This window comes from Fibrisoma limi BUZ 3 (assembly GCF_000296815.2).
GTDB lineage: Bacteria > Bacteroidota > Bacteroidia > Cytophagales > Spirosomataceae > Fibrisoma > Fibrisoma limi.
The window spans coordinates 230,686-346,028 of record NZ_CAIT01000006.1 but is presented as its reverse complement, the minus strand read 5'-3'; the positions used below and the strand labels follow the sequence as shown (position 1 = coordinate 346,028).

The 115,343-nt window shown below is 55.1% G+C and carries 89 protein-coding genes and 1 pseudogene (2 of these 90 only partly in view); 48 read left to right on the top strand and 42 right to left on the bottom strand.

What is annotated here, in order from left to right:
* The 3 genes from BN8_RS09360 to BN8_RS09350 all read right to left on the bottom strand — a co-directional run.
* Nucleotides 1–25, bottom strand: partial view of a helix-hairpin-helix domain-containing protein gene (locus tag BN8_RS09360; protein WP_009281603.1) — the 5' portion only. The gene continues 650 nt to the left of window position 1, outside the view; only the first 25 of its 675 coding nucleotides appear in the window; its start codon is at nt 23–25; its stop codon lies off the left edge, out of view.
* Between the two features lie 20 nt (nt 26–45).
* Nucleotides 46–534, bottom strand: coding sequence for a helix-hairpin-helix domain-containing protein (locus BN8_RS09355; RefSeq protein ID WP_009281602.1), 489 nt, complete (start codon nt 532–534; stop codon nt 46–48).
* Nucleotides 535–631: 97 nt separating this feature from the next.
* Complete coding sequence (locus BN8_RS09350) at nt 632–1,639, bottom strand: OmpA family protein (RefSeq protein WP_009281601.1); 1,008 nt, start codon at nt 1,637–1,639, stop codon at nt 632–634.
* A gap of 268 nt (nt 1,640–1,907) precedes the next feature.
* Here BN8_RS09350 and BN8_RS09345 point away from each other — a divergent pair, with 268 nt between their 5' ends.
* Complete coding sequence (locus BN8_RS09345) at nt 1,908–2,945, top strand: threonine aldolase family protein (protein WP_009281599.1); 1,038 nt, start codon at nt 1,908–1,910, stop codon at nt 2,943–2,945.
* On the opposite strand, the gene BN8_RS09340 is transcribed toward BN8_RS09345, so the two are convergent.
* From BN8_RS09340 to BN8_RS09325, 4 genes are all read right to left on the bottom strand, one after another.
* On the bottom strand, nt 2,937–3,683 hold the full coding sequence (locus BN8_RS09340; protein ID WP_009281598.1) for a hypothetical protein: 747 nt from the start codon (nt 3,681–3,683) through the stop codon (nt 2,937–2,939). The two genes, BN8_RS09345 and BN8_RS09340, sit on opposite strands and share 9 nt — an antisense overlap.
* A gap of 131 nt (nt 3,684–3,814) precedes the next feature.
* Nucleotides 3,815–4,579, bottom strand: a complete 765-nt coding sequence (locus BN8_RS09335; protein ID WP_009281597.1) for a LytR/AlgR family response regulator transcription factor — start codon at nt 4,577–4,579, stop codon at nt 3,815–3,817.
* Nucleotides 4,579–5,610: a sensor histidine kinase gene (locus BN8_RS09330; RefSeq protein ID WP_009281596.1), complete on the bottom strand. Its 1,032-nt coding sequence runs from the start codon at nt 5,608–5,610 to the stop codon at nt 4,579–4,581. Before BN8_RS09330 ends, BN8_RS09335 begins: the two co-directional genes overlap by 1 nt.
* A 171-nt stretch (nt 5,611–5,781) precedes the next feature.
* Complete coding sequence (locus BN8_RS09325; RefSeq protein WP_009281595.1) at nt 5,782–6,780, bottom strand: fasciclin domain-containing protein; 999 nt, start codon at nt 6,778–6,780, stop codon at nt 5,782–5,784.
* 248 nt (nt 6,781–7,028) lie between these two features.
* Between BN8_RS09325 and BN8_RS09320 the strand changes: the two genes are divergently transcribed.
* Nucleotides 7,029–8,621 (top strand): carbon-nitrogen hydrolase family protein, encoded by a 1,593-nt coding sequence (locus BN8_RS09320; RefSeq protein ID WP_009281594.1) that lies wholly within the window; start codon nt 7,029–7,031, stop codon nt 8,619–8,621.
* Nucleotides 8,622–8,795: 174 nt separating this feature from the next.
* Here the strand turns inward: BN8_RS09320 and BN8_RS09315 are convergent, their stop codons facing one another.
* Complete coding sequence (locus tag BN8_RS09315) at nt 8,796–11,003, bottom strand: bifunctional alpha,alpha-trehalose-phosphate synthase (UDP-forming)/trehalose-phosphatase (RefSeq protein ID WP_009281593.1); 2,208 nt, start codon at nt 11,001–11,003, stop codon at nt 8,796–8,798.
* Between the two features lie 301 nt (nt 11,004–11,304).
* Here BN8_RS09315 and BN8_RS09310 point away from each other — a divergent pair, with 301 nt between their 5' ends.
* From BN8_RS09310 to BN8_RS09295, 4 genes are all read left to right on the top strand, one after another.
* Entirely contained in the window at nt 11,305–12,558 is a 1,254-nt protein-coding gene (locus tag BN8_RS09310) for a hypothetical protein (RefSeq protein WP_009281592.1), read from the top strand.
* Between the two features lie 325 nt (nt 12,559–12,883).
* Nucleotides 12,884–15,796: an ATP-binding protein gene (locus tag BN8_RS31625; RefSeq protein ID WP_009281591.1), complete on the top strand. Its 2,913-nt coding sequence runs from the start codon at nt 12,884–12,886 to the stop codon at nt 15,794–15,796.
* A gap of 594 nt (nt 15,797–16,390) precedes the next feature.
* A complete protein-coding gene (locus BN8_RS09300; RefSeq protein ID WP_144051633.1) occupies nt 16,391–21,784 on the top strand; it encodes a right-handed parallel beta-helix repeat-containing protein in 5,394 nt (1,797 codons plus the stop codon).
* A gap of 172 nt (nt 21,785–21,956) precedes the next feature.
* Entirely contained in the window at nt 21,957–22,916 is a 960-nt protein-coding gene (locus BN8_RS09295) for a YjiK family protein (RefSeq protein WP_051041023.1), read from the top strand.
* 210 nt (nt 22,917–23,126) lie between these two features.
* On the opposite strand, the gene BN8_RS09290 is transcribed toward BN8_RS09295, so the two are convergent.
* Complete coding sequence (locus BN8_RS09290; RefSeq protein ID WP_009281588.1) at nt 23,127–23,999, bottom strand: glycerophosphodiester phosphodiesterase family protein; 873 nt, start codon at nt 23,997–23,999, stop codon at nt 23,127–23,129.
* A 205-nt stretch (nt 24,000–24,204) separates the two neighbouring features.
* Between BN8_RS09290 and BN8_RS09285 the strand changes: the two genes are divergently transcribed.
* The 4 genes from BN8_RS09285 to BN8_RS09270 all read left to right on the top strand — a co-directional run bounded on the left by BN8_RS09285 (nt 24,205) and on the right by BN8_RS09270 (nt 26,986).
* Nucleotides 24,205–25,224: an LLM class flavin-dependent oxidoreductase gene (locus tag BN8_RS09285; RefSeq protein WP_009281587.1), complete on the top strand. Its 1,020-nt coding sequence runs from the start codon at nt 24,205–24,207 to the stop codon at nt 25,222–25,224.
* Between the two features lie 376 nt (nt 25,225–25,600).
* Nucleotides 25,601–25,924, top strand: coding sequence for an ArsR/SmtB family transcription factor (locus tag BN8_RS09280; RefSeq protein WP_009281585.1), 324 nt, complete (start codon nt 25,601–25,603; stop codon nt 25,922–25,924).
* Nucleotides 25,925–25,930: 6 nt separating this feature from the next.
* Nucleotides 25,931–26,398, top strand: coding sequence for an SRPBCC domain-containing protein (locus BN8_RS09275; RefSeq protein WP_009281584.1), 468 nt, complete (start codon nt 25,931–25,933; stop codon nt 26,396–26,398).
* A gap of 21 nt (nt 26,399–26,419) precedes the next feature.
* Entirely contained in the window at nt 26,420–26,986 is a 567-nt protein-coding gene (locus tag BN8_RS09270; RefSeq protein ID WP_009281583.1) for a DUF4256 domain-containing protein, read from the top strand.
* A 90-nt stretch (nt 26,987–27,076) separates the two neighbouring features.
* On the opposite strand, the gene BN8_RS09265 is transcribed toward BN8_RS09270, so the two are convergent.
* Together BN8_RS09265 and leuS are read right to left on the bottom strand one after the other, a co-directional pair.
* On the bottom strand, nt 27,077–29,368 hold the full coding sequence (locus tag BN8_RS09265; protein ID WP_009281582.1) for a fused MFS/spermidine synthase: 2,292 nt from the start codon (nt 29,366–29,368) through the stop codon (nt 27,077–27,079).
* A 143-nt stretch (nt 29,369–29,511) separates the two neighbouring features.
* The gene (gene leuS / locus BN8_RS09260; protein WP_009281581.1) at nt 29,512–32,436 is read right to left on the bottom strand and encodes a leucine--tRNA ligase; all 2,925 of its coding nucleotides are present in this window, start codon (nt 32,434–32,436) and stop codon (nt 29,512–29,514) included.
* Nucleotides 32,437–32,595: 159 nt separating this feature from the next.
* Here leuS and BN8_RS09255 point away from each other — a divergent pair, with 159 nt between their 5' ends.
* Nucleotides 32,596–34,413: a hypothetical protein gene (locus tag BN8_RS09255; protein ID WP_009281579.1), complete on the top strand. Its 1,818-nt coding sequence runs from the start codon at nt 32,596–32,598 to the stop codon at nt 34,411–34,413.
* Here BN8_RS09255 and BN8_RS31620 read toward each other — a convergent pair.
* Complete coding sequence (locus BN8_RS31620; RefSeq protein WP_051041022.1) at nt 34,348–35,424, bottom strand: PorP/SprF family type IX secretion system membrane protein; 1,077 nt, start codon at nt 35,422–35,424, stop codon at nt 34,348–34,350. The genes BN8_RS09255 and BN8_RS31620 overlap by 66 nt on opposite strands.
* Nucleotides 35,425–35,572: 148 nt before the next feature.
* Here BN8_RS31620 and BN8_RS09245 point away from each other — a divergent pair, with 148 nt between their 5' ends.
* Both BN8_RS09245 and BN8_RS09240 read left to right on the top strand, forming a co-directional pair.
* On the top strand, nt 35,573–38,977 hold the full coding sequence (locus BN8_RS09245) for a PKD domain-containing protein (protein WP_192579038.1): 3,405 nt from the start codon (nt 35,573–35,575) through the stop codon (nt 38,975–38,977).
* 203 nt (nt 38,978–39,180) lie between these two features.
* Nucleotides 39,181–40,362 (top strand): S8 family peptidase, encoded by a 1,182-nt coding sequence (locus tag BN8_RS09240; protein WP_009281576.1) that lies wholly within the window; start codon nt 39,181–39,183, stop codon nt 40,360–40,362.
* Nucleotides 40,363–40,726: 364 nt separating this feature from the next.
* Here the strand turns inward: BN8_RS09240 and BN8_RS09235 are convergent, their stop codons facing one another.
* From BN8_RS09235 to BN8_RS09215, 5 genes are all read right to left on the bottom strand, one after another.
* Nucleotides 40,727–41,212 carry an SRPBCC family protein gene (locus BN8_RS09235; protein ID WP_009281575.1) on the bottom strand — a complete coding sequence of 162 codons (486 nt, stop codon included), beginning with the start codon at nt 41,210–41,212 and terminating at the stop codon, nt 40,727–40,729.
* An 82-nt stretch (nt 41,213–41,294) separates the two neighbouring features.
* Entirely contained in the window at nt 41,295–42,206 is a 912-nt protein-coding gene (locus tag BN8_RS31615) for a helix-turn-helix domain-containing protein (RefSeq protein ID WP_009281574.1), read from the bottom strand.
* A 56-nt stretch (nt 42,207–42,262) separates the two neighbouring features.
* On the bottom strand, nt 42,263–43,810 hold the full coding sequence (locus BN8_RS09225) for a glycosyltransferase family 39 protein (protein WP_040005926.1): 1,548 nt from the start codon (nt 43,808–43,810) through the stop codon (nt 42,263–42,265).
* An 83-nt stretch (nt 43,811–43,893) separates the two neighbouring features.
* Nucleotides 43,894–44,721 carry a DUF4249 domain-containing protein gene (locus tag BN8_RS09220; RefSeq protein WP_009281572.1) on the bottom strand — a complete coding sequence of 276 codons (828 nt, stop codon included), beginning with the start codon at nt 44,719–44,721 and terminating at the stop codon, nt 43,894–43,896.
* 2 nt (nt 44,722–44,723) lie between these two features.
* Complete coding sequence (locus tag BN8_RS09215) at nt 44,724–47,171, bottom strand: TonB-dependent receptor (protein ID WP_009281571.1); 2,448 nt, start codon at nt 47,169–47,171, stop codon at nt 44,724–44,726.
* Between the two features lie 181 nt (nt 47,172–47,352).
* On the opposite strand from BN8_RS09215, the gene BN8_RS09210 reads away from it, so the two are divergent.
* Both BN8_RS09210 and BN8_RS09205 read left to right on the top strand, forming a co-directional pair.
* A complete protein-coding gene (locus BN8_RS09210; protein WP_009281570.1) occupies nt 47,353–48,225 on the top strand; it encodes a helix-turn-helix transcriptional regulator in 873 nt (290 codons plus the stop codon).
* Between the two features lie 79 nt (nt 48,226–48,304).
* Nucleotides 48,305–50,500: a xanthine dehydrogenase family protein molybdopterin-binding subunit gene (locus BN8_RS09205; protein ID WP_009281569.1), complete on the top strand. Its 2,196-nt coding sequence runs from the start codon at nt 48,305–48,307 to the stop codon at nt 50,498–50,500.
* Between the two features lie 27 nt (nt 50,501–50,527).
* Here the strand turns inward: BN8_RS09205 and BN8_RS09200 are convergent, their stop codons facing one another.
* Together BN8_RS09200 and BN8_RS09195 are read right to left on the bottom strand one after the other, a co-directional pair.
* Nucleotides 50,528–51,310, bottom strand: a complete 783-nt coding sequence (locus BN8_RS09200) for a hypothetical protein (protein WP_009281568.1) — start codon at nt 51,308–51,310, stop codon at nt 50,528–50,530.
* A gap of 64 nt (nt 51,311–51,374) precedes the next feature.
* Nucleotides 51,375–51,806: a DUF2147 domain-containing protein gene (locus tag BN8_RS09195; RefSeq protein ID WP_009281567.1), complete on the bottom strand. Its 432-nt coding sequence runs from the start codon at nt 51,804–51,806 to the stop codon at nt 51,375–51,377.
* 307 nt (nt 51,807–52,113) lie between these two features.
* On the opposite strand from BN8_RS09195, the gene BN8_RS31610 reads away from it, so the two are divergent.
* The 6 genes from BN8_RS31610 (at nt 52,114) to BN8_RS09165 (ending at nt 60,104) form a co-directional block, all read left to right on the top strand.
* Nucleotides 52,114–53,172 carry a sensor histidine kinase gene (locus tag BN8_RS31610; RefSeq protein WP_009281566.1) on the top strand — a complete coding sequence of 353 codons (1,059 nt, stop codon included), beginning with the start codon at nt 52,114–52,116 and terminating at the stop codon, nt 53,170–53,172.
* A complete protein-coding gene (locus BN8_RS09185) occupies nt 53,153–53,917 on the top strand; it encodes a LytR/AlgR family response regulator transcription factor (RefSeq protein WP_040005673.1) in 765 nt (254 codons plus the stop codon). The genes BN8_RS31610 and BN8_RS09185 overlap by 20 nt, the downstream gene beginning before the upstream one ends.
* A gap of 108 nt (nt 53,918–54,025) precedes the next feature.
* Nucleotides 54,026–55,480, top strand: a complete 1,455-nt coding sequence (locus tag BN8_RS09180; protein WP_009281564.1) for a carboxylesterase family protein — start codon at nt 54,026–54,028, stop codon at nt 55,478–55,480.
* A gap of 233 nt (nt 55,481–55,713) precedes the next feature.
* Nucleotides 55,714–56,049: a PadR family transcriptional regulator gene (locus BN8_RS09175; protein WP_009281563.1), complete on the top strand. Its 336-nt coding sequence runs from the start codon at nt 55,714–55,716 to the stop codon at nt 56,047–56,049.
* A 3-nt stretch (nt 56,050–56,052) separates the two neighbouring features.
* Complete coding sequence (locus BN8_RS09170) at nt 56,053–58,815, top strand: ABC transporter permease (protein ID WP_009281562.1); 2,763 nt, start codon at nt 56,053–56,055, stop codon at nt 58,813–58,815.
* Nucleotides 58,816–59,081: 266 nt separating this feature from the next.
* Nucleotides 59,082–60,104: a ligand-binding sensor domain-containing protein gene (locus BN8_RS09165; RefSeq protein ID WP_009281561.1), complete on the top strand. Its 1,023-nt coding sequence runs from the start codon at nt 59,082–59,084 to the stop codon at nt 60,102–60,104.
* Between the two features lie 132 nt (nt 60,105–60,236).
* Here the strand turns inward: BN8_RS09165 and BN8_RS09160 are convergent, their stop codons facing one another.
* Together BN8_RS09160 and BN8_RS09155 are read right to left on the bottom strand one after the other, a co-directional pair.
* On the bottom strand, nt 60,237–61,100 hold the full coding sequence (locus tag BN8_RS09160) for a helix-turn-helix domain-containing protein (protein WP_009281560.1): 864 nt from the start codon (nt 61,098–61,100) through the stop codon (nt 60,237–60,239).
* Nucleotides 61,101–61,206: 106 nt separating this feature from the next.
* Nucleotides 61,207–61,941, bottom strand: a pseudogene (locus BN8_RS09155) (SDR family NAD(P)-dependent oxidoreductase); the annotation flags it as partial.
* 620 nt (nt 61,942–62,561) lie between these two features.
* Between BN8_RS09155 and BN8_RS09150 the strand changes: the two are divergent.
* Nucleotides 62,562–63,158 (top strand): Crp/Fnr family transcriptional regulator, encoded by a 597-nt coding sequence (locus BN8_RS09150; protein ID WP_009281558.1) that lies wholly within the window; start codon nt 62,562–62,564, stop codon nt 63,156–63,158.
* Between the two features lie 120 nt (nt 63,159–63,278).
* Here BN8_RS09150 and BN8_RS09145 read toward each other — a convergent pair whose 3' ends face one another.
* The 3 genes from BN8_RS09145 to BN8_RS09135 form a co-directional block, all read right to left on the bottom strand.
* Nucleotides 63,279–63,632: a nuclear transport factor 2 family protein gene (locus tag BN8_RS09145; RefSeq protein WP_040005671.1), complete on the bottom strand. Its 354-nt coding sequence runs from the start codon at nt 63,630–63,632 to the stop codon at nt 63,279–63,281.
* 98 nt (nt 63,633–63,730) lie between these two features.
* Entirely contained in the window at nt 63,731–64,720 is a 990-nt protein-coding gene (locus BN8_RS09140) for an alpha/beta hydrolase (RefSeq protein WP_009281556.1), read from the bottom strand.
* Nucleotides 64,721–64,801: 81 nt separating this feature from the next.
* Nucleotides 64,802–65,413 (bottom strand): NADPH-dependent F420 reductase, encoded by a 612-nt coding sequence (locus tag BN8_RS09135; RefSeq protein WP_009281555.1) that lies wholly within the window; start codon nt 65,411–65,413, stop codon nt 64,802–64,804.
* Between the two features lie 452 nt (nt 65,414–65,865).
* On the opposite strand from BN8_RS09135, the gene BN8_RS09130 reads away from it, so the two are divergent.
* From BN8_RS09130 to BN8_RS09090, 9 genes are all read left to right on the top strand, one after another.
* Complete coding sequence (locus BN8_RS09130) at nt 65,866–66,096, top strand: DUF4287 domain-containing protein (protein WP_009281554.1); 231 nt, start codon at nt 65,866–65,868, stop codon at nt 66,094–66,096.
* Nucleotides 66,097–66,149: 53 nt separating this feature from the next.
* Nucleotides 66,150–66,707: an alpha/beta fold hydrolase gene (locus tag BN8_RS09125; protein WP_009281553.1), complete on the top strand. Its 558-nt coding sequence runs from the start codon at nt 66,150–66,152 to the stop codon at nt 66,705–66,707.
* Nucleotides 66,708–66,931: 224 nt separating this feature from the next.
* A complete protein-coding gene (locus BN8_RS09120) occupies nt 66,932–67,249 on the top strand; it encodes a hypothetical protein (protein ID WP_040005670.1) in 318 nt (105 codons plus the stop codon).
* Between the two features lie 932 nt (nt 67,250–68,181).
* The gene (locus tag BN8_RS09115; RefSeq protein ID WP_040005669.1) at nt 68,182–68,724 is read left to right on the top strand and encodes a hypothetical protein; all 543 of its coding nucleotides are present in this window, start codon (nt 68,182–68,184) and stop codon (nt 68,722–68,724) included.
* A 330-nt stretch (nt 68,725–69,054) separates the two neighbouring features.
* Nucleotides 69,055–69,828 (top strand): sterol desaturase family protein, encoded by a 774-nt coding sequence (locus BN8_RS09110; protein WP_009281550.1) that lies wholly within the window; start codon nt 69,055–69,057, stop codon nt 69,826–69,828.
* A 141-nt stretch (nt 69,829–69,969) separates the two neighbouring features.
* Nucleotides 69,970–72,303, top strand: a complete 2,334-nt coding sequence (locus tag BN8_RS09105) for a TonB-dependent receptor (RefSeq protein ID WP_144051631.1) — start codon at nt 69,970–69,972, stop codon at nt 72,301–72,303.
* A 5-nt stretch (nt 72,304–72,308) separates the two neighbouring features.
* Nucleotides 72,309–73,097: a DUF4249 family protein gene (locus tag BN8_RS09100; protein WP_009281548.1), complete on the top strand. Its 789-nt coding sequence runs from the start codon at nt 72,309–72,311 to the stop codon at nt 73,095–73,097.
* A gap of 25 nt (nt 73,098–73,122) precedes the next feature.
* On the top strand, nt 73,123–73,845 hold the full coding sequence (locus BN8_RS09095; RefSeq protein WP_009281547.1) for an acyloxyacyl hydrolase: 723 nt from the start codon (nt 73,123–73,125) through the stop codon (nt 73,843–73,845).
* Between the two features lie 226 nt (nt 73,846–74,071).
* Nucleotides 74,072–74,353: a hypothetical protein gene (locus tag BN8_RS09090; RefSeq protein WP_040005668.1), complete on the top strand. Its 282-nt coding sequence runs from the start codon at nt 74,072–74,074 to the stop codon at nt 74,351–74,353.
* Nucleotides 74,354–74,546: 193 nt separating this feature from the next.
* Here BN8_RS09090 and BN8_RS09085 read toward each other — a convergent pair whose 3' ends face one another.
* Complete coding sequence (locus tag BN8_RS09085; RefSeq protein WP_009281546.1) at nt 74,547–75,104, bottom strand: DUF6515 family protein; 558 nt, start codon at nt 75,102–75,104, stop codon at nt 74,547–74,549.
* 167 nt (nt 75,105–75,271) lie between these two features.
* Entirely contained in the window at nt 75,272–75,913 is a 642-nt protein-coding gene (locus tag BN8_RS09080) for an RNA polymerase sigma-70 factor (RefSeq protein ID WP_229367850.1), read from the bottom strand.
* Between the two features lie 195 nt (nt 75,914–76,108).
* On the opposite strand from BN8_RS09080, the gene BN8_RS09075 reads away from it, so the two are divergent.
* The 15 genes from BN8_RS09075 (at nt 76,109) to BN8_RS09005 (ending at nt 98,944) form a co-directional block, all read left to right on the top strand.
* The gene (locus BN8_RS09075) at nt 76,109–77,125 is read left to right on the top strand and encodes a FecR family protein (protein WP_009281544.1); all 1,017 of its coding nucleotides are present in this window, start codon (nt 76,109–76,111) and stop codon (nt 77,123–77,125) included.
* A gap of 49 nt (nt 77,126–77,174) precedes the next feature.
* A complete protein-coding gene (locus BN8_RS09070; protein WP_192579037.1) occupies nt 77,175–80,825 on the top strand; it encodes a SusC/RagA family TonB-linked outer membrane protein in 3,651 nt (1,216 codons plus the stop codon).
* Nucleotides 80,826–80,941: 116 nt separating this feature from the next.
* On the top strand, nt 80,942–82,444 hold the full coding sequence (locus BN8_RS09065; protein WP_009281542.1) for a RagB/SusD family nutrient uptake outer membrane protein: 1,503 nt from the start codon (nt 80,942–80,944) through the stop codon (nt 82,442–82,444).
* A 331-nt stretch (nt 82,445–82,775) separates the two neighbouring features.
* Entirely contained in the window at nt 82,776–84,452 is a 1,677-nt protein-coding gene (locus tag BN8_RS31605) for a ChbG/HpnK family deacetylase (protein ID WP_009281540.1), read from the top strand.
* 5 nt (nt 84,453–84,457) lie between these two features.
* Nucleotides 84,458–85,948 (top strand): sulfatase family protein, encoded by a 1,491-nt coding sequence (locus BN8_RS09055; RefSeq protein WP_009281539.1) that lies wholly within the window; start codon nt 84,458–84,460, stop codon nt 85,946–85,948.
* Nucleotides 85,949–85,973: 25 nt separating this feature from the next.
* Nucleotides 85,974–87,584: a sulfatase family protein gene (locus BN8_RS09050; RefSeq protein ID WP_009281538.1), complete on the top strand. Its 1,611-nt coding sequence runs from the start codon at nt 85,974–85,976 to the stop codon at nt 87,582–87,584.
* A complete protein-coding gene (locus BN8_RS09045) occupies nt 87,565–89,010 on the top strand; it encodes an arylsulfatase (protein WP_009281537.1) in 1,446 nt (481 codons plus the stop codon). The genes BN8_RS09050 and BN8_RS09045 overlap by 20 nt, the downstream gene beginning before the upstream one ends.
* A 25-nt stretch (nt 89,011–89,035) precedes the next feature.
* Nucleotides 89,036–90,754, top strand: coding sequence for a GMC oxidoreductase (locus tag BN8_RS09040; protein WP_009281536.1), 1,719 nt, complete (start codon nt 89,036–89,038; stop codon nt 90,752–90,754).
* A 33-nt stretch (nt 90,755–90,787) separates the two neighbouring features.
* Nucleotides 90,788–93,304: a family 78 glycoside hydrolase catalytic domain gene (locus BN8_RS09035; RefSeq protein ID WP_009281535.1), complete on the top strand. Its 2,517-nt coding sequence runs from the start codon at nt 90,788–90,790 to the stop codon at nt 93,302–93,304.
* A gap of 109 nt (nt 93,305–93,413) precedes the next feature.
* The gene (locus BN8_RS09030; RefSeq protein ID WP_009281534.1) at nt 93,414–93,872 is read left to right on the top strand and encodes an EVE domain-containing protein; all 459 of its coding nucleotides are present in this window, start codon (nt 93,414–93,416) and stop codon (nt 93,870–93,872) included.
* 4 nt (nt 93,873–93,876) lie between these two features.
* Nucleotides 93,877–94,125 carry a sulfatase-like hydrolase/transferase gene (locus BN8_RS09025; protein ID WP_040005666.1) on the top strand — a complete coding sequence of 83 codons (249 nt, stop codon included), beginning with the start codon at nt 93,877–93,879 and terminating at the stop codon, nt 94,123–94,125.
* A gap of 150 nt (nt 94,126–94,275) precedes the next feature.
* The gene (locus BN8_RS09020) at nt 94,276–95,700 is read left to right on the top strand and encodes an arylsulfatase (RefSeq protein ID WP_144051630.1); all 1,425 of its coding nucleotides are present in this window, start codon (nt 94,276–94,278) and stop codon (nt 95,698–95,700) included.
* Between the two features lie 10 nt (nt 95,701–95,710).
* A complete protein-coding gene (locus BN8_RS09015; RefSeq protein WP_009281532.1) occupies nt 95,711–97,369 on the top strand; it encodes a sulfatase family protein in 1,659 nt (552 codons plus the stop codon).
* Nucleotides 97,370–97,516: 147 nt separating this feature from the next.
* The gene (locus BN8_RS09010; RefSeq protein WP_009281531.1) at nt 97,517–98,272 is read left to right on the top strand and encodes a hypothetical protein; all 756 of its coding nucleotides are present in this window, start codon (nt 97,517–97,519) and stop codon (nt 98,270–98,272) included.
* A gap of 9 nt (nt 98,273–98,281) precedes the next feature.
* Nucleotides 98,282–98,944, top strand: a complete 663-nt coding sequence (locus tag BN8_RS09005; protein ID WP_009281530.1) for a YdcF family protein — start codon at nt 98,282–98,284, stop codon at nt 98,942–98,944.
* Between the two features lie 99 nt (nt 98,945–99,043).
* Here the strand turns inward: BN8_RS09005 and BN8_RS09000 are convergent, their stop codons facing one another.
* A complete protein-coding gene (locus BN8_RS09000) occupies nt 99,044–99,679 on the bottom strand; it encodes a hypothetical protein (RefSeq protein ID WP_009281529.1) in 636 nt (211 codons plus the stop codon).
* 273 nt (nt 99,680–99,952) lie between these two features.
* Between BN8_RS09000 and BN8_RS08995 the strand changes: the two genes are divergently transcribed.
* Entirely contained in the window at nt 99,953–100,327 is a 375-nt protein-coding gene (locus tag BN8_RS08995; RefSeq protein ID WP_144051629.1) for a hypothetical protein, read from the top strand.
* 136 nt (nt 100,328–100,463) lie between these two features.
* On the opposite strand, the gene BN8_RS08990 is transcribed toward BN8_RS08995, so the two are convergent.
* Genes BN8_RS08990 through BN8_RS08975 form a run of 4 tightly spaced genes read right to left on the bottom strand, consistent with a single transcriptional unit; the run spans nt 100,464 to nt 103,165 of the window.
* A complete protein-coding gene (locus tag BN8_RS08990) occupies nt 100,464–101,228 on the bottom strand; it encodes a hypothetical protein (protein ID WP_009281527.1) in 765 nt (254 codons plus the stop codon).
* Nucleotides 101,225–102,052 carry an SDR family NAD(P)-dependent oxidoreductase gene (locus BN8_RS08985; protein ID WP_009281526.1) on the bottom strand — a complete coding sequence of 276 codons (828 nt, stop codon included), beginning with the start codon at nt 102,050–102,052 and terminating at the stop codon, nt 101,225–101,227. Before BN8_RS08985 ends, BN8_RS08990 begins: the two co-directional genes overlap by 4 nt.
* Nucleotides 102,053–102,064: 12 nt before the next feature.
* Nucleotides 102,065–102,502, bottom strand: coding sequence for a DUF2147 domain-containing protein (locus BN8_RS08980; RefSeq protein WP_009281525.1), 438 nt, complete (start codon nt 102,500–102,502; stop codon nt 102,065–102,067).
* Nucleotides 102,503–102,550: 48 nt separating this feature from the next.
* A complete protein-coding gene (locus tag BN8_RS08975; RefSeq protein ID WP_009281524.1) occupies nt 102,551–103,165 on the bottom strand; it encodes a TetR/AcrR family transcriptional regulator in 615 nt (204 codons plus the stop codon).
* 216 nt (nt 103,166–103,381) lie between these two features.
* On the opposite strand from BN8_RS08975, the gene BN8_RS08970 reads away from it, so the two are divergent.
* Nucleotides 103,382–104,893, top strand: coding sequence for a sulfatase family protein (locus tag BN8_RS08970; protein ID WP_009281522.1), 1,512 nt, complete (start codon nt 103,382–103,384; stop codon nt 104,891–104,893).
* Nucleotides 104,894–104,907: 14 nt separating this feature from the next.
* On the opposite strand, the gene BN8_RS08965 is transcribed toward BN8_RS08970, so the two are convergent.
* The 11 genes from BN8_RS08965 to BN8_RS08915 all read right to left on the bottom strand — a co-directional run.
* Nucleotides 104,908–105,708, bottom strand: a complete 801-nt coding sequence (locus tag BN8_RS08965; protein ID WP_040005664.1) for a hypothetical protein — start codon at nt 105,706–105,708, stop codon at nt 104,908–104,910.
* 35 nt (nt 105,709–105,743) lie between these two features.
* On the bottom strand, nt 105,744–106,421 hold the full coding sequence (locus BN8_RS08960) for a Crp/Fnr family transcriptional regulator (protein WP_009281520.1): 678 nt from the start codon (nt 106,419–106,421) through the stop codon (nt 105,744–105,746).
* A 7-nt stretch (nt 106,422–106,428) separates the two neighbouring features.
* Complete coding sequence (locus BN8_RS08955; RefSeq protein WP_051041018.1) at nt 106,429–107,124, bottom strand: phosphopantothenoylcysteine decarboxylase domain-containing protein; 696 nt, start codon at nt 107,122–107,124, stop codon at nt 106,429–106,431.
* Between the two features lie 32 nt (nt 107,125–107,156).
* Entirely contained in the window at nt 107,157–108,275 is a 1,119-nt protein-coding gene (locus tag BN8_RS08950; protein WP_051041017.1) for an ATP-grasp domain-containing protein, read from the bottom strand.
* Entirely contained in the window at nt 108,262–108,987 is a 726-nt protein-coding gene (locus tag BN8_RS08945) for an NRDE family protein (protein ID WP_009281517.1), read from the bottom strand. Before BN8_RS08945 ends, BN8_RS08950 begins: the two co-directional genes overlap by 14 nt.
* 155 nt (nt 108,988–109,142) lie before the next feature.
* Nucleotides 109,143–110,885 carry a gamma-glutamyltransferase gene (gene ggt, locus BN8_RS08940; protein ID WP_040005663.1) on the bottom strand — a complete coding sequence of 581 codons (1,743 nt, stop codon included), beginning with the start codon at nt 110,883–110,885 and terminating at the stop codon, nt 109,143–109,145.
* Between the two features lie 96 nt (nt 110,886–110,981).
* Nucleotides 110,982–111,836, bottom strand: coding sequence for an oxidoreductase (locus BN8_RS08935; RefSeq protein WP_009281515.1), 855 nt, complete (start codon nt 111,834–111,836; stop codon nt 110,982–110,984).
* Entirely contained in the window at nt 111,833–112,378 is a 546-nt protein-coding gene (locus tag BN8_RS08930) for a YceI family protein (protein WP_009281514.1), read from the bottom strand. Before BN8_RS08930 ends, BN8_RS08935 begins: the two co-directional genes overlap by 4 nt.
* Before the next feature lie 129 nt (nt 112,379–112,507).
* Nucleotides 112,508–113,416 (bottom strand): helix-turn-helix domain-containing protein, encoded by a 909-nt coding sequence (locus BN8_RS08925; protein WP_009281513.1) that lies wholly within the window; start codon nt 113,414–113,416, stop codon nt 112,508–112,510.
* Complete coding sequence (locus tag BN8_RS08920) at nt 113,413–114,255, bottom strand: SDR family NAD(P)-dependent oxidoreductase (RefSeq protein WP_009281512.1); 843 nt, start codon at nt 114,253–114,255, stop codon at nt 113,413–113,415. The genes BN8_RS08925 and BN8_RS08920 overlap by 4 nt, the downstream gene beginning before the upstream one ends.
* A 208-nt stretch (nt 114,256–114,463) precedes the next feature.
* A protein-coding gene (locus BN8_RS08915; protein WP_009281511.1) for a mandelate racemase/muconate lactonizing enzyme family protein crosses the window boundary here: on the bottom strand, nt 114,464–115,343 show its 3' portion. Its footprint extends 350 nt past the window's final position; 880 of the gene's 1,230 nt are visible here — the last part of the coding sequence; the start codon falls outside the window, past its right edge; the stop codon is at nt 114,464–114,466.

The window sequence follows — 115,343 nt, the reverse complement described above, 5'->3', positions numbered from 1 at the left end:
GATTGAGCGGATCTAATCCAAACATAATATCGATGTGTTAAAAACTCAGTGGGTTCTACGATGCAATTCGGCGGCCTGCCCTACCCAGTCGTCGCGCTCGATTCGGCCAGGAAAAAACTCAATGATGTCGTTTATCTGATCAATATCCTGCTGGTTGAAATTAGCGATTTGCCGAAAGGTATAAATACCCGCTGCATTCAGTTTACGTTCCAGAAATGGCCCGATGCCGACAATCAGCTTCAGGTTGTCCGCCCCCGACGGCGATGCCAGCCCGATCCGGTCGAAGTTCAGTTCGTTGGCACGGGTGCGGATACGGGCCAGAATCATCGACTCGTCACTACCGGCCACCGACACCGGCATACGGTGACAGTCGTCCAGCTTCTGCTCAGTATTGACCAGCGTTGTTTCCAGTTGGCGGATGATTCCCCTACGGGAAACGTAGCCAATGATAAAGCCCAGCGTGCCGGCCACAAACAGCATGATCCACTGTTGCAACTGCGCATCGGGCAGGTTAAGGGGATTCATGTCAAACATTGGTGTTCACGTTTACAGTTTCGGTATTTGGTTTGCAGTGTACTTCGCGACTGAGTGAGCGATTCCGGTCAGCACTGATGTAGCAGTCAAACCCATTTTATCTAACCACCACCGACACCCGGCGATTAGCCCGGCGCCCTTCCCGCGTTTCGTTAGATGCTTTCGGTTCAGCTTCGCCCTTGGCAATTACCTCAATTTGTCCAGCCTCAATCCCTGCCCTACGTAACCGGGATTTGACGACATTGGCCCGGTCGCGGGACAGCCGCAGGTTAACATCGTCGGGACCGGCGCTGTCGGTGTAGCCCGTCACGACCAGCCGCTTGTCTTTGTGATCAGCCAGGTATTTGGCCGCTTCCCGGAAAAACTTCTGCGTTTCGTCGGTACGGATGTAGTTAGCTTCGGACAGCGGAAAATACAGGTCAATCGGTTCAAAAACCGAGGTGAATTTTTCGGCGTTGGCCAGCCCTTCTTCCGTCTTTGGCAACGACTCGGTTTCGGCCGCCGACAAGGGGGCTGCTACGGTCGTTGATGCCGTTACGGTAGCTGTCGTATCGGGTGCAGCCGGTGTTGGTTGCACCGGAGCTGGTTCGCCGGAACCAAAAGCGAAAGCCAGACCATCCACGAGCGTTTCGCCGTCGAAGGTCAGATCATTTTCAAGGCGTCCCCGGGTGGTCAGCGATGCCGCCGGAATGCCCTGTTCGACCAGGTACTGTTTTATGGCCTCGGCCCGTGCCAGCCCCAGGTTGTCGAGGCTGGTCGGATTGGTTTCGGCCAGGTCATAGTACCCGGTAATAATCAGTGTCCGGTCAGGATTTGCTTTCAGGTAGGTCACCAGCGAGTCGAGGGTGCCACCCAGCCCGTTCAGGTCGGCGTTTGCGCCCGAGCGGGCAAAATGAATCGTACCCGGAAACACCTGACGGAACTGGCCACCATCCGAGATTGTCAGCGTGGGCTTTGGGGTTGGCGTATCGGTTGTTGGTTGTGCATTGGTTTCGGCGGTTGCAAACTCGGGACAGAGCTGCTTGATTTTGCAGACATGCCACCAGGTCGAACCGGCCATCCAAAGCACTAACAGAATAATCCAGGGAGTTTTATTGGTCAACATAGCAGGTTAAGGATTGGGGTTAACTCCGCTTTTGGGGCTCTGCCGGTGGGAGCGTCAACCAAAAAGGCTGCCCAAAAATACAAGGAAGCCGTACAAAAGCAAGGCAGCCGGGCTTTTTGGTCAGCTGACTTTAGCCTGTGCCACCTGCTACGTCTGGCTAACCACCTGACAACCAAAAAACAGGCCAGAATCGGCTAATTTTCGGTATATTGCAGGCTAAAAGCAGCCGAACGGCAACGAAAAGCGGCTGCCTTACGTTCGTTTATTCATGATTATTGATCTCCGCAGCGATACCGTTACCAAGCCTACTCCGGGCATGTTGACGGCCATGATGACCGCCGACGTCGGCGACGACGTACTGGGTGACGACCCGACGGTCAATACCCTCGAAACCAAAGCCGCCAGGCTGTTCGGCATGGAAGCAGCCCTGTTCTGTGCATCGGGCACGATGACCAACCAGCTCGCTATCCGGACCCACACCCGTCCCGGCGACGATGTGATCTGCGACCAGCTTTCGCACGTGTACCTTTACGAAGGTGGGGGCATTGCGGTCAACGCGCTGGCGTCAGTGAGTCTGGCTCAGGGTGAGCGCGGTAAACTGACGCCCGAACTCGTTCGCGATTACATTTATAGCCCCGCCGACCCACACAAGCCCCTATCACGGCTGGTGGTGCTCGAAAACACAGTAAACAAAGGTGGGGGTTGCTACTATACAGTACCCCAAATAGCGGCCATCCGGCAGGTATGCAATGAACACGGGTTGTTACTGCACCTCGATGGTGCCCGGCTGTTCAACGCGCTGGTTGAAACCGGCGATACGCCAATTGCGTATGGTCAGTTATTCGATTCGATCAGTATCTGTCTGTCCAAAGGATTAGGGTGCCCGGTCGGGTCGTTACTGCTGGGCAAAGTCGACTTCATCAGCCAGGCCCGGCGCTTCCGGAAGCTCATGGGGGGTGGCTGGCGACAGGCCGGTTTCTTGGCCGCAGCCGGTATCTACGCCCTCGATAACCACATCGAACGGCTGAAGATTGATCACCTGCGTGCCCGGAAACTGGGCGCACTGGTGCAGGAGCTACCCGAGGTCGTGGAGGTATTCCCGGTCGATACGAACATTGTAATTTTCCGGCTCACCGAGCAGATCCTGGCCACCGACTACGTCGCTCAACTGGCCGAGAAAGGTATCCGCGCCGTTACGTTCGGCAAACACCTGGTCCGGTTCGTTACGCACCTCGACCTGACCGATGAGCACGTGGACGAGTTTGAACGTCGGCTCCCCCGCACCGACGCTCCCGTGCTACAGTGAGAAACCCGCCCGGATCGCAATCCGGTTGTAATCAACTTCCTGACGCGTACTGGTTCCTGCGGTGGTCTGCGTAATCGTGGACCGCTGCAGGTAATACCCCACGCTCACCAGAAACCCGGAGTTGCCTTGAAACAGGATTTTTAACCCAGCACCGGCCGATGCGTAAGCCCCACCGGCGTAGCGCAGGCTCTGGCTGTTGTTAACGGTCGCGTTGAAGCCGTAGCCTCCGTCGGCGAAATAGAACGGAATGACTCCGCCCGTTCGGGTAAAGTCGCCCCGCAGACTGCCAAACACCGGCACGAACGTCTGCGTAGCGTATAGATCAACGCCCGTTCCAAGACCTGCGTACAGCCATTGATTGAATTTGTAGCCATTGACAATGTGGAACGTAAAAGCCGATGTCGTTACGGCGTCGGCGGTAGTGTTGCGGGCCGCCAGAGCACCCAGTTCGGCAAAGAGCCCATAGCCCCGTTCGCGGTACCGGAGCGAGGACGGATTTTTGGCCGGTTCTCTGGTTAGCGACTGCACCTGATCGCGGGGAAACACAAAACGGTTATGGTCATACGTCTGAATCGAAACAACTGAATCGCTAGGGGTTGACAGCAACCGACCGCGTAGTATCCAGCCGTTTCGGAGGTACAGTACGTCATCGAGGGGTTTCTGGGCCTGAGTCTCCCAGCCGGTCAGTAGTCCGGTCAGCAATAGCAGTGGGGTTAATAAAGAGAAAAATGTACGCATTGGAAGTCAGTCGTTAATACAGTTACGGTTTCACCGGTGATCCGGTTTACGGTTTACAGTATGCTGTTTACGGTGGCTGACGCATCATTGCAGGCGATGCTGAAACGCGGAAAACCGTAAACTATAAACCATCAATATTCCAGCCAGGACTTAAAATCAGCCACCCGTTCGCGGCTGACCAGGACATCTTCGCCGGCGGCTGGCTGCAATTGCAGGCGTAATCGTCCACCAAGGTGCGTCCGAATGTCGCGGATGGATTGAAGCTGCGCAATAACCTTTCGATTCACCCGAAAAAACCGGGCCGGGTCGAGCTGCGTTTCCAGTTCTTCGAGTGTGTATTCAATGATGTATCGTTTCGAGTCGAGCGTAACGAGGTACACCGTTTTCCCATCGGCATAAAAGTAGGCCACATCGCTCACGTTTTTAAACTGGATATGATCGCCGTACCGGACCAGAAACCGTGATTTATACGATTGCGACATCCGGGCCAGGTTCCGCGCAATTTCCTGAAACAGATCGAGTGGGTATGCCGGCATGGGAATCAGCCGGGACCGCCATTTATCGAGCGCCCTGCCGAGTTGATCGCGGTTGATCGGCTTGAGCAGGTAGTCAATGCTGTTGACCGAAAACGCCTGGATGGCATACTGATCGTAGGCGGTTGTGAAGATAACCGGACTGTTGATCATAACCCGTTTAAAAATACTGAACCCGATGCCGTCGGAAAGTTGAATATCGAGAAAAATCAGGTCGGGGCGTGGGTGCGCCGAGAACCACTCCACAGCATCGGTCACTGAGTCGAGTGTACCCACGATCTGAATGTCCGGATCGTGATCGCGAAGCATACTGGCCAGCCGCTCGGCCGCCAGGTCTTCGTCTTCAATCAGTAAAGCATTCATCAGTCAGGAAGCGGTAGTAATGGCAGGATGACCCGAAACGTATCCTCCGTACGGAGAATATGGATCGTACGCTTCGTAATAAACTGATACCGTTGACGAATGTTTGCCAAACCCACTCGGGTTGAAGGCTCTACATCAGCTTTTGGCTGAATATTATTGACCACGATAATACTGGGTGAGTCGTCGACCGTCACGCGGATATGCAGGGGCCGACTGTGCGAATTCACGTTGTGTTTGATGGCATTCTCGAACACCATCTGAAGCGCTACCGGTACGATATAATAATGCAGGTATGAATCCGGTACGTCGAAGTTGATGCGGAGCCCGCCATTGAACCGTTTGTTCAGCAGGTAGCCGTACGACCGCAGAAACTGCATTTCTTCGCCGAGCGTCACCAGTTCCTTGTTGTTCTGATCCAGCACGTAGCGGTACACGCTGGCCAGTTGCTGAATAAACTCCTGCGCAATCTTCGGGTCTTTATCGACCAGCGAACTCAGTACGTTGAAGTTATTGAATAGAAAGTGCGGATTGATCTGGGCTTTCAGAAGTTGAAGCTGCGCCTGCACGCTGACTTTTTTCAGTTCGGCGGCTTCGAGCTGCGCCTGTCGGAATTGTCTCAACAGAAAATAGACAGCATTGACGGTTTGCAGGAATAGGTTAACCCGAAAGCCGAACACCAGGCTTAACTTTAACGGAAGCCGCAGGCCATCCGGCGTAAATGCCAGATAGAAGGTAGCCACCGACCAGATTAGGGCCGTTACGGTCAGCAGCACCAGCGGCAAGCTCCCCAGAAACTGAACAATGAGCGGATGAACCGACACCGGCAACCGGCGTCGGAGGGTTGGCACGGCGGCCTCGAGCAGGCGGTTCGATTCCCATACCAGTACGACGATGGCGGTAATACTGGCGGCAACAACCCATTCGGGCGCGTCGATGCGGTAATTCGTCAGTGCTTCTACGTACAGTGTATTCAGGTACGAATACACCCCCAGCAGGAGCATAAACCCATAACGATACCGGTGCGCAAACATGGTCTGACTTTTCTTAAGGCTGGTAGCTGGTAAATATACGATTAGTGGTCAAACGAAGATTGTCCCAAACAAAGCAACCCGACTCCCGAAGGTGTCGGGTTGCATCCGCCTGGCAACCTGATCAGTGAATAGTGGGAAAACAGTACAAAAAACGGTGAGTACGGCTAATGATTATTGTGGCAGCAATACCTGGTCGATCACGTGTACGACCCCGTTGATCGTATTCACGTCAGGGATGACCACGTTCGACGCCGACGCGTTGCTGAATCCTTTCACAGTCACGCCACTGCCGCCAACCGTAACGGCTACGTTACCGCCCTGAATGGTGGGTACGTTGCCGCTGGTGAGGTTAGCCGAAAAGAACTGGCTGAACTGCGGCACGGCTACGACGTGATAGGTCAGGATTTTGGTCAGCACGGCCGGGTCGGCTGCCTGGATTGACTGGATTGTCGGGAAACCGGCGTTGATAAACGCTTGGTTCGTCGGGGCAAACACCGTCAGGTTCGGGGTCGTACCCAGCACCTGCAGTACGTTGACCGGTCCCTGGCTGGCACGTATCACGGCCGCTACCAGATACGACAGGTTCGGATTACCGATGGCTGTTTCAACGACGTTGCCCATGGGCGGCATCAGCACGCGGTCGATCACGTGCACCACCCCGTTGGTCGCAAACAGGTTACCCTGCGTTACGCGAATCCCATTCACCGATACGCCTGCGGTGTTGCGGGTAACGAGGAATTGACCGCCCTGCAGGGTCGTGAAGCCCGTCTGGCGCATCGGGAACAGTTCTGCCTCGAAGCTCCAGCCGCTGATTACGTGGTACAGCAGAATTTTGGTGAGTACGTTGATATCAGCGTTGTTGATGGCGTTGACATCGGCAAACCCGGCCCGCTGGAAGGCAGCATCCGTTGGGGCAAACAATGTCAGCGTACCGGTGCTGAGGGCGTTGGCCAGACCCGCCCGCACAACAGCCGCTTCGAGCAGGGTATGGTCAGCACTGTTCACAACGATCTGAGTGGCCGACAGCCCCGTTTCAACACCGGTACGGGCCCCTTTGCGGCTGGCGGGTTGAGGACCTTCGGCGAGTTGATCCTGGCAACTCATGAACGTAAGGGCGGGTAGTACCAGTGAAGCCCAGGCTACGAGCGAAACTTTCGCTAACTTCTTCATAGTAAACGGTTGTTTGTTGGTTTGTTGTGGTTAAATGTGGGTTGATTACCACCCCATTAACCAGCCTCCGTTTCAGCTTGTGTCGGCGAGTGGAGTGAATTGCTGAACGGAGGGAGTGAACCGTCGAAATTGATCCGTATGTTGCAGGTCGTTCACGACGGCTAAATAGCCGTTAAAGACCGCCCGCGCGCAGAAAATTGAAACGGATTTGCGGCCAGACGGGTTATTTGTATGCAAGGCGTTCGTATATGCACATTCAAACCAGAAACTTAAAGAAAGAAGACTACCCCGATCTGAAAGAAGCCATGATCGAGGTCTACAGTGGCATCGGTGGTGATTATTGGGAGAAAAGCAAGATCAACAAACTGCTTTCCCTGTTTCCAGAGGGGCAGTTCTGCGTCGAGGTAGACGGTAAGGTCGTTGCCTGCGCGCTGGCCATTCTCATCAAGTACGACAACTTCGGCGATAACCATACCTACGCTGAGATCACCGGCAACTACACGTTCAAAACGCACGACGAAGATGGCGACTATCTCTACGGCATCGAGGTGTTTGTTCACCCCGACTTCCGCGATCTGCGCCTGGGCCGTCGACTCTACGACGCTCGTAAGGAATTGTCCGAACAATTGAATCTGAAGGGCATTCTGGCCGGTGGCCGTATTCCGAACTATAACAAGTTCGCCGACGAGCTATCGCCCCGCGAGTACATCGCGAAGGTGAAGCAGAAAGAAATTTACGATCCGACTCTGACCTTCCAGTTGTCGAACGACTTCCACGTGAAGAAGGTCCTGCGTGGCTACCTGCCCGGCGACAGCGAATCGAAGGAATACGCAACGCTGCTGGAGTGGAACAACATCTACTACGTCGACGAGAAACATAAGAAACCCCATACCGATTCCATCATCCGGCTCGGTGTGGTGCAGTGGCAGATGCGTCCGTTCCGGAATCTACAGGCGTTTTTCGACCAGGTTGAATTCTTCGTGAACGCCGTGAGTGACTACCGGGCCGACTTTCTGCTCTTGCCGGAGTTTTTCAATACGCCCCTGATGGCCGACTTCAACGGCCTGCCTGAACCGGTGGCTATCCGAAAGCTGGCCGATTATACGGAGCTGGTTCGGCAGAAGCTGAGCGAGTTTGCCATTTCCTACAACGTGAATATTGTGGGAGGCAGCATGCCGCTGGTCGAAGACGGCAAACTGTACAACGTAGCCTACCTCTGCCGGCGCGACGGTAGCTGGGAGGAATACCGTAAGATTCACATCACGCCCAACGAAGTGCGGCACTACGGTATGGTCGGCGGCAACGAGATTCGCGTGTTCGATACCGACTGCGGAAAGATCGGCATCGTGATCTGCTACGACGTCGAATTCCCCGAGTTAAGCCGGATTCTGGGCTCGCAGGGTATGCAGATTCTGTTTGTGCCGTTCCTGACCGATACGCAGAACGGCTACACCCGCGTTCGGCACTGCGCCCAGGCCCGGGCCATCGAGAACGAATGCTACGTGGCTATTTCGGGCTGCGTGGGTAACCTGCCGCGGGTTCAGAACATGGACATCAACTACGCGCAGTCGGCGGTATTTACCCCGTCGGACTTCCAGTTCCCGACCAACGCCGTGAAGGCCGAAGCGACTCCTAACACGGAGCTGATGATCATCGCCGACGTGGATCTGTCCTTGCTGAAAGAACTGCACGAGTACGGTTCCGTTCAGGTCGTTAAGGACCGCCGGACCGATCTCTACGACGTAGCGGTGAAGAAACCGGCCCGTAAGGCGCTGAAGAAAAAATCACCGCGTGAGGATGACCCCGAAATGGTCCCCCCGGTAATTGTGGTGGCCAATTAATCGCAATCAACACCTGATTTTTATGCATTGGGGCAGCCTGTCGACAGGCTGCCCCAATGTGTTTAAACCTATTTGTTTACTCCCCCACCCCCCCTGAAAGGGGCTGAACCATCCGGCTCTATCAGTTCTCTTCAGGGGGTGAGGACGATACATAGAAGTTATTTTAAACGAATGTTACTCAACAGCAGCCACGGATTGCCGGTCCGAGAACTCGCGTAACAAGGACAACACCTGCGGCACCGAGTCGAGCCGGTAGTGGGCATCCGTTGCGCCCCGCCCTACTTTGATGGTATACTGATTCGGACCAGCCAGGGCCAGGAACATATCCTCGTCGGTACGGTCGTCGCCGATGGCCAGCACAAACTCATAAGGGTTACCCAAGGCCAGTTGCTTCGCCATCCGGCCTTTGTCGGTGTCAGCATTTTTCACCTCTACCACCCGATTGCCGTCGATTACCCGTAGTTGGTGCGGCAGGAGCGCTTCAAGTGTAGTGACCATCTCGCGGGACCGCAGAAAGCCGAGTTCCTCCCCTACGTTGCGGTAATGCCAGGCCAGCGAATGGGTTTTCTCCTCAATAAACGAACCGGCGCATCGGCTCACAAAATCATTCATCATGGGGCGCACAGTCTCTTTCCAGTCGCTGTCGCCCAACACGGAACTACGCCAGCTTCCCTCCTGCCGGATAAACGTACCATGCTCAGCCACAATATCGACGGGCAACCCATCCAGCCAGCGGTCGAGGGTCTGGTGCGCCCGCCCGCTGATGATGATCACCTTATTACGTGGGTCGTTGGCCAGTTCCTTAAGCAGATTGATTACCTCAACGGACGGAGCCGCCTGATCGGGTACGTCCGTAAATTCAACAAGCGTTCCGTCGTAGTCGATGAGCAGCAACCGGTTCTGCGCGCGATCGAAAGCCGTCATCAGTTTCTGCTTACTTGGTCCTTTCAACATACGAACGTGACTGATTTCTTTTCCCCGCTGACTAACCAGCAATGCATCGAAGAAATCGCCGGCCCATTGCTTCACGTCGTAATCGGAGATTCGCTTCTGCATCACCGAAATCCGGCGTCGCTGCTCTTCAGACGGCATGGTCAGCGCCCGGTCTAGTTGGTCGGCCACTTCGTATTCATCGAGTGGGTTAACCTGCAGGGCTTCCCCCAGTTCGTTGGCGGCTCCGGTCAGCTCGCTCAGCAGCAGAACCCCGCGCTGATCCTGGCGGGAGGCAATAAACTCTTTGGCTACCAGATTCATGCCGTCGCGGAGTGGCGTGATCATAGCTACGTCGCAGGCCGTGTACAGGGCCAGCAACTGCGGAAACGCCAGGGATCCGTATCGGTAGACAATCGGCACCCAGGTCAGCGTAGCAAACTTTCCGTTGATACGTCCCACGGCCTGCTCAATCATTTGTTTCCGTTCCCAATATGTCTGAATTTCGTCCCGCGACGGCACCACGACGAGAATAAACACCAGGTTTTCTTTCCACTCCGGGTGGGCCTGCAAAAAGACCTCCAGAGCGTCCAGGCGCTGCATGACCCCTTTGGTATAATCGAGCCGGTCGACGGAAAAGATGATTTTGCCCGGATACGACTTTTTCAACTCTTCCCGCTCCCGCACCACCTCCGGCTTATCGTAGGCATCGTAGAAGAGCGAATAATTGATACCAATCGGAAAAGCCTGGCACTGCACGTTGCGGTCCTGATGCTGAATTCGGGCGAGCGTGTGGGGTAAACCAAGCGTCAACTGAACCGACTGTAGAAAATGAATCATATAGTCGTTGGTATGAAACCCGATCAGATCTGCGCCCAGCAGCCCCGTCAGGAGGTAGTTCCGGCAACGCTTGGGCAAGAGCTTCAGCAACTCATTGGACGGAAACGGGATGTGCAGAAAGAACCCGATGGTAGCCGTTGGCGCACTCTCGCGAATCAACTGGGGCAGGGCCAGAAAATGATAGTCGTGCACCCAGACCAGATCGCCGGGCTTCAACAGCTCCAGTACTTTCTGGCAAACTGCCTGATTGGCCGCCTGATAGGCCGTCAGGTACTCATCATGGTAATCGACAAAAGATGGAAAGTAGTGAAACAACGGCCACAGCACCGAATTGGCAAATCCGTTGTAGAACCCTTTGTTGGTAGCTTTGTCGAGAAAAACGGGAACATATTCGAACTCATCGCCAACTTCCTGTCGGTATTTTTCCCACGTTCGCTGCGTAAAATCAGCGCAGCCAATCCAGATTGGCTTTTCCGCCGATGCACTCAGATCCAGCGATTTAACAGCCGTAACGAGTCCACCGGCCGACGGTTTGATTGTCGTAACCCGGTTCTGGGTTTTGATCGAGAACGGCAACCGATAGGAGATGATGACAAGTCGATTATGTTTCATAGCGTAGTTGGTCTAGAACGGAGCCATTCATAGCAGTTCCATTGAATTACTCCATTGGCTCTATTAAATCAATGCGATTAAAGACCGAATGGTTTAGAAGTGAGGGCAAAAACTTGGGAAAAGGCAGATCAGCAGGGGTTGCCGGAACACCGATTCAAGCACAATTTTTCTTTAAAAACGCCCCATCCAATCGCAACTAATTAAGCCGAATTATATGTTCGCTTATATAGGTGATACGTATAAAAAAATGCCGCAAAATCTGTAATTTGCACAACTTCACTTCAGAACCGTACCCCGCCCTATGCACAAAGAGTTTCGGACCGTCTCTGACGGAGTGTGTCCGATTGAGAATCAACCCCTAAGCCTGACAAGCTACCCAAAAGAACAAGCCGAAGAGGCCAACTGCGCCTTCGACGAGGCCGTCAGACAGTTCCTGAGAGACTGGATTGAGCACGGCACCGTTTCCGAAAAACCCCATGTAACCGGCAGTGATGTCGACGAATTTGTTGAACAAGGGGCCCTGCGAACTTTTTTTATTCATACCAGCGATGCTTTCGAGCAGCTACTCGAACGGGAAGCCATTGCCCGGCATCTGCTCCGCCCCGTAGAGGAAGTGTATTTTCAGTACGACGCCTACGAACCGCTGTTTTCTAAGTTTGAGCGCCGTATTTACAACCTGGCCGCGCACCGCGAGCACCTGGAAATTCCGTTCCGATACAGTTCCAAAAGCCGCCAGGGGGATCACGGCGACACTATCGCGCTGACCGATATGCCCGAAGGTCAGGTTCGGGAAGACATTGGTATGTACTTTGGCACCCGCCGGTCCGACAACACCGCCCTGACGCTGATTGCCAATGAGTTGCAGGAGGAAGCCCGGCTACCCGCCCAGTTGCCCATTCACGTCATTACGGAGGGATACATGGAGGATTCGCTGCGGATGGTAAAAGCCATTGCTGAGCACCTGCACGAAACCGGCGAGCAGCAGCCCCACTGCTTCGTGATTCAGCGTCGCCATGCCGCCGACGACCGGCATCTGGGCGCGGCCCTGCTTGTGATGAATCCTGTGCACCCCGACCGGCCGCAACGCATTATCTTCTGCGACACACTGAACCCATCGGGCACACCGCCCTGGTGGCACAGTTTCAAACGTAAAGTGGATACGGTGTTTCCACAACCCGAGGGAAGCACTCCCGTGTCGGATCAACTGGAAGACGGCGGAGTGAAGCTACAGCGCCTGCACGACGGCGTGCCGGTTCGGCATCAGGACATCGACTGTGCGTTTTACACGGCGTCTATCGGCCGGGCACTGATTCAGGTAGCCCGCTACTACCCCAACCTGATTCTGGCAGGTACGATTGGGGAGATTGTAAGCCAGATGACAGCCCGGATGCCGGAATATTACGCCGAAGCCAATCAGCCCAGAGACGCCGTTGCCGTTCGGGAGATGAACGTAATCCGCCGGTGGAATACCGGGCGACAGGCACTACAAAACCTGGCTCGACCAGCCGTCACGACGCTGGCTACGCAGGAACTTTATCTGACCGAAGCCGCTTAAGGGCTTTTCACTACATTTACGTCAAACAAAAACAGCGGCTCAGGCCGCTGTTTTGCTTGTTCTGGTACTCCGTAGATTGACTGGCCTAACACGATGAAGGAGGTAGCTAACTGCTCGTATTTAACACTGGTTTCAGTAACGCGTAGAGCACGGGTATGCCATTGACTATTTATAGTTCATACCTATATGTTTGCGTTTACATATTGTATAATTTTCAACCCTATTTTCTTGTTCCTGGTCAGATTCGTACCGGAACAGCAATCGGAACAGGCCCGCCGTACGTAACTTTAAATGACGTTTTGTTGCCATAACCCTTCCTTTGCTGATGCGTTTCTTCTTTTTGCTGCTTTTTTGTCCAATTATTCTTTTGGCGCAACCCAACAGGGCACAACAATCCAACGTAGCGGCTACGGGAACGCGTTCAGAACGGGGCGTTGCCAGGCAAACAACCATTTTGTACGATACCACCCGATTTATTCCGATTGGTCTGCATAAGGCTGTTCTGGAAGATAAAACCGGGCGATTGACGTTGGCACAGGTTAGACAACGTACCGACTTTATACCCAGTACAACAGAAAACTTCCAGTACGGCTTCAGTGACAATGCTTACTGGTTCCGGTTCCAATTACTTAACCGTAACAAAGAAAATACGCGGCACTGGCTGGTAGGGTTACTCGATGCGGCCACGCTCGATTACGTCGATCTGTATCTGGTCTATCCCAATGGCCAGGTCAGGCACCAGACCGGCGGCCTGAAGCGGCCCTACGTCGATCAGGGCTTTTTTGCCACGACCCCCTTTTTTCGTGTCGAACTTCCGCCCAATACGCCCGTTACCGTTTATTTCCGGATCAAGAGCAGTCTGGCCATGTTTGGCAAGGTGACCGTCTGGGACGAGTATTATAACCTCAGCAAAGGCCGGGTCATCATCTTTGCGATCTGGATGTTTCTGGGTTTGTTCATCCTCCGGTCGCTGAACAACTTCGTGCTGGCTCGCTTCATTCCCGACCCGCAGTTTCGTTTCTACGCTGTCTGTACGTTTCTGCTTTACCTATCGACGCTCTCCCGCACCGGAATTTACCCGATCATTTTCTCGGGCCACCCTTCGCTGCTGGAATGGATGCACTACGGAATGGGTCGCCTGATGCCACTGGGACTAGCTGCCTGGATGTACAGCCTCCTGGATAATCGACAGGTGTTTCGGCCATTGCGGTGGCTCCTGCTGGGTATCATGGGTGTCTGCGCAGTAGGTGTGGTCATGCCCTTTTTTGTTCAGAATGCAGCAGTTGGCCGGTTCAACGCCATCATCGTGACGATGATGTATGGCCTGTTTTTCCTCAATGCGTTCCTGATCTGGTTCACTAAATCGAGGTCAGCCGTTCATTTTGTCCTGCCGATTGCCCTCTGTACCGTTCCTTTCTTTCTGTTTCAGCTACAATCCCTCTCTGTCATTCCCTACCGACCAGTCATCAGCCAGTTGGCGCTGTTAGCGCTGGCTATCGAGATGGTGTCTATGTCGCTGGTGCTGGGTCGTATTGTGCGGTCATATATCAAAGAGCGTATCGCAACGGCGAATGCCCTGATTCGGGAGAAAGTAGAAGTCGACAAGCTTCAGGAACTGGACGCCGTAAAGACTCAGTTTTTTACCAATATTTCCCACGAGTTCCGGACTCCGCTTACACTACTGGTTGGCCCACTGGCCGACTTAAAACAAAAATTTCCTCTTGAGCCGTTGCTGCCGCTGATGGAGCGGAATACCAACCGGCTGCTGGGCCTGATCAACCAATTGCTGGACCTCAGCAAGCTGGAAGCCGGTCAGCTAAAGCCCCAGCCCGAGCCGGGTGATCTGGCGGCATTCTTCCGAACCCAGGCGTCGTCATTTGAGTCGCTGGCCGAAAGTCAGCGGATTCGGTTCTCATTCTCCCAGAACCAGGATGTGTACTGGGCTACGTTCGATCGCAACAAGCTGGAAACCATCGTAAACAACCTGCTCGCCAACGCGTTTAAGTTCACCCCGTCGGGCAACGAGGTACGTATGAGCGTTCGTTACGACCCTCAACAGTTCACCTTCGCAGTTGAAGATACTGGGATCGGTATCCCGCCTGCACACCTTGCCCGCATCTTCGAGCGTTTCTACCAGGTAGACGGTAAAATTAACCGCCCCTACGAAGGAACAGGTATTGGGCTGGCCCTGGTTCACGAGCTGGCGAACGTATTGGGCGGCCGTATTGAAGTCAAAAGCACCGAAAACGTTGGCACTACGTTCCGTGTAACCATGCCGCTGATAGCCACCACCCCACCCGATCAGGCAGTGGCAGCCCCAGAACGCCCTCCAATGCAGCAAGCGCACCTGCATCCGGCTCCTTCGGACGCTTATCGACAGCCAATGTCACCGTCTGGTTTTGACATCCCCATCCGGACCGATCACCCAGCCCCGAGCGCGGTTGCCCAGGAGAACGTACTGCTTATCATCGACGACAACGCCGACATCCGGGCATACGTGCGGAGTATTTTTGAGGGCGACTATCAGATTATGGAAGCCGTCGACGGGCAGGACGGACTGGAACAGGCTACGGCCACCCTGCCTGACGTCGTGATCTGCGATTTGATGATGCACCGGCTCGATGGGTTTGGTTTTTGCCGTGCGTTAAAAAGTCAGGCGGTTACCAGCCACATTCCGGTAGTGATGCTGACAGCCAAAGCAGCCACGGAGGACCGGCTGGAAGGCTTTGAACTGGGAGCCGACGACTACCTGACCAAGCCGTTCAACCGGGAGGAACTGAACGTTCGGGTACGAAACCTGATTCGGCAGCGGCAACGCCTGTACCAGTATTTTGCGGAGCGAGCCCAGGCCGGAACTTCAGACCAGACGCCTGTTTTACCAGCCAAACCAGCCCTGTTAGCCGCCGAGCAACAGTTTCTGGACCGGCTGACGGCAGTGACTGTTCAGCATCTGGACGATGTCAATTTCAGTGTCGAGCTTCTGGCCGACGCCGTTAACCTGAGCCGGGTTCAGTTACACCGGAAACTCAAGGCACTTACCAATACCACGGCTACCCTGTTTATCCGTGACATTCGATTGGCAAAAGCCGTCGAGATGCTGAACGAGGGTAGTCAGAGCGTAACACAGATTGCCTTTGCCGTTGGCTTTGAGAACCTATCTTATTTTGCCAAGGTGTTTCAGGAACGGTATGGGGTTCTGCCGTCTCAATACGGCAAGACGACTACGTCGGTTAACTAACAGACCTGTCAGCGTCCATGGTTTTTCAGGCTACGTACCAATAATGGACAGGAATGATTGTTCCGGAACGGTTTTCTTCTCGCTGATGCTGTAACCGCCCCCTTCTTTGCGGCCATGAGTATCGGTAGAGAAGCAGGTAGTAGGCCTGCTTCTCTACCGACAGAGAACTCATTTTACTATCCCCTCCCCAAAACTGAATTTGGTACGAAGCCAGTTGTCAAGCCAGGCTGAGCTGCCAGCTACCAAGATTGCTGGACTGCCTACCCCCCTTCGGTCTAAATCCTTATTGCTCGCCAACGGCTGTCGAGCGCCCCCTAACCTACGAGTCGGGCCGTAGCTCAGCTTGCCCAAAAGCGCCTTGTATAGGGTTAGTCAAAGGTATTTTCTGGTAAACAATTACGCGATGTAACATTAGTGGCAAAGAATGTAACGACAGTGGTAGCGTGTCGTTGCCAGTCATTACGTACTTGCCGAGCGAAACAGACAATCACGTTTGCGCTACCCAATGTATTCCCGTTGATGGCCATCCTGCTTATCTGTTTTCCAGCAGCCTAGGCGCTCCTGGTAGTTAAACCTATCTTTTCAAATCACTGTATGAAAAACCATTACCTGCTTTGTCTATTCATGGGTCTGCTGCTGGCACAAGCCAGCTTTGCGCAGACACCTGCGATCACCGGTTTACCCCCCGCGCGGAACCAGCGGAACCCTCCGGCCGCGACCAATGGAGAGCTGACCTTCTCCCAGCCCATGAGCAGCGCCCCCGCGCCCCTGAATGCGGTGCGGGTTGGTAACGCTAAGCGGGGTGAGCGGTTGCGAAATGGGATCAGAGTATCTGCTTTGGGGGTACGTAGCGGACTTCCTGCTCAGACCGGCAATTATTCTGCCGCAAACGGGTTTACAGGTAGAGGAGCAACCCATAACCAGACAGCCACTCCAACTGATTGTGGAGACGTAGTGTACGTGACTGAATCCGGAGCCGGTTTGCAGAATGGCAGTAGCTGGGCCAACGCCTTTGCCGGTACGTCTTTGCAAACGGCCATCAACACGGCGGCCACCTGCGGGGCTCAGGTCTGGGTGGCCCAGGGTCTTTACAAACCCACCACCGGCACGGACCGCACCATCAGCTTTACGATGAAAGAAGGAGTAGCCATCTATGGCGGCTTCAGCGGTACTGAAAAGCTATTGAGTGACCGGCCAGCGGTTGACCCCGTTACGGGGCAGCCAAGCAGCAGCACACTCAGTGGCGACATCGGTACACCTGGCAATAAGGGCTATTCCAGCGACAATAGTAATCATATACTTTACAACGGGCCAGGCTTGACTGCCAGCGCTATTCTGGACGGCTTCGTCATTACTCAAGGTGCGGCCAGCTATGAAGACAACCGCTCAGGAGCCGGAAACGGCGGGGCAATCTACAACGAGGGAAGCAGCCCGACTATCCGTAACTGCTGGATTCTTGACAACAGTGCCGGCAACGAGGGTGGAGCTATCTACAACATCACAAGTAATCCTCTGCTTACTGCCTGCCGTTTCGGAGACAATGAAGCCGGCAGAGGAGGTTCCATTGCCAATTTAGGAACCAGCAGCCTGACAATTACCAACTCTTTATTCGAAAATCAGGTATCAGAATGCGCTGGTGTCGTTTACAATGATGGAACCATCACGCTCACTATTAATAATACTACTTTCCGGGGAAACAGGGGTTCCTACACTGGCTCTGTCTGTAGTTTCTATGATGGTTCTCTGGAATTGAAAATGACTGATTGTTTATTTGAAAACAACCAGTCTGAGTGGTGCGGCCCAATCTACCATCGATCGAAGGGTACGGTGGTGCTTACCCGTTGCCAGTTTATCAATAACTCGGCAACGGATGATTCAGGGGGCGCCTTGTGGATGGATGAGCCAGGACTGGAAGCCACGGATTGCCGCTTTGTAGGCAATTCATCTACGTCTGATGGCGGAGCTATCTACTACAATAGCGATCAAAAAATGAAGCTGACCAATTGTGACTTTGAGGGCAACCATAGTTTAGGTGGAGACGGTGGTGGAGCCATCTCTGCCTACCGCGGTCCTCTGACTATAATCAATTCCTCTTTCATAAGCAATACTTCGGCCAGCAGTGGTGGGGCTTTAACTTTCGGCGGTGAAAATCCGTTGCTGATTAACTGCTCGTTTCTGAAAAATCAAGCCAATCGGGGCGGGGCTATCTTCGGAATAGGTCAGAATACTCAGTTTATTAATTGTTCCTTTCAGGCTAATCAGGGAACTAACGGGGGTGTCTTTTTTAGCGATTATGGTTCCACCCTCTTTAGTAATTGTGTCTTCTACGGCAACAGTGGCTCTCAGGCTTTCGTGACCGTGGACGGTAGTAATGCGTCAGTCCGTTCTAGTCTGGTAGAATCCAGCACAACCGGTTACACCGATGGAGGTAACAACCTGACTACGACTGTTACGCCGTTTGCGTCCACCACGTCAACCGAACTGCGCAATTGTTCACCGGCAATCAACACCGGCAGCAATGATGCCTATAGTTCGGCCAATGGACCGGCTACCGATCTGGCGGGTAACACTCGGCTGTTCAGCGGGGGAGTGATTGACATGGGCGCTTACGAGTACCAGGGTAACCCTACCACTCTGACGGTGAGTAATCCCAGCGTTGCTACGGCCACAGTGGGCCAGCCCTTCAGCCAGAGCTTCACGGCTCAGGGGGGCAGTGGTGCTTACAGCTTCTCGGTGGTCAGCGCCAACCTGCCTTCGAGTCTGAGCCTGTCGGCCAGTGGTGTGCTGAGTGGTACGCCCACCGTAGCAGGTAGCTACTCAGTGCTGGTCAGCGCCCAGGATCAAAACGGCTGTGTAGGTACTGCCACCACGGCGTACAGCCTGACGGTGAGCAACGCGGCTCTCCCCTGCGGCACGGTGGTGTTTGTGACCCAGAACGGAGCGGGCTTGCAGAATGGCAGTAGTTGGGCCAACGCCTTTGCCGGTACGTCTCTACAAACGGCCATCAACACGGCGGCCACCTGCGGGGCTCAGGTCTGGGTGGCCCAGGGGCTCTATAAACCCACGACGGGCACCGACCAGTCAATCAGTTTTATCCTGAAAGAAGGTGTTAGTCTGTATGGGGGCTTTGCGGGCACTGAGGACCAGTTGGTTGATCGCCCGGCGGTCAACCCGGTGACGGGGTCTCCGTCGAGCAGCACCCTCTCGGGCGACATCGGTCAGACCAACGATTTCCCTATAATCAGAAGCGATAACAGCGGCCACGTGCTGCGCAGCGAGCCAGGACTGACGGCGAGCACAGTGCTGGATGGCTTCGTCATCACCCGGGGTAATGCGGGTAATGCCTATGGTGTCCAGGGGGGGGAGACAAAGGGCGGTGGTCTGTACAATGTCGATGCCAGCCCGAGCATCCGCAACTGCTTCTTTGTTGACAATGAAGGCAGTGGAGCAGGAGGGAGTCTCTACAACCGGAACGGGAATCTGAATATCAGCCAGTGTCGCTTCGGCGATGGAGGTACGACGGCTCGTGGCCTTGCCCTGGCCAACACGGGTGTCTGCAGCGTGAGCGTAACGGGCAGTTTATTTACCGGGCAGGTGACCGACGCGGGAGGATCTATAGTTGAGAACTACGAAGGTACCATCCAACTGACCGTCACTAATACGACCTTTCGCCAGAATACACTTACGGACGGAACTGTCATAGAAAACAATATCAATGCTACGGTTCAGCTGGCTCTGACGGACTGTATGCTACAGGATAACACGGGGGAGGATGGAGCCATCTTCAGCTTAGGGCCGAGTTCGGTGGTACTTACCCGCTGTCAGTTCATCGATAACAAAGCAACAGACTACAGCGGGGGCGCCATCTATATTTCTAATGGAGGCAATCTGGAAGCCAACGACTGTCGTTTTGCGAGCAACTCAGCTGCTCGCGATGGGGGCGCCATCTCTTTTAGCAATGATAATGCCAATACGCTCAAGCTGACTAACTGTGTCTTTGAGAACAACCAGAGTCATGATGGTGACGGGGGCGGAGCCGTGTATATTAACGGTGGCTCGGCTACTATCATCAACTCGCGCTTTGTGAATAACTCCGCTACCAATGCCTTCAGTGGTGGTGGAGCCCTCTACCTGGGAAGTCGCAATAGCCAGCTCATCAACTGTTCGTTTGTGGGCAACACCACCGATAAGCAGGGTGGGGCTGTCTACAGTGGTGGTGATGCTCGGCTGCTCAACTGCTCGTTCCAGGGCAACCAGGCTACCCAGGGTGGGTGGGCCATCTACAGTGGGTCGAACACCACCCAACTGGTCAACTCGGTGCTGTTTGGCAATGGCGGGGCCAGCACCTTCGGTCACGACGACGGGAGGAGTCTGTCAGTGAGCTACAGTCTCTTCGAGCCAAGTGTGACGGGCTACACGGACGCAGGCAACAACCTGACCACCACCCTCTCACCCTTTACCTCGACCACCTCTACTCAACTGCGGGACTGTGCATCGGCCATCAACACCGGCAGCAACCAAGCCTACAGCGCAGCCAGCGGCCCCGGAACCGATCTGGCAGGTAACAACCGCTTCTTCAACAGTGGGGTGATCGACCGGGGCGCCTACGAGTACCAGGGTACCCCTACTACGCTGACGGTAACGAACCCGGCTGTCAGCACGGCTACAGTCGGGCAGGCCTTCAGCCAGACTTTTACCGCGTCGGGGGGCGCTGCACCCTACAGTTACAGTCTGGGTAGCGGCAGTTTACCGGCCAGTCTGAGCCTGTCCAGTGCCGGGGTACTGAGTGGTACGCCTACAGAAGTGGGTAGCTACTCGATCACCGTGCCGGCCAGCGATGCCAACGGCTGCAGCGGTACGGGTAGCGTTTATGCACTGACCGTTCGCCCGACCACCTCGTTCACAGTGGTTCAGGCACCGGCCAATCAGACAGCCTGCGTCGGCAGTAGCGTTACCTTTTCAGTACGCGTCACCCCCGACCAGGGCGTGACCTACGCCTGGTTCAAGAACAGCGCCGACCCCCGACAACCCGTCCAGGCGACCACCCCTGACTATACCGTCGAGGTTACGGACGGCGGCAAAGCGGGTCGCTACATCGTTCGCATTACGGGGGTTGATGGTAGTACGGTTGAGCAGCGGGAAACGTACCTGACGGTTAACCAGCGCCCGGTTTCGCCCCCACCGACCTCCACCCGTCGCCAGTTGTGTCCCGATGCCACCCCGGTGAATCTGAGCCAGTATGTGAGTCGCACCAACAACAACTATACAGTACGCTATTATCAGGCTAGCGGGCAGTTGCTACCCTCGTCCAGTGTGGTACTCGATCAACCTGGTACGTATTCCTTCATGGTCACCCAGTTTGATCCGGCCACCGGCTGCGAAAGCGTACCGACCAGCTTCACACTGACGGTAAATACTATGACTCAACTACTTGCGAACCCAACCAGCCAGACGGCCTGCTCAGGCAGTAATGTCACGCTGACGGTACAGGCCACCGGCACCAACCTGAAGTATGAGTGGTTCCGGGGTAGCGTCGCCAACCAGAACAAACTGGCCGAAAACGCCAGTCGGCAAACCGGCACGACCACGGCGAGTTTGACGCTGGTCAGGGTCAGTCAGAGTGAGCAGTACTTCGTTCGGGTGACGGGCGAGTGTGGGGTAGTTGTCTCGTCGGCGATTGCCGTGACGGTGCAGGCCTGCGGGGCTCGTCAGGGGGTAGCTGAACCGGCCCCTCAAGCGTTGCAGGTGACGGTGCTGGGCAACCCCACCGAGAGTGAGTGGGTCGACGTAGTGCTTGCCGGTGCGGGCAGCGAAGCGGTACGGCTGGCGGTGAGCGATGAGCGGGGCTACCTGATCAGCGAGCAACACCTGAACGCCCCGCAGGCCAATGGCCGGCAACGCGTACGGGTAGGCCAGGTAGCCGGCCATTACTTCCTGCAGGTAAGCACAGCCACGCGTCGGCAGACGGTTAAGGTGCTCAAACGGTAAACAAATCACCTTGATTATCTTACAAAAAGCCCGGGAACCGGGCTTTTTGTATAAGATGAAACATACGTGGCAATAAATGCAACAGGAGTGTTAGCAAGACGGACAAGGAAGCTGGTACTTAGCAGCGTCATTCAACCAGACAATGTCAACCAGATCAAACAAACGAAGTACGATGAAAAAGTTCTTCTATTTAGCCTCGGCCCTCCTCGGACTCAGCACACTCTCCTGCCAGCCCGATGAGGCCGTCGTAACGGAATCGTCCGTTAACGCAGGTGCCAGGGTTAGCGCTACGGCCAACTTTGCCGCCCGACGCCAGCTCGGCACCGTCAAAGATGGTAACCTCAACGAGATTTCCGGATTGGCCATGAGCCGTACGAACTCCGGCTATATGTGGGTACACGAAGACAGCGGCAATCCCAACAGAATCTACCTCATCGATAGCCAGGGCACCACTAAAGCGACCATCAACCTGCCCGACGCCAACCGCGATTGGGAAGACATTGCCGTTGGGCGCGGCCCTCAGCCCAACACCTGGTACGTATACGTGGCCGACGTTGGCAATAATAACCTGTCCAACAGCGTCGTCTACGTGTACCGCTTCGTTGAACCGTCGATCACCGGCAAGTCGCTGCCTACCACGATAAACCTGAGCAACAGTGCAGTGGAGAAGCTGGACTTTGCCTACGCCGATGGCAGGCACAATTGCGAAACGCTGATGGTCGATACCAACGGCGACCTGTACTTTATTACTAAAGAGGACAATGGCGAAAACAAGGTCAGCAACCCCGTAAAAGGTGGCGTGTACCGGGCGGCTGCCGGCTATAAAGAATCCGGCACCAACACGCTGACGCGTCTGAGCAGCCTGAACATCCTGACGGCAACGGGTGGCGACATTTCCAACAACGGTCAGGAAGTACTGATCAAGAACTATAACACGGTCTACTACTGGAAGAAAAGTTCGTCGAGTCAGACCATTGCCCAGTTGCTGACGACGGCCCCACAGACACTTCCCTATACGGAGGAGCCGGGAGGTGAAGCCATCGGCTGGAAAGTAGACGGTGCCGGTTACTATACTGTCAGTGAAATTAAGAATAACGTACCGGCGGCAATCTATTACTACGCCCGCCAGTAAGCATCGTCTTTTTACCGGGAAGGGGCAATGAGCCTGATCGACCAGTTACGTAGCAGGCAATCGTAGCTGTAACTGCTGCCTGCTGAACAACGTGTAAGCCCCAAACCAACCAGAGCATTAATTACCATTCTTTATCCAACTGATAGCCAGGCCCCGAACGAGGATCGTTCGGGGCCTTTTATTGATGGATTAGGTGTCTTAACCTGGGAATCAGTACAACGCCTTCGCCATTTCCAGCGGCCGGTCGGTGGACATGATGTCGGCACCGTTCTGGACGAACTGCCTGTACACCTGATCACCCCGGGCAGCGGCCTGTTTATCGAGGTTACCGAGCGTACCAAGGATGCAGGCGATACCCTTCTCATGCAGAAACTGGTACAGCTCCTTATCCGGTTCTTTTACGCCCACGAAGGCAATCATCCGGTTGTCGGGAACGCCCAGTTCGCGCAGCCGATCGTATTCAGCCCGGTTGCGGATCGTGACCGAAATCATCAGGTTCGGGTCAAGCTGGTGGACCCTGGCCGCGTCCTGCGCGTTATAGGTAATCACAGCCGCAATGGCATCGGTGCCGGTTTTGTGAATCATCTCTACCACCTTCGCAAACGATACGTTCCGTTTTACGTCGAGAGTAAACGTTACCTTGTTCTTCCCCCAACGTAACACCTCCTCCAGCGTCGGGATTTTGTAGGGTGTTATATTACCCATGTTGTCTTCCAGCCGGTACTGCTGAATATCGGCGTATGTTTTCTCGATCAGCTTCCCCGTACCGGTCGTGGTGCGGTCGAGGGTGGCGTCGTGCATCATCACCAGTACGCTGTCTTTGGTCAGGTCGATGTCGCATTCAATAATCACCGGCCGCGCTGGCGTACCGATCTGCTGGGCCAGGTATTGAAACGATTCAATGCAGTTTTCGGGATACCCTTTCAGGTCGCCCCCACCCCGGTGCGCACTGATGCGCGCAGGCTGATTCGGCTTATAGTCAAAATAATTGATGGTTCCGCCCGACTTTGTCGCCGGGTTGGTCTTGGGAGAGCAGGCTGCCAGGGCGACAACCAGACTAGTTAGTACTATGCGACGTGTCATGCCAATTGATGAATAAGCCGCAAAAGTAGAGCCGTCATGGCAGGAATCATAGCCACGTCTGTTAACGAATCGGGAATGAATTGCGAACCGGTACCGTTCTGTCTATGCCAGTCATTCATGGTCGTCGGCAATAGATACAAGCCTGATCATCCAGTACCGGATGACTGCCTATGATAGCGGTTGATATTTTTTAGATACATCACGTATGATTCCCTTTTCAATTCTGGACCTCTCCTCCATCGTTGCCGGCAGTACGGCAACGCAGGCGCTGCGTAATTCGCTCGATCTGGCTCAGCACGCCGAGCAGTGGGGTTACAACCGATACTGGCTCGCCGAACACCACAACATGCCGGGCATTGCCAGTGCCGCTACGTCGGTGGTAATTGGCTACGTTGCCGGGGGCACAAAAACGATTCGGGTGGGCTCCGGCGGTATCATGCTGCCGAACCACTCACCGCTGGTCATCGCCGAGCAGTTCGGTACGCTGGAGTCATTGTATCCCGGACGTATTGACCTGGGCGTAGGACGGGCGCCGGGTTCCGACCAGGCTACCGCCCGAGCCTTACGGCGCGACCCGATGAGCGCCGACTCCTTCCCGCAGGATGTTTTGGAACTCATGAACTACTTCCAGCCCGACGACGATACCAACCCCTACGTCCATGCCGTTCCGGGCGAAGGCCTGAACATCCCGGTCTGGATATTGGGCTCCAGCCTGTACGGAGCGCAGTTGGCCGCCATGCTTGGATTGCCCTACGCTTTCGCGTCTCATTTCGCCCCGGCCGAACTGATGCGGGCGCTGCACATGTACCGGACGCGGTTCAAGCCATCCGCTTATCTGGCCGAGCCGTATGCCATGGTAGCGGTCAACGTCGTCGCGGCCGATACCGACGCGGAGGCCGAACGGTTGTTTACGTCGGTACAGCAGCAGTTTATGTACATTCGGCGGGGTAAATCCATCCAGATGCAACCGCCCGTCGACGATTTGACTACGCTCTGGGCCGATTATGAATTAGCGGGTATTGAGCAGGTGCTGGGCTGTTCGGCGGTGGGCTCGCCCGAAACAGTTCAACAGGCGCTGGCCAACCTGATCACCCAAACGCAGGCCGATGAGCTGATTCTCACCGCGCCTATCTACGACCATAAGGCCCGATTGCGTTCCGTGGAGATTGCAGCCCAGGTCCGTTCAGCGCTGGCTGCTCAAGAGGCCGTCGCGGATCTGCACTGATTTTATTGGTCTGTACAATTGAGGGGTAGTCAGAGTGGTGTCAGGTTCCGAACCTGACACCACTCTGACTACCCCTCGAATTTTTGCGGGTACGTATCAAAAAAAACAGCCCCGGCCGCAAGGCAGCCGGGGTGTTTGCTATGCACTTTATTCCTAAACCTTCCTCAATGGCTTTGTTACGGGCTCGCCGTAACGACAATACAAAAGTGGCCGGTCGAGGTTAAAGCGTGATTAGCTTTGGATTAATAGTCAATTATAAAACTTAAGTTGACCAGGCGTTCTTCACCGGACATTAGTCTTTCCTTACCAAAAGTTCATTTCTACCATTTGTGTAGCCAAATAACTACACATATATTTGTAGTCAAATAGCTACGCGATGAACCTAAGACGAGATGTATTCCAGGCCATAGCCGATCCGACCCGACGGGCCATTCTTCTGTTGGTGGCGTCGCAATCCATGACGGCCGGCGCCATAGCGGCCAACTTTGACACTGCCCGACCTACCGTATCAAAACACTTGCAGATACTCACTGAATGTGAACTGCTTGCGCAGGAGCAAAACGGCCGTGAAATCTATTATCACCTGAATCTCAATAAGATGAAAGAAATAGCCGATTTCCTTGAGCCGTTCCGTAAGCTGTGGGACGACCGCTTCAATACGCTGGAAACGATCATGAAAAACTATACCCCCAAAGAGTAAGCTGGCATGGCACTAAAAACAAGAATCAATGCCGAAGACGGAAAACAGGATCTGGTGATTACCAGAGAATTTGACTTGCCGCTGGCATTACTGTTCAGGGCCTACACAGAGCCTGACATCGTTGCGCAATGGATGGGAACCAATGTGCTGAAACTCGACAGTATACAGCACGGCAGTTATCAGTTTGAAACGACCGATGCCCAGGGAAACGTGGTGTTTCGGGCCAATGGGGTGATTCATGAGTTTGTACCGGAACAGAAAATCACCCGGACCTTTGAAATGGAAAACACGTCCTTCCCCGTTCAGCTTGAGTTTCTGGAATTTGAAAGTCTCTCTGACGACACCAGCAAACTCACCATGCATATCGTCTACAAATCCGTTGAGCACCGGGATCAGGTGCTCAAGCTTCCCTTTGCCCAGGGCCTGAACATGGCCTATAACCGATTGCAGGATGTTGTAAGCCAATTAAACTAACCCGTTACGTCGTAAACAACTATGATCAGCAGCAAAAAAGAACTATCGGCCGACCAACGCCAGGAACTACTCAATACCCTGAAAGCCCGGTTTGAGAAAAACATGAACCGCCACGAGGGGCTTGACTGGAAGCAGGTCCAAGCAAAGCTGGAATCGAATCCCGAAAAACTGTGGGTATTGGATGACATGGAAATAACGGGTGGCGAACCGGATGTGGTCGGGTATGATTCAACGACGGGCGACTACATTTTCTATGATTGTTCGGCGGAAAGTCCGAAAGGGCGCCGTAGCGTCTGCTACGACCGCGCGGCCTGGGAATCCAGGAAAGAACACAAACCCGCGAATAACGCCGTGGATATGGCGGCCGACATGGGTATTGAGCTTTTGACCGAGGAGCAATATCGGAAGCTGCAACAGTTTGGAACCTTCGACACAAAAACGTCGAGCTGGGTAAAAACGCCCGATACTATTCGGAAGCTCGGTGGCGCTCTTTTTTGTGATTGTCGCTACGGCCATGTTTTTGTGTATCACAATGGCGCAGAATCGTACTATGCTGCCCGGGGGTTTCGTGGCTCGCTACGAGTTTAAACCTACCCCAAACCCCTGAAGGGGCTTAGCGCTGCTAAAGCTAAGAGCCTGACAACAGCAGCGCTAAGCCCCTTCAGGGGTTTGGGGTAATCAAAACGCAGCGCGGTCGCTGGTTCGGATGCTGTATTCGTCGCGAGGAAACAGGTCGGTGTTGATTTCGCCGGTCACCTGGGCTCCGGCAGGCAGCAGGCGCAGGTCAGTCCGGTATTTCTCCAGCAGGGCCGTTATGTCGATACCCGACCGGCCGTAGTGCTGGCGACTGAACGTACTGCCTGCCCGTTGCCGGATGCTCAACCAATCGAGCTGAATAGGCTGGTTGCTGCCGATCAGTACCAGACGGTCGCAGTAGGCCACGTACGGGAAAACCGACCGGAACGTATTCAGTACCCGGGCCGTGGGGCACCACGTAACAGCCAGGCCACCTGGCTTGAGCCGCGACCGGATCAGCTCGAAATACTCCCGCGAATACACGTTACCGGAATAGGCCGAAATGGGCCGCAGGGCGTCGGCTTCGATGACATCGTAAAACACGTTTCGGTTGCGGATGGCGTAGCGGCCATCGCGGAAAATCAGCCTAAGGCGCGGATCACTCAGGACGGCATTAACGGCCGTATCGTTGGCCTGTGCGGCATATTCGGCCAACACGTCGGCCTGGTTACTGGCAATTTCAAAACAATCGATCCGGCGCGTTTCGGCCCGCCCGGCGATGCCGTTGACCGTACCGGCCGACCCTAAACCAATAACGGCTACGTGCTCGGGCTTCGGGTGAATCATAACGGGCAAAGCCCCGAGCAAGGTATGTACGTCGTCAATTGCGTACGGCAATCCGCTCTGCCCCAAGCCATTGACAAACACCACGCCACTGTTGCGGCCGGGTGCCATTTTGATCACCGATACAGCCGACTCGTTTTCGTCGAACAGAAACGTACTGACGTTGTCAATGCCGTTCAGCAACTGCCAGAAGCGGGCATTTTTGGGAATAGTCAGGACGGCAAGGAGTAACAGCACCACAACAACCGACGTAGCAAAAGGGGGCCAATATTGCCGGGCGAACAGTATACCGGCGTACACTATGCTCAGGGCCGTAATGACGCGCAGCATCGTGGCCGTGCCGTACAGCGGGAAGCCGACCCAGGTAATGGCCCAGGCACCCAGCGCCGAACCGACAATATTGATGAACTGAAGCCAGCCAACCTTTCTCCCCACCTGGTCGTAGTTGTCCTGAATCAGCGATTGCGACAGGGAGAAACTAAGACCCATCAGGAACGTCGGGATGAACAGCAGGAACAACGGCACGGCTCCGTAGGTAAATACGCTGAAGCCGGGGCTTAACACGGGCTCCCCGCTGGCAAAATAATCCCACAAAAACCGCAGGCCCGCCACCCGACTCACCGCGTTGATGAATACGGTAATGGACAGGGCTGTATACCCATACAACACGGTCTGCGCCGTCAGGAAAGCCCGTTCGCGCCAGGCCGCCGACCGACCGCTTCGGGTCAGCCAGGTCCCAACCAGCGTACCAATAGCCATAGAGCCAAGGTAGATCGCCAATAGCACCGAAAAGGTGAGCGAGACGGATTTGATGAGCGTTTCGAGAACACGAAACCAGATCAGCTCCAGCGACAGAGCCGCAAAGCCCGACAGAAAATACTGCACCGACCAGGCCGTTAGCTCGGGCGTAAACAATAGCGGCCCTGGTTTGCCCGCATCGGTCGACTCGTTCGATGTGGACGTACTCAGCCACCGTCGACCCAGCCACAACGCCGACAGCGCACAGATCCCGTTGAAAGCGACACCCACCCAGATGGCGTTGTCGTAGCCCAGTCGGCGGACGAGCAGGAATCCGGTGATCAACGCCCCAAAGGCAGCTCCGAGCGTGTTGATAAAATACAGCAGACTGATGTAGCGGGCCTGCTGCCCCATGGTACCGAACCGAAACGCCCGCGACAGCACCGGCAATGATACGCCCATCAGAAAGGTTGGCAGCAGCAGGACGCCAAACACCACGACGTAGAGCACGACGGGTGAGTCGCCCAGCGCCGGGGCCGATGCGTACAGATAATCGTACAGAATCGTTTTGCTGAGAGCCGCAAACGCCATAATGCCGAGTTCGGCTCCGACAAAGTAGCGTAGGTTTGCCCCCGCCGACGACCGATCGGCCAGCCGCCCTCCTGCCAGATAGCCCAGCCCGAGACCACTCATGAACGCCGACACAATCAGGCTGATGCTGACCGTGTCGGAGCCGGTGTAAAACACGAGCAGCCGCTGCCAGACTACCTGGTACAGCAGGGCCGCAAAACCGGACAGGAAAAAGAGAAGCAGAAGAATCAGGACAGGTATTGATAAACGACGCGACGAAGGAGCAGGTAGCGAGTCAATCATACGGGCAAGTTAGGTAAGCAACAGCGAAACAAGTCATTATTGACCGGCTTTCCAAGCAGCACACTCAGAATGCAAAGCGGGGGTAACTTCATGGAAGCTACCCCCGCTTTTGTCCGGGCCAGGCGGGAGCCTGGCCCGGACGGTTACACCACTACGTTCACAATGCGCTTCGGCACGACAACGATCTTCTTCGGCTGTTTGCCTTCGAGCCACTTCTGTACGACTTCGTTGGCCAGAACCTCTTTCTCGATGTCGCTGGCGGCCCGGTCGATGGCGAAGCTGATGGTCGTCCGCACTTTTCCGTTGATCTGAATCGGATAATCGAACGCGTCCTCCACCAGATAAGCCGGGTTGAACGTCGGGAAGCTGGCTTTTGACACCGTGCCAGGTTCGTTGCCCAGAGCCGCCCACAACTCCTCAGTGATGTGGGGCGCAAACGGCGACAGGATCAGCACCAGGTCCTGCAAAATAGCCCGCTTGTGGCACTTCAACGCGGTCAGTTCGTTGACGCACACCATGAACGCCGATACGGTTGTGTTGAACGAGTAGTTCTCAATATCGTCCTGGGTCTTTTTGATCGTCTTGTGCAGGATCTTCAGTTCGGCGGGTGTTGGCTCCTCGTCGGTCACCAGCCACTTGTCCGACCCATCGCTATTCTCACCGTAGAACAGCCGCCAGAATTTGCGGATGAAGCGGAATGTTCCGTCGATACCGTTGGTGTTCCAGGGTTTCGCCTGTTCCAGTGGACCGAGGAACATCTCGTACAGCCGCAGTACGTCGGCCCCGTACTTCTCCACGATCATATCGGGGTTGACGACGTTGAACTTCGACTTCGACATCTTCTCAACCTCGGCCCCGACGATGTATTTATCACCGTCCAGTTCAAACGTAGCCCCTTCGGCCAGGTCAGGCCGCGACCGCTGGAACGCGTCGACATCCAGTACGTCGTTCTCAACAATGTTCACGTCAACGTGCAGGGGCGTTACGTCGCGACCGTCAAGCAGGCTCTGCGAGACAAAAACAGGTGCCGTACCTTCTACGCCGGTACCTTTCACCCGGTACACAAAGTTCGACCGCCCCTGGATCATGCCCTGGTTGATGAGCTTCTTAAACGGTTCTTCCTCTGGTACGTAGCCCCGGTCTTTCAGGAACTTGTTCCAGAAACGGCTGTAGAGCAGGTGGCCCGTCGCGTGCTCGGTACCGCCAATGTACAGATCCACATTCCGCCAGTAGTTAATCGACTCCTTCGACGCGAACGAGGTTTCGTTTTTAGGGTCCATGTAGCGATACCAGTACCACGATGAGCCAGCCCAGCCCGGCATGGTGCTCAGTTCGTACTCGTAGCCCTCACCCCGGCCCTCTCCCGTTTCAGGAGAGGGAGACGTATTTGCCTTTCCTTTGGGATGATACCGCCATCCCTCAGCGCGGCCCAGTGGGGGCTCACCGGTTTCGGTCGGCAGGTATTTGTCGACGGCCGGCAACTCCAGCGGCAGGTCGCTTTCATCGATCAGATACGGCAAAACTTTCCCGTCGGGATCAGCTTTGAAATAGACCGGAACCGGCTCACCCCAGTAGCGCTGGCGGCTGAACACGGCGTCGCGCATCCGGTAGTTGACCTTGCCCTTTCCCAATCCGCGTTCTTCCAGCCAGGCAATCAGGGTCTGGGTAGCCTCCTGATACGTCATGCCGTTGATGATGCCCGAGTTGATGTAGTGGCCTTCCTTGGTGTTATCGGCTTGCTTATCCAGGTCTTTCTGAGTATCCAGAATCTGAACAATCGGCAATCCGAAGTGCGTTGCGAACGTCCAGTCGCGCTGGTCGCCCGAGGGTACGGCCATGACGGCACCGGTGCCGTAGCCCGCCAGTACGTAGTCGGCCAGCCAGATGGGTACCTTCTCACCAGACAGCGGATTGATGCAATAACTCCCCGTGAACACCCCCGACACGGTTTTGGTGTCGGCCATGCGGTCACGCTCCGAACGCATCTTGGCCGCGTTGACGTACGCTTCAACCGCTGCGCGCTGCTCGGGCGTGGTCAGTTGCGGCACCAGCTCATGCTCCGGCGCCAGCACCATAAACGTAACGCCGTAGATGGTATCGACGCGGGTGGTGAAAACTTCAATAAAGGAGGAAGGGGAAACCGCATCCAAATTCCTTTCCTCCTCTCCTCCTTTCCTCCTTTCCTCCTTAACTAACGGAAACTTAACCGACGCACCTACGCTCTTGCCGATCCAGTTGCGCTGCTGCTCTTTCAGGGATTCAGACCAGTCGATGGTGTCCAGGCCGGTCAGCAGGCGGTCGGCGTAGGCCGTGATGCGCATCATCCACTGACGCATCAGTTTCTGCTCCACCGGGTAACCGCCCCGCTCCGACACCCCATCTTTCACTTCGTCGTTGGCCAGTACCGTACCCAGGGCCGGGCACCAGTTCACAACCGCATCAGCCAGGTACGTCAGGCGGTATTTTAACGTAATTTCGTACGACTCCCGCTTGGACATGGCGTTCCACTCGGCCGCTGTAAACGTAGGCGTATCCTCGTCGCAGACGGCGTTGACGTCCGTCGTACCGTTTGTTGCGAATTTTTCCAGCAGCGTTTCAATAGGCTCGGCGCGGTCGGTGTCTTTGTTATACCACGACCGGAACAGTTCCATGAAAATCCACTGCGTCCACTTGTAATACGCCGGATCGGACGTACGAACTTCGCGGCTCCAGTCGTAGCTGAAGCCGATGTTTTTCAGTTGCTCAATGTAGCGGGCGATGTTCTGCTCGGTCGTCACGGCCGGGTGCTGCCCCGTCTGAATGGCATACTGTTCAGCAGGCAAACCAAAGCTGTCGAAGCCCATCGGGTGCAGTACGTTGAATCCTTTCAGCCGCTTGTACCGCGACACGATATCCGACGCGATGTAGCCCAGCGGGTGGCCGACGTGCAGCCCGGCCCCCGACGGATACGGGAACATGTCCAGGACGTAGTATTTTGGTTTGTTGGGTGAAATGTCGGTGCGGTAAGTCTGGTTTTCGTCCCAAAACCGCTGCCATTTCTGCTCGGTTTCGCGGTGGTTATATTCCATACGGATGGAGAAGTCGTCTAAAAAGAACTCAAAGATAACGGTTTTCGACCGATTGCGGGTGGTACAGCCCGGAACTGAGCGTATTACCGGTCCCTACCTGAAGGAATACATCCAAAATTGACGGAAGGTTTTTACTTTGCACGGCCACCGGCTTTGAGCATGCGCAAACAATTTATCTGGTATAGTACGTTAACTGGCCTGACTGCGGTGCTGAGCGCACTGGCCGTTGGCAATTTCAGCCTCCCCCTCTCCGACGGCGACGATACCGATCAGTACGAATACACCGGCTACTACCTGTTCAAGAACCTTTCGTTCCGGCCGTGGCCCACGCTTGATCTGGTCAACAACCAGACCTTTTATCCGTACGGTACCAACCAGGTGTTTCTGCCGTGGGGATTTGAGCGGGACGCCTGGTACGCGCTGGGGTACTGGCTGTGGGACGGGCCGGGGCCGTTTCTTCAATACTACTACGTCGTTAGTCTGGTCATTACGGCGGTCGGTACGTTTGCGCTGCTGCAACCGGTGTTTGGCGTGGGCAAATCGTTTCTGACGGGGCTGGTGGTATCGGTGTTCAATTTCTACGCCCTCTGGAAGTTTCCGGTGCACATGAACGTCTGCGTCGCGCACTGGACGGTGCTGTGCATGGTGGGAACGTACCGGCTGCTGGTCGACCTGCTGAACCGTCGGCGGATTTCGCTGGCGTTTGTGCTGTTCTGGGCGGCACTGCACGTACTGTCGCTGGGCCTGGAACTCGGCTACGTAGCCGGCTTTGCCCTGACCTTCACAACCCTCAGCCTGCCGGTGATGGGGTATCTGCTGGTTCGGCAATTTCCGAGCCCCCAACAGTGGTTTTCGCATATTCTTAACTACGTAACAAGCGAGTGGCGCCGACAGCCGGTGCTGAACAGTTTCCTGCTGGCGTTGCTGGTTGCGAGCCTTTTCCTGTACCTGCCGCTTACGCTCCAGATCGCCTTTACGGCCTGGCAATTCGACTTTGGCGACGTACCGGAACTGCGGGCGTGGTCGCATCCGCTCCGGCTGTTCATGCCGTATCTGCCCGGCCTCGACAGTATGGCGGCTGTCGACAACCACTGGTTCAGCGACACCTACGAAAGCTACGGCCAGGGCAGTCCGGGCCTGTACGTCGTGCTGCTGGGTCTGACTGGGCTTTGGCAAACCCGTCGACAGGTAGCCTTGTGGCTACCCATCGTGGTCATGCTGATCCTTTGTCTGCTGTACCATCCGGTGGTGCTGCCCACGCTGAAAATTTTTCCCTGGTTTAGTTTCAACCGGCACGGTGGCCGGGCGTCGCTGGTTTATCCGGTGCTGTTCTGTTTGCTGGCCCTACCCCTTCGCTGGCCCAGCCGGAGACCGGCCGTACTCGTGGGTGGCCTGATTGGTCTGTTGATGCTGGCCGAATGGTACCACGGCTATCACCTGCGTATTCTGGTTCCGACCGAAGTGGTATCACCGACTACGGTGCGGTATTGCCGCTACGTTCGGGTGCAACCGGGCGAGGCCGTTCTCGACTGGCCATTCTGCGTCGTAGGAGCCAATGGTGTGGGCAGTGAAGAAGGCCTGTGTCCGTTCTACGAGGAACAGAACGCCGTATTTACGTTCCGACGCTTTTACGACAAGAAAGTGGTAGGGCAGTATTTTGGCCGGCTTCACCCCGACCAGATCCAGCCATTTCTGCGCGATGACTGGCCGCAGCTACTGGCCCCGAATCGTCCGTTTACGGAGGCCGACTGGCGGTTTTTCGATACGTATCTACGGCAAAACAATTTCGCGGGCATCAACCTCTACCCCGATCTGCTAACCGAGGAAGCGCGAACGGCGTTCTACCGGCGATACGGCCCACCCGCCGTCGAAACCCGGTTTCCGTCGGCCGGGCGGGTGCAGTTCATCCCCTTAAAACTGCTGACACTTCCGCGCCCGGCGGGCGTTGGCGCGTCGACCCGAGAAGTCGAACAGTGAGTCGAAGCCGTACCAGATCGAGATTTCGTGGGCGCCACCACTTGCCCAGCTCAGCGTCGATATGGTAATGTCGTAGCTATACTGGATCATGAACGTATTGAGTTGCAGGGCCGTCAGCAGCACCACCGCATCCCGCTGCGAGGTTTGCTGGTATTTCCGCATGGGAATGCCCCGGTACCAGACGCCGAACATCACCGGTGAGTAGGTCAGGTTAACGCCAACATCAAGCTGCCGATCCATGCCCTGCTGTCGATACTGCGCCGTAAACCCGATGCTGCGGTCGATACTTTCTTCGTGGCCCAGCCCCCGCGCCCGGATTCGCCAGTTGAGGGGGATGCGCAGTCCCGCCTGTAGCCCGAACCGCTGCCCCAGTACGTCGTAGCGCGACAACGAGCGCCCGATGTGGTGGAGCGTTCCGCCGAGCCAGTACGATTTAAGGTTGCCATTCTGGTCCTGGAACTGACCCTCCAGCACCATCCCCGACGAAAATCCGAAGAACGTCTGCCGGACACCCGCCACCGACAAGGGATCGCTGCTGACCGGATTCGTCAGGCCACCCGACGAAAACTGATCGACAAAGGAGAGCCCATCGGGATTGTAAATACCCGACGTCACCGTGGCCTGCACCGCCCCGATCAACCGCATCACATCCGGCCCATCTTCAAACAGCGTTACGTCCGGCGCGAGTTGGCCGCTCAGGGAGTTGGACTGCCACGCGTTTCCCTGCCGATCGTGGATGGCCTGCCCACCCCAGCCGATCCCGATCCGCCCCCGGTCGGGCGCAATGTACGTATCGAACGACGCAGCCACGGTCTGGTAATTAGCTCCCAGCGCCGGCCACTGGTTTCGGTAATTCAGGATGAGTCGGGAGGCACCGGCTCCCCCCGCAAAGGCCGGATTGTGGTAGATCGGGTTGGCGTAGAACTGCGAAAACTGCGGGTCCTGGGCGTGGCTTGTTACCGACAGGCTGCCAAGCGCCATTAAGAGTACAGGAAGAGTCAGGCGATTCATAACATGGTTGTGGATAACCATGAATTACCGTATAAACCGCCTAAGTAACAAGGATATGCGCTTTTATTTGTTACCCAACGTTTTTCGAATGCTTTTTTCACGGCCAGGCTTTATCTTGCCTGTTCATCCACCCATCCTTTCGTTCCATATGCTTTTTGTAGTCCTGCTACGCCGGATCATGCGCCCGCTGATCGGCTGTCTGTTGCTGGGATGTTCGTTCCCGGCCGTTGCTCAACTGGTTGAACTGGATGCCTGCTCCGGCAACCTCGAACGCTGCATCACCGAAGCTGATACCCTCTACGAGATGTGCTTCAACGTAAAGCCGGCCCCAACCTGCGCCTTCAAGAAGTTTGAAATGGACTGGGACGACGGCAAAATAGAGACCTTCAACCAGGCGGGGCCGCTCCAGATTAAGCACGTGTACGACCTGCGCAGTTTTATCAAGAACTGCGGCAACGGCAGTAATAAGGTCTACAAACTGTTCATCGTGACGGATTGCCCCGGCGATAACAAAGGGGTTCAGCTTACCTTCAAGCTGAAACCACGCGCTGATTTCAAAGTACCGGATGCCTGCCGGAGTCAGGCCGTTTACTTCCAGAATCAGAGCTGCCCCATCACGAACGATACTGAGTTTGCCTGGGACTTCGGCGATGGTACCAACTCAACCAATGTATCGCCGTCGCATACCTTCCCAACCACGCAGTCGAACTATACCGTTAAACTAACGGCCACGAACAGTTGCGGTACCAGTACCAAAAGCGTATCGGTACCCATTAAAAGCACGCCCGTGGCCAGCTACACCACTTCCGGTTATACCCTGTTCAACCAGGATACGGTCGTTTGTCTGCCCAACGGCGGTACGCTGACCCTCGACGGAACGGTTTCCCTCGACGAGTCGCGGTACCGGTGGACCATCAGCCCGTCGTCGTACAAATTCATTCAGAACACCAGCAGCAGTTCGCCTATTACGAAAGTTCAGTTTACCGAAACCGGCGAATACACCATCACCCTGACGGCCCTGAACGACTGCGGCACATCGGCTCCCTTAATCTGTAAACACCGGGTTGAAGACCTGCCGGAGGTAAAACTCGCCACCCAACCCGATGCCTGCGAACCGATCAGCTACTCCCTGACAACGCCCACGCCGGGCGCTACGTACACCTTCAACGGGCAGCCGCTGGCTGCGGGTACGTCGGTTAACGCGCCGGTATCAACCGCGCCCTACATCGTCCGGGGCGAACTGAACAGCCGGTGTGGCAGACGTACCGTGGCCGACACTTTTTACGTGCAGGCTCCACAGGCGGTACAGATCACAGCGCCGGGACGAACAACGGCCGTGTGCGTCGGATCGGCCCGGTTTCCGGTGCAGGTCAATCTGCCGGGCGGCACCTGGGAAGGCACCGGAAAAGCCTACATTGAAACGCAGGGTAACAACGTCTTTTTTAATCCGCGCACCGCCGGTCAGTACAACCTGATTTACCTGCGGGGTACGAGTGCCTGTCAACGCGCCGACACCATCCGGATAGCGGTCGAAGGCGGTCAGGTAAGCGTTCAGAACATAGCCGCCTGCGACCGCGTCCCCTTCGTCAAACTACAGGGCAGTCCGGCGGGCGGCACCTGGCGCAGTACGGCCTTTCCGAACGCCATCCGCAACGATACGCTCTTTATGCAGGGCGTGACGGGCGACATCGTCGGGCTGACCTACGAGTATAATTTCGGCCAGTCCGGCTGCCCGGCCCGCGCCAACGCCACCGTTAGCATCGGACGCCCCCGGGCCGAATTTACCGTATCGGGCGTCTGTAGCGGATCGGCGGTGCAGATCCAGAATAATTCCAGCGGCAGCAGTACGTTTCAGTGGACGCTGAACGGCCAGAACATCTCCACCGAACGCGTTCCTGCCCTGTCTCTACCATCGGGCACAAACCGGCTGCTGCTTACGGTCGGAACGGCAGGCTGCGTCGACACGACCAGCCGGGTGCTCAGGATTGTGGCCGCGCCAACACCCGTTACGTTCACCCCCAGCCAGACGACCGGCTGCTCACCGATGACGGTTACGTTTGCGGTAGCGGGAACAGCCAGCCCCGACGTGCAGTATAGCTGGAACTACGGCAACGGCACCAGCAGCCAGACCTTTCAGGCCACGTCGCAGACGTACCGCAACCAGACCCGCCAGGCCCAGACGTACCGCGTCGTGCTGACGGCCAGCAACAGTTGCGGGGTGCAATCGTACACGACCACGCTAACCACCCGACCGCTTGTGCTGGCCGAAATTGGCGTCGACTCGACGACGTTCCGGTGTTCGCCGGCCCGCATCCGGTTCTCGAATCGCTCGACCGGCCAGACCCAACCCGCTACGTGGCTGTGGGATGATGGAACGTCTCCGCTGTCGTCAACGGCCGATACGCTCTCGCACCTGTTCTCGGCCCGCGACAGCACCCGTACCTTCCGGGTTCAGTTGATAGCCGCGGGCGAATGCGGCCGCGACAGCGACAACGTAGCCATCCGCGTATCGCCCAGCCAGGTGAAAGCCCTGATGACGCTGAACAAACCCGAAGCCTGCCCCGGCGAACCGATTGCGTTTCGGGATGCCACGACGCCCAAACCCGACCGGGTGATCTGGCGATTCAGCGACGGCACCGTATCGACCGACCCGAATCCGCAGCATAGCTTTCCACAGCCGAACACGACGTACACCATTTCGCTAACGGCCCTGACGGCCTGCGGCTACGATTCGACCCGCCGAACGATACGCACCACCCAGCCACCCGCGGGCGATTTCCGCACAGGTGCGCCATTCACCTGTACCGAGCAGGCCATTCGGTTCACGAGTCTGGCGAATCCGGCCAACCGGTTCCGCTGGGATTTCGGCGATGGTTCGGCCCTCGACTCGGTCAATGTCTCGCCCATCCACACGTACCAGGCAATGGGCAACAAAACCGTTACGCTGACCGTCTTCGGCTCGTCGGCCGCCTGTAAAACCGAGATCAAAAAACAGGTCGAAGTGCGGGCAAAACCCAAAGCCTCGTTCACCGTTGAAGGTGGTCAGGAGTTATGCGCGCCGGCTACGGTTCGGCTGGTCAGTACCACCACCGACGCCAACCAGTGGCAATGGTACATCAGCGACGGCCGGACGCTGGCGGGTTCGACCGTGGAGGTACCGCTCATGCCGGGGCAGTTCGACGTATCGCTCGTCGCGTCGTTCAACGGCGTCTGCCGGGATTCAGTCGGGCAACGGAGTGTCCTGCGCGGGATTTCCTGCGCGGTCCATGCCCCCGACGCCTTCACACCCAACAAAGATGGCATTGGCGACATCTGGACCCTGTTCGGCGAAGGCATCGAACGTATCCGGCTCCTGCGCATCCGCAGCCGGTGGGGCGAAGTCATTTTCGAAGGCAAGGATTTCCCGGCCAACAGCCAGCAGAGCAGCGAGGGCTGGGACGGTACGTTTAATGGAGTGCCGATGCCTGCCGGAGCCTACACGTATGAAGCCGATCTGCTGCTGAAAGGCGAAAAATCCGAACGGTTTGTGGGTAGCCTTACACTGATTCGGTAAACACCCTGGGTTGGTCGCTAAAAAGGGCCGGATGGCCGCGACCAACCCGGCAAACGTCGATTTGACCCGTCAACTTGACGTACCAAAACCATCGGTTTTTCGTTTAGTAAACAGCTACTTTTTCGGGGGCAGGCGACCGCATGATCTGACAGTTCTACGCACATTCTTCTCGTTTTCTTAACGCCACTTGCTTGTTAGGACCCATGCGATACGTTTCGTCTCTGTCAGCCTGTGCGAAGGCTGCCTTTATCGGGCTTGGTTTGCTCAGTTGCCAGGCCGATCAGGATGTTGAGCCGGCCGGTATTTCGGCCGACTGCCTGGTTAAAGCGTCGGCCAATAACGGTCAGATTATTAGCGGATCATACATCGTAACCTACAAACCGGAAGCGCTGCCCGGCACCAGTTCCAACGCCCGGATGGGGGTAGCCGCCGAACAGTTACTGTCCCGCTATCAGGTTGCTGACGCCCATGTTGATATGCTCGCTTCGGGTGAACAACCCAGTTTCCTGGCGCACCTGACCGAAGCCGAATCAGTCCGGTTGCAGCAGGACCCGGCCGTTGAACGGATCGAGCCCGACCGGATCATGTCCATCTGCAACTGCGTGGATGTTGCCACAACCAGTACCCTGTCCTGGAACATCAGTCAGACGGGCTACGGCCGGGGTGATCTGCAAACCAGCAAAACGGTCTGGGTTATCGACACGGGTATCGATCTCGACCACCCCGATCTCAACGTGGATGCCGAACGTAGTGTATCGTTCATCACCGGCAAAACCCCCGACGACGAAAATGGCCACGGTACGCACGTAGCGGGCATCATCGGTGCCAAAAACAACAGCATCGGCGTAACGGGCATTGCCTCGGGCGCGCGGCTGGTGTCGCTGAAGGTGCTGAATCAACTGGGTGAAGGCCGACTGTCGGGAATTATTCAGGCGGTTAATCACGTCGTTCGTAACGGGCGCTCCGGCGACGTCGTCAACCTGAGCCTGGGCGGTGAAGGGACGTCGGCGACCCTCGACCGGGCCATCCGGCAGGCGGCCGACGCAGGCATTCTGTTTGCGATTGCGGCCGGCAACGAAAGCGAAGACGCGGATACCTACTCCCCGGCGCGTGTCAACCACCCCAATGTATTTACGGTATCGGCGATGGACCGCAACAACCGGTTTGCGTCGTTTTCCAACTTCGGCAGCAGCGTGGATGTATGTGCCTACGGCGTCCGGATTTCGTCGACCTACAAAGATGGCCGGTACGCTACGTTGTCGGGCACATCGATGGCCGCTCCGCACGTAGCGGGTCTGCTGCTGATCCGGGGCAGTAGTTTCCCGACACGCGGCTACGTCCAGGGTGACCCCGACGGTCAGGCTGATCCAATAGCGGGCGAGTAAGTAGTAACCATCTGGCGGCTTTATTACTCGATCAACTTACCAATCAACCACTTAAACTGACCTTATAAATAATTATGCACGTTAATTGCACATAATCCTGTTCAAATACTTGCCTTATTGCAATTGTGCTTCTATATTTATCCGAATATTTCAAAAAAGTCTTTCTTTGTAACAATTTCCGTTGGCATTAGCCGACAGCACTCACGTCGAATTATTCAGGTTGTATTCATATATTTAGCAAAAAAGGCCCTTTCCACGCGATTAAGGGCCTTTTTTCTTTATTAGACAACACACACTTACGTCTTGAGATGGAAACGTACTCCGTCCAACATACTTCGTAATTCGTTACGATTGGCAAGCCGGTTCAATTCGTCTCTCCGCTTTCCAGTAAATACAGGTGAATGGCCTCTGCCCAATCGTTCAGGTTGTTGGCGTACATTCGGTCAAGCGATTGCTTGTTGAGCTGGTTACCTAACTGATTTACCCCAAGATAGGTGTAAGTTACGTGAGTTTGCGTTTGACCATCTCTTACCGGAGCGCATCGGACAGTGATTGTCCAGTAGCGATTCGGTGTAAAAATCAGGTATTGTATCAAATAAGCAGCCGGGTCGAACTGATTGACCCGCCACACGTAGTCTACCTCCTCCGGATCATACGCCTTTGTCCTGAACGTCGTGCCTTCTTCGATCACTTCAGCAGATGGATAGATCAGCGTAGGCTCCCAGCCTTCTGCCCATTTACGCTCCTCAAAAGCGCCAAAAAGCGGGAATACCGTATCAACTGACGCGTTGATGATAAAGGTTGCGGTCTTTGACACCCTTTCGGCGTTGAAATCTTTGTTGTTCATCATGCTTTTAATTCGACAAGTATTGTACAAGCGTTACGTCCCTTGTAATTACTGACCGAAGTAAAAGCCTGGCTCCCAGACCCACTTATCGAAAATTGGGTTTTTGTGTTTCGCTCTCCTTCACAAAAGCCGACGGCGGAATGGAAAACCGCTTTTTGACGAGCAGACTGAATGAACTGACACTATCAAAACCGACCAGATAACATACGTCACTGACGGTATACTGGCCGCTTCTGAGTAATTGAATGGCTTTTTGCAGTTTTAACTCCCTAAAAAACTGATGCGGGGTTGTCTGGTATACTGATTTGAAGGTAGCCAGAAAATGAAATGTATTCATGCCTACTTCCCGGGCCATGTGTTCTACCGTTAAAGGCTGGGTAACATTGTCCTGCATATAGTCCACCGAGTGGAACAGGCGTCGGTACAACTCTTCTTTCGTGGACTGCCTGACCGCTTGTAGACAGCTTAGCTGCCTTTGTGTTTCATCATGAATCACCGCAGCGTTTTGGACTACCTCAAAAAGCAATGCCTGCACCTCTTCAGAGGGCAATGCCGATACGACCAGGGTTTGCAGGACGGACTGAAGCGAATCGATAAAGGGCATGGGAATAGCCGGCCACCTGGGGTACCTATCAATCGTGCCGACGGGGTTGTCAAGCTGGGCGGCATGGCTGGCCGTCAGCGCCCTTAAACTTCCCCCAACAAATGACTCAGTAAACAGGATCAGCAGCGTTTCCCGGCTTATGGCTTCCCTGAAACGTATTTCCAGCGTATCGTCGGGGTTTAAAAAGTAAAAAAAGCGGCTGCCAATTTGGGTTGGCCTGTTGTTGATGCTGTACTCGCCTTTGTTCGTGGGATTGGTTATGAACAAATAAGGCGTTCGATGAGAAGGATAACAATACGCTTCCTGAGTACGCCCCAGCATAACCCGATTGGTCGACAACGGGGCTGGCTGGCCGTTGTAAAGCAATGGATCAGGCATTGAGCATATGAGCATGGCGATTGCGAACGAAAAAGCTGGAAACCGAAGATGACTATTAACCGATCAGCTTATCAGTGAAACTGCTTTACCTGGTCAATCTCTTTCGTGATACGTCGCCTTATGTCGACCTTCGCGCCCGTAAAGACAAAAATAGCGGTACCATGTTCTCTGGCCCAGGGGTTTTGAATGCTATCCCCTACGATTGCGGTCTTGAAGTAAGGGCTCGTTACCCGAAACTCGTCGCTGACTTCCCCTGCCTCTTTTACCCGGATCAGATTTGTGTAATACGTATCCAGATCAAACCAGTTCACGTAGTCGGCATTGAACGACACCGCCTGAATACCCTGCTTCGTGTAATAGTTGATGGCTCCTGCCTGCCCATAGTTGTCACATAAAACCAGGGTGCGGTTTGGTTCCGGAAGTTTTGCGTAAAGCTGATCGACCTTGGCGGCCAGTTCCTGCCAACCCAGCATATCGGCATAGTCCTGCGGCAGTGGGTGCTCTTTGCCGTCTTCCCAGCGAAGCTGACCCAATTCCTGGTATATCCGACTATTGGCAACGATATACGACGGGCTCCTGTTCGGAAAAGCGAACTGGTACATGAAGCCAAAAAAACCGACCGGAATTAGCAGACAAACCGGTTGGAGATAACGCTTCCACCCTGTTTTTAGGGCTTCAGCGATGAATACGGACCCAAAAGCCAGATAAATGGGATGAAGACCAATGGCATAATAGTCCTTGGCCCGGAAGTATAGAAAAACGAGGATCGTACCGAAAAAGGCCCAGAAAAACGAGCGATACGGCCGAAAAGGCGGATAGACCAGCAGGGCATACAAGGCCAGAACAATCACAAAACTGGAGCCCGCAAAAAAGAAAAACTGAGCCCTCAGGAATGCCCATCGATCAACATTGACCAGTTGGTAAGCGGCTAACTGGTTCATGTGGTGTATTACGGGGAAGCCGTTATTGTACTGCCACAGCAAGTTCGGCAAAACGAGCAGGGTACCTACCAGACAGGCAATGAATGCATTTCGGCTGAAGAGCAGGTTCCGCTGCCTGGTCAGTAAAAGAGCCGGTATGAATCCGGCCAGCAGAAAACCAATGTTGTATTTGTTGAGAAAACCAATGGCAAACACCAGACCACCCGCGATAAACCAGTTGAGCTGCCGTGTCTGAATGCATTTCAGGATAACAAAATACAGACTCGTCCAGCACAATACATCCAGCGAATTGGGTTGGTAGAGCGTGTTGAGCCGCAGCAACACAGAAAACAAGACGCTCGTAGCGCCCAGGACCAGGGCAAAGGTGTTGCCCTTCAGCGCCTGAATGGTTTTCCAGACGATTACGATGGTCAGAGCCCCAAACAGCGCCGGAAAAAACTTCACCCAGAACACCGAATTCCCCAACTGTTTGATGATCCAAGAAAGCCACGACGTAATCGGTGGAACCGACAGGTATCCCCAGGCTAAATGATTCGCCTGGTCAAGATGCAGATACTCATCCCGTTGCAGGTCGTATTCTGGACTGAGCAGGGTATACTGAAGGATGAACTTCGACAGAATAAACCCCATCAAGAGCAGTGCTTGCCGGGTTTCTACCGCTTTGCCGGTTAACGTCATTGTGTTCAGGGAAACCATCTCTTTCGATCCGGGCCGGACCTACCCAGTATCATTGCTCATGAAAGGTAATCAGAAAGAATGGTTCAATGTATGTATATCGTTTTGCTTTGAACGGCGGACCCACCAAACCAACCCGTAGCGGGCCGGGCATCCCTGCTGACGGCGGTAATGTTCGTCGATACGTTTTCGGTGGGATTGGCGAACAAACCATCATTCCGCATCTGTCGTTGCAGTTCGACCAGGTAGCCATACGTATCGGCGGTGATGGCATGAATCTCCACCCGCGCCCGGTCGCCCGAACGAAACGGGCCGGGACTTAGCTCAAGGCCATTTAGGTATTTCCCATCCAGGAAGTCGTCGTTGAAGAAGAACAAATCCAGTTCCGGATTATTCAGCAGCGTATCATTGCGAAACACCTTGATTCGATACTGATCGCCACGCCCAGGCAGTTCCCGCCCAAAATAAGTGAGGTAGTAACCGGCATCGTGATCGTCCGTTTCCTCCCGGTAAACAACCCCCAGCGAGTCGATGGTCGGCACCCGGTTGATCTGCGTCTGGGCGGTATACGTTTGCCCGGCTACAGTTACCGACAGCGTGTAGGTACCACCGATTCGTCCCCGTACCGTAGCCGATTGATATAAACCGGGCTCGGTTTCCTTCAATACGTCCCGGGTTCCGTCGTTGTCTGTAATCATCACCTCAGCGCCCTGTACGCGCGGGGTGGCCTGATTTGAGAAATAAGGCGCTGTGGTTGATAACCGTACCGTACACGGCCCCGGCTGGTCTGAGATCCAGCCATCGACGACCAGGTACGTTGCCCCGTCGGGTACTTCGACCGATATAATGTCTTCGCAGCCGGCTAAGCCTAGTCCAACCAAAAGCAGGCCAGGCATGAATCTGTTGGTTTTCATTATCAAAAGTGAAAATTATAGGTTACGGAAGGCAGAATCGAACCCAGGATAGCCAGCCGAACCGCGTTGGTCTGCTGCGTATTTAGCCCGTCGTTCTGCTCAAAATAGATGGAAAACGGATTCCGGCGGGCGTAGACGTTGTACAGACCAAATACCCATTCGCTCCGCCAGCGACGATCCGGTTTGGACCAGCCTCGCCAGGTGGCCGAAAGATCAAGCCGATGGTAAGCCGGTAGTCGGAAATTGTTGCGGACATTGTCAGTATTGATCGGCACGACGATGGTTCCGCCGTCTGCTTCGTACCGGGCGTTGGGGGCGGTTGTGGCAATGCCGGTGCTGTAGGTAAAAGTAGCCGAAACGCTCCACCGTTTTGACAGGGCGTACGTACTAACGGCGGAGCCCACGTGCCGCCGGTCATGGTTGGCGGCATACCAGGTATTGTTGCTGATTCCGTCGATCTGTTGCTCCGTGCGGGACAAGGTATAACTAAGCCAGCCCGTTAGCCTGCCGCCCGCTTTACGCACGTAGGTCTCAAGCCCGTACGACCGGCCCCGACCGTAGAGAAGATCAGCTTCCAGATCAGGGTTCAGGCGCGTTTCGGCTCCATTGCGGTAGTCAATCACGTTTTGTACCCTTTTATAATAAACCTCCGCCGATACGTCCCAGCGCTTCTGGTTCAACGTTCGAAAGTACCCGGCCGAAAACTGGTCGGCCAGTTCGGGCTGAATGTTGTTTGTCGATGGCGTCCAGTTATCCAGGGGCGACGCGGCCGTTGTGTTTGAAATCAGGTGGATATACTGCGCCATCCGGTTGTAACTCAGCTTGATTGAGCTTTCGTCGTTGATTATGTACCGCAGCGAAAACCGGGGTTCCAGGTTGTAAAACGACCGAATGACGGTACCCGACCCAAACGTTTGCTCATTCGCAGGCCGTTTTGCCCCTTTCTCCACCGCTACGTAGTCATAAACGCGTTGTGGCCCCAGGTAATCGTATCCCGATAACCGAAGGCCATACCGGAAAGCCCAGCGAGCGCCTGCCGTTTGTTCGTTATCGACGTAAAGCGCGTATTCCCGGCTATGTTTGGCCGGTAACGTAATACCTTCCACTGGCGAGTCATTGCCGGTTGGTGAGAGCGCTCCAGGATCGAAGCGGTACCGCAGGAAACTGCCCCCAAACGTGAGCGTGTTGTGGTAGTCAGCGTAAAAGGTAAAATCGGTTTTCAGGTTATAGGTTCTGATACCTGACGTCCAGTCGGCTCCCCGAATACCTTTGGGCAGATCAAGCGAGATGTCGCCCTGCGCTTCCTGCGGAATACCGAGTTGATACGTATAAGCACTATAAACGCCGGTGAGGTTGGCAAAAAGTCGTCGGGAAAACAGGTGGTTCCAGCGAAGCGTACCCGTCTGATTCATCCATTCCATGTCAACCTTTTTGCCCTGAAAATCCACCCGGAATACATCCTTGCTCGAATACAGCGATCCATAAATCCGGTCTTTCGCTCCGATTCGGTAGTTTACTTTCGCGCTCAGGTCATAAAAGTAGATGCTGTTTCTTCGTAGCTGCTCATCGCCGGAAAGGCCAATTATCAGGTCGGAGTAGGAACGACGCCCCGCCACCAGAAAGGAGCCCCGGCTCGTATTCTGCTGGTTCGAATTGCCTTTTCCCAACGGCCCTTCGATGGCTAGCCGGCTGCTGAGGGTCCCCACCCCACCGGCGGCCTGGAACCGTTCGGTATTCCCTTCTTTCATCCGCACATCCAGCACCGACGACAGCCGCCCACCGTACTGCGCCGGTACGCCACCTTTAATGAGTGTCGCATCTTTTACGGCATCGGAGTTGACGACCGAAAAGAACCCCATCAAGTGGGATGAATTGTAAACCGGCGCTTCGTCTAGCAGGATCAGGTTCTGATCCACCCTGCCCCCGCGAACGTTAAAGCCGGTAGCCCCTTCTCCTACCGACGTTACACCGGGTAGCAGTTGCAGACTTCGCACCAGATCCACCTCGCCCAGTAAAGTCGGCAGGGTTTTCAGCGTTTTCAAATCCAGCCGAACGGTACCCATTTCCAGACTTCGAATGTTCTGAGGGGTTCCGTTGGCCTGGACCGTCACCTCGTTCATTTGCCGGGCTACGGCTACCAGCCGAATTTGAACCGCCTGCTCCGGCTTTAGCGCGGCAACTGACAGCGACTGGCTCTGAAATCCGATAAAGCTGATAATCAACGTATCAGCAAGCGGTGGCAGTGTCAGCGAAAAATACCCGTACGGATTGGTTGTGACGCCCGTTGGCTGACTTTTGAGACGCACGGATGCCCCAACCATTCCTTCGCCGTTTGCTGCGTCACGAACGTAGCCATACACGGTCTGCTTCGACTGGGCTGCCACCGGGTGCCAGGCCTGGGCCAAAAAGAGTGCCACCAATAGTCGACCGGCTTTTTTCAACGTCATCATGTCGTAAAGGAATATACATAGAGGATCAGGCCGGATGTAACAAGCTGTTTATCAACTCATTTTTCCGCCGATGTAAATCAAAACTGGCTTTAGCGTCTAGAACTTATCTTCACATCCAGTTCTGCTGCCGACACAAAAATGGCAGACTTCATCAGGGGCGTAGTTGTCAATTTTTGCTTTTATGTTATTCCAACCTTCTGCACACCTCAACCTGACCTATCAGGTAATTCACTACGTTGAAGCACATCTGGATCAGCCTTTTACGATTCGGACGATTAGCGACGAACTTGGGGTTTCGTATTTTTACCTGCATCACCTGTTCGGCGAAACCACCGGCCAGCCGCTGGGCGAACTCATTAAACGCCTACGCTTAGAGCAGGCATTCGGCTATTTAAAACACTCGGCGTATAGCGTCGGTGACATTGGCGAGTTAACGGGCTTTGGCTCAAAACATTCGTTTAGCCGGGCATTTTCGCAGCATTTTAATTATGCTCCCTCAACGGTTCGAACGCAGTCCAACCTGGTTGTTACGGATAGCTTCGTCCACCAGGACGGCGCACTGGCAACGTATCGTGGGCACTGGAAGCAACGGATGCTGGATGGGCAGTATGCCATGCGCCCACTCCCGCCGATGAATTATTTTTTTCAATACCTGGGCACGATGGCCACCGATCGCAGTGCCAGTTTCAACCGACGGCTTCAGCGGGTGTTTGAACTCCAGACGGTCATGCAGCAGCCAATTGTGTTGAGTACGTCGGCGATTGGCTGCGCCACTCATTCCCAAAATGCCATGATACGGGCCGGTTTTCTCGTCAAGGATGATCGCACCGCTACGTATTTATCCCAGTCAGGTTTCTTCCAGCGTCGATTTGAAGCGGGCAACTACCTCATGGCTCGCTTCAACGGCGAATTACCTGCCGGTAGTTTGTTGACGTATTCCTTAATCCAGGAATCGGTTCAACAGGGATTGTTTCGGCTGCGGGATCACAATTCATTGATCCTGGTTGAGCCGACTAACCTACAGCAGTTTGAGGTTTGGGTTCCGGTCAATTGACTATTCCACTTTTGTTCGGGACTGCGAGTTTCTCGACAGCATTAATAAAGCGCTGAAAACTTAAACAGGTATTCGTACCATGAGCGACAAGGCAATACCTCGCCGGGAGTTTATCAGGTTGAGCGGTCTGGCCGGGGGTTGGTTCGGTTTGTCAATCTGCCTCCCATCCACCGCTTCTGCCAGTGTAGTTAACGAACCAGACGGTTCGTTTTCACCAGACGTATTCGTGGAGATTGGCCGCGACAATACGATCATCTTCAACCTGCCGAAGCAGGAAATGGGCCAGGGCATCAGCACGGGCTTGTCCATGATCTTTGCTGATGAACTGGGCGCTGATTTAGACCGGATGATTATCCGGCAGGCCGATTATGATCCTCGTTTCGGGAACGTCGTGCAGGGAGTGACCGGCGGCAGCAATTCCATGCGGGCTTGCTGGCAACCACTACGGGAGGCAGCCGCCCGCGTTCGGGAACTGTTCATCAGCGTAGCGGCTGAGCGATGGCAGGTCGAGCCAACGAGTTGCCAGGCCGAGAACAGTTTCGTTATTCACCGCCCCACCGGTCAGCGCGTATCATTTGGCGCGTTGATCGAGCAGGCCGCTCAAAAACCGGCACCGGCCGAAGCTCGCTTGAAAGACCCCGCCGAATATCGCTACATTGGCAAACCACTGGGAAATATCCGAAACCGAAACGTCGTGCTGGGGCAAATGCGCTACGGCATTGATCAGGGAGTGCCCGGTATGGTTCATGCCGTTATCACCCGGTGTCCATTCTTTCGGGGCCACCTCAGGCACTACGATGATTCGGCCGCCCGAAACGTACCGGGGGTCATTGATGTCGTGGAAATCAAGCCCATTCGGAAAGCGGTTAAACTAAGTCCAGACGACAACAACCCGACGACGTATCCCTACACCATTGCGGCCGGCATCGCCGTAGTCGCTACGTCGACCTGGGCGGCCATGCAGGGGCGAAATGCCCTAATTCTCGATTGGGATAGCGGCCCATTCGGGAACGTATCCAGTCAGACCCTTGCCGAGCAGCTTAGGGCGGCTGAACAGGAATCGGGTGAAGAGCTGTTTCGCTACGGGTCGGTAGACCAAACGGTAGCGCAAGCCAACCGGATAATCGAAGCTCAGTATGATACGCAGTTCCAGGCACACGCCATCATGGAACCCCTGAACGCCGTAGCTCATGTTAAAAACAGCCAGTGTGAGGTATGGGTGGGTCATCAGTACGGTCGGCGGGTGGCCGAAGAAGCCGCTACGTTTCTGAACTTACCCGTTGATCAAGTAACCGTCCACATCCTGCCATCGGGCGGAGCGTTTGGTCGACGGTGGGAAGCTGATTTTGCCCTGGAAGCGGTTATCATTTCCAGCCAGATCGGGAAACCCGTGAAGGTGACCTGGACGCGGGAAGACGAAATTCAGCATGACTATTACCATGCCTACGAACGCGACCACCACCGGGCTGGCGTAGACGCGCAGGGGAACCTGCTGGTCTGGGACCTGAAACGCTATACGTTTGATTTCTTCGCGGGCTGGTCGTGGAACCCTTACCGCTATGGTGTACCCGCCAGTCGGATGCAAGCTGTGTTGCTGGAATCACCCTTACAGACCGGTTCGTGGCGTAGTGTGGACTCGCACCGGGAAACATTCGCCCGCGAGTGTTTTGTGGATGAACTGGCCCATGCGCTCGGCAAAGATCCGCTGGCCTACCGGCTCGACCTGCTGAGCAAACCGCTTCTTGTTCCTGTTGGGATAGACAATCCGGACAACTGGCTAAAGCGAGCCGAAGATGAGCGTAGAAAAACCCGGCAGATTCTGGAGCTGGTGGCTCAAAAAGCGGGCTGGGGTTCGAGAAAAGGGCTGGGAATCGCCGTCACGAACTACTGCGCTCAGGTGGTAGAGGTCGCACTGGAAAACGGTAAGCTGCGCGTTAAAAAGGTAACGGCCGCCATGGACTGCGGCCGGGTTATCAATCCATCCCTGGTCAGAGGGCAGGTAGAAGGCAGCATTATCTGGGGGTTGCAGGCGGTGCTGTATGGCGGCATAACGCTAATTGAGGGCCGGGTTCAGCAAAGCAATTTCCACGATTACAAAATGATCCGGATGTCCGAATCCCCTCCGATTGACGTTCACTTAGTGGACAGCCAGGAACCGCCGACGGGAACCGGCGAGCCGGGCGTACCGGCACTCGCTCCGGCCTTACTAAACGCAATATTTGCCCTCACCGGCCAGCGCATCCGGCAGATTCCCATGGGTACTGATCTGTTTTGATAACGGCTCGTTGGGTCTACAACCTTATCAAAAACGATACGAAAGCGTGAGCGATACGGTAGGGACCAGCAGCCCATCGAAGCGCCTGCGAAGCCGCTCGGTTACGGTGGGCGTTATCTGATTGGCGATGAACCGCCCGATCAGCCCACTGCCTTCCGACCGGACGCGGCTATTGACACCCACCGTCGCCAGCAGCCCTACATCCAGCGCCAGACTCAGCCGGTTTACACGCGGCACAGGGAAGGCTCGCCCAAAACTCAACCCAAGTTGGCTCAGACTGGCCGTTGGCTGTAGTTGGGTTTCGTCGTAGAAATCGCCCACGACCGGAAACCGGGTACGGTAGTCCTCTACCCGTTCGTTAATGCGTTCGGCTTCGTCCGGAGCCAGATTATTGACCAGCTCGGATGCTGTGCCGTCAACCCTGTAGTTCAGCGTTTGCAGCCAGACGCTCAGCCGCCAGTTGCCGGGGTGCCACCGCCCACCGAAACCCAGCCCGGATACCGATTGCAGGTTGGCGCGGAGGTACTGGTATGACTGCGCCTGATCCGGCCGACGTTTTTCCAGTTGTCGAAGCAACAGGCTTGTGTACCAGGCCGACGAAAACCCCACCTGACCAAACACCGACCAGCGTGGCCGAATCCGTACCGACAGACCCGCTACGTTCTGAAGAGGCAATTGGCTACCCAGGTACACCTCCCAAACAGGTCCAGATCGATGCCAGGCCGGGGTGGTTTCTACCCGAATAATTCCTTGCGCCTGAAGCGACGTAGTCAGCAGGGCAAGGGTAAGCAGCGGAAGGATTGCTTTCATGGTTCAACAAGTTGTCCGGCGGACCTCTCCAGTAGCTGGTTACTGTGCAGCCGTCGGTTGCTGTTCATGCCCGTTTCCAGATTCGAGACCGTTTGACGAAGCCCACCGAGCCGGTCAGTTCCAGTTCGTTGTTTGACCGGAGCCGTAGGGAGCAGTCTGCCGTTCGGCCCTGTTTGGGGCTGTACGTTTTCCCGTTCACCCAGCTTCCATTTCGGTACGTTAGGCCCCAGAAAACCGTCATCCCGACCAGCGGTTGCCGACGTTTGGCCGGGTCGGGGTTGTTCTCGTCCAGTTTGGGGCTTCCATCCGGGTGGTTGGGTTCAGCCATCCAGATCAGCCTCGCCGAATACGTAGTACCTGATTGAAAAATCTCGTATTTCTGATTTCGGTCTTCGCTGTACCACTGGCCGATGATCTGATCCCCTTCACCGGTTGCCCAGCCCCACAGGCTCCAGCCGCATAAAAAAAGCACCGTTAACATCCCTATTTTCGTCATGTCGTTTTTGTTGTTGGTTTTGATGGGCCAAAGATGCAGAGGCTGCACAACCGGTAACAGCCGGACTTAACCGAAGCGGACAAAAGGGATGCTTAGCCGTTCAGCGACCGGGCTAACCTGGTTTCGTTCAAGGCAATACCAGCAGCTATTACGTTGAAATTGGCTACACAAAACATCTGGGGTGATTCGCCGGCTAACTTGTCCGGTTCGGGGGCTGGTTTGTCCGGCTGGGGTACTTTCTGTAGAAATCGTCAATATCTTTCTCCTATTTTTCAACCGGTCGGGCCTCCCGTTACTCTGACAACCCGTGAAAACTATCCATCTGAATCGATTGCCCATTCCGCTGGCGGTGGCTCTGATCGCTGGGCTATTCAGCAGTTTTCAACGGCTCGTGTTTTTTACCTCAACGGAATGGCTGTACGTCGGCTACGCCTTTGCCTACAATTTCATCTTTAGTCTGTTCCTCTGGTGGCTGGCCGACAGGCTGGGGAAGCGTTTGCGCCTGTGGCAGAAAGTAATCCTGGTATACCTGATTGGCTTTGTGGTGATGTCGGGCGTGTCGTACATGTTCTACCAATGGTCGAATCAATGGATTCTCCCCATCCGGCTACCGGACAGGCGTAATCCAGGGCAGGATATTGCCCCCTATCTGTTTCAGATTCAACCGCTGCGGTCGTTCACGCTCATTACGGCCATTCTCCTGGTTCAGTACACCATGCAGCTATTGGGCGAAAAGCAGCGGATACAACTGGAAAACGAGCGGCTGAAACGGGAGAACCTGAATGCGCAGTTGGAGGCCATTCGGCAGCAGATCAACCCGCACTTCTTTTTCAATACGTTAAACACGCTGAAAACGCTGGTCAAAACCAATAAACCGGAAGCCCTGCCTTACATCATCCAGCTATCCAACGTGTTTCGATACCTGCTCCGGCTGCAACAGCAGCCCTGGGTGACGCTGGACGAAGAGCTTCAGTTTCTGAAAGCGTACCTGTATCTGCTCGAAATCCGCTTCGGCGACGGCCTGCTCGTCCAGGTCGCGGTGCCGGAGGCTATTTTGACCACCCGCATCCCACCCGCTACGTTGCAGTTGCTGGTCGAAAACGCCGTAAAACACAATGTGGTCTCGGCCGCCCGTCCGTTACGTATTCAGATCGAACAGGTCGATGATCGGCACTTACGGGTAGAAAATAACCTGCAACCCAAACGAACGCCCGAACCCTCGAATGAGTATGGCCTGCATAGCCTTAATAACCGCTACATTTACCTGTGTGGGCAAGGGATTGACGTTAACCAAACCGACAAGTCGTTTCAGGTGCTATTACCCCTGCTTGATTGCGAACCACCCTATGAAAACGCTCATCATTGAAGACGAACCCAATGCCGCCCGCGACCTGGCGGCTATGCTTCAGAAACTGAATGCCAACATTCACATTCTCGCCTTGCTCGACAGTGTCGAAACATCGGTAGAGTGGCTTCGCCAGCATCCGGCCCCGGACCTGATCTTCATGGATATTCAACTGGCCGATGGCGTTAGTTTTGAGATACTACGGGAAGTGGAGGTACGTAGCCCGGTCATATTCTGCACAGCCTACGATGAATACGCGCTCCAGGCGTTCAAGGTCAACAGCATCGACTACCTGCTGAAACCCCTGGAGGAAGCCGATCTCAAACTGAGCCTGGACAAACTGACGTTCCTGCGCGAGCAACTCGGCGACTGGCCCCAGAAACTGCTGAGCTGGTTTGGACAGCACAACCGCCCTCAACCGGGCGGAAAAAGCAGTTTTCTGGTCTCCTTCAAAGGCAAGCTGTTTCCCGTCCCGACCCGCGACATCGCTTATTTTATCATTGAAGATGGTCTCTCGTTCATCATCACCTTCGACGGGCGCAAACTTCCCCTCACCCAGACGCTCGACGTCATTGAGGAACAACTCGACCCGCGCCAGTTCTACCGGGCCAACCGACAATACATCATCGCTTTCGACGCGGTGAAAGAAGTCGAACCCTACTACACCCGGAAGCTGGCCGTGAAACTACGGGGCGTTAAACCCGAGACTGTGTTCGTCAGCCGGGAAAAATCAACCAGTTTTCTGCACTGGCTGGAAAACCGGTAATGAACGGGTTTACGGCCAAGAAACGAAGTCAGTTGCCACAGTAAAGTCTACGGATTCAGCTCTTTTGATTTTACTATCCTCTCGGCTGATACGCTACTCATTGGCACCATGACCAAAAGCTTCTACCAACGTGTTTGCGTTAGCCTGGGGCTCACCCTGGCGGTTGGCTTATTTCAAAACTGGCTTCATTTTCAGCTTGGCATTGATGTGTATATGCTGCCGTCTTTTCCAGGCTGGTTTCTGGTGGTAAACGTTATCTCCTTACTTACATCGATACTCCTCCTGCTCTATTATCACCACAAACAGTTTCAAGCTGCTTTCTGGTCTGGATTAGTAGTTTCGCTTGCTACTTTTGGCGCCCTCCTTTATCTATTTCTGGCAAGGCTATATCCAGTTTTGGGGAAGCATCCGGATGCGGTCGTATGTATTGGGATTGTTATTAACCTGGTTTATGCCACCAGTCTCTTTGTTTCCAAAGCAGCAACCAGGCCCTGGTTAAAGCGTACCGGTTTTGTCCTGTTCACGCTGTATCTTGCTCAACTGGCAACCTTGGCCTGGTTTATCAACACGCCACCGTATCCGCTTAATGCCACTTTAGACGCCGTTCGTCGGTGGCTCTCCTTTGCTGATCGGATAGTACCGGTCCTGCTTCTTTTCAATTTTGCTGATGAGTATCAAAATGCTGATCCCGACAAAGAAATTGCGGTTTCAGTTAATCGATTACTCCTGGCAAAGGGACTCCTGGTTCTTCTGAGCCTCTGTTCGCTGGTGTTAAGTTTCCGATTAGTGGGTGAAAACTACGACCAGACTCACGTATCGTTAAGAGCAAGTACACTGGCAAAACCCTTTGACGAGGGTAGTTACATCAGTAGCCGAGGAGACACCCTGTACTACCGGCTCCTGAAACCCATCCACTACGATCCCCGAAAAAAATATCCCCTGGTGGTTGGCCTGCCCTATTCCTGTTGGTCAGATAATACTCGACAGATCGATGCCTGTCCAATGGCCAAATGGTTAGCTACCGATGAAAACAGAAGGAAATATCCGGCCTTTGTTTTTGTACCCCGGTGTCCACCCCATACGGGTTGGGGCGGTGTTCCCAATACACCGTCCGTGACACAACTGGCCATTGAAGCGATTATCGATCTGGATAAGACTTATTCGATCGACCCTCATCGGCGTTACGTAACCGGTGTATCGCGTGGTGGCTATGGTTCCTGGCACATGATTGGACTACACCCCGAGTTATTTGCGGCTGCTATTCCCGTCTGTGGCGAAGGAAATCCAGATCAGGCCAAAAATATGACTGCTGTTTCGGTTTGGGCGTTTCACGGGGCAAAAGACAAAAACGTTCCCGTCAGTGGTTCACGCAAAATGATTAATGCCATCAAGAAAGCAGGGGGACGGCCACGTTATACGGAATACCCCGACGCTGCTCATGGTATTTGGGAGGAAGTCATCAAGACCCCCGGCTTGCTGGACTGGTTATTTTATCAAAAACAGACGGATCACGCCAAAGCCGCTAAAAGATCATCTCACTCAACGCTTCCTGGTGAGACGTAGCAAACCTCATGTGATGCATCACTTGGGAGCGTTTTAGGAGAATGTTCCCATGTGCAAATCGGAGGTCATATCATCGGTCCATGCTGGTCTATTTCCGGACAACGGTTTGTACGAATTCGGACATGCACTCAACATCGCCCAAGCAATAGAACTGAGAACTAGCCGGTTACACAACTGGCACTTTATTTGTTCAACAAGTATTAAAGAAATACACCTTTTTTAGCCCATTTGGTATGAGTCGAACCTACTTGGGGGAATTTGAAGAGTTGGTCTTACTCGCCGTGGCCCTTCTGGAACAACAATCCACCGGGGCCTATGGCGTCACGATTGCCGACGAACTCCAGCAACGCACCCAACGAACCACTTCTGTGACAGGGGTACATGTGGTCTTGTATCGGTTAGAAGAGAAAGGCCTCGTGGCCTCGGAATTAGGCGGAGCTACCTTAGCCCGGGGCGGACGGCGCAAACGGTTATTCACCCTGACGGCGGCTGGTCAGCAAGTGTTGCGGGAGATGCGTCAACTGCGGCTGGGGTTTTGGGAGGCCTTACCCACCCCTTTCTTTTCCTAAGCCATGAACAAGCCTTCACCCAACCCAACACCCCGTCCACAGGAGTCTGCTGAGCACCGACACTCGGCCCGGCGTCCGCCCCGATGGGCCGACCGTCTGCTCAGCTGGCTAACGCCTGCTGAACTGCTGGAAGAGTTACAGGGGGATCTGCAGGAGCGGTTTGCCCAGCGAGTTGACCAGGTCGGCCCCCGGCGGGCTCGTTGGGGGTATGGCCTGGAAGCCCTGAAGGTTATTAGACCTTACTACCTACGGCGTCGAGTAGCCAGCCTGGTCCATCGGCAAAAGAGTTTCTTCTCGAAGCGACCAGATGACTCCCATTCCTTTTACACCCTTAACTACCCCTCACCACCCCTGATGAATCCGACCATGCTGCGCAATTACGTCAAAATCGCCGTTCGCAACGGGTGGAAACACCGCCTGTTCTCGGTCATCAATATCGTTGGGCTGGCCGCCGGTATGCTCGTGTGCCTGGTGATGCTGACCCAAATCAAAGGATCCTTTGACTACGATGACTTTCACCCCAACCGCGACCGCATCTACCGGGTGCTGACCGACGCGGTGGATGCCCAGCAGAACCGGGCCGCGTTTGCCACCTCGCCCCTGCCCCTGGCCGACGTGCTCCGGCGCGAGTGGGACTTTGTGGAGCAGGTAACCCGCGTGGTGCGGCTCAAAGGGGAGATTACCGTCCACCACAAACGCTTCGACAAGGTGCTCACGCAGGCAGTCGACAACGGGTTTTTCCGGCTGTTCGGCTACCCCCTCGCGGCTGGTCAGGCGGCTACGGCTCCCAACACGGTGGTACTCACGCACGAAACCGCCGAGCGATTCTTTGGCCGGGCCAATCCGCTGGGGCAGCGACTGGATCATGCCGAGGCCGGGCCGCTTACGGTGGTGGGGGTGCTGGCCCCACTGCCCACCAAATCGCACCTCCGGTTCGACGCGCTGGTGTGCGTATCACTGGCCCAGCAGGAACGTTTCCGCCAGCCGCTGGCCGACTGGCGGCAGTACGGCATGGGGTATACATATGTGCTGCTGAAGGCGGGCACTCCGGCCCAAACCCTGCAAACCGCCCTGACGAGTCTGGCCCGGCGCGTTGTCCGCAACGGAGCCTTCAACGCAGGCCGGGCCACGTACCGCGATGAGCGGGCGTACACCTTCCGGGCGCAGCCGCTCACGGCCCTGTCGCCCAGTTTCGAGACCCTCGGTTTCCCAACCTACGAGCCACAGCTCGATGGCCTGCTCTTTGAGTCGGGCATCGGGCTGCTGACGCTGCTGCTGGCAGTTTTTAACTACGTGAACCTGACGCTGGCCCGCTCGCTGGGCCGCGCCCGCGAGGTGGGCATCCGCAAGGTAATGGGTGCGTTGGGGAGTCAGTTACGGGGGCAGTTCATGGCCGAGTCGGTGCTGCTGTCGATGCTGGCCCTGGGACTGGCCTGGGTTGGCCTGCAGGTCATTAAGCCCATGGCGACCTTGCAGAAGTATTTTATCGGTGGGGTTGCGCAGGACGGACGGATGTGGACGATCTTCGTCGGGTTCGCCCTGGGGGCGGGCCTACTGGCGGGGTGGGTACCCGCCCGGGTGCTGTCCCGTTTCGAGCCGGCGGTCGTACTGCGGAGTCGCACCGGGCTAAACGTGCTGCGGGGCTTATCGGTGCGTAAATCGCTGATTGTGGTCCAGTTTACCATCACGCTGATTGGGGTTATTTTCCTGCTGACGTTCTACCGCCAGCAGCGGTTCATGGTCGAAGCCGATTACGGGTTTCGCCGGTCGGGAGTCCTAACCCTGCCGCTGCAGGAGGTGCCCCTACAGCGGCTGCAGGACGAACTGACGGGTCTGGCGGGCGTCGAGCGCGTTTCGCCCACCTCGGCCATGCTGGGCCATTACGGCGGAGACTGGGTGATGCTCCGAGCGCAACGGCGCGGCCCCGACTCGTCGCGGGCATCGCTGGTTGCCGCCGACGCCGAGTTTGTGCCCGCCATGCAACTGAGCCTGCTGGCGGGGCGCAACCTGCCGGCCAACGATCCCAACGGCCGGTTTGTACTGCTCAACGAAACGGCGGTCCGGAACCTGAGTGGCCGCGGGCCGGTGGATGCGCGCTCGATGGTCGGCCGTCAATTGTGGCTTAATGACACCACTGTTGTGGAGGTAGCGGGCATCTTGCGCGACTTTAAATTTATGACGTTGGGCGAGCCGGTATACCCGTTGGTGTTGCGGCAACAGCCGGAGCAATTCCGCTACCTCAACGTGGCGGTGGTGCCGGGCCAGGAAGCCGCTGTGCTGGCTGCGGTTCGGCAGCGGTGGCAACGGCTGCACCCCTACGAGAAGACCTTCAGCGGGCAGTGGTACGACGACTATCTGGAGCAACGCCATGGGCACCGCGAGGAGCTGAACCTGGTGAGCCTGCTCATCGGCCTGGCCCTGTCGATTGCCGGGCTGGGGCTGCTGGGCGTGGTGACCTACCAGACCGAAACGCGCACCAAAGAAGTGGGCATTCGCAAGGTGATGGGGGCCACCGTGGCCCAGGTGGTGGGCTTGCTCTCGTGGGATTTTGTAAAATTGCTGGGGCTGGCCGCACTGATTGCCCTGCCGGTGGGCTACGGGCTGGGGCTGCTCCTATTGAACAACTTTGCTTACCGCGTCAGTATTGGCCTGGAAACCCTGGGTGTGTGCGTGGCTCTGCTGCTGTTGGTGGGCGGAGCTACCGTTGGCTGGCGCACCTACCGGGCCGCGCTCGCTAACCCCGCCGATATCCTGAGGGCCGAATAAGGTGCCGGATCATTGGGTACAACGTTCAGTCAATGTGATTCTCATCGAAAAACAACCGTAAGTGGCGAAACTATACTGGCTGGTCTGCCAGTGGCCATCTGATCTGGAAGCTTGTGGTAATGAGCGTCTCCCTAAATTGGCCTTGTCTTAAGTAAGATCAGGCAGTATACATTTGGGGGGTTCCTCTCATTAACAAGTCCTTAACAAAAGCTCAGCTTACAAACGATTAGGTTTGTTGAACCCATGAGGCCACAAACGAAATAGGGATGAAATACGTACCTCTATATGCATTGGTCCTGCTGTTTGCTGTTGATTTTTCCGGTAAAGCACAAAACAAAATTGATCAGCCGAAAGACACTATCAAGTCCGAACCCAAAATGGTTAGTACAGCCTATGGACCTAGTCACATCACGCGTACGATCAAGCAAGATCGAAAGGGCAACATATGGATAGGAACCTTTGGTGGTGTTTTTCGATATGATGGAAAAACGTTTACCAATGTGACCAGTCAAGTAAGTAAGGCCCGTTTTTTTTCGGTGTTAGAAGATCGAAAAGGAAATTTTTGGTTTAGTACGGTTGGTGAAGGAGTTTATCATTACGATGGGAAATCCTTTCAACACTTTACCACCAAAGAGGGGCTTGCCAATAACCAGGTTACTGATATCTATGAAGATAAAGCCGGTACGATTTGGTTCGGCACGTTAAGCGGAGCCAGCCGTTATGATGGAACGTCCTTCCGAAATTACCGGATGACTGAAGGACTGAATTTTACAACGGAAGAGCGACTCTTTCTTGATGACCATAATGAGGTTAATTCAATCATTGAAGATAAAACAGGGAAATTCTGGTTTGCCACCAGGGGCAATGCCTGTGTTTATGATGGAAAAACAGTTTCCGTTTTAACCCATAACGGCACCCCGTTTCGAAATATTCGTACGATCATCGAAGATAAACAAGGCCATGTCTGGCTGGGGGGCCAGTATGGTCTTTGGCGCTATGACGGCCATACCTTTACCAATTTCACAGAGCGTGGGGTTTCGTATGTTTACGAAGATAAAAAAGGCAACATCTGGACGAGTTCAGAAACGAACTGGGGTTGGTCACTTTTCCGGTATGATGGCACTACGTTGTCCAATAAAAATCCCACGGTAACCGAAGTTGATCCAGAATCTGACGATACGAAAGGCATGCTTTTTGGGATTTTAGAGGCTACTGATGGTAGTATCTGGTTCGGCTCAGGTGGTGTGTATCGGTATGATGGAAAGACCATTACCGACTTTAAGAAATAAAGAGATTTAATGAATGGTGTGTAGCTGTTTCTTAAAACGCCCCCCAACTAAGGAGCCGATGCATAAAGGCTCATTCGTCTTGCACGAGAGGGTTTTATGAAACGGAAGTAAACAATATGCCCCTTAGCTAGCCTAGTTGAGCACTTGCTTTTTGAAAAGCAGCGGACTAAGCCCAACTTCTTTTTTGAAAAGTCTCGAAAAATAAGATGGATTATCAAATCCCAATGAATAGGCAATTTGAGAAATACTCCGCTCGCTTTGCTTAAGCTGTTTTTTGGCTTCGTTGATGAGTTCAATGTGAATGAGCTCGATGGCCGTTTTGCCCGTTTCCTGCTTGAGCAGATCGCTCAGGTAGCGGGAAGATACATTCAGCTGAGCGGCCAGTTCAGTAACCGTGGGTAGTCCATGCGTTTGTAGGGACCCCGCTCTGAAATAGCGCTCTAAAACCTGGTTGAACTTTGATACCATTTTGCCCGAGAGTTGGGCGCGATTGATAAACTGACGTTTGTAAAAGCGTTGACAATACGTCAGCAGGGAGTCTAGGTGAGTTAGAATAATTAGCCGACTGTACTCGTCGGGATTGCTGTAATATTCCGTTTCAATCTTGGTAAACAGATCCCAGATGATCTGTTCTTCCCGAGGAGACAGATGCAGCGCTTCGGTCACTTCATAATCAAAGTACGAACACTGGCCAATCGTTTCGTACAGCGGATGGCCGATGAGGTAATCCTCATGCCAAAACAATAAGAAATTATCTTCCTCAACCTCCAAATTACGAAACTCGATCCGTTGCCGGGGTTTCACAAACGACAACGTACCGTTGGTATGGTCATAGGCGGTACGGCCATACAGCATGACGCCAGACCTGAGTTTTTTGAACATGATCCCGTAACAATCGGTCGTGAAGGCTTGCCCATCCAGGGGGCAGCTTTGCAGTCCTCTTTCCAGGGCGAGTTGAGGATGCTCGGGTGGGGTCAGGCCAAGCTCAAGGCGCATAGCGCTCAGGGTGTTGAAGTGGATCACGTGTCAGGGAAAGAATTTTGAGTTGGTGATCGGGTAAATCTACACCTAAAAACGGTGTAGATTTACCCTGTTTCGTTGGTTAAATGCCATGGGCGGTCGTAGCGACCTCTTGCCAGGCGTCCCACTCAGCAAACCGATTGGTGTACCCTTGTTTAATCAAAGGATAGGCCAGCTTACCCAGCAGCAGCCGCAGCGGGGGCTGTTGGCTCTCGATGAGCTGGAGGATGGCTGCGGTGGTAGCTTCGGGCTGGCCCACTGAGAGGTCGGCATAACCAGCCTGCAATCGCGCCTTTAAGGGCTCATAAGCGGGCAGCGGTTGGGTACGTACGGCCGAGGAGCCGGCATAGTCGGTGGCATAGGGGGCTGGCTCCACCAGACTAACATGAATGCCAAAGTCGGTTACTTCCGACGCTAACGTTTCGCTCAGGCCTTCAACGGCGAATTTGGAGGCATTGTAAAGCCCCACATTGGGCCAGGTAATCAGCCCCAGCACACTCGATACCTGAATGAGATGTCCACCGCCTTGCTCACGCATGATCGGCAGCACGGCCTGGGTCAGCCAGAGCAAGCCAAAAAAGTTGGTTTCCATCAGGTCACGCGCCTGTTGCTCACTGGTTTCTTCGACGCTGCCAAAGAGGCCATACCCCGCGTTGTTGATCAATACGTCCAAGTGGCCAAACTGCTGGTGGGCTTGCCCGACGGCCCGGATAGCCGCTTCTCGGTCGGTCACATCCAGTTGAATGGTCAGCAGTTGAGGCCCAAACTCGGCTTTCAGTTCCTCCAAGCTGGCCAGGTTTCGGGCGGTGGCAGCTACCTGGTAGCCTTGTTAGAGAAATGCTTTGGTCCACAGCTGGCCAAATCCTCGGGATGCACCGGTAATTAAAATGGTTTTGCTCATCTTTCTGCGGGGTTACTATTGATGAGGCAAAGTTGGCGTAGGAAGACAGATCTGGACGAACACAAAAGTGGGTAGACCTGACACATTTTGACGGAACTCTACTGGTTTGCCAGGTACCCAACTAGTCTTATCCGTCCTCCGCAGTCGTCTAAGGGCTCGCCTGGTATTGGCATCCGCGCGCAACAAACAGCGTCAACGCCAGCCTGGAAATTTTTGACCGTGACTGTGCGCGGCCACTAACCGATGGCCACAGGTTTCCGGTAGTCTTATTACAGTAATGGCTTAAGCAGCGCAGAAACAAGTATGTTTGTTAGTAACAGTGTTGTAGAGGCTGCGCCGACTAATACGTATTTCCGTCACCCTCTCCTGGATCGAGGTGCTTTCATAGTCTTTTTGCTAAAAGATCAGCTTTGCGTTTTCCAGTTTTCCACTTCGTCAAAACTAGTTTACCTGCCATCGCATCCACAATGCTACTCTGTTGGAACGGTTGGTTCAGCTCACTAGCTTTGTGGGCTGATTGTTAAAATGCTGTATTCATGCTCGATTCCCTTCTACAGTATATCCAGGAACGGTCTTCCAGCCCCCTTTCCCAGAACGATATTAGCCTGCTCCACGAAGCGTTTCTTGTTAAAAAGCTACGAAAAAGACAGTTTCTCTTGCAGGAAGGGGAGGTGTGCCAATATATTGCCTTTATTGTGAAAGGCGCTACACGTCAATATACTATCGATGAAAAGGGAGATGTGCAGGTGCTGAACTTGTGTTTAGAAAACTGGTGGACCGCCGACCGGGAGAGCTTCCACAAAGGAACGCCATCCATTTACAATATTGATGCCTGGGAAGATACCCATTTATTGCTTCTGCCCAAGGCCAATGGCTACTATGACCGGGTGAACAGCATCCCCGCTTTTCGGGATATGCGAATCAAGCTAGATGATAACAATCATATGGCAGCTCAGCAGCGCTTACTGGCATCGAAAAATTATCCGGCTGAATACCGCTACGAAGAACTGATGAAACAATATCCCCTCTTTCTACAGCGGTTCCCTCAGCATCTGATTGCTTCGTATTTAGGCATCACCAAAGAAACACTCAGTCGGATTCGCCATCAATCGGCTAAAAAAGAATCGAGATAACGTAATTCCAGACAGAGATAGCCAAGCCATTAACGAATCGAATCGCCATCCTTTCGTCCGGAAAAGCCCTGATAGACCGCGGTACACAATCAACTCGATAGCACCCCACCGTAACCCCGCTTAGGGAATATCGATAAAGGCGTATAGGTGAAGCACTTTGCCCTCATCCATTACGAAAAAGTCCATGCTGTTGAGCCTGCCCTGTGCAGTATCGATATGGCCGTATAACCGAACGCCGTTTTGAACAGATTCAATTGGTTTGGCTGCTGAGAATTGAAAAGCAGGATCTTCGCGTTGTAGTTTTTCGATAAAGTCCGAAACCGCTTCTATACCGTGCAGGACGAGTTCCTTGTCGTACATAGTTATCGTATCGGCATAGATGCTTTGGAGCAGCGTAGCGCGCTTCGTGCGATCTTTCTCATTCCAGGCGGCAATGTGGGTAGCTTGCAGGGTCTGAATCAGTTGGGCATCCATAGGATGATAGGATAAACGGTTGAAGGTGGGCCAGCACAGACGTCTGTGCTGGCCCGCACGCGACATAGGTGGATGAATGATTGCGGTAGGAGAAACGCTTATTGTAGTGTTTTTTTGATGAGGGCAGCCGCCTGAAGTAAGGCCGTTTGCACCGCCGGTACAGTTGCAAGGGGGTTAAGCAACCCGTAATCGTGGATCAGGCCACTGTAGCGGGTAAGCGTTACCGGCACCCCCGCTTCGTTCAACTTGCGCGCATAGGCTTCCCCCTCATCACGTAATACGTCATTCTCCGCGGTTTGGATCAAGGCGGGTGGCAAGCCTGTCAACTGCTCTTGAGAAGCCTGTAGCGGAGAAGCATAAAGGTCTTTCCGCTTGGCTTCATCGGGCAAATAATTATCCCAGAACCAGATCATCATGTTCCGGGTCAGAAACCGGTCCTTGGCAAAAAGCCCGTAGGATTCGGTCTCGAAGCTGGCATCCGTAACCGGCCACAGCAATACCTGTAATTTGATGGTGGGCCCGTTATTGGCTTTAGCCATGAGTGCCATGACAGCGGCCATGTTACCGCCTACACTGTTACCCACAACCGCCAGGTTACGTCCATCTACCCCAATTACCTGACCGTTCTCGGCCACCCATTGCAGGACGGCATAAATCTGGTTGATGGCGGTTGGATATTGCGCTTCAGGCGAAGGGGTATAATCGGGGAATACGGCTACGGCTCCACTATGAATGACCAAATCCCGCACCAGGCGTCGGTGCGTCGGATAATCACCCAACACCCAGCCTCCTCCGTGAATAAAGAGGAAAACCGGCGCACCTTCTTTAGTATGTTCAGGTTTGGTGATATGGATGGTGAGCTCATAACCGTTTTGCGAAATCGTTTTTTGGGTTTCGTCAATGCCCGAATAGTCAACCGGTACTGACTCTTGAGCCCCGATTAAAACCTGCCGGGCCTCGGCGGGGTTAAGTTCTTCAATGGGTTTGCCATCACCGGCATTGAGAGCCTGTAAAAAAGCTCTGATTTCGGAAAAAATCTGGGGGTCTTGTTCGGCCTTAAAAGGACGCTCCTGAATACCTTGGTTCATTTGTCGACGTTTTAACCAGTTGCGATACGGTTGTTTACGGGTAGAGCCGGACTAAACGGGGTTTACCACGCCCTTTCCCGCTTATTTACTTACTTTGATCAGTTCAATACCGGAAAAGGCATTGCCCATATCCTGCAATTTTCCTCCTTCTGCCAATGTCCCCAGATCAATCGGAGCAAAACCCATGGACTGGGCCAGGTCGGCCACTACTTTTTTGGCCTCCGTGTCATCCCCACTAAGCACAATCACCCGATTTCCAGTGTCGTTCTGGGGAGGTAAGGCCAGCGTGGCCGCTCCCAGTGTGTTAAAGGCTTTGACCAGACGCTGGTGGGGAAACAGATCGGCCACATACTCGCCCGTTGTTTTGCCCCCTATGTCGGCCAGTTGAAAAGGACTCATCGATACAACATTGTTGGTGGCATCCACCAGGATCTTGCCCCTATAGGGGGCCATCGCCTGGGCCAAGCCTTCCAATTGGCTCCAGGGCAAAGCCAGAAACAGGACATCCGCCTGATGAATGGTTTCTGCCAAGTCGGCAGCCCTTAACGACCCGCCGATAGAAACGACCAGGTCAGTGAGCGACTCAGCGCCCCGGCGATTGGTAAGTAAAAGTTTATACTGGGTTTTAGCCAGGTGTGTGGCCAGCCCACGGCCAATGTTTCCCGAACCAATAATGCCAATGGTGTAACTCATCGCGGTTATGATTAACTAAGATTAAGACCCTACTTCAGGCCTTATTTTTCAACAAACGTACGATGATCTAAAGCGGTGATTAGTTGAGGTATGATAACTAAAATGGTTGATGTAGATCAACCATTCGCCCATTTATGATTGGGCGTATGTCACTGAAATAGGTTTACAAAAGAGAGAAGAAGCTGCTTCGTCTCAAATGGGAGCGTTCGGTGAGATTGGACGAGTATTTTTGTTGTACTGGCTCATTTGTAACCTGCCGGGGGAAGTAGCTTGCTATTGACTAGCTTATACGAAGTGTTCTAGCCTAACCTCCCCTACTCCTATACACGCCATTTTGTCGTAAATCGCCCTAAAAAGGACGTATTTAACCCTATGAGGCCCCTACAAACCCAATAAATTTGCCTTTAGTAATCGATAACTACTTAGTAACTCCAACCCAATTGAGGTCAACTATGTCATTTCAAGGCTATCTGAAAAGCATCAAAGCAAAAACAGGCAAAGAACCTCAGGATTTCCGCCAGCTTGCCAAGGAGAAGGGTTTTATTACGGAAGGAGTCCTGAAAACAGACGTGAAAGCGGGTGATATTACTAAATGGCTGGCAGAGGATTTTTCCCTTGGTCATGGGCATGCAATGGCTATCTATGCCTTGTTAAAAGGGCTTAAAGACGAACACAGTGAATAAAAGTGGGGCCGATCTACCATCTAGTGGTGTCCTTTGTTGTTGCTAATACCATCATGTCTATGATTATAACCAGGCATGTGCTCTTCATACAAGGTGGAGGAGGACGAGAAGATTATACAGCTGATGCTAAACTCGTTGCTTCTCTGCAAGCAGGCTTAGGGGATGCATTTGTCGTTCATTATCCCCTCCTGGCTGATGAGCCAGAACCCGATTTTGGGCGGCAAAAGCAAATCGGTCAACAAGTTTCATTGATTAAAGACGAAATTATTCTGGTTGGCCATTCGCTGGGCGCTTCAATGCTGCTGAAATACCTATCGGAAAGTCAGCCTCCTCAGCGGGTAATTGGCGCTTTTCTGCTTGCTACTCCATTCTGGAGCGGTGACGAGGATTGGAAACAAGGGCTTAAACTGCACGACGATTTTGCCAGTAAGTTGCCCAAGCATGTGCCGATTTTCCTCTACCACGCTCAGGATGACGAAGAGGTATCCTTCAACAATCTCGCCCTTTATGCACAGCATCTGCCCCAGGCAACCCTTCACAGCATACCCAAGGGTGGGCATCAATTCGACAATGATTTATGGGTTGTAGCAAGGGACATTCTGTCGTTATAAAATGACCAGACAGACTTAACGGTGACCGATTCGACCGCGCCTGCTCCTTACGGGCTAAACTAGTGTCAAAGCACTAGCCCAATGAATGCCATGTAAAGGGAGAAGAAACCGCTTCGTCTTAGAGATGAGCCTTTTAGCGATACAGTCGTTTCCAACCCTTTTTGGTAACTCAGTGTCCTGTTACTAAACAGGAAATTATGCGATCCTTTCTAACGCTGATCTGTATGATCACTTGGCTGGTAAGCTGCCAGCAGGATGAGGTTCCTTCGGTGGCTTCAAGCTGCTATCCGAGTGTAAAAGCAATCCGCTCTGAGCGAATAACCGATGCGGCTGTCACCGTTCAAGCGTCGGGCGGCCTGGCTACTGGTTATCAGCTGGTGGCCAGTAACGGAGTCGCCTGGAGTGCCTGTAACCTGCCCGATGAGTTTAAGCGTAACGGTCTGGCCATCTCTGTAAGCGGGTATTTGCTGACTTGGCCCGAGTTAGAACTCATGAACCTAAGTCCCCTTCCTTTTGAGGTTACCGGAGCCAAATTGAGATAGCCGTAAGTACTCCTTCTTCACGGCAATTTGGTCTTCGAGAAGGAAGATGTAGTGAGAATAGGCAACTGGAGCAATTCATTCGGGTTATCGCCGAAGGAGAAACTGGAACTTTGTCTCTACGCCTTGGCCATTAATCGTGCCTGCCTTCCAGCGAGGCATCGAGGTACCCACTTGAGCAACTTCTTTTTTTAAGGTTGGATCAGCATCATACGTTGGGACTAATTCAATGACTTTACCTGTTCCATCAAGGGTAGCTGTCAACCAGGTTTTTCGACCTATCTTAATTGGCGTTTCCGCTGCCTCGAGTTGAGTAAGGACAAAGGCATTGAGCTTGTCTTCCCCACCTGGAAATGATGGGGGGCCTGTGTCTTAATAATCGGTAAAGGGCCATACGTATTATAGGTAATTATGGGTTTACCGCCGTTAAGTCCGCTCTGAGCAAGCGAATTTGACCCAGCAGCGGCCAACAACGTAACGCAAAGGAGTAATAATAAGCAGGATAGGTTTGATAGACTAGTCATGATCTTTATTCTTTTTTGAAGAGGTGCAGCAAGTCGTGAGTTGGTTGAATACGTGTGCTAATGTATTTGCCAGCATTTTACTTTATTAATCCAACGGCCTAACAACTATCCGTTTTCGACTGCCTCGAAGAAGGAACGTTTTGCTAAGACAGTTGTCTGAGCAACAATACTGTACAGTATAACCAACTACATAGAGGCCAAAATCCATAGCAGTATGTAAAAGCTGCCGCTTCGGCGCAGGTCGGCCTGTGCCGGCAACTTTTACATTTCGTTACCATTCTTTTACAGGTCATTGACAGACGACAGGATAGAAACTTTTAGCTTTGATGAAGTCCCTGAAAAACAGAAGAATGCCTTGGCCGGATCTGATTTATCAGGCGACAAATCGATGGTAAGTAAACAGACAAAAACATGAAAAACATCATTTATGCGCTGACCGTAACCCTGGTAGTGGTAAGCGGACTAGTATTGGCTAATCGTGAAAGTAAAAACGAAGCCTCTAAAACGTCAACGGCAAAGCCACTCTCTGCTGCTGAAAGGAAAGCTGCCTTGAAAAGATGGGAGGCTACCCCTGATGGCATAAAGTACAAAAAATGGGAAGCGTCTCCCGAAGGTAAAAAAGTATATGCCAGTGAAGCTAAAATAAGGAAGCATATACGTGCTTTTACCAATATGGAGGCTGTTGTAACCTCCCTTTCTCTTCCGTCAGGCTCACGGTTAGGTTACGGAGTGATGGTCAGGATTGATGGCGACGATTATATTCTTGGTTATGGGCCGGGAAAATTTAGTGAATTGCAGCAATTGCCTGGCCTGAAAGTTGGCGACAACGTAATTATTAGAAGTCATGCCGTATTGCATGCGCCCAAGTATTCCTATCCAATAATATCGCTTGACTATGTAGAACGAGACAGTAAACTAATTTACAAACGTGCCCCTCGCAAAGGCGGTTGCTAAGTGAATTATGAACTACATATAGGCTTTATTCTTAACGGTTATTTATAAACTGTGAACAAAGCCAAAACGGCGAACCGTGTTCCTCTTTCATGCCATTTGTTGAGTTAATGATGCATCGTAGACTGCCAGGTGACGGATTTTACGGGTGGCCGCTGCCGTACTAAACGGCAAAGCTAGCCGTCGTGGGTTCCTGACACCTCAGATGCCTGCCGACCAGCCTCGGGTTCGAATCTGTCCGCTCCGAACCGATAGGGCTTGACTGACATGGCCGACGAAGCTTGCTTAGCGTAAACAGTTTACCTGATTGTTTTACGCTAACCTGATGTTGCCATGATTTTGAACGAACACTTCGGCAGTTATCGACTCATTTTTCTAGTCCTGTTTGTGCTCGCCGTTGTAGCGGAGATGATCTGGAACTGGGTGGCAGATAAAAAGGTGTATGAAATCCGGGAAGCCCTCTCCAATCTGTTTTTGCTGGCCGGGTATCAATTTACCCGCAAGTTTGTGACGCTGGGGTATCAGTTATTTATGCTTGATTTCTTCTACGGACTGGCCCCGATCCACCTCCCCAAAACCGGCTGGACCTGGGTAGCCTGCTTTCTGGTGGTTGACTTCATGTATTTCTGGTTTCACTACGCATCCCACAAACTTTCCTTTTTCTGGGCCTTTCACATCACCCACCACTCCGCCGAACGCATGAATCTGACGACCAGCTACCGCCTGAACTGGCTGTACGCCCTGTTTAACGTGTTCTTTTTCGTGCCCTGCGTACTGATCGGCTTCAGCCCCTCGATGGTTGTTTCGTGCGTGTTCCTGAATATCTTCTACCAGTTTTTCCTCCACACGGAAGCCATCGGCAAGCTGGGCTTTCTGGAAGGTATCATCAACACCCCGGCCGCTCACCGGGTCCATCACGGCAGTAACAAGCAGTACGTTGATAAAAACATGGGTGGCTTTCTGCTGATCTGGGACCGGATGATGGGTACGTATCAACCGGAAGGGGAGAAAGTACGCTACGGGGTCGACGGATCGTATAACGGCTCCAACCCATTTAAACTCCTGTTCGGCGGAATCATCGACTTGTTCCGCCCGACCCGTAAATAACCACCCTGCCCTTCTGCGCAAGCCAATCCGTTGACGATGACGCCTGAACGGCTCGCCACTGAATTTGTCCGTTTAGCGCCGGAAACCGTAGGCAAGCTGTTAACGATGCCTTCTCTTTGGACCATAATCAAGTCCCACGTTATGGTTTCCGGCAAACGATTACTCCTTTTCTGTGGCTTTCTGCTCACAACCACACTCGCTCTGGGTCAGGCCCGATACACCCTGAGTGGTTCGGTGAAAGACGCTCAATCGGGTGAGGTGCTCATCGGGGCTACGATACGCGTGCAACAGCAGCCCACTATTGGTACGATCAGCAACGAATACGGCTTTTACTCGCTGACCCTGCCCGAAGGTACGTATACGCTTCAGGTGAGTCTGGTCAGCTTTCAGCCCGTTACGAAAACGGTTAGCCTGACCTCCGGCACCCACCTCGATTTTTCGCTGACGGAGTCGGCTACGCAATTACAGGAGGTATCCGTCCGCAGCCAGGCCAGCAATGAGAACATCATAAACCCCACCATGGGTGTCGAACGGCTGAACATGTCGTCCATCAAACAGATTCCGGTCCTGCTGGGTGAGCGTGATCCGCTGAAAGTACTCCAGTTACTGCCGGGTATCAAATCGGCCGGAGAGGGCAACAGTGGCTTCCACGTCCGTGGGGGTAACAGCGATCAGAACCTGATCTTGCTCGATGAAGCGCCGGTGTATAACGCGTCGCACCTGCTGGGTTTCTTCTCCACCTTCAACGCCGACGCCATCAAGGATTTGTCCATCTACAAGGGGGGTATGCCCGCGCAATACGGTGGGCGGTTGTCGTCGGTGCTGGACGTAAAAATGAACGACGGCAATAATCAGACGTTCCATGCCGGGGGCGGTATCGGCCTGATTTCATCCCGGCTGTATGCTGAGGGACCGCTGAAAAAAGACAAAAGTTCGTTTCTGATCACGGGCCGCCGGACGTACGCCGATGCGTTTCTGAAGCTGTCGAACGATCCGGACATCAACCGGAATACGCTCTACTTCTACGATCTGAATGCCAAACTGAACTACACGCTTTCCACGAAAGACCGGCTGTTTGCGTCGGGTTACTTCGGGCGCGACAGGTTCGGTCTGGGCGATCTGTTCAACATCGACTGGGGCAATGCAACGGGTACGCTGCGCTGGAACCACCTGTTCAACGAAAAACTATTCAGCAATACGTCATTGATTTACAGCCAGTACGACTACCAGGTGGGCATTCAGAATGGCAGCAATGATTTCAGCCTAACATCATCCATTCGGGATTACAACCTCAAGCAGGAGTTCAGCTATTTTCCAAATCCAGCCCACGCCCTGCGGTTCGGGGCCAACGTGATCCATCACACCCTGACGCCCCGCAACCGCACGGCCACCAGCGAGTCGTCGAGTGTCAATAACTCGCAGGAAAAGAGCCGGTATTCGGTGGAGAGCGCCGTATTTATCAGCGATAAATGGCAGTTATCGCCGACGTTTTCGGTTGAATATGGCCTGCGATTAACCTCCTTCGCCGTGCTGGGCGGCAGCGATTACTACACGCTGGACGCCAATAAAAACATTGTAGATACGCTGTCCTATGCGACGGGGCAGATCGTGACCCACTACGTCAATCCCGAGCCACGACTTTCGGCGGCTTATGTGCTCAACGACAACACGTCGATCAAGGCTTCTTACACCCGCAACGTGCAGAATCTGCACCTGATCTCTAACTCGGGCACGTCGACCCCCAACGACCGCTGGTTGCAAAGTAGCAACATCATCCGACCCGAAGTAGCCGATCAGGTTGCCCTGGGTTTCTTCCGAAACTTCAGCGATAACCGGTTTGAATTCAGCGCAGAAGCGTATTACAAAGCCCTCCAGAATCAGATCGACTACAAGAACGGGGCTGATTTTCAGTTCACCGATGCCCTTGAAACGCAGTTGCTTTTTGGCAAAGGGCGGGCGTACGGACTGGAACTGCTGCTACGTAAGAAAACGGGTGCCTTAACGGGCTGGATCGGCTATACCCTTTCCCGAACCGAAAAACAAATTGAGGGGATCAACAACGGCCGGTGGTATGCAGCCCGGCAGGACCGTACGCACGACGTATCGGTCGTTGGCGTCTACCAACTCTCGAAGCGGTGGACCCTGTCGGCTACGTTCGTGTACAACACCGGCAACGCGGTCAGTTTTCCGACCGGCAAATACCGCATTGATAACGCCGTGGTGTTCAACTATACCGAACGGAATGGCTACCGGATGCCGGCCTACCACCGGCTGGACCTGGGCGCTACGGTCCAGTTTGCCAGGAAGAAAAACTTCGAATCCGACCTGGCCTTCGGGCTTTACAATGCGTATGGCCGGGCCAATCCCTACGCCATCAATTTCGAACAGGACGATGACGACCCCAGTAAGACGGAGATTCAACGCATTACGCTCTTTAAAATGGTTCCATCCATCACCTATAACTTTAGATTCTGATCCGTATGCTTCGCTATAGCATTCTCCTCGGGCTGCTGACGAGCCTGACCTCCTGTGTAGATGTGATCCAGTTGGATTTAAACCGGTCTAACCCCGCCGTGGTGATTGAAGGGCGGATTACTGACCGCGACAGTATGAACGAGGTACGTATTACGCAGTCGGTGGACTTCGATTATGCCAATGAATTCCCGCCCATCACCAATGCACAGGTCGTCGTACGGGATCTGACGACGGGCTTGGCCGACACGCTGACCCAGTCATTTCCGGGCGTATACCCCATCACGAAACTGACTGGTGTGCCTGGGCACCGCTATCAGTTGACGGTAATCATTGGCGAAAAATCCTACTCGGCGCTGGCCACCATGCCGTCCCGGGTGGAACTGGACCAGGTAAGCTACACCACCGACAATCGGCTGAATGGAACGTCCATTCGGACGGTAGCTACTTATTGGGACCCTGCTACGCCCGGCAACTATTACCGGTTTGTCAACTACCAGAATGGCTTGGCTTCCCGTACGTTTTTTGTTCGCTCCGATGCCTTTACCAACGGCAACCGCGTGGTTCAAACCATCCGGGACGAAAACATTACCATTCAGGCGGGCGATACGATGATCGTCGACATGCAGTGCATCGAAAAAGCTGTATTCGAGTACTTTAACGGATTAGCCCAGCTTCAGGGTGACAACATCAATCAGGGAGTCTCTCCTACGAACCCGCCGGGCAACATCAGCGGTGGGGCGTTGGGGTATTTCAGCGCCCACACCGTTTCCCGCCGAACCGTCGTCATTCCCTAACCGAAATGAACCTGGCATTTTCCTTATGAGACACCGAACGCTTGTCTGTACGCTATTACTATGGAGTGCTTTCTGCTTTTCCACAGCGGGTCAGGGACTTACCTTTCCGCCGTTCACCAAATGGTACCAGAATCCACTGGGTTTTGAACCAGTCAAGCTGCACACCGCCAATGGTCTTATCATACCGGCCGGAGTAGCTCTGGTTGGTTTATTATTAACCAGAAAAGACAGCAGTCTCCTCCACCGTATTTCAGTATTTGGTGAAGGTGGTACATCCTGGGGGTATTATCTGCCTTACACCACGATGTACCAGGCAAACGCCGGGCTGTTGTTTCATATCAGGCGGTGGCTGTCGATTGGCGTAGAGACCAATGTGTACCACCCGAGCGACGCGTTCAACAACACCTGGGGCATCGGCTTGCGCCCATTTTTCCGCTTTTACCCCGTCAATCACGCCCATTTTCGGCTGTACCTCGATTCAGGGGCGGGGTTGATTCTTTTTAGCGAACCGTTTCCGCAACCGACTACGGGCTACGGCGTCTTTTCCGAACCCCGCACGGGCACGCGCCTGAACGGATCGCCTACATACGGTCTGGGTATCGAGCTGAACCTAACTACCCGAACGGCGATTATGGCGGGCGTCCGCCACGTTCACATTTCAAACGGCAACCACCCGGGGCAGGAACGTAATCCCGGCCACGACAGCAACGGCTTCTACGTTGGTTTCAGCTACAGTCCGGCCAAATAAGCTCAATCGGTGATTCGGTACTCAAATCAAAAAGTCCATCAAAGCCGTGACTGATGGGCCAGCCTATACGAACAAATCATATTAATCTGTACTTAATCAGCAATTAATTGCACATTAACCCGACCAGTTGATCTTTGCAACCAGGAAGACAGATTAAATTCTCTGTCAGATAAGTTGTAAGTCGTCGCCGGATTCACAAGAACTGGTGCCAATAATAAGGACATGTATGGACCGTTTCACTGTACTTTATCAACTAAATAATCACTATTTTTATATAGGTTGCTCAACCTATCTGCTGGCTGATTTGACCCTAAGCAACGTTCAATCGGTCCACAGTGGCGAACCACTAGGCATTTACGATGCCAAGACAGAGCTATTCCAGTGGGAGCCGGTCAGGCGGCATTATTACAATAAGTTAAGCATTGAAGAGCAGGCCCGGCATGATCTGCGCATAATCCGGATTGTACACCAGCTTCGTGAAGAAGCAGTAGCGGCTGTTTTAAATTAACTGCAACCATGTGGACTGTGGCGAGGGTAATGACAGTCGGTCTCTCTTTGCGATTGTAAACCCTTTTGAAGCAAGACAGAATCTTTCCCTGAGCGGTTGTCGGCATCGGTTCTACTAAATAACGGGGCACAATCCGGAGTTACGTTCGTGTAAGTTTCTCCAGATTGTGCCCTTACGTAATGTGGCTGCCTGCTTACAGGGAATTTACGTTGCTCCCAACCACTTCGTATTCCACCTCCCCTTTCTCGTTAACACGGGCTTGATAATAAACGCCATTGAGAACGTAGTACGTTTTACCATCCAGTGAGATTTTGCCGTACCCCTGCGGCAGCGAATCCACCCGCGCCCCAACCGGCGGAGGAACCACTTTGTAGCCCTGCTGCCCGACCGGCTTGACGTAATACGTCCCATAGTGGTAATAAAAAGGCGTTCCACCAATCATAATGTTGACGAAACCAACCGGCAATGTCGGAACGAGCAACCCGGCGGGTGGCGGTACCACTACAAACGTTCGGCCAACCGGTCGATACACGATGCCGTTAACATAGCGATACGAAACGCGCTGGTAATGAATTACCGTTGCTGAGCGGGGAACACTGGCCGTTCGGTAACCCCAGCGTGGATATGAAGCATAGCGGTCATGCACAACGGTGACCTGCTGTCTTGTAAGCAGTGACGATACAGCCACTATTTCCTTTGCGGTAACAAGTACGATCAGCATGGCTGCTGGAAACAGACCCAATTTGTTCATAATAAAATAAGCTAAGTAACCGATTAACTGACTTACCGCTCTGCCAACCAGCGGGTAGGTAGTTCAAAGGTGAATCAGCAAACAGCGATTGCGAAGCAATAAGTAAGGGAAGTAGCCAAAATAGATGGTGAGCCGGACGTATTAAAACCTAAGGAATTTACTGGCAATCAGCCCTGGTCACCGGCAAACGCCCGCCGGAGCACGGTCAGGGCTTTGCTGATGTGGGCTTCTACGGCTTTCAGGGAAATGTGCAGTTCGTCGGCGATGGTCTGGTATTTCTTGCCTTCAAACCGGTTCATCAGAAACACGCGCTGCCGCTGCGGAGGCAACTGGCTGATGGCGGCTTCGACCCGGTTATGCAGTTCGTCATACGCCATGAGTTCTTCGGGGGTCAGCCGTTCAGCGGAAGCGTTTTCGTGGACTGCGTCAAGTTCATACAAGGAACTCACGCGCATGTCCTGCCGTAGTTCACGCTGCAGGTACTTCAACGACCGGTTCCGAACGGCCGCGTAGAGATAGGCCCGGTACGACGTAGTAATATCAGCATAAAGCTGTTTCTGCCAGAACACATAGAACGTATCGCTGACAATGTCGCGGGCCACTTCGCGGGAATAAACAAACCGAATGGCGTGGCTGCACAACGGACCGTAGTATTCCCGGAACAGCAACGCGCAGCCCTGCTGAGGGTCCTGATCAAACGCCCGACGAATAAACTGCTCATCGTCAGTCAACAGGCGTCCCACCGGTTCCGCGTCGGACCGTGCGGGTTGAGATGAGGCAGGCAGGGGAAACGACGAGTCAGCAGCCACCAGACAGAACTAAAGTTTTCCTTTTCACGTAAGACCCGATTCGGGCGGCTTACCCTACCTCAAGTTTCTCATTTTTTTGTAAAAATTTCTCGATAAGGTTCTAAAAACATAAAAACTCGCATTTTTAAAATTTTTTAAGCGGGAGGTAGGGTAAGTCGAACAACAAGGGTCTATCCAGTAACAGCACCTTACTCAATGGAACCAAATCAGGTCGGGCCGGACCAGGCCAAAACGCTTCTGTGGACTTTCTTTGCCGGGCGGGCAACCCCCCTGCAAAAACAGTTGCTGGTCGACTGGTTACGGGAAGAAAAAAATCAGGAGCTATACTATCAGGCGCTACATGAATGGGAAAAGTCACATCCGCAGCTTATTCCCGATACGATCGGCGACTGGCATCGGCTGCTGGACCGGCTAACCAACGCTAGCCCAGCACCTACCTCATCTGCCGAAGACATCGTCCGGCCGTTAGCCAGTCACCGAACCGGATTTCGCTGGTGGATGGCAGCCGCGGCCGCTCTGCTGATCGGTTTTACGGGCTGGTGGAAGCAGGACCGGCTGTTGTACAGGACGTACGCAACGGCCTACGGTGAGATTCGCCGGTTTGAGCTACCCGACGGCAGCCACGTAACCCTCAATGCCAACTCCACCCTCCGGTTTCCCCGTTTCCTGGCGTTGCAAAACACCCGCGAAGCCCGGCTACAGGGAGAAGCTGAGTTTTCGGTCATCCATACGGTCGATCACCGCCCGTTTCTGGTACACACCCCCGACCAGTTAGAGGTTCGGGTACTGGGTACCGAGTTCATTGTGTACAGCCGCAACCGGGGCAGCAAGGTGGTGCTCAACCGGGGAAAAGTAACGCTGCGCTCACTGAAAACCCGGCAGCCTGCGCTTACCATCCGACCGGGCGACGTCGTACTCGTCGACCGGCGAGGTAGTTTCCGGCTCCGCACCGGCGAACCGCTGGCCGACCATGCCGCCTGGAAAGAGCAACGCTTTGTCTTTAACCGTACCCCGCTGGTTGATATTGCCCGGCAGATTAAGGAACGGTTCGGGCTGGAGGTCCAGCTTGCGGATTCGGCCATTGCTACCCGACAACTGTCGGGTAATTATCCCGCACAGAACGCCGACGATGTCCTGACCATGCTGACCCAGGTGCTGAACCTGCGGGCCGACCGACAGGGCAATGTTGTCCGTTTATCTGCCATGCCCTAACAACGAACGTAGTCCATTAACCTGCTTTTTAGTAAACCCTTACCTAATTATGACCCAACTGTTACGACCTATGCTATACCGGCTGTTGGGACTGAGTTTGCTGCTCAGTTACCCAATGGTTCCATACGGTCAGACGCTGGCTTACTACCGCTCTCAGGGTACTAAACCCAGCCAACCCGCCACCACGAAGCTACGTGACGTGCTGCTCGACATGCAGAGTCGCTACGGCGTCAACATCGTTTTCGATGAAAAGCTGATCGATGGTATTGAGGTAAATACCCGGCTCCTCAACCGCCCGATGAGTCTCACGAATCGGCTGCGCCTGCTCCTCGAAAGTAACGGCCTTCGCTACGTTCAAACCCGGAAAGACACGTACTTGATCGTATCCGACAAACCATCGGGGAAGCAGGATGCTAACCCACTGGCCCCCGTCGGCAGCCGCCCGGAACCATCGCCCCTGTCAGCCTTTCCATCCCCTCCGCTCAACCTCAACGCCCCCACGGGCCAATCCCTGCAGTCACTACGGGTAGCCGTGAGCGGACGCGTCATTGACGAAAACGGGGGTGGGCTGCCAGGGGTTAATATCACCGAGCAGAACACGACCAACGGCACCACCACCGACACCGACGGTCGCTACCGGCTCACCGTCGAAGGTCCAGCCAGCGTTCTGACGTTCAGCTTTCTGGGGTATCAGTCGCAAACACGTACCGTGGGCAACAATACCGTTATCAACGTTACTCTTCAGCCTGACGTTCGCTCGCTCAACGAGGTGGTCGTGATCGGTTATGGCGAACGCCAGCGTAAAGACCTGACCGGAGCCGTATCCGTTGTGGGAGCCGAAGACCTGATAAAAGCCAAAGCCCTGAACCCCGAGCTCTCCATGCAGGGCCGACTGCCGGGGGTGTTTGTATCAACGCCCGGCGGGGCACCCAACGCCCGTCCCGTCGTGCGGATTCGCGGGGTGAATACGCTTGGTTTCAATGAACCGCTGTACGTCATTGATGGTGTTCCCGTAACTGAGTATGGCAACGGCGCTCCCCCGCAATCGGGTAATACGGCGCAGGCAACCGACGCTCGGGGTTCAATCAACGTACTGAACTTAATTAACCCCAATGATATTGAAAGCATTACGGTACTGAAAGACGCGTCGTCGGCCGCTATCTACGGCGTTCGGGCGGCCAACGGAGTTGTACTCATCACCACCAAGCGCGGCAAAGTTGGTCGGCCACGGGTTGAGGTGGCGGCTTCCCGCGGGGTGCAGAATTTACCAAATCGGTATAATGTGCTTGACTTACCCGAGTACGTTGGCCTGGTCCGCGAAATGTATGCCAACAACCCGGCCCAGGCCAACAACCTGCCGGCCGTTTACCGCGAAGGCAACGCGGCTTATTTGGGCAACCTCCCTCAGCAGAACTGGCAGTCGGCCATCATCAATAAGAATGCGGTGATTGAAGACTACAGCGCGAAGATTTCGGGTGGGTCTGAGTCAACCACCTACTACGTGTCGGGCGGCTACGCGCGTACCGAAAGTCCCATACAGCAGAACAATCTGAAACGCTACTCACTGGCATTTAACCTTACCAGTAAACTAGGGCGACTCATCGAGGTTGGCCTGACCAACCGCCTGAGCTACGTTGACGCGCTGGACAATAGCCAGACGGACCTGGCTTCGGCCTGGCGGTTTGCCCCCTGGCAACCGATTTATGGTATTGAGGGGCGTCCGCAGTTCAATGGTATTGCGCAGGTGGTAAACCCTACCTTTAACCCGAATCCCAACTTCAACCCGACGCTGGTGTCGCTGGGTGGCGGACCGTTTACGATCACCAACAACGGTCTGCTGTACGGAACGGCCACCCGCACCAACGTGCTGGGTGCCTGGAACACCCGCCAGACCACGTACAGCCTGCTGCGGAACATTGGTTCGGCCTATGTACAGCTTGAACCCATCAAAGGGCTGAAGGTTAAGGGAACCCTCAGTGCCGACTGGTACCTGAACAACCGGAACGTCTGGCAGAGTGTCGAGTACTACCGATTTGCCTCGCCGTTTGTCAACACCTTCTCGGCAACGAACGGTACCTCAAAAGGGCAGATTCAGCAACGGCTTTTACGCAACTACAACCTGGTTAAAGAATTCAGCGTCAACTACGCCCGCACGATTGGCGGCCACTCGGTCGACCTGCTGTTCAACGCCATGGACCAGAAATACGGTTCCAGCTTTACGCAAAGCTTTAACACGCAGATTAACTATTACAACCCGGAAGCGCTGGCCCTTTTGAACACAGCCCCGTATTCAACGGGCCTGGTTGTACCGGAAAATAATGCGTTACAGGGCTATCTGGGCCGGGTAAGCTATAATTATAACAGTAAGTACTACGTCGATGCCACGGTTCGGCGGGATGGTACGTCACGATTCGACCGCGATTACCGCTGGGGTACGTTTCCGTCACTGGCCGTAGCCTGGCGGCTCACGGCGGAGCCATTCATGAAGCCTTTGACCTGGCTTTCGGATCTAAAAATCCGGGCGGGCATTGGTGAAATTGGCAACCAGGAAACCACTCAGTTCGGGTTTGTATCGCTGGTAAATTTCAACCCCGACTATTCCTACGGATCGGGCGTGAATGGCGACGCCATTGGCGGTTTGCAGAACGGTATCCGGTTGGCCAATATTCCGGTACGTGACCTGTCGTGGGAGCGGGTGCAGACGCGGAACATTGGCCTGGATGCCTCGCTGCTGGAGAACCGTATTACGGCCACCATCGAGTATTATGACAAGAGGACCTCGGGTATTCTGCAGACAGTTACGCTGCCTCCCAGCGCAGGAATCGACGATGGGCAGGCACCCACCAACAATATCGCATCGGTACGTAACAGTGGGCTTGAGTTTCAGTTGACCTACAACGGCAAGGTGGGGAACGACCTGACCTACAACATCGGCGGTAACCTGACGACGGTTAACAACCGGGTCACGGGTCTGTACCGCGATCTGGCGTTTACCAGCGGTAACTTCCGCACGGAGATTGGCCAGTCGATTGGCTACATCTACGGGTATAAGTTCGGCGGTATCTTCCAGAATCAGGGGGAAATCGACGCGTATAAAGCCACTAAACCGAGCGGTGCCTCGGTAAAAGACGCCATCAACGGCGACCGGATGGTGCCGGGCGATGCTTATTTCCAGGACACCAACGGCGATGGTATCGTGAACGCCAACGACCGGGTGTTCCTGGGCCGTAACATCAACAACCCCGGTTTCTTTTACGGCGTAAATCTGGGCGCTACGTTCAAAGGCTTCGATCTGTCGCTATTCTTCCAGGGTGTGGGCGATGTGCAGAACATCAACACCGAACGGCAGGCTGGTATCAGCATGAACTCGGAGAACATCAACTCCTGGACGGACGTACGTGACCGCTGGACCCCCACCAATCCGTCGAACACGATTCCCCGTGCCGTGCAGGGCGATCCATCAAGTAATAACCGGTTCTCAGACCGGTTTGTGGAAGACGCCAGTTTCATGCGCCTGAAAAACATGCAGGTGGGTTATACCCTGCCCAGGGCGGTGCTGGGTACGGTGCTGTCGAATGTGCGCGTCTACCTGACGGGAAACAACCTGCTGACGTTTACGAACTGGTCGGGCCTTGACCCCGAAAACGACGCTATTCCACCCGCCCGCGCCTGGATTCTGGGTTTGAACGTAAACTTTTAAAGAGTGAATGAGTGAAAGAGCGAACGAGTGGCTTCGCCTGTTTTTCGCCCTTTTAGGCAACGCACCCCGGCCGCTCTTTCACTCATTCGCTCATTCACTCTTTCACTCTTTAATCAATGAAACCCATACTATATTCTGCCGCGCTGGTGCTGACTCTAGCCATAGGCGCGTGCAATCCGGATAATCTGGAGGTGGCGCCGGGCAATCCGACTGAAGCCAGCTTTTTCACCTCCGAACTGGACTTTGAAGGCCTGATTCGGGGGGTATATGCTAAACAGGTAGAACTATACGGCTACCGGAATGGGGCTTACGTCCATGCCGTTCGCCACCTGCCCGGCGACGACATTACCACTACTGGCCCCAACCCATTTGAAACGTTTGCCTCCCTGCAACCCAACGTGGGTCAGTTGGGCAACTACTACGTTAGTTTGTACCGGATTATTTATCGGGCCAATACGGCATTGGATAAAATCAATACGGTTGCCGAGGGCGTGTACCGCACGGCCGGACTGCGTGACCGGCACCGGGGTGAAGTCTTGTTTCTGCGCGGTCTGTCGTACTTCTGGCTGGCGAACACCTTCGCTACGTCACCCCTGCGCACCGACCGGCTCAACTCGCTCGAGCAGGTAACGGCTCCATCTGTTACGGAAGGGCAACTGCTGGATCAGGCCATAACTGATTTCACGGAAGCGGCCAGTCTATTGCCCGAAGCGTGGGATGCCCGTAACGCCGGCCGTGCAACGAGCAATGCAGCCAACGGCATGCTGGGCAAGAGTTTGGTGTTCCGGGGAACGATTAACAAAACCACAGCCGATTTTACCGCGGCCGTAGCGGCTTTTGCCAAAATCAGAAACCGCTCCCTGTTGACCAATTTCGCCGACAATTTTGCGGCCGACCGCGAGAATAATGCGGAATCGCTGTATGAGTTTCAGGCAAGCCAGCCACCGGGCACGGACAACGTATTCCTCCCCGACGACTTTGAACCGGGCGGTGTTGGGTCAACCTCAGGCTGGTGGGGCCTTTTCGAACCCAACAACTCACTCTTATTCGGAACGGCCCGGTTTGTTGCTACCCGTAAATTACTGGCGGCTTTCGACCCGGCCGATCCCCGTCGCGACATCACCCTGAACCCGGCCACCCGCGATATCCGCAAATACTGGACCCGCGACCTGAAGACGTCAAACCCCGGTGCATCGGCTAATAACGCCCGCATTCTGCGCTATGCCGACGTGCTGCTGCTTCAGGCCGAAGCGATCATTCAGTCGGGCGGTTCGGTTGCCGATGCCATTGCCCTGGTCAATCAGGTGCGGACCCGGGCGCGGAACATGGTGCCGAACGGTACGGTACCGGCCAACCTGCCCACCACACTCACAGCGGCACAGGCGCTGGAAGCCATCGGCAATGAGCGTTTTCTGGAACTGGCCGGTGAAGAATCGCACCGCTGGTTTGACCTGCGCCGGTGGCACAAGGGCGGGCAAATTAACCTGTCGTCAGGCTTCGATTTCAGTTCAGATCAGCCCAACCTGTTTGGCTTTGATGTCAACAGGCACCTGCTGTTTCCGATTCCGCTGGCTGAAACCGACAATAACCCGCAGGTAAAGCAGAACCCCGGGTATTAACGCATCGCCTATCCGAAAGGCTACGCAGAGAACAATACGTATCATCAAGGCACTGTGAACTGCCCAAGCAATGTCATGAATCATAGGTTAGTGGTTTTGATCAGCCGGGTGGTTCTACCGTCCGGCAGACTTTTCAACTACGTTTCATTAAATGAAGCATATGACTCTTCACAACCAGTGCTTGTCAAACAACCGGCTCGGTGGCCGGTGCCAGCAGACGCCCGTCCGCTTTTATACGGGCTCGATCATTAAAGCCGGGCGTTCGGATACTTTTAGACATAACAACGATGGAGCGGCTGCGAATCGGCCGCTCTTTACTTAACTGAAGAGTATGCAACGTTCCCTTTTCCGACGCCTTACAGCCGCATTCCTGCTCACAAACCTGCTCATCCGGGTAACGCCTGCGATGGCGCAGTGGCCGATTGGCATACAGGGGTCGAGCATGAAAGAGATGAAAGACCCCCGGCTCATGATGGCGCAGCTTCGGCAGTGGGGCGTCACCGAACTGGAAGGCGGCTATCCAAGAAATATGCCCGTTAAGGAGTACCGAAAACTGATGAAGGAAAACGGGCTTCGGATGGTAGGCATCGGTGGCGACTTCAAGCTGTTGCAGGACAGCGTGGCCCTCCTTGCCGACCGGGCGAAGCAGTTGGGCGCTGAATACGTGGTGTGCTACTGGATTCCCCACGGCCAAACGTTCACCCTGGCCGATGCCGATAAGGCTATTGCGGTATTCACGCAGGCCGGGCAGTATCTGCGCAAAAAAGGGCTGACGCTCTGCTACCACAACCACGGCTACGAGTTTGTCAAGCATGGCGAGGGAACGCTGTTTGATTACATGGCCGGGAAAATGCCCGCCGATGCCGTACAGTTTGAACTGGACCTGATCTGGGCTAAAAACACGCGCCAGACGGCGTTGCCGCAGGACCCTATCGCCCTGCTTACGAAGTATGCCGGACGTTTTCCGCTCGTACACCTGAAAGACCGGCGTCCCGGTACCCCGTCCACACTCGAGAACCCCGCGTTGCGACCATACCAGGTACCGCTCGGGCAAGGCGACCTGGGCGTAAGTGCCTTTTTGCAGGAGGCCCGTCGCAGTGGCGTCAAACACCTGTTCATTGAAGATGAATCGCTGAAACCGATGGAACAGATTCCGCAGAGCATCGCCTTTCTGCGGGACTGGGAAGCCCACCGGGACGAAATCCGCCTGCTGGTACGTGCCGACGACCTGGGCATGGCCCACAGCGCCAACCGGGCTATTCTCGACGTATTGCAAACGGGCATCGCTCGTTCGGTGGAGGTGATGGCTCCGACGCCCTGGGTGTCGGAAGGCTTGCAGGAGCTGGTGCGCCGACCCGATGCGGACGTAGGGGTTCACCTGACCCTGACCAGCGAGTGGCAGCCCCTCCGCTGGCGACCGCTCACGACGGCCCCGAGTCTCTGTGATTCGACCGGCCATTTTTACCCGACTACCTGGAAGGGTACGCCTAAAGCGCCGTCGCTGCTGGACCATAACCCTGATATGGCCGACATAGAGCGTGAACTGCGGGCACAGATTGAGCGGGTCCGGCAGGCGTTGCCCCGGCAGCTATCGCATTTGTCGGTTCACATGGCCTTCGATCTGTCGCACCCCGGCCTGCGAGAGGTGGTAGAGAAGCTCTCGGTGGAGTACGGCCTGCCGCTAATTGCCCCTTCTATGGCTGCGGCTTTCCCCCGGTTTGAGGGACAGAACGCCACCGACCACGCCGAACGTGAGCGGGCGTTTGTAGCGGCTCTGGAAAACCTGAAGCCTGGTACATACATGCTGGTGACCCACCCTGCCTACAATTCGGACGAGCTGAAACCACTGGGCGAAGGAGAACAGGTAGCCCGCACCCGCGATGCCGATGCGGCTATGCTGAAGAGCCAGGCCGTGCAGGGGGTCATTCGAAAACGGAATATTCAACTGGTTACGTACCGGTCTCTGCTCGGCGCTCAGTCCATCCCTCAGGTTTCTCAACAACGCTAGTCAGTATGTCCACAACCCGATTGCTACGGTCGACGCTTTTGAAACTCCTGACGGGTACCGCTGCCCTGCTGCTCATTGTGCTGCTGTCAGCGCATGGCCCATTCCAGCCCGCCGGGTCGGTCGAACGCGGCCCGGCCCGGCCGAATGTCGTGCTGATATTTATGGACGATCTCGGTTACGGTGATCTGTCGTGCTACGGGGCACTGGGCTATCGTACACCGAACCTCGACCAACTGGCCGCCGAAGGAACGCGGTTTACCAATTTTCTGGTTGCTCAGCCGGTCTGTAGTGCGTCGCGAACGGCCCTGCTGACCGGCTGCTACCCAAACCGACTCGGCATCAGTGGTGCTCTGAATCCAACTGCCGTGGTGGGCCTGAATCCGGAGGAAGAAACCATCGCTGAGTTGCTGAAAGAGCAGGGCTACCGGACCGCTATTTTTGGAAAATGGCACCTGGGACACCGGCAACCTTTCTTACCGCTGCAACAGGGATTCGACGAGTACCTGGGCATTCCGTACAGCAATGATATGTGGCCGCAGCACCCGAACCAGGCCAACCTGAAGTTTCCGCCCCTGCCCCTGATCGAAGGCAATCAACCCGTCAAAACCCTGACGTCGCTCACCGATCAGGACAGCCTCACCACGACACTGACCGAACGGGCCGTATCGTTTATCCGGCGCAACCGGCGGAATCCGTTTTTCCTGTACCTGCCGTTTCCGATGCCGCACGTACCGCTGGCCGTATCCGATAAACACCGCAACCGCAGTGGTGCCGGGCTCTACGCCGATGTGATCACGGAGGTCGACTGGGCCGTAGGTCAGGTAATGGCTACGCTGAAGCAGAACGGACTGGAAAAGAACACGCTCGTTATCTTCACCAGCGACAACGGCCCGTGGCTATCCTATGGGAATCATGCGGGCTCTTCGGGTGGCCTGCGTGAGGGAAAACAAACTACGTTTGAAGGCGGCAACCGGGTGCCCTGCCTTATCCGCTGGCCCGGCGAAGTACCGGCCGGTCGGGTCAGCAATCAACTGCTTAGCTCCCTCGACGTACTGCCGACCGTAGCCCGGCTGTGCGGAGCCCGGTTGCCGCGCCGACCTATCGACGGACTCGACGTACAGGCCGCCTGGCGGGGTACGGCGGCTGAATCACCCCGGCAGACATTTTTGTATTATTTCCGCGAAAACAACCTTGAAGCCGTCCGGAAAGGCGACTGGAAGCTGGTACTGACCCACCCCGGGGTGTCGTATGAGGCCGGTAAACCCGGACAAGATGGAAAACCCGGCCAAACACCCGGCAACCACGCCTTCGAGGGGGCATTGTATGATCTGCGGCATGACCCCGGCGAACGCTACGACCGACAGGCAATGCACCCCGATATCGTCAGCGAACTTCAGCAACTGGCCGAACAGGCCCGGGCCGACCTTGGCGACAACCTCCAGCAGCGCCCCGGTTCGAACCGGCGCACCCCCGGAACAGTCGCCAAGGCCGATTAATCGTTTACCGTAAACTCAACTACCCATGCAGCGACGTACTTTTCTGGAACAAACGCTCACAGCCCTGACTGCCACCGGCCTCGGCGTATCACTTCTGAACGGCAAACGGGCTGCTGGTCTGTATAAGCACATCGTGCTGCTCATCGGCGATGATCATTCCATGCGCGTCATCGGCAGTTACGGCAACAAGCGTATTAAAACGCCCAACCTCGACCGGCTGGCCCGGGAAGGGATGCGGTTCACGAACGCCTTCTGTCAGTCTCCGGTATGCAGCGCGTCGCGGCAGTCGTTTCTGACGGGCAACTACCCACATCAGACGGGCGTAAACCTGCTGTTCACGCAACTGTCCGACGAAAAAAACCTAACTGTGGCCGAGCATCTGAACGCCCGGAACTACCGCACGGCGGCCATCGGCAAGATGCACACCAACAACAACGTGCCGGCCGGCGTTCCGGCTTATGGGTTCGAGGTTCGCAAGGATTCGGCAGAGTACACGAAATGGCTGAAGGAAAAGGGTGGCCCCAAGCCGGTTCCCGCCGACGTAGCGGTACGCGACATGAGCAAAACCAAAGGGTTTTCGGTAGAGCAGTGGGTGAACCCCGGGGTTCGATCAGAACCGCTGTACGATGCCGACGCGCTCGATACGTACCTGACCAACGAAGCCATCGCCTTCATTCAGGCGCAGCAGACCAACCCATTTCTGCTTTTTGTGGGTTTTCACGCCCCCCACGCACCAATGAATTTTCCGGTGGAGTTTGCGGGTCGTTACCGGCCGGAGCAGATGACACTGGGCAAAGCGGGCCCTGAAGACCTGCCCTGGACCCCGGCCATCTTCCGCGACCTGACCGACACCCAGAAACGGGAGATTGTGGCCGGCTACTATACCTGCGTCGAATACCTGGACAAAAACGTCGGGCAGATTCTCCGGGCGATTGACGACAACGGCCTGCGCGATGATACGCTCGTGGTGTACATCGCGGATCACGGTTACCTGCTCAACGATCATAACCGATTTGAGAAACACACCATGTGGGAACCGGCGGTACGGTCTCCGCTGCTGGTGCGCGCCCCCGGCCTGACCAAAGCCGGTTCGGTGAGCAGTGAACTGGTCGAGCTGGTCGATCTGGTGCCTACGTTCGTAGAAGCGGCCGGTGCTCCAGCCTTGCCGACGCGGGGCAAAAGCCTGATACCTTTATTCAAAAACCCAACTAAGAATCACCGCGACCAGGTGTTTTCGGAGTACCTGGTCGACAACATGGCCATGCTCCGCACCGACGACCGCGACGGTGGCCCCTGGAAGTACGTTTTTTCGACCAATCAGTACGACCTTGGCCTGGGGTACGAGATCGGCGACGCGCGGCCAACCGGCTACGTTCACCGGCTCTACAACCTCCGGCGCGACCCCGACGAACTGCACAACCTCGCCAGCGATCCGGCCCAGCAGAAGCGGCTGCAAACCATGCAGGCCCAGTTGATCGCCGTGTTCCGCGAGAGCCACCCCGATGCAGCCCGGCTCCCGGCCAACCTGACGACAGAGCAAACGCTGGCCTGGTTCTGTGAGCCCCGTGATCAGGTATCCGACCTGGAGAAACGCATCTTCCCGCATCCCAACCGCTATGAGAAAAAGACGCTATGATGCCCACTGGGCCTTCCTGCCGGTCACACTGCTGGCTTGCTGGGCGGGCATTCCTGCACCGACCTTAACAGAGTCTCCCAACACCACCCCACCGAACATTGTCTACATCTATATGGACGATCTGGGCGTTGAGGAAACTGCGCCTTACGGTCACCCTATTTTCAAGACTCCGAATCTCAGCCGGATGACCGCGGAGGGGCTGAAATTCACCCAGCACTACGCCGGTACGTCGGTTTGTGCGCCGTCGCGCTGCGCCCTGATGACGGGGATGCACACCGGCCACTGTGAGGTGCGGGGGAATATCCAGATGAATCCACACGGACAGATGCCGATTTCGCCCGAAACGGTTACGGTTGCCGAACGGCTCAAGGAAGCCGGCTACGAAACGGCGCTATTCGGTAAGTGGGGCCTGGGTATCGAGGGCACCACCGGCGAACCAACCAGACAGGGATTTGACACGTACTATGGCTACCTCGATCAGGTGCTGGCTCACAACAACTTCCCGGCATACCTGATCCGCAACGGCCGGCGGGAAGACCTGGGTAACAAAGTGGTCTGGGAACCTAAGACGGCGCTGTTCAAGGGGCTAGGGAGCTTCACGCCGGAACCGAAGGTGTACAGCAACGACCTGTTCACTAAAGAAGGGCTTCAGTTCATTGCCCGACCGCACAAAAAGCCCTTCTACCTATACCTGTCCTATACGCTGCCGCACAACAACGGCGAAGCGCCCAAAGACCAGCGGTTTCAGGCCCCGACGCTGGCTCCGTACGACAACGAACCGCCCGGTGGCCCGGCCTGGACGCCCCTCGAAAAGAATTATGCCGCCACCATCGCCCGTATGGACGACTACGTTGGGCAAATCATGGATGCGCTCAAAAAACAGGGGCTGGCTACCAACACGCTTGTGCTGTTCAGCAGCGACAACGGCTCGACCGAAGACATACCGGAACGATTTGCCAAAAGCAACCGGCTGCGGGGCATGAAGCGCAGTCCGTACGAAGGCGGTATCCGCGCTCCACTGATTGCGTGGTGGCCGGGAAAAGTAAAACCGGGGGTGAGTTATTTGCCGTCTGCCCAGTGGGACTTTCTGGCAACTGCCTGCGATCTGGCCGGGGTGAAGCTGGCGAAACCGACGGATGGCCTTTCCATGGTACCGACACTGCTGAGCCAGGGGCAGCAGGCCCAACACGACCATCTATATTGGGAATTCCACGAACAGGGTGGCTGGCAGGCCATTCGGCAGGGCAATCTGAAACTGATTCACAAGGTAAAAACCGACCAGTACGAACTCTATGACCTCAGCCGTGACCCGGCCGAGCAAACGAATCGTATTGAGCAGGAGCCGGAAACAGCCATCCGGCTGAAAAACCTGATGGCTTCCGCCCGAACGCCCTCGGCTCATTTTAACTTTGGTCGGAACCAGTAACGTTCCACCAGCAATTTCCTGAACCATGACATTCCAACTGAAGACACCACCCGATTCCCATACGTTTGACGCCATCGTCGTCGGGTCCGGCATCAGTGGCGGATGGGCCGCCAAAGAATTAACTGAGAAGGGCCTGCGCGTCCTGATGCTCGAACGGGGTCGCCCACTGGAGCACATTACCGGCTACGAAACGGCGCTGAAAGCCCCCTGGGACTTTCCGTACCGCGGCCGAACACCGCTCCCCGTCGACAAGACACCACCCCAATACCGGGTGCATACCCACAATGAGCAGAACGCAAATTTCTGGTTCAACGACCACGACGCCCCCTACCGCGAGATTCAGCCGTTCGACTGGCGACGGCCCGACATTCTCGGGGGCAAATCGGTCATGTGGGGGCGACAAAGCTACCGCTGGGGCGACATTGACTTTGGCGCCAACGCCCGCGACGGCTTCGGCAACGACTGGCCGATCCGGTACAAGGACATCGCGCCCTGGTACAGCTACGTGGAGAAATTTGCCGGAATTTCGGGCAGCAAAGCCGGGTTGCCTCAGTTGCCCGACAGCGACTTCCTGCCCGCCATGCCGATGAACTGCGTGGAAGAGCACATCAGCCAGCAGCTAAAGCAGAAGATGAACCGGACGATGCTGATCGGTCGTACGGCAAACCTCTCGCAGCCCAACGCCGTGCAGACGGCCATCGGTCGGGCACCGTGTCAGTACCGGAATATGTGCAGCCGGGGATGCCCCTACGGTGCCTATTTCAGCAGCCAGTCGGCTACGTTGCCCGCAGCCCGGAAAACCAATCGGCTGACCGTCCGGACCCAGTCCATCGTGTCGGAGGTGCTGTTCGACAAGGATCGCGGACGGGCCACGGGCGTGCGGGTGGTAGATGCCGTTACGAAGCAGACCACGGAGTATTATGCCCGTATCATCTTCCTGAATGCCTCGACGGTGAGCACCAACGTCATCCTGCTCAACTCGGTATCCGACCGGTTCCCGACTGGGTTCGGTAACGACAGCGGAACGCTGGGCCGGTACGTCATGGACCACCACTTCCAGATCGGAGCCAGTGGCCGGGCCGAAGGACTGGGCTTTGAGGATAAATACTACTACGGCCGTCGTGCCAACGGCATCTACATTCCGCGCTACCGAAACATCGGCACCGACAAACGAGAGTACGTCCGAGGCTTCGGCTACCAGGGTGGTGCGTCGCGGTCGGGCTGGCAGCGACTTGTCGCCGAAACGGCCGGATTCGGGGCAGAACTGAAAGAAGAAGCCGCCAAACCCGGCCCCTGGACAATGGGACTGGTGGCCTTCGGCGAATGTCTGCCGTACGAGGACAACCGGATCACGCTCGATCGCAGCCGCCCCGACAAATGGGGATTACCGACCGTGGTGTTCGACGTAAAATTCCGGGAGAACGAAAAGCTGATGCGAAAAGATATGGCCAATGATGCCGCCGAGATGCTCGAAGCGGCCGGACTGAAGCACGTCAGTACGTACGACAACAACTCTGCTCCCGGTCTCGCCATCCACGAAATGGGTGGGGTACGCATGGGCCGCGACCCGAAAACGTCGATGCTGAATGGGAACAACCAGCTCTGGGCCGCGAAGAACGTGTTCGTCACCGATGGCGCCAGTTTCGCATCCACGGCCTGCCAGAATCCGTCGCTTACGTTCATGGCCCTGAGCGCCCGGGCGGCCGATTTTGCTGTCGGTGAACTGAAGCGCAAGAATCTGTAAATCCTGACCAACACCCTACCCGAAACCCCCTCTATGAAACCCTTTTTACGGATTTGTATCACACTGCTCTCAATAGCTGTGCTACCCCCGCTATGCCTGGCGCAGGTGCAGGAACTGAATGTGCCGATCCACGACAGCCCGGGCCAGGCCACGACAGGCCGGGCCACGACAGGCCGCGAAGGGTCAACGCCCCGCTATGCGCCTACAGCCATGAAAGCGCAGTGGATTACCCACCCCGACCTATCGGGTGGGGAGTCGGCGGTAGTGCTGTTTCGCCGGGTGTTCGAGCTGCCCCGGAAACCGGAGCGGTTCGTGGTCAACGTATCGGCCGATAACCATTACAAGCTATTCGTGAACGGCAGGCAGGTGTGTCTGGGGCCGCAGCTTTCTGACATCCGGCACTGGCGCTACGAGACCATCGATCTGGCACCGTTGCTGCAGCCGGGACGAAATGTACTGGCCGCTGAGGTGGTCAATTTTGGTCCCGACCGTTTCTTTGGTATGCAATCGTACCGGACGGCGTTCATTCTGAATACGCCCGAAACCGGCACCGTCAACGTCAGCACCATCGCCCAGACCGGCTGGCGGGTGTTGCACAACCGGGGCGTTGCACACAAGGCTGTCCGGTGGCGGGCCCGGCCCGAAGACCGCGACATCATCGGCGGCTTTTACGCGGCTAACCCCACCGACAGCCTGAACACGGCGGCCTACCCCTGGGGCTGGGAGCAGCTTACGTTCGACGATTCGGCCTGGAAACCGGCCGTCTTCTGCGAAGGGGTTTCTTCCTTGGGGGGCGGATTTGCCTGGTTGCTCGAACCCCGGAATGTTCCCTTGCAGACCCAGCGCCAGGAACGACTCGGCCGCGTCGCCAATGTTTCGGGGCTGACCACCGACGGAGCCTTTCTACAGGGCAACAAACCGCTGGTAATCCCGGCCAATACCCAAACAACCCTGTTGATCGATCACGGAAAGCTCACCATCGGGTATCCGCATCTTCACTTTTCCGGTGGCGCGGGCAGTCGGGTACGGATTGGCTACGCCGAGAATCTGTTCATGCCCAACTCCGCCAAGAAAGGCAACCGCAATCAGGTTGACGGGCGGCAGTTCATAGGTATGCGGGACGTGGTCGTACCCGACGGCAGCGCCAACCGGATGTTCCGCCCAACGTGGCTGCGCACGTTCCGGTTTATTCAACTGGAAGTTGCCACCGGCGATCAGCCGCTCACGATCAACGATCTGTATAACGACTACACAGCATCGCCCATCCCGGTTAAAGCCCGATTCGCGACCAACCAGCCGGAATACGCGCAGATCTTCGACATCTGCCGCCGGACGGTGGAATTGTGTACGCAGGATTATTTTCTGAGCGACGCCTACTACGAAACCATGCAGTACCTCGGCGACAGCAAGGTCCACGACCTGACCTGGCTGGCCATGACCGGCAACGACCTGCACGTACGCAACGCCCTCGAACAGTTCCATTACTCCCGGCTGTGGGATGGTAACCTGACCAGTTGCTACCCGCTACGGTCTACCTTCGTGCACCCGACCTACTCGGTCATCTGGATTGACATGCTGTATGATTACCTGATGTATTCGGGTGATAAAGACTTCATTCGTCAGTTTGTGCCCGGCATCAACCAGACGCTGGCCATGTTCGAGGCCCTGATGCAGCCGAATGGACTGGCGGGCAAAACCCGATGGGCATATTTCGTGGACTGGTACAGCGATCCGGGGGCAAAGGGTGGCCTGGCACCGGGGCAGGATGGCTCCAACTCCGCCGTGGTGACGCTGCACTACGTGTACGCGCTTCAGAATGCCGCCCGCATCTTTGACCTCCTGGGCGATGCACGACAGGCCGGGCCACGACAGGCTGAAACGTACCGCCAGCGCGCCGATCAGATCAAAAAACAGGTGTACGACCGCTGTTTCGATGCCGGTCGGGGGCTGATGGCCGAACGCCCTACCCGGGATTACTTCGATCAGCATACCAACATCATGGCCGTACTGACCGACGCCCTCCCTGCTGCCCAGCAACTGCCCGTACTTCAGAAGATTCTGGCGGACACCAGTCTTGGTCAGGCAACGTACTACTACCGCATTTACCTGTTTGAAGCCCTGCACAAGGCCGTAGGATCGTCGCCCGAGGCCGGTGATTTGATCGACAAAGCCCTGCAACCCTGGAAAGCGGTCCTGGCCGATGGTTTGTCGACTACGCCCGAGCGGTTCGAGTCGCCAAACAAGCCGACGCGCTCGGAATGCCACCCCTGGAGCACAGCCCCGGGCTACGCGTTTTTCAGTACGATAGCCGGTATTCGTCCGGCCGAGCCAGGGTTCCGGTCGATTCGGATGGAACCCCGATTGGGTGCCTTATCGCTACTGGACGGTACGTACCCGTTGCCGATGGGCGAGATGGTGTTCCGGCTGGAAAAGAAAGGCCGGGGCCTGAGCGGGTCCGTTACGCTGCCCGAAGGCGTGACCGGAACACTGGTCTGGGCCGGGAAAACGATACCGCTCAAGCCCGGCAAACAGATAATTAATGCATTATAGATCAGCAAACGAAATACGCATAAAGTCGACGAGTATGGCCAATTGCTACAGCACCTGAACGAAGCGTACACCATCGTTACCGCAGATTGTCACCTATACAAAGTAGCCTATGTCTGACCTATCTACCGTCAATTCGGCAAAACCTGTCCGGTATTGGCTTATTGTAGCCGCCCGCGACCATGTGCTACGGGGTGTAGAAGGAGGCTTCTGCCAGGCCAATCATGGCAGCGCCCGCAACCTCAAGCGCATGCAGAACGGCGATGGCGTCGCGTTCTATTCACCGAAACTAACGCTAGGGGAAACAACACCGCTACGGGCATTCACTGCCATAGGATGGGTGCAGGGTGATGCGGTGTATCAGACAACCGTATCGCCCGACTTTGAGCCGTTCCGGCGGGACATTACGTTCCTGGAAAGCCACGAAGCCCCCATTGCGCCATTAATTCCAGCGCTCCATTTTATTAAAAATAAAACGAACTGGGGCATAACGTTCCGGTTTGGCTTTCTGGAAATACCGGAGGACGATTTTCTGACAATAGCCGCTCACATGGGCGTAAATCCTGGATAGCCTGATGAACGCTCGTTCGCTGCTGACGTTTGTTGCCCTACTCCCACTCGGCTGGCGCCTGAGCGAGGAGCCCCCTCGACCGCGTCCCAATATCCTGCTGATTTTGACCGACGACATGGGGTACGGTGACTACAGCCTCGCGGGGAATCCACACCTGCAAACCCCGAGTCTCGACAGGCTGGCGGAGGCAGAAGTTCGCTTCACTAACTTCTACGTCTCGCCCGTCTGCGCCCCACCCGCGTCAGTCTGCTGAGGGGCTATTTCGACGATTAGAATCAAAAAACGTACAGCTTTATCGATTGAACAGACCTTACTAATTCTACCTGCGGGGCACTTCGCCTACGCCATCGGGCTAAGATTCAAACTGACCGTAAAACCTCATTGCATTCAAATTATGAACGGGATGAACTACTTGAAAATCACGCTTATCCTTTGGCTCGTCAGTAGTGGGTTTCATACCACGTCGGGGCAAGGCCGTCCGTCGCCAGCCGGTCCCCGGAAGCCCAACATCATCTTTATTCTGGCCGACGATCTCGGCTATGGGGATCTGGGTTGCTACCGGAACACCGGATCGGGTCAGCAAACCATCCGGACACCCAATCTCGACCGTATGGCGCGGGAGGGTATGCGGTTTACCCAGCACTACGCAGGCAGCACCGTCTGTGCGCCCTCACGAAGTACCCTCATGACAGGCTTGCACACCGGCCATACCCGCATCCGGGGCAATGCCCGCGTCCCCCTGCAGCCGGACGACAAAACTGTTGCCGAATACCTGAAAGGCGCTGGATATACGACGGCGCTCATTGGCAAATGGGGTCTGGGCGAAGACGGGTCGACGGGCATTCCGCGCCAACAGGGCTTCGACTACTTTTATGGCTATCTGAATCAAACCCACGCGCACAATCATTACCCTGACTTTCTCTGGCGCAACGAAACGAAAGTCAAGCTCCCCAACGAGGTCATTTACGTAGAGAACGGCGGGGTGAAAGGCATTGGATCAGCGGCCACTAAACGGGTGGAATGGACGCAGGATTTATTTACCAACGAAGCCCTGCAGTTTATCGAACAGTCGAAGCAGCAACCGTTTTTCCTGTACCTGAGCTACGTATCGCCCCACGCTAACAACGAACATAAACTCGTTGCGGCCCACGGCATTGAGGTACCCGACTACGGCCCCTATGCTAACGAGGAGTTTCCGGACGTACAAAAAGCGTTTGCCGCCAGCATTACCTACCTGGATGCACACGTGGGTAAGGTACTGGCTAAACTACACGAGCTGAAGCTGGACGACAACACCCTGGTGATTTTCAGCAGTGACAACGGTCCGCACGCGGAGGGGGGTAATGATCCTGCCTATTTCAACAGCAACGGCGGATTGCGGGGCATAAAACGTGATTTGTACGAGGGTGGTATCCGGGTGCCCATGCTGGCACGCTGGCCGGGCAGGATTAAGGCCGGGACAATCAGCAACCATCCCTCGGCTTTCTGGGACTTCCTCCCAACGGCCTGCGAGGTGGCTGGAGTGCCGCAGCCGGCCGGACTTGATGGCCTTTCCTACCTGCCAGCACTGCTGGGCAAGGGTACCCAGCCCCAGCACCCGTACCTTTACTGGGAGTTCCACGAACAGGGTCGTAAACAGGCCGTTCGGCAGGGCTCTTACAAACTGGTTTACCTGCTGAAGGATAACCGCATGGAGTTGTATGACCTCAGCCGCGATCCGACCGAACAGCACAACATCGCCGACGGCAACCCGGCTATCGTCGCCCGGCTGAAAACGATCCTGGACCGGGCCCGCGTCCCATCCCCTGACTTTCCGTTCACCCAATAACTGACCGACCATGACGTTTCGCCATCGTTTTCTGCTCCTGCTGGTAACCGCAGCCGCCCTCGTATCCGGCTGGGCCATTGAGAAAGCACCCGAGCGCCGGGATGCCGGGAGCGCCCCGACCGTACCGCCCAATATCCTCTGGATTTCGTGTGAGGATATGTCGCCCCGGCTTGGTTGCTACGGCGATACGACCATCCCTACGCCCAACATCGATCGATTGGCACGAGAGGGCATTCGGTTTACCAACGCGTTCTGCACGGCGGGGGTCTGTGCGCCGAGCCGCAACGCCATCATTACGGGGATGTACCAGACGAGTACGGGTGGCCACAACATGCGGACGCAGTACGATACGTATCCGGCCAAAACCGGCCTGCCGAAGGAGTATTCAGTCGTGATGGCTCCGGAGGTAAAAGCGTTCCCGGAGTTTTTGCGGGCTGCCGGTTACTACGCCACCAACAACGTCAAAACGGACTACCAGTTCGAAGCCCCGCCGACGGTCTGGGATGAAGTCAGTAACAAAGCGTACTGGAAGAATCGACCTGACAACCGGCCGTTTTTTGCTGTATTCAACAACACCGTCACGCACGAGTCGCAGGTGTGGCAGCGAAAAGACCTGCCCCTCCGGGCAGATCCGGCCCGGATCAAGGTCCCCCCGTACTACCCCGACACAAAGACCGTCCGGCAGGATATGGCCCGGTTCTACAGCAACATCCGCGACATGGACGATTGGGTAGGCGACATCCTGAAACAACTGGAAACCGACGGTCTGCTCGACAAAACCATCATTTTTTTCTGGTCTGATCACGGCGACGGGCTGCCGTTTGTGAAGCGGGAAATTTATGACCGGGGCCTGCGAGTTCCGCTGATCGTGCGGTTTGCGGACGGGCGTTTCGCCGGTACAACCCGCGACGAACTGATTTCGATGATCGACCTCGCCCCGACGGTCCTGACCCTGGCCGGTTTGACGCCCCCTACGTACATGCAGGGCCGCGCGTTTCTCGATCCCCAGACTGGCCGACGACCCGCAACCGGTCAGCCCCGCCGGTACGTATTCGGGGCCCGCGACCGGCTCGATTCGGAATACGACCGCGTGCGGACCGTTCACGACGGACGCTACCAGTACGTTCGTAACTTCTTTCCTGACCGCCCGCTGTACATGGACATTGCTTTCCGAAAGCAGCAGCCGATGATGGCCGAACTGCTGCAACTCCGCGACGCAGGCAAACTCAACCCAACGCAGATGCTGTGGTTTCGACCGAACAAACCTGCGGAAGAACTCTACGACCTGACCACCGACCCCTATGAACTGACCAATCTGGCCGAAAAGCCCGCTTACGCTGGTCACCTGAAACGACTGCGGAAGGAGATGGACAAGTGGCTGACGGAAACCAACGACCTCGGCAAAATACCCGAAAAAGAACTGGTACAACAGATGTGGCAGGGTGCCGACAAACCACCCGTAACGGCCGCTCCACAGGCGACCCGGTCGGGCGATAAAGTCGCGCTGAGCTGCTCCACCCCCGGCGCGTCCATTGCCTACCGAATCGGCGACAGCAAGAGCTGGCAGGTGTATACGAAGCCAATCGATATACCCAGGCAGCAATACATGACCGCCGTGGCTATGCGCATCGGATACACCCGGAGTCCGGAAGTACCGGTTACGCCCTGAGTGGCCAAGCTGTTCGTAAACGACGAAAACGTTCAATTGATGCTGAGCTGACAGGGGTACATGAACACATTTTTCCAGGCATGTATTACCTTGCGCACCGATTGGTGACCGAACGTGGCTGCCTGACCGGGTTGCTCTTCTTTATTCATGAATGTATTGCTCGTTAAAATGACCCTGATGCCGCTGGTGATTGGTCTGATCACGCTCTCCAGCCGGAAATGGGGGCATCGCATTGGGGGCATGATTGCCAGTCTGCCGTGGGTCGCGGGACCGATTCTGCTGTTTTTTATTCTAGAACAGGGAAAAACCTTTGGTATTCGGTCCGTTCAGGGCATTCTGATGGGTATTGTGTCCTGGATTACGTTCTGTTACTGTTACGCGCAGCTATCGCGGAAGTTACACTGGCTACCTACCGTTTTGATCTCGTACGTCGTGTACGTAGCCGTCGCCTGGGTGTTTACCTTCTTCACGCTCGATCTGTTCGCTACCTACGGCATTGCGATTAGCTGTGCCATACTGGCGCTGCGGCTTTTTCCTACACCCGCTGCGCAGCCGATCCAGACCCGACGGTTGCCGTTCGACCTGCCTATTCGGATGGTAGTCGCTACGTTGTTTGTGGTAGCAGTTACCTGGCTGGCCAATGTCCTTGGCCCCGCCTGGAGCGGCATCCTGACGCCGTTTCCCATCATTACGTCCATACTGGCCATTTTTACCCATTATCTGCAAGGAAGCAACGCTACGATACTGATTCTGCGCGGCCTGCTCATTGGTGTGTTGGGGTTCACTACGTTCTTTTTCCTGCAAGCCTTTCTGTTGCCTCACTTTTCGGTGGGCGCGTCATTCTGTCTGGCACTCGTGGTGAATTTGCTGATTAATGTCGTTACACTCCGCCTGGTTAACTAACCGTCGATTATGATGAATGCCCGCATTCGCGAACTGGCCCAGATGCTCTGGGATTATCACCACATGAACCATGCCCTCCAGAAAGCCGATGCCATTCTGGTGCTGTGCAGCCATGACACCCGGGTAGCCGAACGCGGAGCCCGGTTGTTTCTGGACGGCTGGGCACCCCTGCTCATTTTTTCGGGTGGGCTCGGGGTCATTACCCGTTCGATGTGGACCGAACCCGAAGCCGACCTCTTCGCCCGTATTGCCGTGGAGATGGGCGTACCGCAAGCCCATATTCTGATCGAAAACCAATCGGCCAACACCGGCCAGAACGTCTTGTTTACCAAAGAACTACTCGCCGAAAAAGGGCTCGATCCGGAGACATTCATTGTGGTGCAGAAGCCCTACATGGAGCGCCGGAGCTACGCTACGTTTCGAAAAGTATGGCCGGAGAAACCGGTGATCGTCACCTCCCCGCAGGATTCGTTTGACGTTTATCTGAGCCGATACACCAACCCGGAGTTGTCGCCCGACGACGTCATCAGCATCATGGTCGGGGATTTGCAGCGCATCCGGCTGTATCCGGAACGAGGTTTTCAGATTCCGCAGGACATTCCGGACGAAGTCTGGGACGCCTACCAGGAACTGGTCAACGCCGGCTACAACCGGCATCTGGCCTCTGCCTGAAACAAACCCAAATGCAGCAGGCGGTAAGCAATCACCGCCTGCTGCATTTGGGTCGGGTGATGTTGTGGTGTCAGGTTCTGCACCTGACACCATGGCCAGTTATACGTTCCTTTGCCCGCCGGCCAGCTTCTCTTCTTCCAGCTTTCTGACCTGTTCGACAATTTCTTCGGGTGATACGTAGAGCCGGGCAATTTTGTCCTTATAAACCTGCGGCAGTTCGGCGTGGTCGAGAATGAACCGTTTAGTGGCAACCAGGTAATTACCCAGTCCCCGCTTAACGGCAAAGTCGTCGGCGACCCGCTCGGCTTTTCGCACGTAGTTGGGCGAGAAGAGGTACCCCAGTCCAAACCTGATCATCCCGAAAGTACTCCGGTTTTCGTAATCCATAATGTGCCCCAGCTCGTGGCCAATCCAGCCGATCATGATCGCGTCGGGGATGTGGTGGATTGGGATCGCCGTGTGCGTCAGCTTGAACATGGCGCTGATGTTGATCTGATACGCCCGCTTATTGCGGTTACCCAGTAAGCTACCGACAACCGGCTGCGCCTGCATGACCGACGACCGGATGCTTTGCTTGAAAACGAAGCGAATACTGGCGGTCCGTAGCTCCGGATAAAACGACAGCGCGATGAGCACATTTTTCCGGATTACTGACGGAATATGCTTGTGCTGCTCAAACGCGGCCAGTTCGGGCGAAATCTCATCGGGTTGGGCGCTACTTTTATCAATCAGCATGATTGCTTACACTGTTGGGGACGTAGTGTTAAACGCTATCTCTAATTGGATTACGTCACGGCGCTCTAATTGTTCAAAAAATTGTACAGGGTTTTGCTACAGGAGTTACACAGAAATTCCGCCCCTTACTGCTAATTGCGTTACTTAAGTAATCATTTCAAGTATTTTTCACTATAAATAGTTACTTTTTAAAAAATTTTGTTTAGTTTTAAATCCACAACACTCACTTATAGCAACTCATTCAACAGAATGTTTACAAAATCGGCACCGTTGATGTCTGTTCCCTTGACGACAGAAGCTTGTGAACAGATTTTTTCTAACTGGATTGAGGCTGTTTCAACCTTTTATACGACCTACCAACAGCTTATTCAGCGAATTCAAACCCATTCGGCCAACAATTCGTCTCCGGATAATGGCCTTACTGAATTAGCACTGGCAATGCAGGATCAACTTGCCATCCTGGTGACCAACATGAGTCAGCCTGACGTACATTCCGGTACGTTATCTAACAACTACCAGACCCTTGCGCAGCACACCGACGTACTTGCTAACCTTAGCCAACAGGCCCAAAACCGGTTGTCGTCTACCGGCCAGGCCAGACACTACCGACCATCCGGCCTAGACCCCTCTCCCCGACTGCACGCCTAAAGTCTTGTTCAGCTTGTATGGCTAAAAGCAATCGCCCCCGAAACCCAGCTTATGAACAGGCTGGGTTTCGGGGCTTACTCGAACCCGTGCGATCAATGGTTCGTACGTATCGGCAAACTGGTTTACCAGCCTACTTCTACCGTAACAGCGGCCTGCCCTGCATTGCCTGCCAGAACACGAACGTGGTCAGAATGGCATACAGCAGTCCGGCTATGACCGTAGCCCGTACGCTTTTCAGCACGTAAAACGACAGCAGGGGCAGGATTTGCAGGGCGTGCATCCCCAGAAAATGGGCAATCCGCAGATCCCCGTAGCGTCGGCTCCAGTTGACCACGGGCAAACCCGGACTACCGTCTGCGCCACCGATCGTATGTGTCAGCCGCGCCCCCATGCTCAACCCCTGCATGGAGAACACGATGAATAAAAGCAGCCCCAGCCGAATGCCCCACAAATACGCCCCTGACAGGTCCGGCAGGTCCTGTTGAAAGAACAGCAGGGCAATGTAGGCCGTCCAGAGCGAAATACCCACGGCCGCAACAGCCATCAGCCCGTACAGCGTGCTATACAGGGGCGTACTGACGTTGAAGTGCGACAACTGTCCCCGGGCTGCCTGCCAGGCAATGTACCCATCTTCAAACGTGAACAGCACGATAAGCCCCCACGAATACCAGACCACCGCCCGGTTGTTGCCCAGGTACTGCATGTACCAGGCCATCGTCCAGACAAAAATACCGGTGGCCAGAAAGAACTTCATCGGCTTGTACCAGGCATTAACGCCGAGTACCTGCGTGTGGGTAAACTGGATCAGCACCAGACAAAGCAGCGCAGCCACTAGACACCCGAGCCCGAAATAATACAACGGTTCATTGCTGTGGCGGAGTTGGCTCAGAAAAGCGTTCATACGTTTGGCTGAAGTTGTCGCTGATGCTGGGTCATGCCACCCATCACCTGCTGCATGATCCGTACCTTTCCCCAGCGTGGCACCGTCCGGAGGGCATATACTAACACTTTGGTCAGCCAGCCGGGCAACACCGTCGTTTGTCGGCCCAAAGCCCGCAGAATCGGTACCCCTACCTGCTCGGGGGTCAGCGCCATGTTCATGGCCATGTTGGCCCGCTGCTCAAACCCACTCCTGACCGGCCCCGGTGCCGCAGCCAGCACATCGACACCCTCTGGTTTCAACTCCAGCGCCAGCGCTTCGGCCAGCGACTGCACGTAGGCTTTGGTAGCGGCATAGTTGGCTGCGTACGGAACGCCCTGGAAGGCCACCATCGAACTTAGCAGGATGATACCGCCCCGATGCTGGGCCACGAAGCGCTGCCCGTAGTGATGGGTCAGCGCCAGCACAGCCTCGCCGTTTACCCGCAGCATGTTGATCTCTTCAGAAAGGCTCGACTGGAGAAACAGTCCCGACGTACCAAACCCCGCCGATTGCACGAGCAAGCCAACGCTGAGGTCGCTGGTACTGTCGATAAGCTGCTGCACACCCACCGACTCCGACACATCGGTAGCCACGATCCGCACGTCGATGCCGTAGGTATCCCTCAACTGCTCAGCTACGGGTGCCAGTCGTTCAATCTGCCGGGCATTGAGGACCAGATGCAACCCGGCGCTGGCCAGTTGCTGCGCCAGTTCCAGACCAATGCCCGATGAGGCCCCGGTTACGACGGCCCAGGGTCCATACTGCTCCCGCAGCCGATTCTTTTCAGAGGTTTTGAGTACCATGTCCGTATGTGTTTATTGGTTGCTGGCTCCTTTGACTTTCGTCCACACTTCGCTTCGGCCAAACAGCGACACGCCGACGTAGCCGCGAATGCTCAGATTACTGGCGTCCTTCAGGGTCATTTTGCAGGAGTACGTTTTCCCGTCGCGGGGATCGTAGATGGTGCCTCCTTCCCAGGTTTGCTCACCGTCGTGCTGAAAATCGTTGAGAATGACCAGCCCGATCAGATCCCGGTTGCGCAACGCGGGATTCGGGTTCTTTTCATCCTTGGCTGGCCCACCCGTTCCCCAGGTAATCTTGCCGAAGTACTTGCCAGCCTGTTGGTAGATGAGCAGCCGGGAGTCTTTTTTGGGTGAGAGCCATTCACCGAGAATAGCGTCCGGCTTCGACTGAGCCAACGTAGTTGAGGCCAGCGTCGCAGTGAGTAACAGAAGTGAAAATAGTCGCAACATTGATCATCGTTTTTTAATTGAACATTGTTCATTTAGAGGGTAAAAAAATTATAACGTATCGAGTATTTTCAAAAATTCGCCGAACGCCTGTTCCACAATACCATCGGCATCCTGCAGATTCACGCCTTTTGTTCGCTGGCCGATCTCCAAGCTGCACATGCCATGTACCAGACTCCAGATCATGAACGTCAGCGGCTCGAGCTGGTGCCCCTTGAAATGCCCGGCTTCCATACATTGCTGTACGGTTGTCCGCAGCACATTGAAAGCCGTTTTACCTTCCGACCATTCCTCGTTGACGGCATTCAGGTATTCCATGGGCGCTTTTATACTGAACATCAGATCGTACATATCCGGATTATCAAGGGCAAACCGGATATACACCCGTCCCATCGCCTTGAGCCGTTCCATCGGGTCGGCTACGTTGAACAGCACCGTAAACTGCCCGCCCAGATCCGCAAACCCCTGTGTGTGCAAGGCGTGCAGAATGGCGTTTTTATCTTTAAAGTACACGTAAACGGTGCCGATGCTGTAATCAATAGCTTCGGCAATGCTCCGGATAGTGGTTTGCTCGATCCCCTTCTGCACAAAGAGCTTTCTGGCTCCCTGCAAAATCAGGTTTCGTAGCTCTTCTTTTTCTTTCGCTTTCCGCTCGGCAACACCCATGTACGTCTCTATTTACCCCATAAAATGAACATTGTTCAAAATTCGTTCCCACGAGTCAACTTATTTTTCAAAATCGGCAGAAATTACCCCCGCCGACCACGGGAAAACCAAAGGCTTTGGTAGTAAGAGCGGCTCCTTTTTTGCTTTTACCGGTATTGCCCCTCATCTTTTTTACTTGACTATTCCGCTGGTTCATACCAGACTCCTGGCTTCTTTATGAAATCATTCGTTTCCTGCCTGCTGCTAATCAGCCAGGTGGCATTCCGACCGGCTCTGGCCCAGACCCCACGTCCTTCCACAGCAACAACGGCGCAGCAACGCCCTAACTTTGTGCTGATTGTCGGCGACGACCACGATCTGAGCGCCGTTGGCTGCTACGGCAACCGAAGCGTTAAAACACCCAATCTGGATTACCTTGCCAAAGAAGGCGTTCGGTTCACCCGCGCGTATGCCACTACGTCGTCGTGCAGCCCCAGCCGCTCCACCCTGCTTTCGGGACGGCATAATCATAACAACGGTCAGTACGGTCTGGCCCACGCTACCCACCATTTCCGATCGCACGAAGGGTTAAAAACCATGCCGGCGCTCCTGCACAATGCTGGCTACACCACGGCCCGTATCGGCAAATACCACGTAGCGCCTGCCAGCTCCTACCCTTTCGACGAAGCCCTGAGCGAAGACGGTTCCAATCCGGTGAAGATGGCGAATCAATGCGTTACGTTTCTGGAGAATAACCGCAGTAAACCCTTCTTTCTATACTTCTGCACCACTGATCCGCACCGGGCCGGCTCCAACAAAAACCTGCCGTATGAGGCCAATCCCCACGGCAATAAACCCAATGGGCACGAAGGCGTAACTGAAACGCTGTATGGAATGGATTCGCTGCGGGTGCCGTACTTTTTGCCGGACGCCCCTGAAACCAAAGCCGAACTGGCGCAGTACTACCAGTCCGTATCGCGCATGGATCAGGGTATCGGTCGGCTATTCGACCTGCTGAAGGAGAAAGGCCTGTGGGACAATACCATCGTTATCTATCTCTCGGACAACGGCATGCCGGTACCCGGTGCCAAAACGACGCATTATGAGCCGGGCGTCCGATTGCCGCTCATCGTCCGGAACCCCTACTCAACCCGCAAAAATCAGGTGTGCGACGAACTGGTATCGTGGGTAGACGTAGCGCCGACACTGCTGGATTTTGCCGGGCTCAATCCCCCGGTTCTGGCCGCAGCCAACCGGCCACAGGGCGGTGGCGAGTACGGGGAGCGCGGCCCTACGGACTACTTTCACGGCAAGTCCTGGAAACCTTATTTCGATCGTATCAACGGAACAAATCCAGCTTCGTTCAAGGGAGATACGGTATTTCTGTCGCACACCTTCCACGAGGTAACGATGTACTACCCTATGCGATCAGTGGTGACCAAGCGCTACAAGCTCATCTGGAACGTAGCGCACGACCTGCCCTTTCCGTTCGCGGCCGATCTGTGGAATTCGGCCACCTGGCAGGGTTTCCTGAAATCCGGGAAAACGCAGTACGGCCAGCGGAGCAAAGATGCGTACGTACGTCGCCCGGCCTTTGAATTGTACGATCTGGAAAAGGACCCGCAGGAACGAACGAATCTGGCCGATAGCAAACCCCATAAGGCGGTGTATGATACGTTACTGGCTTCGCTGCGAAACTTCCAGGAGGTCACCAACGACCCGTGGCGGGTGAAGTGGACGCACGAGTAACTGCCCCGTTATACTTACGCCACCTGTTGGTTCAACCAGGCGTAGCTTTCCCGGAAGAAGGCGTCCACGGCCTCGTCGGTTTCGATGGCCGACAGGGGCAGGAACGCGCCTTTCCAGCCGTCGGTGACCAGCCACTGGCCGACCGGCAACGCTGGCGCTGCGCCAAAGTCAACAGCGTGGCTACGGTCGTAGCCGGATTGATAAAAATACGGTTCGTCGCTCAAGGCGTCGGCGATGGCGTAACCGGCCCAGATGGCTGCCCGCTCCTGCCCGGCTGCATCCGGAATGGTATAGTAAACCCCCGTGTCGAAATGATGCGGCCAGACGCGCACCTCGCTGGCGCGGCCGCTCCACTCGTTCAGCCTCGTGAGGGCCGTATTAGCCAGGGTTCGCCATTGTCCCCATTCCGGCAGTCCATCCGGACGAACGTAGGGCGTAAGCTGGTCTACCGGTGGATCGAGCCGGTAATTCACGGGTTTGATGTCCTGAACGCCCCACGCCTGTAGCTGGCTCTTCCACCAGGCCGCAGCATCGGTGGGCGTCCGGTTGTCGGGCGAAAACGACGCCATAACCGTTTCTGTCTGGTCAATGAACGCCAGGGTAAACGCCCTGGTATCAATGATCAGCCTGACCGACTGGCCATTGCGGACAAACGGCCTGCCTTCCAGCCGGTGCTGACCGGGATTCCAGGCCATGTTCGTGTGGCTGTCGTCGGGTTGCTGGTCGAGCAGTTGGGTACCGGTCAGGGCAATGAACTGAGCCAGACTGTGCAGCACGCGGTCGGCCTCGTTGATGGCCTGATGAGCGGTTTTCATGGCGGGTAATACGTGTTTGAGTGGCCCAGAGCGCGTCATGCCACGTCGAGCAGCGCCGGGTTGGTAATGATAATCTGGCTGCGGTTATACTCCAGCATCCCCGCCTGCCGGTATTCACTGAATAGTTCGCTGACCACCTGCCGGTTGCTGCAGATCATCCGCGAGATGTCCTTGTGGGTCAGGTAATTGTTGAGTACGTACGGTTGGTCGGGCTTGGCGTCCTTTTCAACCCACTCCTTCAAAAATAAGCGAAAACGGGTTCGAACGTCTTTGTACATCAAATTGATATACCGATTTTCAAGCCGCCGTAACCGCAGTCCAACCAGCTTGGTAAACCGAATGCCGAGCGACGGATGCTGCTGGATGACCCGCTCAAAGTCAGTCACCAGAAAGCTACAGAATGTTACGTAATCCGACAGCACAACGGCATACTGATTCGTTTCCGCCGGCGTCAGCGTAAACTGCCCGAACAGATCATCTGGCCGTAGCACTTCAACGAGTTGTTCGTTGCCCTCTGTATCCAGTTCCACAATTTTCAGGATACCGACCTTCAGCGTATACACCCGATCTTCGTCCTGCGACAGATTGATCACATCCCCTTTCCGGTGCATTCGGAAGTGGCTCAGGTAGCAGATTTCGTTGATGGCGTTGCGCGATAGTTCGTCGAATAGCTGATGATTCTTCAGGTACCAGTATTTGGTTTCGTTGGTCATGGTTATATCAGTTCAGGTGAGCAGTATTCAGCGCAACGATAATTTCATCGACGATATCACGGGCTACTTCCCGTTTGGCTTTTAACCCGAAGCGGTGAATGCCACCGTCGCGGTGCAGAATGGTAATCTGATTGGTGTCGTGACCGAACGCAGCCCCCTCGTCACGGAGCGAATTCAATACGATCAGATCCAGGTTCTTACTGACCAGCTTGGCCTGCGCGTTGGCCAGCTCGTTATCCGTTTCCAGCGCAAAGCCAACCATAAACTGGTCGTCGCTCTTCTGCTGCCCCAGACTGGCCGCAATGTCGACCGTCCTGACCAGTTCCAGCATAAATGCAGTCTCCTGCTTCTTGATCTTCCGGTTAGCCACCACTTTGGGCGTATAATCGGCCACAGCCGCGGCCAATACCGTGATCGAGGCCGTAGGAAAATAATCCAGGCAGGCCTCGTACATCTCGGCCGCTGACCGAACCCGAATCACCGTAATGGCGTGGTGCTGGGCCGTCAGGTTCGTCGGGCCGCTGACGAGTGTAACCGTTGCCCCGCGCTCTGCCAGTACATCGGCCACAGCATAGCCCATTTTTCCGGTTGAATGATTGCCGATGTATCGTACGGGGTCGATGGCTTCGTGGGTCGGACCGGCCGTAACAAGGACGTGCAGGCCCGACAAATCTCTATTGATAGGACTAAACAATGAGTTCATGATGATTTCTAGTTGTGCGGTAATTCGGGCGGTCAGGCTTTCTTCCCCCGCTGCATCCGGCGCCAGAATTGGATAGCTTCGCGCAGGCTCATGTAGGCAACGCCCCGGCGGTGATTCGCCCGACTGATGTCGTACAGCACCCGCCAATGATGAAACAGCACCCGGTAGGCCTTCCAGATCGAAAACCCTGGGTGGTAAATATGCGCTGGTTCGGCCCCGGCACCGTTCAGTTCCAGAATGTGAATGTGCCGACCGGCGTACAGATCGGCCACGCTGCGGCAGCGCAAATCGTAGCGGCCGTAGTAAAAGCCGACAATGGGGGCGCTGATACGGTCAAACACGCGGGTCAGTTCGGGGGTAATCAGATGATTGGCGTCCAGAAACTTGGTTCCCTTGCTATGATTCCCGATCGACACCAGCGTGATCGTCTCGCCGGGTGCGGGTATGTCATGGAAGCGATGCCCGTACTTCGCCTTCAGGGCGGGCAGTTGCAGAATAGCCCGTTCGTTCTGCATGATCAGCTCTTCAATGCAATTGAGGCCGTTTCCGCGAATGGTCAGGAACTCTTTCTGCACGATGGACGAAATCACACCCTGCGCCTGACCGTCCGAACGCGGCTCAGGAGACCGATAGTAAAATATGCCCAGTTCGAGCGGTTCATCGACGTACTCCTGAATCAGAAAATCGGCCGGACTACTTTGTTTGTAATTGACCAGGTCCTCCCAGTGCTCAATCTTTTCGACCCGCCAGCCTCGCTCCCCTACGTTGGGCTTGGCTATCAGCGGGTACGTCAGTCTCAGTTCCGATACCTGCCTCAGTACCACATCAATGTGAGCCTGACGAGTAACAAACAGTGTTTTCGGCTTGAACTCATCGCTGATGCGATCCAGAATGTCAATTTTCGATTCGCCCAGAAGTCCCCCCGTTTCGATGGACGGGTTGGCCGCCGAAAAGAAAAACAGCGACCGCGCTTTAATCGACAGCCAGAGGTGATAGATGAAGATGGGGAAGTACACCACCGCAAACGGCCAGTATTCCCAGTGCCGCAACCGGATAAAGAACGGACTATCGAACCGGAAGCGGGGCAGAAATGCCTGTACTGTTTCCCGGAAACTGGCGGGTTGATTAACGGACGAACTAAGCGGTTGCATAGGCGGATTCATGAATGGGTATCTGGCGGACGAGTTGCTGCACAAAATCCTGGTAGATCATCTCCGTCTGGTCGGGACGATGGACGACGCTGGTCAGGCTGACCGTAAAAAGCTCGTTGTTACGGTTCATACGGAGGGCATTTTCCCGGTCGCCATCTCCGGTGAACTGATGAAACGCCCGGATGTCGGCGACGGATGGGTTTGGGTGGCTCAGTTGCCAGTTGCGAAACCAGGCTTCGCGCTTTTCGATCACCTCCGGGGTATAGAGCGTCACCGACGACCAGATGTGCGGCCGCTTCGGATCTTTGTCGTGAATGAATAGCCGCCGACCCGTCCAGCGCAGTTCCGTCAGTCGGTCGGATTCCAGCGCAAGCAGCGTAAACGGCTCGACACCGGCAAAGTCATAGGCATCCGCAAACGCCTGGATGGAGGAATACGTAAAGACGTGCAGCGGAACCAGCCCACGGCTGTGTCGATATGGGGGCTGCGGCAGGTGGGGCACAAAACCGCCGTTGAGCAAACAAACGGTCATCTCCGTCGATGCAGCGATCCAGGTGCCGTGGCCCTGGGGGTCCCTGGGGAACGTAACGCGAAAATCGCCGATCTGAACACCCTCCGGCAAAAGGGCCGACGGACGGATCGCTTTCTCGTCGCGACTGTGAGTCAGGATAAAGCCGGTTGGGCTGAGGGGTAGATACGTTGCGGTACACATGCCAGTCGTAAAGCAGTTACCTTTCCTGTTGCAAGGTCTGTACCACCGGCACTAAGTCTGTTATTCTATTGACAATCAAGAACTAAACTTCTCTTCAGAATTAAGAAACCGTTCAGACTTTTACGATATTTCGTAAGTCTCACGACGGAGCGTAATTAATACCCGGCCGCCTGACCATCCTTCCGCATTTCGGAAGCACCCCAATAGATTCGATTGACAGCATCCCACTGAATGGCCTGATAGCCACCGAAGAAATCTGTTTCGGCCAGGCGATGGCCACGTCGTTCCAGATCAGCCCGCACGTCGTTGGCAATACCGGATTCGAGCGCCAGACGCCCGCCATCGGTCATGAGGGTTCCGATGGGCTCACTACTGCCCGAATGACTGAACCGGGCGGCATCACCAGCTTCCTGAACGTTCATCCCGAAATCAATCAGATTACACAGCACCTGCACATGGCCCTGGGGCTGCACCGGCCCGCCCATCACGCCGAAACTCAGAAACGGTTGCCCATCTTTCAGTACGAAACCAGGGATGATGGTCGTGAAGGGCCGTTTGCCGGGGGCGTACACATTGGCGTGGCCGGGCTTCATCGTAAAACTGGTACCCCGGTTGTGAAAGACAAAGCCCAGCCCATCGGGGACCAGACCGCTCCCGAATTCCAGCATGTTACTCTGGATGAACGACACCATATTACCTTCCTCGTCGGCTACGCTCAGAAACACCGTATCGCCGGTTTTCAGCGCCGGATCACCGGCATCCAGGCGCTCAGCGGCTTTCGCGGGATCGATCAGCTTCCGGCGCTGGGCTGCGTAGTCTTTTGACACCAGCCAGTTGAGCGGTATGTCGCTGAACTCGGGATCGGCGTAGTAGCGGGCCCGATCTTCGTAGGCCAGCTTTTTGGCTTCTACCAGCAGATGCAGGTAATCGGCGCTGTTGTGCCCCATCTTTTTCAGGTCGTAGCCTTCCAGTATGTTCAGCATCTGCAAAACCGCTACGCCCTGGCCGTTTGGCGGCAGTTCGTACACGTCGTAGCCCCGGTAATTAACCGACACCGGGTCAATCCACGTACTCCGGTGAGCGGTCAAATCTTCTTTCCGTAGCGGCATACCGGTCCGACGGGCGTATTGGTCCATGACCTCCGCCAACCGACCCTTGTAGAAGGCATCGCGCCCGCCGGAAGCAATGGCGGCATAGGTTGTGGCTAAATCCGGATTTTTGAAAAGCTGGCCTTCGAACGGGGGCTGACCACCCGGTAGAAATGTCCGCTGGAAATTCTCGAACTCATGAATTTCGTCCCGATTGGCGGCCAGTCGCCGGGCGGCTACCTGCCAGGAATAAGCAATAACCTGCGCCACCGGAACCCCTTCTCTGGCGTAGCGAATGCCAGGGGCCAGCAGGTTACGCATGGGCAGCTTACCGAACCGGCTGTGCAGTTGAAACCAGCCATCGACGGCCCCCGGCACCGAAACCGATAAAGGACCATAGAGCGGAAGCTGGGTACGGCTGCCCAGTAGTTTTTGCATACCTTCGTAGGTCACCCCTTTCGGTGAGCGCCCGCTGGCGTTGAGGGCATAGAGCCGGTGGTCTTTGGCCGACCAGACAATGGCGAACAGATCGCCCCCAATGCCGCAGTTGTTGGGCTCGACCAGCCCGAGCAGGGCATTGGCGGCAATGGCGGCATCAATGGCCGTACCACCCTGCTTCAGTACGTCCAGTCCAACCTGCGTAGCCAGCGGGTGACTGGTGGCCACCATACCGTGCCGACCCAGCACAGGGCTGCGGGTTGCAAAATTGGCCCCGGTAATCCGGTCACCTTTGCCGGTTGTCTGCCCATAGAGCCGGGGAACCAGCACGCTCAGTAGCTGGACCAGAAAAAGTAGGGTTAATCGTTTCATGCACAAAAGCCGATTATGCCGGAGCGGAACGAGCATCCCTATGGGATACCCCTCCCCGACTCCATAGGCATAAGCGGCCTCTCTGTATTCTCTACTTCAACCAGCCGGTTCGAATACGGCCTGGGTGGCTACGTCCCGGCCGGCCTCCACATCCTGTCGAAGACTCTCTATTTTGGCCAAGATCGACGCCAGAGCGATACGCCCAAGGGGCAGCCGAAGGGGTGGATTTTCCTGGTTGCTGAGTTGCCAGATTGCTTCGGCAGCTTTTACAGGATCGCCTTCCTGCCGACCATTCACCTGCGCCATACGGTCGCGGAACGCCCCGGCCGTTGGTTCATAATCGGCCAGTCGCTGCGCTGCCTGCCCGAAGCTACTGCCCGCAAAATCCGTTCGAAATGGCCCCGGCTCAACAATACTCACGTTGATGCCCAGGGGAGCTACTTCGGCCGCCAGGGCTTCACTGGCTCCCTCCAGCGCAAACTTGCTGGCATTATACCCACCAAAACCCGGAAATGCCCTGACGCCCCCATGCGACGATAGCTGGATGATGTGTCCGCTCCGTTGCCGCCGGAACAGGGGCAGAAACGCATTGGTAAGCGCCATAGTCCCGAAAAAGTTAGTCTCGAAAATAGCGCGCAGTTCAGTATCGGTAGTTTCCTCGATGGCCCCGGCAAAGCCGAAACCAGCGTTATTAACCAGTACATCGATACGCCCCCATTCGCGCTCAACCGCCTGCGCAACCTGTTCTATCTGGTCCCGACGGGTTAGGTCCAGCAGCAGCCCGTATCCCCGACCGGGATTTGTTGTGGTAAAATTCTCAACCTGCCCGGGTTGGCGACACGTACCGATTACCCGGTCGCCCTGCGTCATCACCTGTTCGGCGAGGGCTTTCCCAAGGCCGCTCGACACGCCGGTGATCACCCAGATTCGTTGCTTGTGGTTCGGGGTCATTGCTTTTGCAGTTCTATCTGACAGTTGATTCGTACCTGTTCACCCACGGCCAGCCCACCAAAATCCATGATGTTGTTCCAGGTCATCCCCCACTCTTTGCGGTTGATAGTACCGGTTACTTTCAACCCGGCTTTGGTATGACCAAACGGATCTTTCGGTACGATGCCGGTAAACATTACATCCAGTTCCACCGGCTTCGGAACGCCCCGGATGGTCAGGTCGCCGGTCATTTTGTAGGTATTTTTCGCAACTACGTGCATGTCTGTGCTGACGAACGTCATCCGGGGATACCGGGCGGCATCGAAGAAATCGGCCGAAAGCAGATGCGCGTTCCGTTGCGCTTCCAGCGTATCGATGCTGCTCACGTCGATATGCATCGTTACCCGGGCATCGGAAAAATCATCGGTATCCGTAGCGACGGCCCCCTCGAAGCGGGTGAAATGTCCCTCCGTTTCGGTGATGCCGAAGTGCGTTACGGAAAAGCCGATTTTGCAGTGGGCCGGTTCAAAAATCCATTGCGTAAGTTGTTCCTGTTGTGTCATATGCTGCGTTGATTGACTGACACAAAGGTATTTTGGCCGCTACCCCCGCCGTTAGAACAGGATTTACTTTACTCGGTACTTTTCGGACATTAGCTGACCAGCCATGAGTAATGGCGACGCGAATAGGCATCAGTTCAGCGTCCGGTACTCCACGGGCGTCATGCCCGTTTTGGCCTTGAAAAGCCGATTGAAGTACTGCGGATAGTCGAACCCCAGTCCATACGCAATTTCGTTGACCGTTTCGGTGGAGTTCAGCAGCCGGAGTTTCGCCTGCTCAATGACGTAAGTCTGAATGTACTCTTTCGTGGTCTTACCCGTTTCGCGTTTAAGGAGGTCGGTCAGGTAGCTGGGCGACAGGTGCAGTTCAGCCGCCAGGTATTCGACGGCCGGAAGACCCTGCTCCGTCTGCTGCCCCCTAGCAAAGTAACCGGCCAGCAACGCTTCGAATCGGGAGATGAGGTCGGTATTGAATTTCTGCCGGGTCAGAAACTGCCGTCCGTAGAACCGCTGCGCGTAGTTGAGCAATTGTTCGATGGCGGTAACGATCACCCGCTGGCTGTAGACATCCAGGTTACTGCTATACTCTTTACGTATCGTATCGACCAGCACCGAGAGCGTCTGTTGCTCGTCCTCCGAAACGTGCAGCGCTTCGCTGACGGCGTACGAAAAGAAGGTATATTCCTTCATCCGCCTACCCAGGTCAGCCTGTACAAGCAGGTCCGGGTGAAAGTACAATCCCCAGCCATCATACTGGCTATCCTCGTTGAACTCCTGAACCGAAAAGACCTGACCTGGAGCCATGAACAGCATCGTTCCTTCATCGAAGTCGTAATACTGCCGTCCGTACTGAAGGGCTACCGGGGCCGGACTTTTGAGGCTGATCACGTAGAAATCAACAACGATTTTCACGTTGAAATGCTCCGGTCGGTTTTTGACCTGGCTGTAGTCAATCACGGTAATTAACGGATGCCGGGGTTTGTCGTACCCCAGCATCCGATGCAGTTGACTAATGGATTCTATTTTCAGAAAATCGCTCATCCGTCGATAAACCCAAATTGTTTCAGCATCAGCCCGTCGAACTCCTTATCACTCATGCTGCCCTTCAACTGCGGCATAGTCTGGGCCGTTTCGCCGATGCGGTAGCGGGTCTGCGGCTCCGGCTCAGCAGCCGCCTGCACAATAACCTCAGCTACCTCAACGGGCGTCAAGATCGGGAAACTGCTCTTCTGCGAGTCAACCACGGTGGCGAGCATGTTCGTAAATCGTTGTCGCCAGTCGCCGTAGGGGTTCCCGTCAATGGGCTCAGGATAGAACGCGGTGGAGTTACTGACAAACTCGGTTTCAACGCCACCGGGCTTGATCAGCACAACCTGAATACCAAACTGGTTCACTTCCTGCCGGAGTCCGTCAGTCAGGCTTTCGAGCGCATATTTCGACGCATGGTAGGCGCTGGCACCGGGCGTGGTAAATTCGCCCCCAACGGAACCTACGTTGATGATCCGTCCCCTGCGGGCCTGGCGCATTTTGGGTAATACCATCTGCGTCACGCGCACCAGCCCAAATACATTGACGTCGAACTGATAACGCAGGTGTTGTGGGGTTAACTCTTCCAAAAAGCCATTCTGCGAAAACCCGGCGTTATTGACCAGTACGTCGACCTGATCGGTCTGTGCAAAAATCTGCTGAAAGGCCTGCTGAATACTCGCTTCATCCGTTACGTCTAACCGTACCGTAATGCAGCCCAGTGCTTCGAGGTCCTTCATACGATCCAGGCTACGTGCAGTGGCAAATACCCGATACCCGTTCTGCGCAAACAGCTTAGCGCTTTCGTTACCAATACCCGAAGAGGCCCCGGTGATAATCACTACCTTGTTCATGGTTGTACTTGTTTAGTTGTCGAACAAGACAAAGGTCGCCCCATCGGCTGGGGGGTGGATTATACGAATTCCGGTTCCTTGTATAGTTTTCGTTACTGACCAGTTCAGCGCATCCTGTCGGCGTGCGCGCAATACGTACCTCTCAAAACTAGCCCAGCGAAATAGTGCCAGTACGGCCGGGATCTCTGCTGGTCGGTAGCTGATCAAGCTATGATTTGGTAAAAATGCTTTCGCGCTTCACTACCGCCGGGTGAGTCCAGACCTCCGGCTTGACCTCCATGCCAAAGCCGGGGGCATCGGGTGGGGTGATCATACCATCCCTGGGCATCAGCGGATTCACCAGCATTGTTGCCCAGTCGCTTTCGTAGAATCGCTGGCAGCTTTCCTGAATGGCGCAGTTGGTCATGGCCGCCGAAAGGTGCGTAGACGCATGGAACAACAGGGGGCCGCCCGCCGTATGCGGAGCAAACGGCAGTTGGTACGCATCGGCCATGGCCGTGATTTTGCGAGCCTCGCTCAACCCTCCGCACCAGCACACATCGAACATGATGAACTTGGCTGCCCGCGATTCCATCAGGGATTCGAACTGAAGCTTACCCGCCATGCGCTCGCCGATGGTGAGCGGCAAACTGGTCGCTTCGGCTAACTGACGGTATTGCTGGTACTGACCGGGCATGAGCATATCTTCCAGCCACATTGGTTTATACGGTTCCAGCGCTTTGGCTATTCGGATGGCGGCCGGTACGTTCCAGTGCCCGTGAAATTCGATTAAAATGTCGATACTGTCCCCGAAGGCATCCCGTAGTTTACGAACCGGCATCAACGCTTCGTCCAGGTCGGCCTGGGTGACGTACTGCCCCCGGTTGTGCAAAGCGGCCCGGTCAAACGGCCAGATTTTGATGGCTTTTACTCCGTGCTTATCCAGCACCTCCCGCATAATCTTCTCGGGCTCCTTATTAAAATCGTATTTGTAGGGAAAACAGGTATTATAAAGCCGAACCTGTGGGTTCGATAGACCACCGATTAACCTGTAGACAGGCGTATTGAGCGATTTACCCAGCAGGTCCCACAAAGCGAGATCGACCGCA

What these genes read in the sequence shown, in the direction of transcription:
- BN8_RS09345 (WP_009281599.1), top strand. Translation starts at nt 1,908, where the DNA reads ATGATTATTGATCTCCGCAGCGATACCGTTACCAAGCCTACTCCGGGC.
- BN8_RS09055 (WP_009281539.1), top strand. Translation starts at nt 84,458, where the DNA reads ATGTCCACAACCCGATTGCTACGGTCGACGCTTTTGAAACTCCTGACG.
- BN8_RS09300 (WP_144051633.1), top strand. Translation starts at nt 16,391, where the DNA reads ATGAAAAACCATTACCTGCTTTGTCTATTCATGGGTCTGCTGCTGGCA.
- BN8_RS09170 (WP_009281562.1), top strand. Translation starts at nt 56,053, where the DNA reads ATGAACAAGCCTTCACCCAACCCAACACCCCGTCCACAGGAGTCTGCT.
- BN8_RS09270 (WP_009281583.1), top strand. Translation starts at nt 26,420, where the DNA reads ATGATCAGCAGCAAAAAAGAACTATCGGCCGACCAACGCCAGGAACTA.
- BN8_RS09165 (WP_009281561.1), top strand. Translation starts at nt 59,082, where the DNA reads ATGAAATACGTACCTCTATATGCATTGGTCCTGCTGTTTGCTGTTGAT.
- BN8_RS09355 (WP_009281602.1), bottom strand. Translation starts at nt 534, where the DNA reads ATGTTTGACATGAATCCCCTTAACCTGCCCGATGCGCAGTTGCAACAG.
- BN8_RS31625 (WP_009281591.1), top strand. Translation starts at nt 12,884, where the DNA reads ATGCGTTTCTTCTTTTTGCTGCTTTTTTGTCCAATTATTCTTTTGGCG.
- BN8_RS09185 (WP_040005673.1), top strand. Translation starts at nt 53,153, where the DNA reads ATGAAAACGCTCATCATTGAAGACGAACCCAATGCCGCCCGCGACCTG.
- BN8_RS09325 (WP_009281595.1), bottom strand. Translation starts at nt 6,780, where the DNA reads ATGAAGAAGTTAGCGAAAGTTTCGCTCGTAGCCTGGGCTTCACTGGTA.
- BN8_RS09150 (WP_009281558.1), top strand. Translation starts at nt 62,562, where the DNA reads ATGCTCGATTCCCTTCTACAGTATATCCAGGAACGGTCTTCCAGCCCC.
- BN8_RS09335 (WP_009281597.1), bottom strand. Translation starts at nt 4,579, where the DNA reads ATGAATGCTTTACTGATTGAAGACGAAGACCTGGCGGCCGAGCGGCTG.
- BN8_RS09145 (WP_040005671.1), bottom strand. Translation starts at nt 63,632, where the DNA reads ATGGATGCCCAACTGATTCAGACCCTGCAAGCTACCCACATTGCCGCC.
- leuS (WP_009281581.1), bottom strand. Translation starts at nt 32,436, where the DNA reads ATGGAATATAACCACCGCGAAACCGAGCAGAAATGGCAGCGGTTTTGG.
- BN8_RS08980 (WP_009281525.1), bottom strand. Translation starts at nt 102,502, where the DNA reads ATGTTGCGACTATTTTCACTTCTGTTACTCACTGCGACGCTGGCCTCA.
- BN8_RS08920 (WP_009281512.1), bottom strand. Translation starts at nt 114,255, where the DNA reads ATGAACAAGGTAGTGATTATCACCGGGGCCTCTTCGGGTATTGGTAAC.
- BN8_RS09295 (WP_051041023.1), top strand. Translation starts at nt 21,957, where the DNA reads ATGAAAAAGTTCTTCTATTTAGCCTCGGCCCTCCTCGGACTCAGCACA.
- BN8_RS08925 (WP_009281513.1), bottom strand. Translation starts at nt 113,416, where the DNA reads ATGAGCGATTTTCTGAAAATAGAATCCATTAGTCAACTGCATCGGATG.
- BN8_RS09205 (WP_009281569.1), top strand. Translation starts at nt 48,305, where the DNA reads ATGAGCGACAAGGCAATACCTCGCCGGGAGTTTATCAGGTTGAGCGGT.
- BN8_RS09075 (WP_009281544.1), top strand. Translation starts at nt 76,109, where the DNA reads ATGGAACCAAATCAGGTCGGGCCGGACCAGGCCAAAACGCTTCTGTGG.
- BN8_RS09050 (WP_009281538.1), top strand. Translation starts at nt 85,974, where the DNA reads ATGCAGCGACGTACTTTTCTGGAACAAACGCTCACAGCCCTGACTGCC.
- BN8_RS09125 (WP_009281553.1), top strand. Translation starts at nt 66,150, where the DNA reads ATGTCTATGATTATAACCAGGCATGTGCTCTTCATACAAGGTGGAGGA.
- BN8_RS09045 (WP_009281537.1), top strand. Translation starts at nt 87,565, where the DNA reads ATGAGAAAAAGACGCTATGATGCCCACTGGGCCTTCCTGCCGGTCACA.
- BN8_RS09285 (WP_009281587.1), top strand. Translation starts at nt 24,205, where the DNA reads ATGATTCCCTTTTCAATTCTGGACCTCTCCTCCATCGTTGCCGGCAGT.
- BN8_RS31605 (WP_009281540.1), top strand. Translation starts at nt 82,776, where the DNA reads ATGCAACGTTCCCTTTTCCGACGCCTTACAGCCGCATTCCTGCTCACA.
- BN8_RS09225 (WP_040005926.1), bottom strand. Translation starts at nt 43,810, where the DNA reads ATGACGTTAACCGGCAAAGCGGTAGAAACCCGGCAAGCACTGCTCTTG.
- BN8_RS09245 (WP_192579038.1), top strand. Translation starts at nt 35,573, where the DNA reads ATGCTTTTTGTAGTCCTGCTACGCCGGATCATGCGCCCGCTGATCGGC.
- BN8_RS09115 (WP_040005669.1), top strand. Translation starts at nt 68,182, where the DNA reads ATGAAAAACATCATTTATGCGCTGACCGTAACCCTGGTAGTGGTAAGC.
- BN8_RS09320 (WP_009281594.1), top strand. Translation starts at nt 7,029, where the DNA reads ATGCACATTCAAACCAGAAACTTAAAGAAAGAAGACTACCCCGATCTG.
- BN8_RS09180 (WP_009281564.1), top strand. Translation starts at nt 54,026, where the DNA reads ATGACCAAAAGCTTCTACCAACGTGTTTGCGTTAGCCTGGGGCTCACC.
- BN8_RS09105 (WP_144051631.1), top strand. Translation starts at nt 69,970, where the DNA reads ATGGTTTCCGGCAAACGATTACTCCTTTTCTGTGGCTTTCTGCTCACA.
- BN8_RS09065 (WP_009281542.1), top strand. Translation starts at nt 80,942, where the DNA reads ATGAAACCCATACTATATTCTGCCGCGCTGGTGCTGACTCTAGCCATA.
- ggt (WP_040005663.1), bottom strand. Translation starts at nt 110,885, where the DNA reads ATGAAACGATTAACCCTACTTTTTCTGGTCCAGCTACTGAGCGTGCTG.
- BN8_RS09010 (WP_009281531.1), top strand. Translation starts at nt 97,517, where the DNA reads ATGAATGTATTGCTCGTTAAAATGACCCTGATGCCGCTGGTGATTGGT.
- BN8_RS09020 (WP_144051630.1), top strand. Translation starts at nt 94,276, where the DNA reads ATGAACTACTTGAAAATCACGCTTATCCTTTGGCTCGTCAGTAGTGGG.
- BN8_RS09315 (WP_009281593.1), bottom strand. Translation starts at nt 11,003, where the DNA reads ATGAAACATAATCGACTTGTCATCATCTCCTATCGGTTGCCGTTCTCG.
- BN8_RS09310 (WP_009281592.1), top strand. Translation starts at nt 11,305, where the DNA reads ATGCACAAAGAGTTTCGGACCGTCTCTGACGGAGTGTGTCCGATTGAG.
- BN8_RS09140 (WP_009281556.1), bottom strand. Translation starts at nt 64,720, where the DNA reads ATGAACCAAGGTATTCAGGAGCGTCCTTTTAAGGCCGAACAAGACCCC.
- BN8_RS09030 (WP_009281534.1), top strand. Translation starts at nt 93,414, where the DNA reads ATGTCTGACCTATCTACCGTCAATTCGGCAAAACCTGTCCGGTATTGG.
- BN8_RS09040 (WP_009281536.1), top strand. Translation starts at nt 89,036, where the DNA reads ATGACATTCCAACTGAAGACACCACCCGATTCCCATACGTTTGACGCC.
- BN8_RS08945 (WP_009281517.1), bottom strand. Translation starts at nt 108,987, where the DNA reads ATGTGTACCGCAACGTATCTACCCCTCAGCCCAACCGGCTTTATCCTG.
- BN8_RS08985 (WP_009281526.1), bottom strand. Translation starts at nt 102,052, where the DNA reads ATGGTACTCAAAACCTCTGAAAAGAATCGGCTGCGGGAGCAGTATGGA.
- BN8_RS09255 (WP_009281579.1), top strand. Translation starts at nt 32,596, where the DNA reads ATGCGCAAACAATTTATCTGGTATAGTACGTTAACTGGCCTGACTGCG.
- BN8_RS09095 (WP_009281547.1), top strand. Translation starts at nt 73,123, where the DNA reads ATGAGACACCGAACGCTTGTCTGTACGCTATTACTATGGAGTGCTTTC.
- BN8_RS09240 (WP_009281576.1), top strand. Translation starts at nt 39,181, where the DNA reads ATGCGATACGTTTCGTCTCTGTCAGCCTGTGCGAAGGCTGCCTTTATC.
- BN8_RS09120 (WP_040005670.1), top strand. Translation starts at nt 66,932, where the DNA reads ATGATCACTTGGCTGGTAAGCTGCCAGCAGGATGAGGTTCCTTCGGTG.
- BN8_RS09350 (WP_009281601.1), bottom strand. Translation starts at nt 1,639, where the DNA reads ATGTTGACCAATAAAACTCCCTGGATTATTCTGTTAGTGCTTTGGATG.
- BN8_RS09280 (WP_009281585.1), top strand. Translation starts at nt 25,601, where the DNA reads ATGAACCTAAGACGAGATGTATTCCAGGCCATAGCCGATCCGACCCGA.
- BN8_RS09015 (WP_009281532.1), top strand. Translation starts at nt 95,711, where the DNA reads ATGACGTTTCGCCATCGTTTTCTGCTCCTGCTGGTAACCGCAGCCGCC.
- BN8_RS09005 (WP_009281530.1), top strand. Translation starts at nt 98,282, where the DNA reads ATGATGAATGCCCGCATTCGCGAACTGGCCCAGATGCTCTGGGATTAT.
- BN8_RS09175 (WP_009281563.1), top strand. Translation starts at nt 55,714, where the DNA reads ATGAGTCGAACCTACTTGGGGGAATTTGAAGAGTTGGTCTTACTCGCC.
- BN8_RS09195 (WP_009281567.1), bottom strand. Translation starts at nt 51,806, where the DNA reads ATGACGAAAATAGGGATGTTAACGGTGCTTTTTTTATGCGGCTGGAGC.
- BN8_RS09110 (WP_009281550.1), top strand. Translation starts at nt 69,055, where the DNA reads ATGATTTTGAACGAACACTTCGGCAGTTATCGACTCATTTTTCTAGTC.
- BN8_RS09210 (WP_009281570.1), top strand. Translation starts at nt 47,353, where the DNA reads ATGTTATTCCAACCTTCTGCACACCTCAACCTGACCTATCAGGTAATT.
- BN8_RS08995 (WP_144051629.1), top strand. Translation starts at nt 99,953, where the DNA reads ATGTCTGTTCCCTTGACGACAGAAGCTTGTGAACAGATTTTTTCTAAC.
- BN8_RS08965 (WP_040005664.1), bottom strand. Translation starts at nt 105,708, where the DNA reads ATGAAAACCGCTCATCAGGCCATCAACGAGGCCGACCGCGTGCTGCAC.
- BN8_RS09235 (WP_009281575.1), bottom strand. Translation starts at nt 41,212, where the DNA reads ATGATGAACAACAAAGATTTCAACGCCGAAAGGGTGTCAAAGACCGCA.
- BN8_RS08960 (WP_009281520.1), bottom strand. Translation starts at nt 106,421, where the DNA reads ATGACCAACGAAACCAAATACTGGTACCTGAAGAATCATCAGCTATTC.
- BN8_RS09290 (WP_009281588.1), bottom strand. Translation starts at nt 23,999, where the DNA reads ATGACACGTCGCATAGTACTAACTAGTCTGGTTGTCGCCCTGGCAGCC.
- BN8_RS08955 (WP_051041018.1), bottom strand. Translation starts at nt 107,124, where the DNA reads ATGAACTCATTGTTTAGTCCTATCAATAGAGATTTGTCGGGCCTGCAC.
- BN8_RS09025 (WP_040005666.1), top strand. Translation starts at nt 93,877, where the DNA reads ATGAACGCTCGTTCGCTGCTGACGTTTGTTGCCCTACTCCCACTCGGC.
- BN8_RS09135 (WP_009281555.1), bottom strand. Translation starts at nt 65,413, where the DNA reads ATGAGTTACACCATTGGCATTATTGGTTCGGGAAACATTGGCCGTGGG.
- BN8_RS09085 (WP_009281546.1), bottom strand. Translation starts at nt 75,104, where the DNA reads ATGAACAAATTGGGTCTGTTTCCAGCAGCCATGCTGATCGTACTTGTT.
- BN8_RS09000 (WP_009281529.1), bottom strand. Translation starts at nt 99,679, where the DNA reads ATGCTGATTGATAAAAGTAGCGCCCAACCCGATGAGATTTCGCCCGAA.
- BN8_RS08975 (WP_009281524.1), bottom strand. Translation starts at nt 103,165, where the DNA reads ATGGGTGTTGCCGAGCGGAAAGCGAAAGAAAAAGAAGAGCTACGAAAC.
- BN8_RS09130 (WP_009281554.1), top strand. Translation starts at nt 65,866, where the DNA reads ATGTCATTTCAAGGCTATCTGAAAAGCATCAAAGCAAAAACAGGCAAA.
- BN8_RS31615 (WP_009281574.1), bottom strand. Translation starts at nt 42,206, where the DNA reads ATGCTCATATGCTCAATGCCTGATCCATTGCTTTACAACGGCCAGCCA.
- BN8_RS09035 (WP_009281535.1), top strand. Translation starts at nt 90,788, where the DNA reads ATGAAACCCTTTTTACGGATTTGTATCACACTGCTCTCAATAGCTGTG.
- BN8_RS09275 (WP_009281584.1), top strand. Translation starts at nt 25,931, where the DNA reads ATGGCACTAAAAACAAGAATCAATGCCGAAGACGGAAAACAGGATCTG.
- BN8_RS09330 (WP_009281596.1), bottom strand. Translation starts at nt 5,610, where the DNA reads ATGTTTGCGCACCGGTATCGTTATGGGTTTATGCTCCTGCTGGGGGTG.
- BN8_RS09070 (WP_192579037.1), top strand. Translation starts at nt 77,175, where the DNA reads ATGACCCAACTGTTACGACCTATGCTATACCGGCTGTTGGGACTGAGT.
- BN8_RS09215 (WP_009281571.1), bottom strand. Translation starts at nt 47,171, where the DNA reads ATGATGACGTTGAAAAAAGCCGGTCGACTATTGGTGGCACTCTTTTTG.
- BN8_RS09265 (WP_009281582.1), bottom strand. Translation starts at nt 29,368, where the DNA reads ATGATTGACTCGCTACCTGCTCCTTCGTCGCGTCGTTTATCAATACCT.
- BN8_RS09090 (WP_040005668.1), top strand. Translation starts at nt 74,072, where the DNA reads ATGGACCGTTTCACTGTACTTTATCAACTAAATAATCACTATTTTTAT.
- BN8_RS08950 (WP_051041017.1), bottom strand. Translation starts at nt 108,275, where the DNA reads ATGCAACCGCTTAGTTCGTCCGTTAATCAACCCGCCAGTTTCCGGGAA.
- BN8_RS08990 (WP_009281527.1), bottom strand. Translation starts at nt 101,228, where the DNA reads ATGAACGCTTTTCTGAGCCAACTCCGCCACAGCAATGAACCGTTGTAT.
- BN8_RS08930 (WP_009281514.1), bottom strand. Translation starts at nt 112,378, where the DNA reads ATGACACAACAGGAACAACTTACGCAATGGATTTTTGAACCGGCCCAC.
- BN8_RS09220 (WP_009281572.1), bottom strand. Translation starts at nt 44,721, where the DNA reads ATGAAAACCAACAGATTCATGCCTGGCCTGCTTTTGGTTGGACTAGGC.
- BN8_RS09160 (WP_009281560.1), bottom strand. Translation starts at nt 61,100, where the DNA reads ATGCGCCTTGAGCTTGGCCTGACCCCACCCGAGCATCCTCAACTCGCC.
- BN8_RS08970 (WP_009281522.1), top strand. Translation starts at nt 103,382, where the DNA reads ATGAAATCATTCGTTTCCTGCCTGCTGCTAATCAGCCAGGTGGCATTC.
- BN8_RS08935 (WP_009281515.1), bottom strand. Translation starts at nt 111,836, where the DNA reads ATGACCCCGAACCACAAGCAACGAATCTGGGTGATCACCGGCGTGTCG.
- BN8_RS09100 (WP_009281548.1), top strand. Translation starts at nt 72,309, where the DNA reads ATGCTTCGCTATAGCATTCTCCTCGGGCTGCTGACGAGCCTGACCTCC.
- BN8_RS31620 (WP_051041022.1), bottom strand. Translation starts at nt 35,424, where the DNA reads ATGAATCGCCTGACTCTTCCTGTACTCTTAATGGCGCTTGGCAGCCTG.
- BN8_RS09200 (WP_009281568.1), bottom strand. Translation starts at nt 51,310, where the DNA reads ATGAAAGCAATCCTTCCGCTGCTTACCCTTGCCCTGCTGACTACGTCG.
- BN8_RS09340 (WP_009281598.1), bottom strand. Translation starts at nt 3,683, where the DNA reads ATGCGTACATTTTTCTCTTTATTAACCCCACTGCTATTGCTGACCGGA.